Genomic DNA, 113838 nt, shown 5'->3' with positions numbered 1-113838 from the left:
GATCGAGGACGATCAATCCGACGGCGACGAGAGCACCGGCGACCGCACCGATGCCGCCGATCAGTCCGAGAGTGCGAGGGCTGGCGCTGAACGAGCCGCTGATGATTCGTGCCCGGAGCATGTCGAGGATGAGGCGCACCGGATACGTCAGCGAGGACGCGGCACGGTGGAGCGCGAGGGCGAGCCCACCACCGATGGCACCGACCACGTAGGGGGTTCCGACCGTCTCGATCGTCTTGATGGCGGTCTCGAGCGAGAGCAGTCGGATCTCCTCGCGATGGCCGGAGAACCATGCGACGGTCTCGCGAGGATTCCAGCTCGGCGGGATCCCGGCGGAGATCCCCGCGACAAGAGTGCCCACGGTCCAGCACAGCAGAGCGGTGGGAGCAGAGAAGGAGCCCGAGACCACCACCGCGATCGCCGCGGCGGCCCCGGCCGCCGCACCGGCGAGTTCGGACACGCCGGCACGACGTATCCGGCCCTCGGCGACCAGTCGGTACATGACCCCGCCCCGGTACAGGGCGGCAGCGATCGCGATGCCGCCGGCCGAGGCCAGAAATGGCTGACCGCCGGCGACGAACGCGACGGTCGCCACCGCTGCCCCGCCCACCAGGGCGAGGCTGGTGAGCGCCGCCTGGTAGGTCCGCAGCAGCTCGTCCGAGGACCCCGTCCGGCGCAGGACACGAGCCCAGACATCGCAGATCGCTGCGAGCTGGATCGCGAGGCAAGCGGCGAATCCCAGGTAGACGGCCGCGTAGACGGCGTAGCCCGCCACGGGGAGCATGAGCATCGGGACGATCTGGATGACTGCGGTCATCGCGACCTGCCCGGCCATGACCCATAGGTACGCGGTGTTCTTCACGACGTCCTCAGCCGGCGGCGTCCCCGACCCGCGGTCGGGCCCCCGTCCTGCAGCGCACCGTCGGGAGGGGCGGCGGGGGCGCCGCCTGCGGTGTCGACGTTCCGGGCCGAGGCTGCGTCGAGGTAGTAGTCGAGGAAGCGTTCGCGGACGTCACGCTGGTCGAACTCTGCCAGGGCGCGCCGGCGTCCCGCATCACCCAACTCCCTCCGCCGCACCGGGTCCTCGAGCAGTTCGAGCAGGCAGTCGACCAGTGCGTCCACGTCATGGACCGGGAAGAGCAGGCCTGTCCGGCCGTCCTGGACGGCGTCGCTCACACCGGGAACGTCACTTCCCACCGTGGCCAGGCCCATCGCCGAACCTTCCAGCAGGGTCTGGGGGAAGCCCTCGCGAGCGGACGGAAGCACGAGCACCGACATCACGCCGTAGTAGGGGCGCACGTCGGGCTGGTGGCCGACCAGATGTACTCGAACATCTCGGCGGAGGCTCTCGATCACGTTCGGGTCGACCGGGTCGTTCGCCTCGTCGTCACCGACCACCACGAGATGGGCATCGGGAACGGTCTCGCGGATGCGGCTCCAGGCTGCGGCCAGCTCGGCCACCCCCTTGTCCGCGGCGAGACGTCCGACGAAACCGACGACCGGTGCGTCTGCGGGGATCCCCAGCGTCGCACGGGCCGCGCCGGCATCCTGCCGGACGAGCGCCGGATCGAAGACGGACACGTCCACGCCGTTGATCGTCCCGGATCCGATCACCTGTCCTTTGCCGCGTCGGATGACGTGCTCATCCTCGGCGAGGTCGAGCACGGAGGGGCTGACGCAGAGTACGTGGTGGGCGAGCGTGCAGGCGATCAGCTCGGTGCCCTTCAGGATCAGTCGGCGCCCCCCGGTGGCCGTGATGAAGCGGAGCCCATGGATCTGGTAGATGCATACCGGCACCCTGGCCAGGCGTCCCGCGATCGTGGCCAGCAGGCCTGCTTTCGGGGTGTGTGCATGCAGGACGTCCGGCCGGACTCGGCGGAGCGTGCGGACGAGCCTGATCAGCGAGGTGAGGTCGTCCCGCAGGGAGATGCTCCGGGTCATCGGAAGGGGGATCGCTCGTGCACCCTCCGAGGAGGCGATCTGTTCCAGGGCGGGGCCGGGGGAGGAGATCAGCACGACCTCGTGCCCCTGTGCAGCGAGATGGGCAGGTTGGTTCACCAGGAAGTTCAGGGTTCCGGGCACGGTCGTGACATGGACGAGTCTCATGCTTCGCCTCCAGGGGGTTCATCGAGTGGTTGACGCCGCAGAGCACGGGTGTCGTGAACGGTTCCCGTGTTCGGCGAGGAGTTGCCCCTGGCCATGTCGCGCAGGGACGATGCCGGCCTGCTCAGCAGGTGAGCCGCGATCGTCACGCCGAACAGGACCCAGAGGAGGCGCGAGTTGTTCAAGGAGAGGCCGAGGGATCCCACGAGCAGCACCAGCAGTGCGTTGCTGCTGATCGCCCATGCCGCTCGATGTGAGGCCGAGGACGGGCGCAGCAGCGTGTACCGGGCGATCAGCACGAAGAGCACGATGGCGAACACCAGCCCCCATTCCGCGGCGATCTGGAGGTATGTGTTGTGTGCGAGGACCTCGTTCCCCGAGATCTTCTCGGCCACCGTGAGGTACGTCCCGACCCCGACGCCGAGGAGCGGGGAGAACAGGATGATGGCGACGGCGACCGCCCACGCGTCACCGCGTTCGGAGCCGCCGGCACCGATGGCCGCATCGAAATCGGTGAGGAGAGGCGCCAGGCGTTCGAGCGCCGGGGTGCGCGCGACGATCTCTGCGAGCGAGCCTCCGATCCCGGAGCTCGGAATCAGCAGCAGAGCGATGCTCGTGGCACCGAGCACAGCGCCGGGGATCGCGAATCTGCGTGGACGGGGGGCACCGTCCTCGGCGGTATGGAGGCCGAGGACGCGCCAGATCACCAGCAGAGCCAGAGCGATGGCCCCGGTCTTGGACGCCGAGAGCAGCACGCCCCCGATGAGGAACACCGATGCGGCGACGCGGAGAGGCGCCCGGATCTCGGAGTCGTACCACAGTGCCGCCAGGGCGGCCACTGTCATCACCGCGAAGTAATTGGGATCGTTGGTCAACCCCTGGAAGCGGAAGCCGCCATAGAAGAGGTCCCCGAGTGAGGTGAGGGCGGGCAGGGCGATCGAGGCGACCGCGACGGAGCTCACGGCCACGGAGCCGGTGATGTACGCGCGCAGCAGCAGACGGGTATGGCCGGCGCGGATGACCTGCATTCCCAGCAGAAGACAGAGGAACGTCGCCCCGAGCTTGAGGTAGTCATCGAGTATGGCGGTGTAGGGGAGCGGTGCTTGCGTCCATCGGGGGGCGAGGAGCAGGGCGACGCCGATCTGGTGAACCGAGAGCAGAAGGAAGAAGAGCAGGGGGGCGGGAGGCACCCACATGCGCCGAGCTGCGATGAACGCGAGAGCGAGCAGTGCCGCTATCGGATCGGCGAGGGAGAGGTTGAACCCGAGGATCACGCTGGAATGGTTGAGCGCCACCCCGAAGGCGATGATCAGCGCGGCGATCAGGACGTCGGACGGGGAGCGGGTCGCGGTGCCGCCGCCCGGGGTCCGACGTCTCCCGGCAGGCAGCACCTCGGGCGGCCGGACCCGCTGCAACGGGTGAGCTGTGCTCATTCTGACCTCCGGGATTCGGTCCAGGCCCACGGGAAACAACCTCGGGTGACATGCCACGGAGTCGGACAGATCGGACATATCATACCCACATGCCGCCCACCCCGGAAAGACTGGCAGGGCATCCGATGTCCGTTTCGCGTAGTTTGGGTATATCCTAGGCGGGTCCGGGGCTCCCGGCCCCTCCGGCGGCCCGCCGGGGACGTCGCCAAGGGTGCGGCGCAGGCAGCTGTACCGATCACGAATCGAGTTGACGTGGAGCTACATCAGTACGTGCACAGCCTCCGTGAACGCTGGCGTTCGGGCCTGCTCGTCGCGGCCCTCGTGCTCGCTGTGGTCATGGGCCTCACGGCGCTGCAGACCCCTCGATACCAGGCGACCAATAGGATCTTCGTGCAGGCGCTTGCCGGGGAGGGTGTCGGGGACCTCAGCAGCGGAGTCAGCTATGCCAGTCAGCAGATCTCCAGCTACGCCGATCTGGCCAGCACGCCGTTCGTCCTGAATCCGGTGATCGAGGAACTGGGGCTCGCGATGACCCCTGCGGCGCTGGCGGAGAACATCACCGTCACGGTTCCCACGGAGACTCTGATACTCGAGATCACCGCCACCTCGGAGGACCCCGCCGAGGCTGCAGCGATCGCCAACTCGATCGCTGACAACCTGGAGAAACAGGTCGCATCGCTCGCCTCTGACGGTGTGAGCACCAGTATCGAACTCCGCGTCGTCGCCCCAGCCGTCGTGCCGACCTCGCAGTCCTCGCCGGACATCGTGCGCAACGCCGCTCTCGCCATGGTGCTGGCGCTGCTGGCAGGTGTCGCCACCTCTCTCGCCCGCTCCCTGCTCAACACCCGTGTCAGGCAGGCCCGGGACGTCCAGAGCGGAGCGGGGCCCGCTGTGATCGCCACGATCCCGGCCATCCGTGGTGCGGAGAGCGCGGCGAAGGTCCTGGTCGAGAGCCCGCACGGTGCCGCATCGGAGTCGTACCGGGAACTTCGCACGAATCTGCAGTTCATGAAGTTCGTCGACGGAAGGCGGAGCGTCCTGCTGACGTCCTCGCTCAAGGGGGAGGGGAAGTCGACCTGCTCGGTGAACCTGGCATACGCGGTCGCGAGTTCGGATTCGCGAGTACTTCTCATCGACGCCGACCTCCGGTGCCCGTCGCTGCACACCGTGCTCGGCCTCGAGGGCAGTGCAGGACTCAGCACGGTGCTGATCGGGCAGGCCGAGCTCCAGGACGTCGTGCAGCCGGTGGGATTGGAGGGGATCGACGTGCTGTCCAGCGGCATGATCCCACCGAACCCGAGTGAACTGCTCGGCAGCTCCGCGATGGAGGAGCTGCTCGGAGAGGCGACGCGACTCTACGACTTCGTGATCGTGGATTCGGCACCGGTGCTCGCGGTGACCGACGCCGCCGTCCTCTCGCAGTTCGTCGGCGGCGTCGTGGTGGTGGCTCAGAACGAGCGGGTCCGGAAGACGGAGCTCGACAGATCGATGGCAAAGCTGGACGCGGTGGGTGCGAAGGTGGTCGGGGTCGTCCTCAATCGGGTCCGCGGCCTTGCGGGCACCCAGGATGCGTACGCGTACGCATATGGGGACGCCGGACGTGACAGTGTCGCGACAGCTGCCGAGGACGAGGAGTCGACCCCTTCGGAGCCCGGAGAGCCGAGTCGTCCAGTCGAGCAGTCGCCCCGGAAGCGGGTGCTCGAGAAGGTCAGCGGCTCTCAGGAGTCATGACGCCAGGACGACGGCGATGAGCTCTCGAGGATGGGCAGGAACGTGAATGCGGCCATCGTCCTCGTCGTGTGCACTGCGAATATCTGCCGTTCTCCGGTCGGCGCCGCACTCCTGCAGGAGGCGTTGGCCGGCTCTGGAATTCGCGTGAGAAGTGCCGGCACGCACGCAGTCCTCGGCCTCGGTCCCGTGCCCGAGGCGGTGAACTATGTTCATCGACGAACCGGCACCGTGCTTCGGGGCACGGGGACCCAGCTCACGCGGCGCCACGCGGAAGGAGCCGGCCTGATCCTGACGATGACGGAAGCCCAGCGTACGGCGGTCGTGCAGAGAGCTCCTTCGGCGCTCCGTCGAGTCTTCACACTTCGACAGTTCGTGCGAATCGCCCCGTACCTCCCCGACGGGAGCTCGTACCCCTCGGTGACCGCGGTCGCGGAAGCTGTGGCGCGGTGTCGAGCGCTCGCTGGTCCGCCTGAGCTGATCGGTGACGACATCGAGGACCCCTACGGGGCCGCGCCTGCCGTCTATCAGCAGAGTTTCGGCTTCATCGAGGATGCGGTGTCGCGGACGTCGGCAGTACTGGTCTCTCGCATTCGTCCCCGGACGGAGCGATAGGGCGCCGCGCCGTGGTTCCTCCCGGCCGCAGAAGCAGGGGCAGCAGGACATGAGTGCTCGTCACACGGGGACGCAGTGCGCCACCTGATGCACAGGCCGACACAATCCTTCCCCCCGTCGGCCCGCGCCTCGTAGCTTTCCGACCATGTCCGCCACCACGACGCTGCCCGAGCTCGAGCGCACCGCTCCGGTTCGCCATCGCCCTGCCCTCAGCTATGAGCTGTTCCCGGCGCGCTCGGATGTCTCCTTCGACCGCCTGCGCACCACCATCGGCCACCTCGAGGCCACCGCGCCCGACTACGTCTCCGTGACCAGCCGCGCCGGCCACGGCAACCTCGCCCGGGTCCTCGAGCTCACCGAGCACGTGCTCGCCGAGACCAGCCTGCGACCCCTGGTGCACCTGACCTCGATCGGCTCGACGCGCACGCAGCTGACCACGATCATCCATGCCCTGCTGGACCGTGGCGTGCGCGGCATCCTCGCCCTGCGCGGCGACCAGCCCGAGGGCCACCGCCTCGAGGACGACGAGATCCCCTTCGCCCGTCCCCTGATCGAGCTGATCCGCGACATCGAGCGGGAGCGCACCGCCACCCTCGCCGGCGGCCGCGTCAGCATCGGCGTGGCGGCGTATCCGCATCGGCACCCTGAATCCGCGACCACCAGCCACGACACCGAGGTGCTGGTCGCCAAGGAGCGCGCCGGAGCCGACTTCGCCATCACGCAGGTGTTCTTCGACGCCCCCACCTACTGCTCGCTGCTGGCCCGCTCGCAGGCTGCAGGGATCCGCCTGCCGATCGTGCCCGGATTCGTGCCGGCCACGATTCCCAAGCGCCTGGCGCGGCTGGCCGAGCTGAGCGGAGTCGAGGCGCCACGCGACCTCCTGCACCAGCTGGAGATCGCCGCGGACGATGTCGAGCGTCGCCGCATCGGCGTGCGCTTCACCGTCGACCTCGCCACTCGGGTGCTCGACGCCGGCGCCCCGGGGCTGCACCTGTTCACCTTCAACTCGCACGGCGACGCCCTCGACGTGCTCGACGACCTCGACCTGGACCGCTGGTCCACCACCACGCAAGGAGAGCTCCGATGACCGAGCAGCCCACCCCCGAGACCATCGCGCGCGAGTCCGCACTCACCGCCGGGAACCCCGCCTCGACGGCGCTGCCGCCCGCTCTGCCCGTGGGCTACCCCCGCATCGGGCCCGGTCGCGAACTGAAGAAGGCCGAGGAGGCCTACTGGGCCGGCCGCATCGACCACGCCGAGTTCACCCGTCGCACCCGCGAGCTGCGCCGCGCCACCCGTGCCCGCCTCGCCGAGCTGGGCCTGGCGGCTGCAGCCGCCGCCCCGGAGTCGTTCTCCCTGTACGACCAGGTGCTCGACGCCGCCCTCGCCGTGGGCATCGTCCCGGACCGGTTCGCCTCGGTGCTCGCGGCCGACGGCACGGTCGACGACGACGGCTGCTTCGCCCTCGCCCGCGGCGTCGCCCGAGGCACAGTGGAGCAGCCCCCGCTCGAGATGACCAAGTGGTTCGACACCAACTACCACTACCTGGTGCCCGAGATCGGCCCGGAGACCGACCTGCACGTCGCCACGACCCGTGTCGTGGACCTGTTCCGCGAGTCGCTCGAGGACGGCGCCGGCACCCGACCCGTGCTCGTCGGCCCGCTGACCCTGCTGCTGCTGGCCAAGGCGCAGGACGGCGCCCCCGAGGGCTTCGACCCGCTGGATCGACTGGACGACGTCGTCACCGTCTACGCGCAGCTGCTGTCCGCGCTCGCCGCGGCCGGAGCGACCTGGGTGCAGCTCGACGAGCCGGCGCTCGCCGCGGACCAGCGCCTGGAGCAGGCCGCGCTCACCGAGGCGCTCCAGCGCTCCGTCGGCCGCCTCGCCGCCGGCGCCGACCGCCCGCAGCTCCTGGTCACCACCCCGTACGGCGGCATCGGCGACCTGCTGCCCGCGCTGCTGGCCACCGGCGCCGAGGCCGTGCACCTCGACCTCACCCGCGGCGAGCTGCCCACGGTCGCTCAGCTCGCCGGCCTCGGCTCCACCCAACTGGTCGCGGGCCTGGTCGAGGGCCGCTCCGTGTGGCGCACCGAGCTGTCGACGGCCGCCGCCCGTCTCGTCGAGCTCCGCACGCGGGTCACCGAGGCCGGGGGCGCAGCCGAGGCGGTCGCCGTCTCCACCTCCGTCTCCCTCCAGCACGTCCCGCACACCCTGGAGCTCGAGACCTCCCTGCCCGCGGAGCTCGTGGCCACTCTTGCCTTCGCCGACGAGAAGATCACCGAGATCGTCGCGCTGGCCGCCGGCCAGGCCGAGGCGGGCTCCGTGGACGGGCCCCGCTCCGTGCCGCGCACCTTCGCCGGCGTGCGCGTGGACGCTGTGCGCGAGCGCGCCGGTGCCACCAGCGCGGCGGACACCGACCGCGCCGAGTACGTCGTGCGCGCCGAGGCCCAGCGCCGGGCCCTGGGCCTGCCCGACCTGCCGACCACCACCATCGGTTCGTTCCCGCAGGTCGGCGAGGTGCGCGCCGCCCGCGCCGCCCACCGCAAGGGAACCCTCGACGACGCCGGCTACGAGCAGGCCATGAAGGACGAGGTCGCTCGCGTGATCACGCTCCAGGAGGAGCTCGGCCTGGACGTCCTGGTCCACGGCGAGCCCGAGCGCAACGACATGGTCCAGTACTTCGCGGAGAACCTCGAGGGCTTCGCGACCACCGAGCATGGCTGGGTGCAGTCCTACGGCTCCCGCTGCACCCGCCCCTCGATCCTGTTCGGCGACGTGCACCGCGCAGCACCGATCACCGTGGGCTGGTCGACCTACGCGCAGTCGCTGACCCCGCGCCCCGTCAAAGGCATGCTCACCGGTCCGGTCACCATCCTGGCCTGGTCCTTCGTGCGCGATGACCAGCCACTCGGGGAGACCGCCGCCCAGGTGGGGCTGGCCCTGCGCGACGAGGTCACCGACCTCGAGGCCGCCGGGATCCGCATCGTCCAGGTCGACGAGCCCGCCCTGCGCGAGCTGCTGCCGCTGCGCACCGCGGACCACGACGACTACCTCGACTGGTCCGTGCGCTCCTTCCGCCTGGCCACCTCCGGAGTGCAGGACGCCACCCAGATCCACACCCACCTCTGCTACAGCGAGTTCAACGTGGTCGTGGGCGCCATCGACGCCCTGAACGCCGACGTCACCTCGATCGAGTCCGCCCGCTCCCGCGGCGAGATCCTCGAGGCCATCGACCCCGACGCCTTCCCCCGCGGCATCGGTCCGGGCGTGTGGGACATCCACTCCCCGCGCGTGCCGAGCGCCGAGGAGATCGCCGACCAGCTGCGCCGCGCCCGCGCCGTCGTGGGACCGGAGCGCCTGTGGGTCAACCCCGACTGCGGCCTGAAGACCCGCGGCTACGTCGAGACCGAGGCCAGCCTGCGCCACCTCGTCCAGGCCACCCGCGAGGTCCGCGCCGAGGCCGAGGTCTCCGCGGGGCAGTAACCAGGTAGGGGACTTATTCGTGGAACCGATGCCATATGGCGGCACGTTCCACGAATAAGTCCCGTTCTTGCGTACCCCTTCCGCGCCACCCTCCCTTCCGCGCCACCCCCTTCCGCGCGACCCCTCCCTGCCTGCGACCGGCGCCCGTCAGGCCGCCCGGCCGAACGGCTTGTCCGGCATCCGGCGGTGATCGCCGCGGTGCAGGATCGTGAGCAGCATCTGCTGGGTCTCCGGCCAGGTCACGAACACCTGCTGCCAGGTCAGGCGCGTGACGTGGTAGCCATAGGACCGCAGAGTCAGGTCGCGTTCGCGGTCCTTCGCGTACTGCTCGGGGTTGTCATGGAACGTCCTGCTGTCGCATTCGATGACCCAGCTGTTTCCGACCAGGAGGTCGACGCGGCCGACCTCCCGGATCTGGACCTGGGCCCGTACCGGCACCGTCAGGCTCTCGCACCACCAACGGACGGTGGTCTCCGTCCCGGAGCCGGCGTCAGCCCGTATCCGGGACAAGGCATGGCGTCGATCGTGGGGCAGTCCGGCGATGATCTGGTCGGCCTCGGAGCGTGAGCTCAGGCGCTTCTCCAGGGCCGATTCGAAGAGCGTGGCGGCATCGATCGCAGGCAGGCATCGGGCAGCGTGGTCGAGGACCAGGGGCAAATCAGGGACAGGATCGGTGTCCGGCCATGCGCGCAGCGCGGGGGAATGATGCTGGAGGGGGACCTCCTCCATCGGCTTCTCCTCGATCTGGCCGCCACTGCGCCGAAGAGGTGCGGCCTGCGGGGCAGATACCTCTGCGCCTCCCTGCCGCGTCGAGGTCCGGCGCCCTCGGGCGATCCGGGGCCGGAACACGTGGACACGCTGGAGCCGGGGCGGCACCCACAGTCCGTGCAGGGCCGCGGCGTCGAGGCAGGTGGGCCGTACCCCGAGGCGCAGGATCGCGATGAGATCTGCCGGTGCTTCCGCGGTGAAGTACCAGGGCTGGGCGCTGCCCAGGACTCCTTGGTGCCGCCAATCCGAGAGCTGCTGAGGTTCGATGCCGAGAAGGCGAAGGTCGGACCGATGGAGGACTCCGGGGATCTTCATGGGCAGATATGAGCACTCCTGCATGCTCGGGAGCCAGCGCCACCTCGCGAATGTGGATGAGTGGTCGTCGAGCGAGTCGTGTGGAGGAGAGGGCTGTTGTCAGGTGTCGGATCCTGTGAGGATCGGCAGGATCTGGGTGGTCGAGCGGGCCCGGGCACGGTGTCGGTCGCTGTGGGGGTCGGAGGGGGCCATGCATCGCCGTCGGAAACGCGGGACTTATTCGTGAAGGCGTCGCCCTATGTCGTGACGTTCCACGAATACGTCCCGTTCTCACGAGAGGTCCGGGGCGCGGCGCGGTGGGGCGAGGGCGGCGGTGAACGGCGATGGGCAGGCCGTGGCGGCTGTGGGACGCTGGCCTCATGCGCCTCCCCGCCGACAGTCACGTCCACAGCGAGTTCTCCTGGGACACCGGCGGCCCCACCTCCGCCGCCCGCGGCACCATGGAGGCGACCTGCGCGCGGGCGGTCCGCATCGGCCTGCCGGCGCTGTTCTTCACCGAGCACCTCGACCTCGAGGACGCCTGGATCAGCGACCCCGAGGACTTCGACGACCACGAGCGCCACCTGCTGGGACCGGACGGCGTCGTGACGGTGCCGCGCTTCGACGTGGACGGCTACTTCGAGAGCATCGAGCGCTGCCGGGCCGCGTTCCCGCAGCTGCGCATCGGCACCGGCCTCGAGTTCGGACAGCCCCATCTGCGCACCGAGGCGGCCCGGCAGCAGCTCGACCTGGATCGTTTCGACCGGATCATCGGCTCCCTCCACACCCTCGAGTTCGAGGGGGATCGGGCCGAGCCGAACACCCTGTTCCGTCGTCTGCCGGCCGGGGAGGTGATCCGCCGCTACCTCGCGGACGTCCCGCAGCTGGTCGCAGGCGACGAGCCCTTCGAGATCGTCACGCACCTCGACTATGCGATCAGGTACTGGCCCGAGGAACAGGTGGGGCCGTTCGACCCGCGGTCCTTCGAGGAGGAGTTCCGCGCGGCGATGCGGGCGATCGCCGGCAGCGGCCGCGCGCTCGAGATGAACACGCGACGGCTGTGGCCGTGGATGGCGCAGTGGTGGAGCGAGGAAGGCGGTCGCGCCGTCAGCTTCGGCAGCGACTCCCACGCGCCGCACACTCTTGCCCATGGATTCCCGGAGGCCACCGCGATGCTCGAGGCCGTCGGGTTCCGGCCCGGCGCGGACCCGCGGGACCTCTGGCGTCGCTGACGGCGTCGGGCCGTCGGCTCACTCGCCCAGCCGCATCCAGGCATCGCCGCGCACCCGCAGCCCCAGCGTCACCGCGCGGGCGATCAGGAACACCAGCGTGCACGCGACCCAGAGGGCGGCCAGCGCTCCAGGGCCCGACCACCCCGAGTAGTACACCAGCGCCGCGAACGGCAGGGTGACCAGCGCGTTGACCACGCCGACCTTCGCCAGGTAGGGGGCGTCGCCCGCTCCCATCAGCACCCCATCCAGCACGAACACGTACCCGGCCACGGGCTGGGCGATCATCAGCACCCAGAGTGCGGCGCGCAGGTTCTCCTGCACGGCGACGTCCGGTGTGAAAAGGCCCGGGAGCACATAGCTGGCCGCCAGCAGCAGCGCCCCGGTGACGACGCCGCCGCCCACGCCCCACACCATCAGTCGCCGGGTCACAGCGCGCACGGAGTCCGCGTCGGCCGCACCGAGGAAGCGACCGGTCAGCGCTTGGCCGGCGATCGCGAGGGCGTCCAGTGCCAGGGCCAGCAGGGTGAACACGGTCAGCGCGATCTGGTGCGCGCCCAGCTGCACCGCGCCGAGCTTCGTGGCCACCAGAGTCCCGGCCAGCAGCACCACCCGCAGGGACAGGGTGCGCACGAACATCGGCACCGATTCGCGGCCCACGGAGGCCACCTGCCCCAGATGCGGTCGCAGGGGCACCTGGCTGCGGCGGGCGGCGCGAGCGACCAGGATCAGCAGCACGATGGCCATGCCCCACTGGGCGATCACCGTGCCGATGGCGCTGCCCGCGATCCCGAGGTCGAGGACGAAGATGAGCACCCAGTTCAAGGGGATGTTCACCACCGCGCCGGAGACCGCGACGACCAGCGGCAGCCGAGCGTTCTGCAGGCCGCGGATCAGCCCGGTGGCGGACTGCACCGCGAGCATCGCCGGCACCCCGAGCGCGCTGAGCTGCAGGTAGGTGGTGGCTTCGGAGAGCACCTCGGGGGAGGGGCCGAACAGTCCGAGGATCCAGGGTCCGCCGACGAGGAGCACCAGCACGGCGGCGACCCCGATCATCAGCGCCAGCCAGCAGGCGTCGACCCCGCGCGCGATCGCCTCCTGGCGGCGACCGGCGCCGAAGGCTCGCGCCACCGACGCCGTGGTCGAGTACGCCAGGAACACCGACAGCCCGATCACGGTGGTGAGGATCGCGGAGGCCAGGCCCAGCCCCGCCAGGGAGGTGGTGCTGACGCGGGCGATGAACGCGGAATCGGCCATGAGGAACAGCGGCTCGGCGATCAGAGCGCCGAGACTGGGGATCGCCAGGCGCAGGATGTCGCGATCGACGGCGAGTCGGGCGCGGCGCGCGGAGGCGGCGGGGGAGGGGGAAGCAGGGTCGTGCACCCCTCCATTGTGCGGTCGGATCTCCTACGGAGGTCGGGTGTCTCGATACAGGTCCGTATGGAACAGTTTCCTCGGGGCCCCGACGCCGTGACCCTTGGACGCGGGATCACGCCGCGTCGCCCCCCATTGGATGCACTTCTCGAGGAGCAGGATGAACCGCCTCGCCCGTCTCAGCCTGAACAACAGATCCTTCATCGCACTGGTGTGCATCGCGGTGTCGATCATCGGCGCCTTCGCGATGACCACGATGCGCCAGGAGCTCATCCCCTCGGTCTCGCTCCCGCAGGTCCAAGTCATGACCTCCTCCCCGGGGTCCTCCTCCGAGCAGGTCCAGGAGAGGATCACGCGGCCGGTCGAGCAGTCCCTGAGCGGTCTGGAGAACGTCGAGAGCACCTCCTCGAGCTCGCAGGCCGGGGTCTCGATGGTCACCATCGAACTGACCTACGGCACCGACACCGCGCGCTCCTCCAATCAGGTCGACGCCGCGCTGACCCGCATCGAGGATCAGCTCCCCGAGGACGCGGACCCGCAGGTCATCTCCGGTGGCACGAGCGATCTGCCGGCCGTCGTGCTCTCGATCTCCTCGGACCTGGACCCGTCCGACCTCGGTGCGCGCCTGGACGCCTCGGTGAAGCCGGAGCTCGAGCGTGTCGACGGCGTCTCCTCCGTGGCCGTCATCGGTGCCCCCGAGGAGATCGTGCGCATCACCCCGGACGATGCCGCCCTCGCGGAGAACGGACTCACCGAGAACGACATCTCCACCGCGCTGGATGCCAACGGGCTCTCGCTGCCCGGCGGTTCCGTCACCGACGGCGACCGCACCATGGACGTGGTGCTCGGACAGTCGATCGACAGCATCGAGAGCCTCGAGTCGATCATCCTGATGCCGGCCGACGACGCCGCCCAGGACGAAGGCCAGGAGGGTCAGCAGGCGGCGGAGCCCGTCGCCCTCTCCGAGGTCGCGTCGGTCGAGCGCACCACACAGGATCCGACCTCGATCTCCCGCACCGACGGTCGTGAGTCGCTGGTCGTGATGGTCACCGCCACGGCCGACGGCAACGTCGTGGACATCTCCGACGGCGTCGAGGGCGTCCTGGCCGACACCCTCCCGGGCGTCGGCGGCAATGCCGAGAGCGCCGTCGTCTTCGACCAGGCGCCGTTCATCGAGGAGTCGATCCTCGCGCTCGCCGAGGAGGGCCTGCTGGGCCTGATCTTCGCCGTCGGCGTGATCCTGCTGTTCCTGCGCCGCGTGCGCCCGACGGTGGTCACCGCGATCTCGATCCCGACCTCGCTGCTGATCGCCTTCATCGGCATGCTGGTCACCGGGTACACGCTGAACATGCTGACCCTCGCGGCGCTGACGATCTCCATCGGTCGCGTGGTCGACGACTCGATCGTGGTCATCGAGAACATCATGCGCCACCTCGCCTACGGCAAGGCGAAGATGCGCGCCATCCTCGACGCCGTCGGGGAGGTGGCGGGTGCCATCACCGCCTCCACGCTCGCGACCGTGGTCGTGTTCCTGCCGATCGCGATCGTCTCCGGCATGGCCGGCGAGCTGTTCCGTCCGTTCGCCCTGACCGTCGGCATCGCGATGCTCAGCTCCCTGCTGGTGTCGCTGACCATCGTCCCGGTCCTCGCGTACTGGTTCCTGCGCGCCCCGAAGGGGCAGGAGGACGTGGATCCCGACGATGTCGAGCAGGTCTCCCGGATCCGCGAGGCGGCCGAGGCGAAGGAGGAGCGCGGGTGGCTGCACCGCATCTACGCGCCGCTGCTGCATCTGGTCACCGACACGTTGCCGCGCCGTCTGATCACGGTGGGCGTCTCGATCCTCATCCTGGTGGGCACGGCTTTTCTGTACCCGCTGGTGAATGTCAACTTCCTCGGTGACACCGGGCAGAACATCGCCTCGCTCACCCAGTCCCTGCCGGCCGGCACCAGCCTGGAGCAGTCCGCGGACAAGGCCGAGGAGAGCGAGCAGGCCTTGATGGAGCTCGACGGTGTCGAGACCGTCCAGACCACGATCGGCGGCGGCCAGTTCGGCATGGGCGGCGGCGGCGCGCAGAACGAGGTCAGCTTCTCGATCACCACCGACACCGAGGTCGACCAGGCCGCCCTGCAGGACGACATGGTCGCAGCACTGGAGGCCCTCCCGGAGGCCGGCACCATCGAGGCGGCCGACGTCGCCTCACCCACCGGCTCCAGCTCCATCGACATCCTCGTCACCGGTCCCACCGCCGAGGCTCGCCAGGACGCGAACGACGCGATCCTCGCGCAGCTGGACCCGGTGCCCGACGGCGCGACCGAGGTCACCAGTGACCTGCAGGCCGACCAGCCCACCGCGGTCGTCACCGTGGATCGCGAGGCGGCGGCCCAGCTGGGGCTCACCGAGGAGGCCGTGATCGGCATGGTCGCCGGGCAGATGTACCCCGGCGCGATCGGCTCCGTGACCCTCGATGACTCCGAGCTCGACATCTTCGTCGACAAGGGCGAGGGCATCGACACCTTCGATCAGCTCCAGGACGTCGAGCTGGCTGGTGGCGTCCCGCTCAGCGATGTCGCCTCCATCGAGGAGGTGGCTTCGCGCCCCTCGATCTCCACCCAGGACGGTCTGGAGACCGTGACCGTGTCGATCGCCCCCGAGGGCGAGGACGTCGGCCCGGCGACCGACGCCGCGAACGATGCCATCGATGCGGCGGATCTGCCCGAGGGCGTCGAGGCGACCGTCGGCGGCACCGCTGCGGACATCGACGAGACCTTCGGTCAGCTCGGCATCGCCATGCTCGCCGCGATCCTGCTGGTGTACGTGCTGCTGGTGTGGATCTTCAAGTCCCTGATCCAGCCGCTGATCCTGCTGGTGTCGATCCCCTTCGCCGCGACCGGCGCGCTGGGCCTGCTGATCCTCACCGGAGTTCCGCTGGGTCTGCCCTCGATGATCGGTCTGCTCATGCTGGTGGGCATCGTGGTCACCAACGCGATCGTGCTGATCGACCTGGTCAATCAGTACCGTCGCCAGGGCATGACTCTGGACGAGGCCATCCATTCCGGAGCCGCCAAGCGTCTGCGGCCGATCCTGATGACGGCCGCTGCGACGATCTTCGCGCTGATCCCGATGGCGCTGGGCATCACCGGCAACGGCGGGTTCATCGCGCAGCCGCTGGCGGTGGTGGTCATCGGCGGTCTCATCTCCTCGACCCTGCTGACCCTGCTGATCGTGCCGGTGCTCTACCGCATCGCCGAGGGCCCGGGGGAGCGGCGCCGGCTGCGGGACGAGGCCCGTGACGCCGAACGGCGCGATGCCCGCGAGAAGGCCCTCGCCCAGAAGCGGGAGGCGAACCGGACGCAGCAGGAGCGGGAGCGCCGCGTCGAGCAGGAACGAGCACGGCCGGCCGATGCGTCGGCAGCCGGCGCCACCTCGGCCCCTGTCGGGCATTCGGACGGACCTGGCAGCACGGGGAGCATCGCCACGCGGGGCTCAGGTCCCATGGAGGGCGACACCACCGGTCGCTCCGGTCGTCGTCGGTCCCTCAAGGAGCGCGGAGGCATCGTCGGCGTGATCCGTCGCCGTCTCGGTCGTGACTGACGCGGTCACCGCCGGGGCGGGAGCAGGTCTGCGTCCCCTACGATTCGACCATGCCCCTGACCAGGACTCGCCGCAGTGTCGCCAGCTCCGCGACCCGCGGCTGGACCGTGCGCACCCGCATGCTGACGACGATGCTCACCTTCATGGTCCTGGGTCTGGCCATCACGGGCGTGCTGACCTATGCGGCCCAGTTCCGGGTGCTCGATGATCGCGTCGAGGCCGAGCTCTGGCAGGAGTGGCGCGAGCTCGACCTGATCGCCCAGGACGCGGGCGAGGACGGCAGCTACGTGCACACGTCGGTCGACAGCGTGCTGCAGTCGGCCACGGACTCCGCCGCGCCCTCGGACCATGAGTCCGTGGTCGCCCTGATCGATGGGGAGCCGGCGCACAAGCCGCGATCCCAGGATTTCGAGCTGGTCCCCGACGACTCCCCGGAGTCGCAGCGCGTGCTCGAGGACATCGTCGCCGCGCACCGCAGCGGTCGCACGGTGATCACCACGATGATGGTCGGGGACCGGGAACTGCGCGTGCTGGTCGCCTCGGTCGGGGTCGCCGGGGACGACGCCGAGGGCATCTTCGTGGTGGCCAACGACATCGGTGCGCAGCAGCGGGAGCTGTGGCAGTCCGTGCTCACCTTCGCGCTGATGGCCATGATCACGCTCCTCATCGCGGGCTGGGTGGGCTACGTGGTCACCGGCCGGCTGCTGAAGCCGCTGGGTGCGCTGCGTTCGGCGACCGAGCAGATCACGGTCGACGGTCTCGAGCACCGCATCCCCGTGCCCGAGGGCAAGGACGACATCGCCGCCCTGGCCCGCAACTTCAACCGCATGCTGGGGCGCATCCAGGTCGGTTTCGCCGAGCAGCGTCGATTCATGAGCGACGTCGGCCACGAGCTGCGCACCCCGCTGACCATCGTGCGCGGGACCCTCGAGACGACCGACGCCGAGGACCCGGTCGACGTGCGCGAGGCCCACGACATCGCGATCGACGAGCTGGACCGCATGGGCCGCGTGGTCGGGGACCTCTCCGAGCTGGCCGCGTCGAAGCGCCCGGACTACGTGCGCCTGCGACCGGTCGAGATGCACGAGTTCGCCCGCTCGGCCTTCGCCCGCATCTCGCACATCGCCGATCGGGACTGGGTGCTCGAGCGCACGGCCGACGTCGTCGCCGATGCCGACGAGCAGCGCCTCACGCAGGCCGTGGTGCAGCTCGCCGCCAATGCGGTGCGCTACAGCGACGAGGGCACTCGGATCCGGTTCGGTGTGGACCAGGTGGTGGGCCCCGAGGGCCCCGAGATCCATATCGGGGTGCGGGATGAGGGCGTCGGCATCGCGACGGACGACCAGCGGCGCATCTTCGAGCGTTTCACCCGCGTCGACGACACCCGCGGTGCGGGTCCGGGTTCCGGTGCGGGGTCCGGCTCCGGTCTGGGGCTGCCGATCGTGCTGGCGATCGCGGAAGGGCACGGCGGCGTGGTGCGCCTGCTGTCCGCGCCCGGCAGGGGATCGACCTTCATCCTCGTGTTCCCGCAGTTCGCCGCGGGGACGCCCGACGACGCGGACACCGCCGATGGTGCCGCAGGGACAACCGGTGAGAACAGCAGCGGTGAGGACCGCCCCCGCAGCCATACTGAGGTCGATTCCGGGAGTTCGGAGACGACCGATCCACAGCGCACGAGAAGGATGGGGAGCAGTTCATGAGGATCCTGATCGCCGAGGACGAGGCGCGGATCGCGCGTTTCGTCGAGCGCGGCCTGAAGGCCAACGGGTACGCGTCGACCGTGGTCGAGGACGGCATCAGCGCGCTCGACCTCGCCTCCAGCGGGGACTTCGACCTGCTGATCCTCGATGTGGGACTGCCGCGCATGGACGGCTTCCAGGTCCTCAAGGCGCTGCGCGCGATGGACGTGCAGATCCCGATCCTCATGGTCACCGCCCGCACCAGCGTCGACGACACCGTGCAGGGGCTCGAGGGCGGGGCCAACGACTACATCGCCAAGCCCTTCCGCTTCGAGGAGCTGCTGGCCCGCGTGAAGCTCCGCGCCCGCGAGGCGACTGCGGGGGCGGGCGCCGTCAGCAGCGACCTGCTCGTGCTCGGCGATCTCCGGCTCGACCTGCGCACCCGCATCGCGACGTTCGCAGCGCACGACGCCGCAGGGAACGATCTCGCGGAGCGCTCCGTCGAGCTGTCCTCCCGCGAGTTCACCATGGCGCGCGTGTTCCTGGAGAACCCGAACCAGGTGCTCACCCGCGACCTGCTGCTGTCGAAGGTGTGGGGCTACGACTACGACGGTGCGTCCAACGTCGTCGACGTGTACGTGGGCTACCTGCGCGCCAAGCTCGGCGCGCAGCGCCTGGTGACGGTGCGCGGCGCCGGGTACAAGCTCGTCGACCCCTCCGCGTGAGCGGCACTCATCGCAGCAGGTCACAGGGTCATGAGAGTCCTCTCATGAAGACTTCACGGATGTCTCATCGCCGCATCGGAGGATCCCGGTCATGAAGACACTCCGGACCGCCGGGATCGTCCTGGGCGTCGCCCTCGCGGCGGTCGGGCTCGCCGTGCTGCCTGCCGTCGAACCGTCCCCGGGGGCGCGACCGGGCATCGTCGTGGGCGAGGAGGCTCCGGTCTCCGACGCCGGTGGGACTGCCCCTGCGCTGCCGGGAGATGTGCCGGAATCTGCTGCGACCGGATCATCGTCCAGCCCGGAGCCGGTCGCGCTGCCCACTCCGAGCGCCGGCGGGCAGCCCGACCGGGGAGCCCACCCCGACAGCGACGTCAGCGGTATGGAGTACGAGGCCTCGCCGCCCCCCGCCCCGGCACCGACCGCTTCTGACCAGGCGCGATCCGGCGGCACGTCCAGCAGCTCAGGAGATTCCGGCGGGTCCGGGAGCGCCGGCGGATCCTCCTCGGGAGGCGGGAACGCGGCGACGCCGAAGAAGCCCGCCGCGCCGAAGAAGCCCGCGACCCCTCCGAAGCCCGCCGGCACCTGCGAATGGGATGACGACGGTTGGGAATGCGAAGACGACGATGACGATGACGATGACGATGACGGCGATGACGATGACGAGGATGACGACGACTGATCACCCGCCCGGCGCCCACCGCGCCGGCGGCGGGCGGCGGATCACTCGTCGTCGGCGTCCTGATCCGCGTCTCGGCGGGGGCGTGCGCCCCGTCCGACCGTCAGGGGCTCACCCTGATCGTCGGCCTCCAGCGGGCGCAGGCTGTGCGTACGAGCGCCGAGCCGCGCGGCCAGATCGTCGGAGCCGACCATGAGCACCACTCCGCGGTAGTCCGCCAGGACCCGCTCGAGCATCATCCGCCCCGAATCGTCCAGATCGCCCTCGAGACCGTCGATGACCAGCAGCGGCGGGGACCCATAGAGGGCGCGCGCCAGGGCCAGGCGGGCGCGGTCGGAGCGGCCCAGGGGCTCGCCGCCGCGGCGCAGCGTGGTGCGGGCGCCCTCGGGCAGGTGGGACAGGTCCAGGCCGACGAGGTCCAGCACTCCCTGGTCGTGGGCGGCGTCCAGATCCGGGCGGCGGTAGTGCAGCGCACGCGCCACCGTGCCGCGCTCGAACACGGTGCCGGCGCTCGCGTAGCCCACCAGCACGCGGCCCCGCTTGGAGGAGACGGCGCGCAGGTTCTGCCCGGTCACCCACACTGAGTCCGGCTCGACGAGGTCGGGGCCGGGGGCGAGCTCCAGGAGGCGCCGGATGAATTCGTGCGGGGCGGCAGGGTCCTCGGAGACCAGGCGCACCCGGTCCCGTGGACGGCCGCGCACGGGGCCGACCTGCTCGGTCAGTCCCGGCAGTGCCAGATCGACGATGATGGTTCCGTCGTGTCCGGCGTCGGGGGCCTCCAGCGCGGAGGCGGCCCGACGACGGTCGCGGGCGTGCTTGCGGCGGGCCTCGGCGCCGGCGAGGGCGGGGCCCAGCACCATGCGGGCGGAGCGGTAGGTCTGCCGGTACTCGACGATCCGGCCGATCTCCAGCACCGGGGTCGAGGCGATGCCGGCGACGGCCATCGCGGCCATCGTGATCCCCGGGGCCAGGCCCAGGTAGGTGCCGGTCGCGGCGACCATCAGGGTGGTCAGGGTGGAGGCGACGATGCCGCCGGCGCGGATGGTGCCGACGGTCTCGGCACGGTCCACGGCGATCTCTACGAGGTTGCCGGAGGCGTCGCGGATGTTGCGCAGCTCGCGTTTGGTGCCGCCGGAGGCGAGGATCCCGTCGGCGGCGGTCACGGTGTCGGCGATGCGCGCGGCCAGCTTGCCGCGGGTGCGACGCATCTGCCGGGTCTTGATCAGTGCCGTGCGCGCCCAGAACAGCAGGCACAGCACCAGGATCACCAGCGGGGTGGCCATCGCGAGGGCCAGGTAAGGGTGCAGGATCGTCAGGGTGATCAGGCTGCCGCCGATCAGAGGCACCGCGACCACCAGCGGGGCGATGCCCTGGGAGACCCAGTTGCGCACGCCGGAGAGGTCGTTCGTGGTGCGGGCGACCGTCACGCCGAGGGACGTCGAGTGCCCGGGGGTGAGGGCGTCGCCCAGCAGCGTCAGGCGCAGCTGGTGGACGTAGTCCTGGCCGAGCTTCTCGGCGACCACCCGCTCGTGCACCTTCAGGGCGCCGACGGCGAGAGCGGTCAGCACCAGCAGGAGCAGCGCCCGCAGCAGCAGCGGGGAGGAACCCGTCGGGGCCGCCTGCAGCTTGACCAGGGCCCAGGCGGCCAGGCCGGCCAGGCCCGCCTGGCCCAGACCGAGGGTGATCAGCACCGTGATCCAGCGGCGCCGTGCCCCGCGCAGCAGCGCAGGCAGCGGCGGCGCGTTCTTCAGCAGCCCATTGGCGAGCTTGACCGGTTCGCGCTCACGCGGCATCGGTCTCGTGCCCCTCCAGGAGATCGGCGACCATCTCGCGGGCGACCTCGGCGGTACCGAGGTCGAAGGTCGGCACCACGGGCACCTCGAGGGCGCGGCGGGCTTCGACGGTCGCCAGCGGGGAGCTGGTCAGCACGCCCGAGACGAATGCGGGGGTGCATCCGAGGGCGCCGAGTGCGCCGACGCCGCCGACGGCGCCCAGAGCGTCGCCCGCGGAGAACGCGACCTTGTCGACGACCTTGCCGAACTCCTCATCGGCCAGCAGGAGGGTGGTCTCGCCCTGGTAGACGCCGTCGGCGATCTCCAGGAGCACCACATCGGGCCGTTCCGCGCCGCCGGCGAGCTCGTCGGCCATGGACAGGAACAGGTCGCGGACCTCCTCCAGGCCCACCTGGAAGGTCGAGGAGTAGCCGAAGTCGGTGAAGTCCAGGACGCGGTGCGCACCGGCGTCGAGGAACAGGTTGTAGTCGTTGCCTGCGCCGGTACCGGTGGCCTTGCCCGCCGCGACCCGCAGACCGGCTGCGGCCAGGCCGTGGGCCAGCTGCGCCAGCACGGTCGATTTGCCGGAGTTCATGGAGGTGCCGAGCACGGCGATCACGGGCACGTGGTGCGCCGGACGGTCCGCACGGGAGGTGATGTCCTGGACCGGGTGGTGCGCGGCGGCGCGGGCCAGGGAGACCGGGCCGTGCTGGTCGCGGATCACGCCGATCGGCTCGATCTGGGTGGCGGCGCCGACGGCGGAATGCTGCTCGAGCACGCGGGAGGCGAGACCCCCGGCGGCGGCGAGATGGACGGGACCCAGGTCGCCGGGGATCATCGCGAGGAACTGGTCCGCGGCGTAGCGGCTGCCGTACGCGACCACGATCTCGTCCCCGGGGAACAGGATCTGGCGGCGGGAGACGGGGCTCTCGAGTCGCTTGTGATGGCCGACGGTGGTGACCCGGGCCAGGATGACCTCGCCGGCCTGGGGGACGTGGTCATCGGTGATGAGGTCGATGCCCTGGGCGCGGCGCAGGAACGCGCCGATGTTGCGGGTGGAGAACGCGTGCTTGGCGCGCTCGATCCGGGTGCGCAGTCCCTCAGGGGCGGTCTCGCGGGTCACGGACGGCGCCACGGACTGCTGCACGGAGTCGGTGGGCCGCACGACGGGGATCGACGCGGTCTCGCTGGCGGGCTCGTGGTTCAAGATCGTCATCGGGGGGCTCCTCGTGAGTGCTCTGCGCGGAAGGTCCAGGGACGGACCTTGCCTGATGACGAGAACTCTGCGCGGACCGGATGAGGTCGCGATGAGCCGACGATGAGAGGACTCTCAGAGATAACGGGGCAGGTCAGGAGGGTGACATGGGGGTGGTGGTGCCCGTTCGGCCCCGGAGGGCGCCCGTCAGATCTGCGCCTGCCCTGCTCCTCGAGCCCCGTCGGCGCCCGCCCCGCCCCGCTCCTCGAGCCCCCGTCGGCGCCCGTCCGACCCGGCACCCGCCCGTCGGCGCGCGGAACCTAGAACCCATCGGCAGGCCCGCCCACCTCGGCTACTTGCTGGTACCCAGCCTGAGTGGGCGGTATCGGAGCCCCTCAACGCCTCCTCAGAGTGGGTACCGGTCAGTAGCCGTGAAGGTGGCGCGGGCTGGTCTCGTGCGGGAGGGATGAATCGGTGCCGGCACCTCGGTCAGGCACCTCGGTCAGGCGGCGATGCCCAGGCGGGCGAAGGCGTGGCGGAAGATGGACAGGCTCTCGAGGCCCGGCAGCTTCTGGAGGCGCCTGTCGAGCTTGTCCAGCTCCTCGGACTTCCCGCCGAACAGGTGGCTCATCACGTGGTGCACCTCGGAATCGTCCATCATGCCGCTGCCCACGGGCTTCCAGACCTTGGACATGACCAGGCGCACGAGCTTCTGCGCGGCCTCGGAGGCCTCCAGGCGCTCGCGACCTTGAGTGGTGTAGAAAGCGACGTGCCGAGTCTCCTGCTGGGCGATGCGCTGCAGCAGCGGCGACAGGGCCGGATGGTCGGTCTTCGCGGAGAGGCGACGGTAGGCCGCGACGGCGGAGAGCTCGTTGGCGGCGCCCCACACCATGTGCACGGCGACGAAGTCGGTGCCGGCGAGGTTCGTGAGCACGGACTGCTTCAGCGGGCCCAGCGCACCGACCCAGCCCAGCTTGAGCCGCTTCGCCTTGACCTCGTCGTAGTCGACGATGATGCCGTGCCGGGCCAGCACCAGGGCGAGCGCCTCGCCGTGCCAGAACTCCTCACGGTTCCACATGGTCATGAAACCGCCGGCCTCCTCCTCGCGGTGGGAGGGGGTCACCAGCAGATCCCGCAGGAAGCAGGAGGTGTGGTACTCGACGTCGCACATGTAGCGCAGGGAGCGCAGGGTCTGCGCGTCGAGCGGTTGGGTCTCGAAGGTGTCGAAATCGAGGTCCTCGTACTTGACGGGGACGGACGTCTCGGCGAACTGGTCCAGGTTGAAGGCCATGTCACGCTCCGGTACGAGGAAGGGACGAGAAGAACGGGTCCGGGAGATCCGGGCCGGGCAGCAGCCTGGTGATCTCGAAACGGGCGCCGCGCAGGGCGGCGCGGTCGCGGGGATCTGCGCCCAACACTGCCAGAGCAGCGCGCGTGTCGGCATCGGCAGTGCCGCCGCCGTCGAAGGGAGAGGTGAGGGAGAGCACCAGGCGGGCGGTGGCGGCCTCACGGCGGGAGCGGGTGATGCGGGCGATCGCCTCGGAGGTGAAGAAGTCGACGGCGGCGTCGTGGCGCTCGATGACCGCCTCCACCGCACGCCGCGCCTCCCCGCTGAGCTGGCGCGAGATCGCGACCAGTCCCGCCTGCAGGGAAGCCTCCTGGATCGCCATGCGCGCCATGTGCCCGGCGGCGACGGCCTCACCGGCGAGGGCGGTCCATACCGGCGAGAGCAGGGGCTGCACCCGGTCCACGTGGACCCGCCGCAGGGCGCGCAGCGGGGGCAGTCGATTCTGCGGCTGCGGGCGGTCGACGGGGTGGTCGCCGGTCAGCAGGTCGCGCAGCGCACGGGACTGCCAGTGCCGGTCCACCAGCCAGGTCGCGAGGAAGGCTGTGATCCGGGCTTCGTGGCCGGTGGCGGTGGCGAGCATCGCCCGGGACTCCGTGAGCGCCGAGGATTCCAGGCGCTGCAGCACGCCGAGCGCGGTGCGTGCCGCTGCCGACAGCGGCTCCTGGGTGGCCTGGAGGGTGGTGTCGACCGGCAGCCGGGTGGTGCCCCGGCGGGTGTAGGCGGAGACGTCGAAGTCGGTGACCAGCACCGGGGCGGTGGTCTCGTCGAAGTGCAGATGCCCGGCGAAGGTATCGTCCTGCGAGGATGCCGAGATCCTGCCGCGTGCAGCGCTGTGCGCGCCCCCTGCCGGTCCGATGACCACGATCCACCTCTCTTCGTGCCTTGGCCTGGGTGGGAACAGTGCATATCGGTCCCGGGGCCGGGGACATTCTATGGAGTGGTTCTGAGTGCTGCATGCAGTGCTTTCGTCTCTGGGCCGTCCAGCCGGCACTTGGTAGGTTTCCCCCTGTGAACTTTTCGGGCGCGTCCTCCCTCCCGGACCCGGGTGGACGCAGCGATCAGGCCGATCTGCCGGGCCTGGAGGAGCTGAGGGTGGCGCTGCGGCCGCCGGAGCTGCCGTTGCCCTCGCCGAGGGACGTCCTGGAGGCCGCGCACCGGGTGCGCGATCTCGTCCATGCCGAGCGCTTCCGGGATGCCCGTGCGCTCGCCGACGCCTTCCGCGGGCGCCCCGCTGTTCCGGAGGATCGCCTGGCCCTGCTGCGGGAAGCGCTGCGCGGGGCGGTGCTCATGGATGACGCGGAGCAGGTCGAGCTCGAGGCGGCGGACATCGTCTCGGTGCTGCACCGCTCCGGTCACCCCGAGCAGGCGGCGGCGACCGTTGCCGTGCTGCTCGAGCGCGGCCCGACGCGCGGCCGGTCGTCCGTGGCCACCAAGGCCGTGCTGGCGCGAGCGGCCCCTGAGCCCGAGAGATCCGAAGGGTCGACGTCAGCCGCGGCTTCTTCGTCCCGACGGGGCCGACGCCGCGGGGAGCGTGCCGAGGTGTCCGCGGAACTGCTGTCCGTCGTCCGGGGGCTCGAGCAGACCGTTCTCCCGGCCGCCGGGGGGCCCCGGGGCGGGGCGGTGGATCCGCGTCGCGCGGTGGTCTGGTTGCGCGCCGCGCTCACAGCGCTGCCGGCCGTGCGTCCGGTGCTCTTGGGTGATCCGGATCTGGAGCTCAGGCTGCGCCTGGCACAGGCGCTCGAAGCGGTCGGGGATCCGGTCGGCGCCACGACGCAGGCCCTCGATGTCCTCGAGCTGGTCGAGCGGGAGGAAGCGGTGGTGGAGAGTCCGCTGCCGGACCCGCAGCGCACGGCCACCGCCGCCCACGCGCTGCTGTCCCGCACCCTCGGCCTCGAGCATCCGGTTTCGGCGGTCCGCCACAGCCTGGACGCCCTCGGTGCGCTCCACGAGGTCGATGATCCGCCGCTGCGGGTCGGGCTGATCACGCAGCTGCTGCAGGCGCTCATGGCCGCCGGCGCCACCGACCAGGCCTCGTTCACGGCGGGCCGGCTCGCCTCCCTCCAGCGCACCGTGCAGCGTGACGCCCTGCGCATCGGTCCGCTGCTGGCGGTCGCGGCTCAGCGGGTGCAGGCCGAGCGCTACGAGGCGGCGTGGGTACCGCTGGAGCGCGCCCGACGGATCGCCGGTGAGCAGCGGGATCACCGCTCATCGCTCGAGGCGTCCCGGCTCGCCGCGTCCATCCATGAACGGACGGCAGATCACCCCGCGGCCCTCACGGAGCTGCACCGGGTGGCATCCGAGGCGCGCTGGCTGGCCGACGATCTCGCCACCGCCGGGCACGAGCGCGCGGAGCTCGTGCGCACGGAGCTCAGTGCTCACGCGCTGGTGCTGCGCCGCGCCCTCGACCTGGGCCGCACGACGCTGGTGCACGAAGCTGCGGCGGCGATCGAGCGTCGTACGCGCCCCGAGGGCGGCCGGCCTCTGCTGCCGCCGGAACTGCTGTGGGACCACCGGGTGGACGCGCGAGTGGGACTGCTCATCGCCATCGGCGAGGCCCTGCGCCGCGAGGACGAGGGTGTCGAGTTCGCCGAGTACGAGAGCCGACGTCGGGCGGTCCTGCAGGTCATCGACCAGGTCCCCGCAGGGCACGACGCCCGGGCCCGCTATTGGGCGGCCTACGTCGACGACCATCACGCGCGGGTGCTCGCGGATCGCGGCCAGGACGTTCCCGCGCTGCGCGCCGCCCACCGCGCCCGTGACGGCTGGGTGCATCTGGGCAATGCCGAGGACATCGGTCGCCTCGACGAGCTGATCGCGCAGCTCCAGGCCGACTGACGCCGTCAGCTCCCGTCAGCTCCCGTCAGCTCCCGTCAGCTCCCGTCGGCCGCGCGCAGCGTGGTGCGCAGCACCTCGATCACGGCCTGCGGATCCGTCGACGGGTTCACGAAGGCGAGGCGCAGCGCGATCTCGCCGCGGAACGCCGTCGGCACACACAGCAGCGTGCCCTCCGTCGCCAGGCGCTGTGACCAGCGACGATACGCATCGGGTGTCCAGCCGGGGCGGCGGAACACCACGACCGACAGCTCGGGTTCGAGCAGCAGTTCGAGGTGGTCGCTCTCCTCGATGGCGCGCGCGACGGTGCGCGCGGAGGTCAGACAGCGTTCCACGGCTTCGGTGTACGCGGCGGTGCCGTGCGTGGCCAGCGAGTACCACAGCGGCAGTCCGCGGGTGCGGCGCGACAGGTGCGCGGCGAGGTCCGCCGGGTTGGATTCCCCGCGGTCGATCGAGTCGAGGTAGGCGGCGTGCTGCGAGTGCGCGGCGGCGGCCGCGCGGGCATCGCGGTACACCAGGGCGCAGCAGTCGTACGGGGCGAAGAGCCACTTGTGTGGGTCGACGATGAAGGAGTCGGCCTGCTCGATGCCCGCGAAGCGCTCCCGGACGCTGGGCGCGGCGAGCGCCGCGCCGCCGTAGGCGCCGTCGACGTGGACCCAGACCCCATAGCGGCGGGCGACCTCGACCACGGAGGCGATGTCGTCGACGATCCCGGCGTTGGTGGTGCCGCCGGAGACGACGACCGCGCAGATCCGCGGATCCGAGGCGAGCGCCTTCTCCAGCACCGGCCCGGTCAGGTGGCCGCGGTCGTCGATGGACACGCTCACCACGTCCATGTCGAGCAGGCGTGCGGCCGAGGAGATCGAGGAGTGCGCGGTCGAGGCGCAGGCCAGCGCCCATCCGCCCTCGGGTCGGCGTCCGCGGGTGCGCAGGGCGTGGTCGCGGGCGGTGGCGAGCGCCGAGAGGTTGCCGGTGGTACCGCCGGAGACGAACACGCCGGCGGAGTCGGCCGGCCATCCCAGCAGGTCGGCGATCCAGCGCAGCACCTGGTTCTCGGCGAAGATCGCGCCGGCGCCGTTCTCCCAGATGCCGCCGAACACATTCGCCGCGGAGACGACGGTGTCGAAGGCGACGGCCGCGCGGGTGGGCGCGGCAGGGATGTAGGCGAGGTTCATCGGGTCCTCGGAGGCGCGCGTGGCCGGCAGCAGCACCTGATCGAACAGGTGCATCGCGCGGCGGGCGCCGATGCCGTCCGCGGTGATGGTCTCCCCGACGTCCGCGTGCAGCGCGGCGGAGCTGCGGGCGGTGGTCTTGGGGTCGGTCGCCACGGCGGTGCGGGCGGCGGCCCACTGCAGCGCGATGCTCACCGCCTCGCGCTCATCTCCCCAGATCTCCGAGGGCTCGCGGTGGCGCTGCAGGGCGTCGGAGGCGCGGGAGAAAGCGGTGCGGTCTGCCAGGTCGGTGGCGTGGTCCATGGGCCCACCGGCCGCCGCAGCGGCAGCCGCGGGTGCCGCAGAGGACTGATCGGGCAGGTGGTCGGTTGTTTCCTCAGTCACGTCCAGCATGGTCGCATGCGCGGGGCGGCTGCCGGGACGGAGCGGCGTCGCCCCGTGGGCCCAGCGGTGGACTCGCGCTGCGGATCGGCGACGTCCTGCCGATCGTGCGTCGGACCGATCCTGCGCCTGACTGATCCCGTTGCCGAGCAGACCTGTCGGCGACCCGGTGACTCCCGTACGGTGGAGGTACCGGCCGGAAGGAACCCCGCGGCATGATGACCGAGATCGACGAGCACATCCACGGTCCCGACGAGCGCATCGCCGTGCGCGACAACAAGGTCGCCGGCCGCTACGAAGCCGTGCGCAGCGGCGATGTCGTCGGCATCATGATCTACGAACGCACCCGCAAGGTCATCGAGCTCGTCCATACGGTCACCGATCCCGCGCATCGCGGGGAGGGCGTGGCCTCGGTACTGGTGCGCACCACGCTGGCCGAGGCGCGGGCGGAGGGCCTGCAGGTGCTCGTGATCTGCCCGTTCATCGAGAGCTGGCTTCAGCGCCATCCTGAGCAGGCCGAGGGCGTCATCCGCGAGGATTGACGGACCGTCGCGGGGGAGCGGACAGAGGTGCGCGAGCCGGGTGTTCATGGCGATATTGCGCGGGTCAGGTCGCCACGGCGTAGCGTCGGGGGTATGGACGCTCTCGATATCCTCCGTGACCTCGTCTCCCGCCCGCGCGATGCCGCGGAGCGGTTGCGCCGACGCCTCAACCCCGTCTCCTTGAACGCTAGGCCCGGTGGCCACGACAACTCCGTGGCCTGGCTGCTGTGGCACTCGGGGCGGGAGATCGATGTGCAGCTCGCCGCGCTGACCGGCCAGGAGCAGCTGTGGACGGCGCAGGGTTACGCCGCCCGCTTCGATCTCGGACCGGAGGGGGACAGCGTCGGGTACGGCCACACGCCTGAGCAGGCCCGCCGGATTCTCGTCGAGGATGCCGACCTGCTGCTGGGCTATCTCGATGCCGCATTCGGGGCGGTGGACGACTATCTCAGCCGTCTCACCGCCGACGAGCTCGACGACGTGGTCGATGAGCAGTGGGATCCGCCCGTCACCCGCGGCGCGCGCCTGGTGAGCCTCGTCGACGATGCCGTCCAGCACGTCGCCCAGGCCGCCTTCTCGCTCGGCATGCCCGAGCGCGACTGACCGCCCGGCGCCGCCCCCAGCCCTCCCGGACGGACCGCCCCGACGAGTTCTGCCAGGTTCTGCGCCATCTGAAGCGATATCGGGCAGGAATCCTGGCAGAGGTCGACGCGGGATGGTGGTGGCGTGCCAGGTCAGACCAGCTCGCGCTCGATACGGGCGAGGTAGGCGATGCCGACGGAGGTCAGTGCGAAGTCCTGCCGCTTGGCCCCGGTGCGGGCCACGTCGACCTTCTCCACCTCCAGGACGTTCGAGTCGGTCAGGCGCCGCAGGGTGCGATAGAGCCCACGCTCGGTGAGCGTCCACCCGGTGGCGTCGGCGAAGAGCGGCGCGATCTCGGCGGCCGAGGCCGGGCCGTGAGTCCGGATGATCCGCAGCAGCGCGAGAGTGGTGGCGGACTTCTTGTAGACCTCGACCCAGGAGCGAGCCAGCTCCTCGGCCCATTCGGCGTCCTCCGGGGAGGGGTCGCCCTGAGGTGACGCGTCGGGCGCGAGACTGTCCGGAGTCGTCCTGTCCGGCGTGGTCATGCCCGCGGTGTTTCGAAGCCGCGGCCCAGGAGGGCGCCCAGGCCGTGCAGGATCAGCCCGATGCCCCAGAAGGTCGCCATGCCGAAGGTGGCGCCGAACCAGCCCGCATCGAGAGCGAGGTGGCTATCCCCGCGAACCGCCGGGGAACCGGAGGCGATCAGCACGAAGGCGTGGAGCAGGTAACCGACGTTGATCACCGCGTAGGTGAGGGCGTGGGCGACCAGTTGTCCATAGCGGACCTGGCCCAGGGGGCGCCCGAGGGCGACGAGGTAGATCGCGTACCCGAGGGCGATCACCACCAGCGGCAGCGTGGTCAGCACCGTGATGCGGTTGTCCGAGAGCATGATGAGCAGGTGCAGGACCGCGGTGGCGCCGATCAGCGCGAGCACGTAGGGCAGCAGGCTGGTGTGGGCGCGAACGGCGCGAGAGCGGGCGCGAGGCGGCGGCGTGGATGGGGTGGTGGCCGGAGTGGTCATGGGATCCCTCCTCGGGTCCCCACTGGTTGTGTACCAGTGGTGCAGTGCCTAGCTGCACTGTACCTCTGGTACACCCCTCGACGTCAAGGGCGAAGGTGAGGGCGACGGGCGGGCGTGGGGTGCGGGCCTCGAGGCCCACGGGCTCGACGATGCAGACGCCCGGGGTCAGAGCTCAGGCCCGTTGTCACCCGGTGACCCGTGCTCAGTCGGGACGCACGGCGGTCAGGCAGAACGGGTGCCCGACGGGGTCGAGCATCACGCGCCATGCCGACGGGTCCGGCTGTACGTCCGCTTCGCGGGCACCGATCCCGATCGCGGCGGTGACCGTCGCCTCCAGGTCCTCCGCGGCCAGGTCCAGGTGCATCTGCGCGTGCTGCGGGCCGTGCGGCCACTGTGGGGGCGTGTACTCCTCAGCCCGCATCAGGGTGAGCATGGGGCCCGCGCCGGCGAGGCAGATGACGCCGCGATCCGGAGTCGCGAAGTACTCCTCGAGACCGAGCAGGGCGCAGTAGAAGGGGACCAGATCGTCCGGCCGGGGGCAGTCGATGGAGATGGACGCGAGAGGGGCGAGGGCGTGGGGCATCGGGCCACCGTAGGGGCCGGGCCGGAAAGTCGGAACTTCCGGCCACCGGAGCTGCGGCGACATCCCGTGCGCGCTTCCTCCCCAGAGGATGCTCATGGCCACTTCTCCCCATTCTGGCCGAGCTCGAGCCCCCGCGGTCAGCCGGTGTTCCTACACTGGCTCGGTGACATCTTCTGAGGCCTTCGAAGCCGGACCCGACCGCGGGCTTGAACGCACCCCTCCCCAGGACCTCGGCGCCGAGCGCGGTGTGCTGGGCGGCATGATGCTGTCCAAGGACGCCATCGCCGACGTCGTGGAGACCGTGCGCGGTGACGACTTCTACCGCCCTGCGCACGAGATGATCTTCGAGTCGATCATCGACCTGTACGGCCGTGGTGAGCCCGCTGACCTGGTGACCGTCTCCGACGAGCTCACCAAGCGCGGCGAACTCGCGCGAGTGGGCGGCGGCTCCTACCTCGCGGACCTCATCGACATGGTCCCCACCGCCGCGAACGCGGGCTACTACGCCGAGATCGTCGTCGAGCGCGGCACCCTGCGTCGCCTCGTGGAGGCCGGCACCCGCATCGTCCAGCTCGGGTACGCGGCCGACGGCGGCGAGGTCGACGAGGTCATCAACGAGGCCCAGGCCCAGGTCTACGCGGTCACCGAGCGCGGCGCCTCGGAGGACTTCGTGGCGCTCGGCGAGGTCATCGACGACACCCTCAACACGATCGAGGCCACCCAGAACCGCGGCGGCCAGGTCACCGGCATCCCCACCGGCTTCGCCGAGTTCGACGAGCTCACCCAGGGCCTGCACGGCGGCCAGATGATCATCTTCGCCGGCCGACCCGCCATGGGAAAGACCACGCTCGGCATGGACGTGCTGCGCTCTGCCGCGATCCACAACGGCATGGCCAGCGTCATCTTCTCGCTCGAGATGGACAAGACCGAGATCACGATGCGCCTGCTCTCGGCCGAGTCGCAGGTGCCGATGAACCGGATGCGCGACGGGTCGATGGACGACCGTGACTGGCAGGCCATGGCGCGAGCGATGAGCCGCATCGCCGACGCCCCGTTCTTCATGGACGACTCGGCGAACATGTCGCTCATGGAGATCCGCGCGAAGTGCCGACGCCTGAAGCAGAAGCACGACCTCAAGCTCGTGGTCATCGACTACCTGCAGCTGATGAGCTCGGGCAAGAAGGTCGAATCCCGCCAGCAGGAGGTCTCGGAGTTCTCCCGTGCCCTGAAGCTGCTGGCCAAGGAGATCGAGGTGCCGGTGATCGCGATCTCGCAGCTGAACCGTGGCAGCGAGCAGCGCCAGGACAAGACCCCGATGATGAGTGACCTGCGCGAATCCGGCTCGATCGAGCAGGACGCCGACCTCATCCTGCTGATCCACCGCGAGGACTACTACGAGAAGGAGTCCGCTCGTGCGGGCGAGGCGGACCTGATCATCGCCAAGCACCGTAACGGCGCCACCAAGACGATCCCGGTCGCCTTCGAGGGGCACTATTCGCGCTTCAAGGACATGGCGGGCACCGGCGGATTCAGCGGCTGAACGGCAGCATGTAGACAGGGGATGCGCTGATGGAGCTGTCGACGGTAATCACCTCGGTGAGCGTGCTCGCTGCCCTAGCGTCAGTACTTTTCGCTGCTCGGTCGAGCAGGGCTTCCCGGCGATCCGCGCGAATGGCCGAGATGCAAGCGCAGCTCGCCTACCAGACCTCCGTGGGCCGTTGGGACCCTCCCGTATCTTTGGAGATCCGAAACGTCGATTACCGGTGGTCGACCGATGGACTGGTCTGGTCGAGTGGTGGCCGTACCGATCCAGGGATCGAACCTGAAGGCAGGGTTACACGGGACGCGGCGATGGAACAGGGGCTGTTCGCCGAGGTCATCTTGAACGGAATTCTCGTCAATCATGGCGCCCGGCCCATGCTGCTGACCTTCCGGGATACCGATCCCCGAAACTGGCGATTTCCTTTGCAGAATCAGCGCGTGGTCCTCATTGACGGTGAGGATCGGGATCAAGCGACGATCGATCCCTCCGAGTCGCTCCGGTTCACTTGGGTGGACCGGCGATCTTTCGAGGCATGGCGCGAGCATCACGTTGCCCACGAAGAACGAAACATGTGGGATGACGAGGAGCTCGAACCGCCGCGGCCGACCTTTTTCGAGAGTTTCCGGATGATGTGTAGCCGCCGGTACCGCCCATATTTGGAGTGGAAACGGGAGATCCATGAACGGTCTGGATTCCGCATCGTAGTAGACAGCAGGACTGTTGAGCGGGTCTCCACGGTCTGGAGTGTCCAGCTGGGTCAATCACCGCTTGAGACTGCCGGACGCGATGAGGCGAGTCAGAAGCTGCTGTGGCAGATTCGGTCGCCCGCGAGTTCTCCGATTGACGATGACGTGGTCATGTACCGCTGCGGTCAGGACGCGACGCTCGCTCAGCTTGAAGAGCCGCTGTTCAGGACCGTTCCGGGGCGCTTCTAGAGCATCGGCGTCACTGACAAGACGGGGTGCAACGTCGCGATGATCGCGAGGCGAGGCGGCTCTCCGCTCACGCCGCGCGGGCGATTCATCCGCGCACGTCAGGCGGCCAGCTCCACGACGCTCTGGCAGAGGGCGTCCACGCAGTCCGCGAGCCGGAAGCCGGCGCCCCCGGTGGTCGCGGCGATCCGCTCAGGGTCGGCCTTGGGCGGCGGCGCGGAGCCGGTTGAATCGCTGGATCCGGTGGTGCCGTCGTCTGCCGTGCTGATGCTGGTGCTGCTGCGGATCGAGAGATGTTCGAGCATGGCAGGCCATCGTGCCTGGACGGGCCGTCCGTCGGAGTCGACCACTTCGAAGCGACGCCGCAGCGGAGTCGTGGAGGTGGCGTCGAGGACCAGTCGTAGACCGCCCTCGTGGACCATCACGTGGTGGCGACGGCACAGCAGGGCGAGTCCTTCGATGTCGGTGGGGCCTCCCTCCGACCAGGGGACGGTGTGGTGGGCATCGAGATGCTGGGACTGGTGGCAGCCCGGGAAGGCGCAGGTGGTGTCGCGCAGGCGCAGGGCGCGGCGCTGAGCCCGCGAAGCCAGCCGTCGTGACCTGCCCAGGTGGAGGATCTCGCCCCCGGCGTCGGTGATCGTGATCGCGACCTTGCCGGTGCAAACCAGGCGCTCGGCGGTGCGTACCTCCAGTGGGCCCATCCCGAGCACTCCGCAGCGGTCGGGCGTTCCCGCGGGAACGTCGGGAGCGGCCGGAGCAGCTGGAAGTGCCCGGGGGACGACGGTGGGAGGAGGAGTCGTGCCCGAAGATTCCTCGATGCTCCGAGCCGTCGGGGCGAGGGAGGTATCGGCCGTAGCTGCCGAGGGCAAAGGCGTTCCCGCGGGAACGTCGTCGACGAGCGCTTCGGCGCTGACCTGAACGATCACCAGGTGGCGGTCCTCGCCTGAGCGATCATCCGGCTCCGTGTCGAGGAAGGTGCGCGCGATGCTCACCAGGGCGTCGGCCTTGCGCTGCTCGAAGGTCGGGGTGGAAGTGATCTGGGCGGCGCGCTCGGTGGCGTCGTTCTCCTGGAGCGGATCTGCCTGCGAGGGATCGGCGTACGCGGGATCCACCTCCTCGGGGTCGGTGCCATCGCGATCCAGGGCGAGATCGAGCGCGGTGATCACCTCGGCACCCATCTCGGCGGGGAGCACCGCGCGGATCTCGATCATGCCGTCGTCGCGAACCTGCCAGCGGGCTTGACGTACGGCGTCCTGGCCGAGCCTGCTGCCATCGACCGCGCGGAACGAGGAGATGGTGCGGGCCAGCTGCGAGGCCGTCATCGAGCGGGCGAGCTCGACGAGGAGGGTCTCGTCGACCCGATCGGCGACCCGGGTGATCTCGCGGACCTTCGAGTAGGACAGGCGCCCGGCGCGGAATTCGGTCACAGCGGCCGGCATCGACGGCAGCGCCCGGGCCACCCGGACGTGCTCGCGGGCGGTGCCGGGTGACATCGAGCAGGACCAGGCCAGCCAGTGCGCGGTCGACTTCAGGCCGACGAACCAGCCCACCCCGTTGCGGGCATCGAAGTCCCCGACCATCAGCAGCAGCTCGCACGTGGCCTCGGCGATCACCGCGGCCTGCTGCTGAACGCGTTCGCCGAGCGACTCGGCATCGGGGCGCGTGAGTGGGGCGAGGGGGACACCCTCGGGAGGTCTCGGGGGTGGTGGGATGTGGGTCATCGCGGTCTCCAACCGACGTCGGCTCTGATCGTCGGTCCCAGTCCATCAGAGGGGTGTGACAGACGAAGCACGACCTCGCGATGACCCCAGGTGAAGCCCCTCGGTTTCCCTGCCGCTGGCTGGCCCGAGCCGGTGCCCGGGTCGACGCGCAGGTCAGTTCGGCGAACGGCTCAGTGTCGTTCGCCGCGGGCTGCACGGTTCAGCTCGGCGCCGGTCACGCTGCCGGGCTCCGCGGCGATCTGCGCCGGGGCGCCCTGGGCCACGATCCGCCCGCCCTTGTCGCCGGCGCCCGGGCCCATGTCGATCACGTGATCGCACTGCGCGATCACGCGCTGGTCGTGCTCGACGACGACCACGCTCTGGCCGGCGTCCACGAGCCGGTTCAGCTCGATGGCCAGCAGGTCCACGTCGGCCGGGTGGAGCCCTGAGGTCGGTTCGTCCAGCAGGTACATGCTGTGTCCGCGCACGGTCCGCTGCAGCTCGGAGGCCAGTTTGATCCGCTGCGCCTCGCCGCCGGAGAGCTCGGTGGCGGGCTGTCCCAGCGTGAGGTACCCGAGCCCGATCGCCACCAGCGCGTCCAGCGCCCGGGAGATCCGAGGGTCCTCGGCGAACACGCCGCGGGCACGGGCGACGCTCAGATCCAGCACCTCGGCGATGGTCAGGCCCTCCCAGCGCACCTCGAGGGTCTCCGGGTTGTACCGGGTGCCGCGGCAGCGCGGGCACGTCGCGTACGAACCGGGCAGGAAGACCAGCTCGACCTCGATGTGGCCGGTGCCGCTGCATTCGGGGCAGCGGCCCTCGGCGACGTTGTAGGAGAAGCGGCCCACGCCCCACCCGCGCCGACCGGCCTCCGAAGTATCGGCGAACAGCCGCCGCACCCGGTCGAACAGCCCCGTGTAGGTCGCCAGGCACGAGCGCGGGGTGCGGCCGATCGGCTTCTGCGTGATGTGCACGAGACGGTCGATGCCCTCGGCGCCGCGCACCGCGGCGTACCGCACCTGATCGTCGAGGATGCCGTCGAGCCCGGCGGGGGAGAGCTCGGGCTCCCCGTCGGCCGCCGGATCCGGATCATCGGCCACCGTGGTGCGCACATGCTCGCCGAGCACCGTGCCGAGCGCGTGGGTGACCAGGGTGCTCTTGCCCGCGCCGGAGACGCCGGTGACCGCGGTGAAGGCGCCGAGCGGAAGGCGCAGGTCGACGTCCCGAAGAGTGCGGGCCGTCAGAGCGTCGATCTCGAGCAGGCCGCGTGGCGCGCGTGCCTCGTCCGCGCTCTTCAGGGTGAGGAGGCCGGGGGTCAGGTAGCGGGCGGTGACCGAGTCCTTCGCCTCGCTGAGACCCTCGGCGACGCCCGAGTACAGCACGTCGCCGCCGTCGGTGCCCGCGCCGGGGCCGACGTCGAGGATCCAGTCCGCATCGGCCACCATCGTCATGTCGTGCTCGACCAGCAGCACCGAGTTCCCCTCGGCGAGGAAGGTGTCCAGCAGGTGCCGCAGCACGCCCTTCTCGCTCGGATGCAGTCCGGCCGACGGCTCGTCGAGCACGTAGGCGACGCCGAACAGTCCCGAGCGCAGCTGTGATGCCAGGCGCAGGCGCTGCAGCTCGCCGGTGGACAGAGTGCGGGCGGGTCGGTCCAGGGCGAGGTGACCGAGGCCGAGGCCGACGATGGTGCGCAGCACCGGCAGCACAGTGGGCAGCAGGATCCGCTCGGCCTCGTCCTCCGGCGAGCTCTCCGTGGCGGGCAGCGCGTCGGAGCGCTCTGTCAGCTGAGCCAGCAGATCGTCCAGGGGCATCGCGGTCAGCTGCCAGATCGGCAGGCCGAGGTAGGTGACGCGCAGCGCGTCGGGCCCCAGGCGATGCCCGTCGCACAGTGGGCAGGTGCCGACGGCGAAGTGCGTGAGCGCGCGACGCCGGGAGGACTCGGCCTTCGCCGTGGAGACCGCATCGCGCAGATACTTCTCGACGCTGCGCCACTGCCCGCGATAGGAACCCTGGGCCTGATGGGGGTCGCGATGCGGGTGGACGGTGACGACCGGCTGCTCATCGGTGTGCAGGATCCACACGCGGGTCTCCTCCGGCAGATCGCGCCAGGGACGATGGGTGTCGATGCCGAGGGTGGCGAGGATGTCCCGGAAGTTCTTGCCCAGCCAGGCGCCGGGCCAGGCGGCGACCGCGCCGTCCTCGATGGACAGCGAGGGGTCCGGCACCATCGAGGACTCCACCGGTTCGCGCAGAACACCGGCGCCGTGGCAGCGGGGGCAGGCGCCGTCGGGCGTGTTCGGGGAGAAGAAGTCCGAGGTCAGGCGGCCGCCGTGGAGGGAGGATTCCTGCTCGAGCACGTCGGGCGGATGGTCGCCGGAGCGCGAGTACAGCAGGCGGATCGAGTTGGAGAGGTTCGTGGTGGTGCCGACGGTCGAGCGGGCGCCGCCGACGGTGGTGCGCTGCTCGAGGGCGACCGTCGGCGGCATCCCGGTCACCGCGTCCACCCGCGGGTCCACGGCGCTGCCGATCAGGCGCCGGGCGAAAGGGGCGACGGACTCGAGGTAGCGGCGCTGGGACTCGCCGTGGATGGTCCCGAAGGCGAGGGAGGACTTCCCGGAGCCGGAGATGCCGGTGAACGCGACGAGCCGGCCGCGTGGCAGATCGACGTCCACGTTCCGCAGGTTGTGCAGACCGGCGCCGCGGACGTGCACGTAGCCGTCGTCGGCGCCGGTCAGGAAGAGGTCGGGGGAGTCCATGACGTCAACGTAGCAAGCGCCCCTCAGAGGTCGCCCGCGCCCAGGACGTCCCCGGCGGCAGACCGGGCGCCCGGGTGCCCGGCGGCGCGGGATTCGACCTGCCTCCAGGGCGCGCCCGGCACTCGCTCCAGCCGGGCCGTGCGCCGGCCGAAGGGCTCGGGGGCGATCACCGCCAGCCCGTCCCAGACCTCCATCGCGGTGGGTGTGCAGACGATGTTCACGAAGTCCGGACCGGGCCCGTCGGGCCAGAACGCTCGCCAGAACCCGGGGAACCGCGCGCGCTCCGTGGGATCGGCGATGCGGGCATCGCATTCGAGGGTCACGCAGGCGCGGCGGCGATCGTCCTCGTAGACGAGCAGGCAGCGTCCAGTACGGGTGATCTGCTCGACCTTGCGGCTGCGGGGATCGGTGCCGAGCCAGATCTCGCCGCCGGGCCTGGGCCGCAACGGGGCCACGACGCGCGCCGAGGGCCCCTCCTCCCCGGAGGTCACCACCAAGCAGTACGACTTCTTCGCGATCAACTGCCAGGCCCGGGCGGCGATCGCCCGCGGATCGCTGAGTCGGCGCGAGAGCGCCCGGCGTCGGTAGATCGTGCCCATTCGTGCATGCAGTGCGGAGCGTTGTCCCATGCAGGGGAACCTAGGGCGCTCGACTGCGGGCCACCAGAGGCTTTCGTCCTCGAGATGCAGGTCCCCGTCGTTCTCACCCCGTGCCCGCACCCACGCCCACGTGACGACGTGACAGCCATCACGACTGCTACGGTCTCCTGGAGCCCCGGGTTTCCCCCGTGCCGGGGCCGTGAGAGCAGAACGAAGGAGTTGTGCCCGTGACCTCCCCTCCCCAGGGATCCTCCGGACCCGCCCCGGATCCCGTCGACCCGCAAGCCCCCTCGCCCGAGCAGTTCCTCGCGGTCCAGCAGTCCGAGGAGTTCGCCGGCCTGCGCCGCAGTTTCCGCGGCTTCGCGATCCCGATGACCGTCGCGTTCCTGGTCTGGTACCTGGCCTACGTGCTGCTGTCGACCTACGCCGAGGGCTTCATGTCGATCCAGGTGCTGGGCCTGCTGAACATCGGGATCATCCTCGGGTTCAGCCAGTTCCTCATGACCTTCCTGATCACGTGGCTGTACATCCGCCACGCGAACAAGTCCCTGGACCCGGTCTCCACCCGGATCCGCGAAGAGCTCGAGGGGGTCAACTGATGGAATTCGGCAATCCTGTCCTGAACATCTCGATCTTCCTGGTCTTCGTCGTCGTCACCCTGGTGGTCGTCATCCGGGTCTCGAAGACGACGACCAAGGCCAGCGACTTCTACCACGGCGGTCGCAGCTTCTCCGGGCGCCAGAACGGCATCGCCATCGCCGGCGACTACCTCTCGGCCGCCTCTTTCCTCGGCATCGTCGGCGCCGTCGCCCTCTACGGCTACGACGGTCTGCTGTACTCCGTGGGCTTCCTGGTCGCCTGGCTGGTGGCGCTGCTGCTGGTCGCCGAGCCGCTGCGCAACACCGGCAAGTACACGATGGCCGACGTGCTCAGCTTCCGCATGCGCCAGCGCCCCGTGCGCACCGCCGCCGCGACCTCGACTCTCGCCGTCACCTTCTTCTACCTGCTCGCCCAGATGGCCGGCGCCGGGGCCCTGGTGTCCCTGCTGATCGGGATCGAGGGCCGCGTGGGCCAGTCGCTCGTGATCGCCGTGGTGGGCTTCGTGATGATCGCCTACGTGCTGATCGGCGGGATGAAGGGCACCACCTGGGTGCAGATCATCAAGGCGGTGCTGCTGATCTCCGCCGTCGGCGTCACCACCGTGTGGATCCTCGCCCTGAACAACTTCAACCTCTCGGAGGTGCTCGGCCAGGCCGTTGATTCCCATCCGGAAGGCTCCGCGATCCTCGAGCCGATGCTCCAGTACGGCACCTCGGGTGCCTCCAAGCTGGGCTTCGTCTCCCTCGCGATCGCGCTCGTGTTCGGCGCCGCCGGGCTTCCCCACGTGTTGATGCGCTTCTACACGGTCCCCACCGCGAAGGAGGCCCGACGCTCGGTGGTCTGGGCGATCGCCCTGATCGGCTTCTTCTACCTGTGCACCTTGGTGCTCGGCTTCGGGGCCGTCTACCTGGTCGGCGTGGACACGATCGCTGAACTCCCCGGCGGTTCGAACTCCGCGGCCCCGGCGCTCGCCTACGCCGTCGGCGGCACGGTGCTGATGGGCATCATCTCCGCGGTGGCGTTCGCGACCATCCTCGCGGTGGTGGCCGGTCTGACGATCACGGCCTCCGCCTCCTTCGCCCACGACATCTACAACGGCGTCATCAAGCGCGGCGCCGCCGACCCGAAGAAGGAGATCGCCGTCGCCCGGCGCACTGCCGTCGTGATCGGCGCGGTCTCGATCGTCGGCGGCATCCTCGCCGCCGAGCAGAATGTCGCGTTCCTGGTCTCGCTGGCCTTCGCGATCGCGGCCAGCGCGAACCTGCCCTCGATCCTGTACTCGCTGTACTGGAAGCGGTTCAACACCCGCGGCTCTGTCTGGAGCATCTACGGCGGCCTGTTCAGCGCCCTGTTCCTCATCACGTTCTCCCCGGTGGTCTCCGGTGCCGAGAACGCGATGATCCCGGGTGCGGACTTCGCCTGGTTCCCGTTGACGAACCCGGCGATCATCTCGGTGCCGCTGGGCTTCTTCCTCGGCTGGCTCGGCTCGGTGACCTCCTCGGAGCGCAACGAGCTCAAGCAGGCCGAGATGGAGGTGCGCTCCATGACCGGGGCCGGTTCCGAGAAGGCGACCGTCGAGCACTGATCCGGCCGACGACCCGTCGCCCGTACGTGCGCGGGCTCAGCCAGTTCGGCCAGTTCGCCAGTTCTGCGCCCGTGAGGACCGATCCCTCGCAGGACATCGGTCCTCACGGGCGCAGAACTCTGCTCAGGCTCACGCTGCTGGGCTGGGCTGGGCTGGGCTGGGCTGGGCTGGGCTGGGCGGTGTGGTGTGGTGTGGGGTGGCGCCGTGGCGGTCAGGCCAGGCGCAGCCCGGACTCCGGCCGGGTCGCCCGATCGTGCAGGTCGATGATCTGCTGCTCGACTTCCTCCGGGGCCGGCCCGGTGGTCGCGAGCAGGCGGCACACGGCGACGTCCTGAGAGGCGTCCCGGTAGCGCTGCACCCAGGCGCGGTGCACGTCGTCGGCGGAGGTGCGGGTGCCGAGGGATTCGAAGCGGTCCACCTCGATCCGCCAGGGCTTCGGAGTCAGGCGTGCCCGGTACGTGTCATGGACGCGACACAGGGTCATGTAGAGCTCGTCACTGCGCACCTGGCCCATGAGCTCCCGCGCCCGGTCGCTGCGAGGCGCGGCGCCGCTGCCGGTGATCAGCAGGCGGAAGCCGTTGCGGGTGCGGTAGGTGCGCACGCCGAGCTCCGGATGGCGCGCGCAGAAGGCGTCGATCAGGCGCAGTGTCTCGGCATGATGATCGCCGCGGCGATGGAAGCCCTGGAACCCGAAGGCATCGGGATCTGCTTCTGCTGCCGGCAGCGGCTCCGGGGCGTTGCCGAACAGCCGTGAGAGGAAGCTGCCGCGGGGGTCCTGCGCACGGTCCAGTGACGACGGCTCGATGAGGTCGACGTCGCTGATCAGCATGGCATCGGTGTTCAGCACCGCGGCGCCGTATCGGTTACGGGTGATCGCGGCGATCAAGGCTCCGTCCGGGGAGCGGATCTCCTCGAGCAGCTCCTCCGGCAGACGTCGGTCCGGGTAGTACTCGCGGTCCCTGTCGCTCCATCGCCCGGGCCCGCCCGTGGCCACGAGGCGGTCGAATCGCAAGCGGGCGTCACGCCGGGCATCGTCGGGAGACAGGTCCGAGGAGCCATGGATCGTGAGATCGAGTTCCCGGGAGTCGGGCAGGGTGACGACCTCGTGGATGGTGGCCCAGTGGCGAGGGATCGGCTGCATGCCCCGACCGTAACGCCTCCCGCCCGACTGCCCCGCCTGACGCCTGCCCCACCGTGCCCTGGTCGGCGACTCGGCACGCGATGGGCGGCCGAGGACCGGTGCCTGCCATGGCACCGGTCCTCAGCCGCCCATCGGGGAGTGATGCTCCGTGGGAGGAGGCGTGGGGCTCAGCTCAGGGTGGCGTTCAGCGTGATATCCACGCCTGACAGGGCCTTCGAGACGGGGCAGTTCGCCTTGGCGTCCTCCGCGAGGCGCTGGAAGTCGGCATCCTCGATGCCGGGCACGGTCGCCGAGACCGTCAGCTCGATGCCGGTGATGCCCTCGGCGGCGTTGAAGGAGACCGCGGCCGAGCTGTCGACCTGGGTGGGCGGGGTGTCGTTCTCCGCGAGACCGTTCGAGAAGGCCATCGAGTAGCAGGTGGCGAGGGCGGCGCCGATCAGCTCCTCGGGAGAGGTGGTGCCCTGTCCCGACTCCTCGGAGCGTGCCTTCCAATGGACCGGGAGGGACGCGAGCTGGGACGTCTCCAGGCTGGTGGTGCCGCTTCCGGAGAGCAGGTCTCCCTGCCACGTGGTGTTCGCCGTGCTGGTGATCGTGCGGGGCATGACTCCTCCTGAGGTGGGTGCTCACCCTCGCGATGCCGCCAGGGCGCTCAGCACCCACGCTAGCCTCGTCCGCCCCCTGCGTCGATGGCACGACCCCGCGCGACCCGACGACCCGCGCGTACAAAAATGTCCCCGGAGGACCGATGTGCGGCGTCGCATCGGTCCTCCGGGGACATTTTCGAAGCGTGCGGCGTCCGGCGTCCGGCGTTCGGCGTGCGGGGCCGGCGTCCGGCGTTCGGCGTGCGGGGACCGGGGCCGACGGCCGGACACGGGCGAGCGGCGGCCCGGGGGCGGGTGCTTACTGGAGCGACTCGAACTTGCGGGCCCACGCGGAACCGACCGGGTTCGCATCGGCGACCATGATCACGAAACGGTCCCCGGCGATCTCGACGACCTCGGTCAGCGCCACACGTCGCTCCTGCTCGAGGGAGTGGTCCAGGCGGCGCACACCGTCCTCGACGATGTGGCGGAAGGAGTCGGCGCGACCCAGGAATGCCACGAACGGCAGGTCGAACTTCTCGGTGTAGTGGGCGGAGAGCTCGCGCACCTCCTCGACGTCGCCGTCGGTGAGGTTCTCCAGAGCGAAGGAGCCGACATCCTGGCTGATCACCCCGGCCTCCTCCTCGTTCGCCGTGACCAGCGTGGCCATGTCCGGGTAGGCGGAGACGAGCGCGTCCTGCTCCTCGCGCTCGGCGGTCAGCACCGCGTCCTCGAGGGCGGCGCGCAGGGCGGGGGCGTCGGCGAAGGGCTGCGACTCCCAGGCTCGCTCGAGCGGCCAGGTGGCGCCGTTGAACAGGGAGCCGAAGGTGGACACGAACGTCTCGCGATCCATCTCGTTCACGTCGTCGATGCCGATGCGCTCGCCGGCGGCGGTCGTGGTGACCATCGCGCCGCGCTGGCCGCCGATGTGGAAGAACAGCAGGTTCAGCACGATCGCGGTGAGCGCGCCGACGGTCACGCCCGAGGAGACGAACACCTGCGCCCACGCGGGGAACACCCCGGCGATGTCCGGCTTGAAGCTGACCAGCATGGCCAGGCCCAGTGCGGTGCCGACGATGACGGAGTTGCGGTTGTCCGTCAGGTCAACCTTCGACAGGGTCTGGATGCCGACGAGGGCCACCGAGGCGAACAGTGCGAGGGACGCTCCGCCCAGGACAGGGGAGGGGATCGCCTCGACCACGGCGCCCGCCTTCGGGAGAACGCCGAGCACGATCATGAGCACGCCGGCCCCGGCGACCACCCAGCGGGACTTCACGCGGGTCAGGCGCACCAGGCCGATGTTCTGCGCGAAGCAGGTGTAGGGGAAGGAGTTCAGGACGCCTCCCAGCAGGGTGGAGAGGCCGTCGGCCCGGATCGCGGCGCTGATGTTCTTGGGGCGGATGCGCTTGCCGACGATCTCGCCGGCGGCGAAGACGTCGCCGGTGGTCTCGACCATCGTGATCAGCATGACGATGATCATCGAGATGATCGCGGTCAGCGAGAAGGTGGGGATGCCGAAGTAGAAGGGCGTGGTGACGCCGAAGGCGGAGGCCTCCGTGACGCCGCTGAACGAGGTGTCGCCCAGCAGGACTGCGACCGCGGTGCCGATCACCAGGCCCAGCAGCACGGCGATGGTGCCGAGGAACCCGCGGAAGAAGCGCTGCACCAGCACGATGATCGCCAGGGTGCCCAGTGCGTAGGCGATGTCGCGGCCGGCCGGGGTGCCCTCGGCGTAGTTGGTGATGTCCCCGGCCGAGACGCCCAGCAGCGTGATGCCCATGGTGGTCAGCACCGTGCCGATCACCACCGGCGGGAAGAACCGCAGGATCTTCGCGAAGTACGGCGCCACGAGGAAGGTGAACAGTCCCGCGACGATGATCGAGCCATAGATCATCGGCAGCCCCTCGGCGCCGCCCTCGCCGCCGGTCGCGGCCAGGCCGATCGCGATGATCGGGCTCACCGCCGTGGTGGTCACGCCCTGGATGATCGGCAGGCGCACGCCCACCTTCCAGAAGCCCACCGACTGGATCAGCGTCGCGATGCCGCAGGTGAACAGGTCGGCGTTGATGAGGTGGATGGTCTGCTCAGCTGTCAGGCCCAGGCCCGAGGCGATCAGCAGCGGGACGATCACCGCGCCGGCGTAGAAGGCGAGCACATGCTGGATGGACAGCACGGTGAGCCGGGCAGGCGGCGGGACCTGGTCCACGGGGTGCGTGCGGGGCGCATCGAGCGCGGGGGTGGCGGTGGTCATGGGCCGTCCTTGAGGATCCGTCGGCGACGAGGAGACGAGATCTGAGCAGAAGAGGGATGTACGGGGCACTGCAGGGGAGGCGAGGGACGGGGAAGGGCCTCGCGGAGAGGAGCTGTGGACGGCGCACGGTGCGCGGGGTGACGCGCAGGCCCGACCGCGCACCAGAGTAGGGCCCGCAGCGCCGGAGCCGCCGCCCAGGATCAGGGTTCGACCCCTTCGAGGCCGACGAAGGAGAGGCACCCCACGCGCGGCGGCGTCCCGAGGGCCGCTCGCGTGAGATTCGGGGGCAAACGGTGGCCCTTGCGCGGGCAGAGGTGTAGAAGGGAATGGTGAGCACCACCCCGCCCCCGAAGTCGCCGACCAGCACTCCCTCGACCGGCGCGACCTCAGCGCCCGATCCCGCGTCGGCCCCCGTATCCGATCCCGCCCCGACCCGCGCTCTCGCCCTCGGCGGGCTGCTCGCGGTCCTCGCCGTCGGCCTCATCGCACTGAACCTGCGCCCGGGAGCGACCAGCCTCGGGCCGCTGATGGAGCAGATCGTCGCCGCGTACGGGCAGGGGGCGATCGCCTCGGGCCTGCTCACCGCGCTGCCCTGCCTCGCCTTCGGCATCTTCGGCCTCCTGGCGGTGCCGATCTCCCGACGGCTGGGGCTGACCGGCTCCGTCGTCGCCGCCTTCGTGCTCGTCGCCCTCGGACTGCTGCTGCGCCCGACGGCAGGCAGCTTCGGGATGTTCCTCGCACTGTCCCTGCTGGTCCTCGTCGGTCCCGCGCTCGGCAATGTCATCGTCCCGGCCTGGATCAAGCAGCACGGGGGAGCGCGCACCGTCGGCCTCATGACCCTGTACAGCGTGGTCCTCGCGCTCGGCGGCTCCGCCGGGGCGGCGCTCGCGGTGCCCCTGGCCGGCGCCGCGACCGACGGATGGCGCGACTCCCTCCAGTTCTGGGGGATGGTCGCCGTGATCCCGGTGGTGGTGTGGGCCATCGTGCTGACCCGGACCGGGCACGACTTCCCGCCCGCGCCGCCGAGCGGAGACCTTCCCGGGTCCCTGCTGCGCTCCCGGACCGCGATCGCGCTGACGATCATGTTCGGCCTGCAGTCCACGAACGCCTACACGCAGTTCGGCATGCTGCCCCAGATCCTCACCTCCTCCGGGCTCACCCCGGGGCGCGCCGGCATCACCGTCGCGGTGATCGCCGGCTGGGGGATCGTGGGCGGGCTGGTCATGCCCACTGTCATCGCGCGCTTCCGGCGTCTTCCCTGGCTGGTGGCGTGCTTCGGCCTGCTCACCACGATCGGCTACCTCGGGTTCTGGCTGGCTCCTGCGGCGAGCCCCCTGCTGTGGGCCTGCGTCCTGGGGGTCGGCGGTTTCGCCTTCCCCACCGCGATCGCGCTGATCCCCGCCCGCAGCCGGTCGGCGCGGGTGACCGCCCGCCTGTCCGGGATGGCGCAGCCGCTGGGCTACATCTTCGCCGCGCTGGGGCCGATCGCGGCCGGGGCGCTGCTGGATACGACCGGGTCGATCCCCCTGGTGCTGGGCTTCCTCGCCCTGACCGGGGTCGCCCTGTCGATCGCCGGGTATCGGGCGGCGCTGCCGCGGATGGTCGACGACGAACTCACCGCCTGAGCCGGGACCGAACTCCGGGCCGGGCCGGCCGAGCTCCGATCCCGGCGCCGAACCGGTCCGCGCACCGGTCTGGCCTGCACGGCGATTCATGGGAAGATGCCCCCATGAGCATCGTCCGCACGCTGCGCATCCTGGCCTCGCAGCGCCCCTCCATGCCCTCCCGCGCCGTGGCGGCGCCCGCTCGCGTGGAGCGACGGCGACACGGTCATGTGCCCGTGACCTGGATCGACGCGCACCTCGCCGCGACCGCCACGATCGTGCACCTGCACGGCGGCGGGCACGTGCGCGGCGAGAGCCCCAGCCACTGGAACTGGCTGGAGGAGGTGGGTCGGCGCTCCGGCGCGGCCGTCGCGATGATCCACTACCGGATGCCACCGAAGAATCCGTTCCCGGCCGCGATCGAGGACGTCCTGCGTGCTCTGGACGCGATGGGCGAGGAGTCCCTGCTGCGCCCCGGACGCTGGGTGCTCTCCGGCGACAGTTCCGGCGGAGGTCTCGCCCTGGCCGTCGCCCAGTCCCTCGCGCCGGCCGGCGGGGACACCCCTGCTCTGCTGATGCTCGAGTCCCCGTGGGCCGATCTCACCGCGCAGATCCGCGAGGAATCCGAGCTGGGCACGGCGGCCCGTCTCTACGCCGGTGCCGTGCCGGCCGAGAACCCGCGCATCAGCCCCCTGCTGGGCGACCTCGGCTCCCTGCCACCGGTGCACCTGGTCACTGGTGGTGGGGACGAGATCGTCGAGGACTCGCGCCGCCTGCACGCCGGCATCCTCGCCGCGGGAGGTGCGTCCGAGTACGTCGAGATGCCTGGGGAAGGCCATGACGTCGCGGTCTTCGGAGAGGGGCCCGGCGCGCAGGCCGCCCGTCGTGCGCAGATCGAGGCTGTCCGTCTCGGGCTGGGGCTTCGCGCGTCGGTCTGAGCCGCCGGAGGAGGTCGCGTCGCGTCCCGCGCCGTCCACTCCCGGCCACCGCGCATCCACCAAGCTGTGTGACGATATGTGTCGTCGGCCCGATCGCGGACCGACGACAGGTCGAGCGGAAGGCGCATCATGCTTCTCGAGAGGTTCTACGACACGGACCTGGCCCAGGCCAGCTATCTGATCGCCTCGACCGACGAGGGCCGCGCCGTCGTGGTCGACCCCCGCCGCGACGTGCAGGAGTACCTGGACCTCGCGACGAAGCACGGCCTGACCATCACCGATGTCACCGAGACCCATATCCACGCGGACTACCTCTCCGGTACTCGTGAGCTCGCCTCGGCCACCGGCGCCACGGTGCACGTCTCCGGGCACGGCGGCGCCGACTGGTCCTACGGCTACGACGCCCACCTCCTGCACGACGGCGACGAGATCGTGCTCGGCGAAGTGCGCCTGCGTGCCCTGTTCACCCCCGGGCACACCCCGGAGCACCTGAGCTACCTGGTCACCGACGGCGGCGTCGCGGACGAGCCCGGCTACCTGCTCTCGGGTGACTTCATCTTCGCCGGTGACCTGGGCCGGCCCGACCTGCTCGACGAGGTCGCCGGCGGCGAGGACACCCGCGAGGAGTCCGCCCGCACCATGTTCGCCTCACTGCGCGATCGCTTCGTGACGCTGCCGGACCATGTGCTGGTCTTCCCGGGCCATGGCGCGGGCTCTGCCTGCGGGAAGTCGCTCGGCGCGGTGCCGTCCACGACCGTCGGCTACGAGAAGCGGTTCGCCTGGTGGGCGCCGCTGGTGGCGGCCGACGAGGAGGACGCTTTCGTGGACCGTCTGCTGCACGGTCAGCCCGAGGCGCACGCCTACTTCGCGCGGATGAAACGCCAGAACCGCGACGGGCCCGCCGTGCGCGGGCCGGCGGAGCCCCTGGTCGAACTCGCTCCGGCCGACGCCGCGACCCGGCTCGCAGACGGCAGCGCGGTGCTGCTGGACACCCGCAGCCTCGAGGACGTCCACCGCAGCGCCGTGGTCGGCGCGCTCACGGTCCCCGCCGCCACCAGCCGCTCCACCTACGCCGCCTGGAGCTACGACCCCGAACGGGAGGCCACGCCGCTGATCCTGCTCGCACGGGACGCGACGCAGGCCGAGGAGCTGCGCGACAACCTGCTGCGGGTCGGGATCGACGCCGTCGGCGGATTCGTCACCTCCCTCGAGGGGCTGCCGTCGTTCACTCCCGAATCCGTCGCCCCGGCGGACCTCGCCGCGCATCCGCATGACCTGGTGCTCGACGTGCGCGGCCGCGATGAGCACGCGAACGGCGCCGTACCGGGCTCCCAGCAGCTCCACGGCGGGCGCGCCCTCTGGGAGCTCGAGAAGCTTCCCCAGGACGGCCGCATCGTCGTGTACTGCCAGTCCGGCCTGCGCGCCGGGGTGGTCTCCTCCGCTCTGCGTCGCGCCGGGTACGACATCACCGAGCTCGAGGGCAGCTACGCCGGGTGGTCGCGATGGACCGAGGCCGCTCGGTGACCTCCGGGAGCGGGGCGGCATGACCTCTGCCGAGCCCACCGGCCCCGACTACGCGACCTGGCAGGGCAGCTCGAAGGCCCTCGTCGAGATCGGCGACCTCCTGGTCGCCTACGTTCCCGAGGGCACCCTGCGGGTCCTGCTCCAGCAGCTGACGTTGCACGAGGGGACACGTGAGGTGGGGACTCACGAGGTGATCGACGCGGTCACCGACGTCGGCGGCAACCTGGTGACGTTCCCTCTGGTCGACGCGGTCCGGGCCGACGACCGGACCTCGAGCCGACTCGACGCGGCGATCGCCCGCCTGCGCAGCGACATCGCCGAGGAGACCCGGGCTCAGGTCGAAGGCCTCGAGGTGACCATCGACGGGGACGGGAGCCGCCGCGTACGGATCGCCTTTGCCCTGGAGATCTCCCCGCAGGACCTGATCGATGATCCCGCCCATCCGGCGCTGCGCGACGGCGCCCATCATGTCCGCCACGACGCTCCCACCCTGGACGATCTCCGGGATCGTCTGGCCGGCCCTGCGCCGAGCCTGCTCCAGCGCGGCTGGGAGGCCGTGCGCGGCTGGGTCCGACGGGGCGACTGAGCCGGATCGCGACGGGGCCGCCCCCGCACGGGAAGGTCGGGCGGTCAGTCGCAGAGGATGTTCGTGGCGTCGTTCGCCGAGAAAGCGGCGGACTCGAGGTCGAGGACGTCCTCCGGTCGAATCCGTGGGGAGGCGATCACGCTGTCCATCGTGGCCTGCTGGGCGGCGCGGTGCTCCGCGGTATCGGTCAGGGCGGGTGCGACGAGCCCGTCGGCATCACGGAGCCCGCAGCCGTCGAGGCCATGGATCGAGACCCGGATCGACGCCGACGTGGCTGAACCTGCGTCGCCCGCCTCGCCGCGGAGGTCGATGTCCGCGACGATTCCCAGCTGGTAGGCGATCACGCCCACGGCGTGCGTCTGCGTATCGACCACGGACCAGGCGATGGTGCCGCCCAGCTGCAGCACGGGCACGCTGTCCCGCTCGGCGCGGAACCAGTCCATGGCCAGCGCGGGGCGGCCGACGGTCGCGAACGGCTCGGCGAGGGCGAACGCATAGAGGTGCCGGTCGCCGTCGTCCCACGCGGTCTGGAGGAGATCGTGCCAGTACCCGGGGGTCGAGGCGTCCACGTGCGTGAAGGTCTCGGCGGCATCGAGGTCGCTGAGCACGCGCGGGGAGAGGTAGGAGGCCTCGAGGAAGGTGACCAGCGCCTGCCGTGTCGGATCGAGGGTGGCGTCGTCGGTGCCGAGGTCCGCCCAGGCGTTCAGCTCGTCGGCCGAGTCGGTGATCGGCAGGGCGAGGACGTCCTGTGCGGTGCGGCCGTCCCAGCGGACCTCGTCGAGCTGGGCGAGAGGATCGCGCGGGATGTCGCTCGAGGTGGGGACCGGGCCGGGGTCGCGGTTGCACCCAGAGGCCAGCAGCGCCGTCCCGGACAGGGCGAGCAGCCCGGTGAGGTCCCGTCGTCGCACCCGGGGGCGACGGGGCGTCATCGCAGACCGGGGCCGGAGGTGTCGTCGCGCCCGGAGTCGGCGTCGAGACGACGCCGGATCGCCTGGGCGCGCTCGCGGTCGTGCCGGGTGGCCTTGTCCACCAGATCCTTGGTGTCGTGATCGGGCTCCTCGGGCTGCAGCACCAGCCAGACGACGAAGCCGATCGTGAGCAGGACGGTGATGGCCAGCAGGATGCCCAGAAGCGGCCACGAGAAGGAGATCGGGTCCCAGAACGGGTCGCCCTCCAGCGGTGCTGCGACGACCACGAGAACCCCCATCCGGTCGTGACGCGAGGGGCCCGGGGGCGTTCCCGGGTCCACAGAGATCGAGGCCAGCATAACCTTCCGCCCGTTGGCCGTTATGCTGAGGCAGTTATGGCTGATGTGATCGTCGGGCGCTTCGCTCTCATAGACCTGATCGCCAAGGGCGGTTCCGGGTCCGTATGGCGAGCCTGGGATTCGAAGACCAAGGAGCTCTGCGCCGCCAAGGTGCTGCGCCAGCGCGACTCGGCGGACCTCATGCGCTTCGTGCGCGAGAAGGGCGTCAGCTTCGACCACCCCCATCTGCTGACCCCCTACGGCTGGGGCGCCGAGGACGAGCACGTGGTGATCGCCATGCCGCTGGTCTCCGGCGGCACCCTCGAGTCGGTGGTGAAGTCGAAGGGCAAGCTGGCCGAGCCATCCGTCGTGGTCATCCTCGATCAGCTGCTGGACGGCCTCTCTCACGTGCACGCCGAGGGCTGGATCCACCGCGATGTGAAGCCCGCGAACATCATGTTCGAGCCGCGCGGCCGAGCCTTCCCGGCCTCCCATCTGGCGGACTTCGGTATCGCCGTGCATGAGACCGACGTGCGCTTCACCCATGTGGGCATGGTCAACGGCACTCCCGGGTACATGGCCCCCGAACTGTTCTCGATGGCGGAGCCGGCTCCCTCGCACGACCTCTACGCAGCGGGCGTGGTGGCGCTGGTCGCGCTCAACGGACCGATCAAGCTGCACGACGGCTCCTTCCGGCCCGACGAGCTCAACCAGTACCTGCGCGGCGTCACCCCGAAGCTCTCCGCGGTGATCCGCAAGCTGGTCGCAGCCCAGCCCGAGGAGCGGTACCAGGACGCCGACACGGTGCGCCGGGACCTTCCGCGGGTGCCGCAGGGCTACCCGCTCACCCACGCCGACGGCGCCCCGCTCGACCTCCAGGACACGCTGGACCCGCTGCCGCCGGATGCTCCCGGCGCGGTCCGGCCCGAGCGGCCCCAGCCCCAGGTCGCACCGTCCGCGCTGGAGGCGATCCGCGCCGGCCAGGTCCAGCAGGGCTTCTCGCACGCATCCGGCCCCTCGCCGTCTCCGCAGACGGGGCCGCAGTGGGCCGCTCAGCAGCCCACGCACCACCAGACCGCACCGCAGCAGCAGCCGCAGCAACAGCAGCAGTACGCCCCGCAGAACACGCCCCAGAACTTCACCGCCGCCCAGACCACGACCAGCACGTTCACCGGTCAGGCCGGGTCCAAGAACCGCAGCACCGTGATCGCGGTGGGCCTGGGCATCGCGGCCGCGGTGGTCCTCGGGGTCATCGTGGCGATCACCCTGCTGGTGGTCTTCCCGAACCCCGATGCCGCTCTCGGCGGTGGCAATACCCCGACCAGCGGTTCCCCGACCAGCAGCGCCGATGCAGCCTTCGCCGAGGTGGAGCCGGGTCAGGAGTGCCTCGAGGAGGACGATGGGGTCATCGCCCTCACGCCCGCCGGTGACTACGTCTCCTGCACGCAGGCCGCCGACGGCGACACCTACGTCTTCGACTGAGTCGCCCGAGTCGCCCGAGTCGCGCGCAACCAGGAAGGTTACCTGTCGGTACCCAGCCTGGATAGGCGGAATGGACTACTCAAACCGCCTATTCGCGCTGGTTACTGACGGGTCATGGCGCGAGGAGCGACCGCCACGGTGTCCAGCGACTGCACGAGCGCGTCGCGTCGGGGGTCCATGAGCAGGTCGATCCGCAGCGACGGCGCACCCTCCCCGTGACCAGGCAGGACCCAACGCAATTGGGCGCGGCTCAGCACCCGCGCATCCTCGGCGCGCACCGCATCGAGCGCGCTGCGGCCCAGGCCGGTTGCGGTGAGCGCGGCATCCAGACGCCGACGCCGCTCGGCCCGGGAAATGTCCAGCTCCATGGAGTCGGCGAACCAGGTATCGGCCACGGCGGCGTCGTCCGTGCGCAGCCAGTTCAGGGCTCCCTCGGCGGCCTCGAGAGTGCGCGGGGCCGCTTGCTCCGCCCGTGCAGCGAGCAGCTCGGGGAGCTCACGAAGCAGTAGTCGCAGGGTCTGCATCGACAGGGGGGTGGCGGGGGCGTACTTGGAGTTCGCGAGGGCCACGACGCCGACGCCGGAGGCACGGTGCCACACCATGAAGGAGCCGTAGCCGGGGTAGCCACCGGAGTGGGAGATGACGTCGCCCAAGTCCGGGAACTGTTCGACGACCAGCCCGAACCCGTATCCCCGGATGCGGTCGAAGCCTGCGGAACTGCCGTCCTCACCAGGTGGCAGCGCCGGCATCGCATGGTGGCGCTTCAGCTGCTGCAACTCCCGGCGTGACGCGATGGACAGCACGCCGCGCTCGGAAGCCTCGGACGTGTTGGAGGCGTGGGAAGCGACGGAGGCAGCGGGGGCATCGGCGGCGGCGAGGAACCGTACCCAGGTGGCCACGTCGTCGACCGTGGAGAACAGGCCGGCCATCGCGCCGTACACGCCGGGAGAATCCAGCGGCACCGGCTCGAAGCGGGTCGCGTCGGTGCGGTCGCCGAGGCGGTGACCGGTGGCGAGGCGGGACGTGTCCAGGGTCGCGGCGTCGAAGCTGGTATCAGCCATGCCCAGCGGTTCGAGGAAGCGTCGCGCGATCTGGGTGGTGTAGTCCTCGCCGGAGACCTCGTCGATCACTCGCCCCAGCAGGGCGTACCCGGTGTTGGAGTACTCGAAGCCGGTGTCGGGATGGTGCACGTGGCCGAGTCCGTCGGCGAGCAGCGCCGCGAACTGCTCGCGGGTCATCGCCTCCTGGCGATCGCCCCACGGGTTGTCGGTGACCAGGCCGGCGCCCATGGTGAGCAGGTGACGCAGCGTGATCTCAGGGTCCGCAGGGCCGGTCTCGAAGGCTCCGGCGGCCTCGGGGAGGTACTGGCTGACGGGGTCGTCCAGGCGCAGCGCACCTTCGTCGCGCAGGGCGAGGATGGTCGCGGCGGTGAAGGACTTCGTCATCGAGGCGATGCGGGAGATCGTGGAGCGGTCCATCGGTGAGGCGCCGTCGGCCGGTGCGCCGTGGTCGAGCTCGCGGTGACCGGCGGCGCCGTGGTGCAGCACGGCGTGGTCGTGGTCGTGACCGCCGATGATCGCCCAGGTCACCCCGGCAGTCTTGTGGCCGGCGACGGCGCCGTCGAACAGCGCAGCGATCTCAGTGAGCACAGACGGGGGCAGAGCAGTACTGGTGGTGGGCATGATCCTCACTCTATGACGTCGGATCGGGGGACTGCCCCACCCGCGCGGCGGCCGCCTGCAGGGCCTGCCGGGCCGCGGTGACTGCGGGATGCGCACCCATCCCGCGGCGGTACGCCACGAAGGTCCGACGACGGATCTCCAGCGGCGTGAAGAGGACGGCTTCGGTGTCGCCTCGGACGCCCAGATCAGGAACAAGGGCGACACCCTGACCTGCGTCGACGAGCGCAAGGACCGCTCCGAAGTCGTCCGTGTGGTGCCGGATGCCTGGAGTGAATCCGGCGGCCTCGCACGCCCGGAGGGTCAGCACATGGCAGAGGGTCCCGGGCGTGCCGGCGATCCAGGCGGAGCCGCGATGCGCTGCGATCGGGCCCGAGGTGAGCGCGGCCAGATGCACGGTCTCCGTCAGGAGCGGCTCGATCTCCAGCCCCGACCCGGCGTCCAGCGGGACATGGTCGTACTCCTGGAGCAGGGCGATGTCGAGCGTTCCACCGCGCAGCGCGTCGGGCACCGTGGCGGGGTCGATCTCGGAGGCCATCAGATGGAGGCCTGGGTGCTCGGTGCTGAGGCCGACGAGGGCAGGCCTCAGCAGGGCGGACACCGCGGAGGGGAAGACTCCGATCCGCAGGGTCCCGGTCAGGGCGGAGGTCATCGACACCAGGTCGGCCGAGGCCGCCTGGAGCGACGCGAGGATCGTTTCGGTGTGGGCGACGAGGGAGACGGCGGCCGGGGTCAGCGTGACGCGGCGGCCCGAACGCTCCAGGAGCGACACTCCGGCCTCGCGCTCGAGCGCCGAGAGCTGCTGGGACACGGCGGACGGCGTATAGGTGAGCGCGTCGGCCACGGCAGCGATGGTGCCGCGGTGCGACAGCTCTCGGAGGAGTCGAAGCTTCCGGACATCGAGCATAAGCACAGCTTAAACCTCTCGCCAGAAAAGGGACCTGGACGTGATGCTCGAGGAGGGCCGATCGTGGAGGACATGGAACTCACCGGCCTCTACGTCCCCCTCGTCACGCCCTTCACCGCGGACAGCAATCTCGACACCGATGCCCTGGCGACCCACGCGGACGCCGTCCTCCAGCAGGGCGCCGCCGGCGTCATCGCCCTCGGGACCACGGGCGAGCCCGCGACCTTGGACTCTGCGGAGCGACGACGGGTGGTCGAGGTCTGTGCCGAAGTCTGCGCCGCCCGCGACGCACCGCTCATGGTCGGTGCGGGATCCAACAGCACGGCGGAGTCGGTCGCCGCGCTGGAGGGGCTCGACCTCCGTGCCGCCGCGGCGCTCGTCGCCGTCCCGTCCTACACCCGCCCGTCGCAGGATGGCATCGTCGAGCACTTCCGCCGCCTTTCGGCATCCACCCGTGTCCCTCTCCTCGTCTACAACGTCCCGTACCGAACAGGCGTGGCCCTGAGTGCGCAGACGCTCCACCGCCTCGCGCAGCTGCCGAACGTCGTCGGGGTCAAGCAGTGCGTCGGCGCGATCGACGAGACGACCATCGCGCTCCTGAGCGACGAGGGATCCGACATGTCGGTGCTGGCCGGGGACGATCTCTTCGCGGGGCCGCTGATCGCTCTCGGCGCGCGCGGCGCGATCATGGCGAGCGGCAACGTCGCCCCTCGGGCGTACGCCGAGCTGGTCGACGCATGGCTGCATGGTCCGTCCGATCGGGCCCGGAGACTGCACGGAACGCTGGTGCCGCTCACCCGCGCTCTGTTCGCGGAGCCGAATCCGGCGGTGATCAAAGGGGTCCTCGCCGCGCAGGGCCGCATCCCCAGCGCGTCCGTGCGCCTGCCGCTGCTCCGCGCGAGCCGAACGGGCATCACAGCCGCGCTGGATGCGCTGGGCTCATGAGCGGGAGGGATCCTCCGGTGCACCGTCCTGCCCGTCCGCCGGGCTGGGGCCGGGGCGAGCGTGCGAGCCGTAGAACCTCGCGATGACATTCGCCGCGCCGTCCCCGATCACCTCGGCGAGCAGGTCCGGGTTCGTGCGCGCCGGGTCGTACGACGCGGGCGGGGGGACAGTCTCTGCGCCGGAACCAGCGGGCACCCCACCGGTGCCACCTGCTGCCCCGTCGGTGCTCTCGCCGTCGGCCCCGCCGCCATCGCCCTCGACTCCGCCGGCATCGGGCCGCTCTCCCGTGGCCCCCTCCGGGCTCGGCCCTCTCGGCGCCACCAGATCCTCGAGCGTGAACCCGCGCAGCGTCAGCAGCAGCGTCGGGTGCTCGTCCACCGCCTCGACCAGCACATACACCAGCGCCGCGACGTGGCGACAGGGCCCGGGCCAGTCCAGGCAGGAGCAGTCGTGGCTCAGCTCGGAAGCGCCGCGCGGCAGGAGGGAGATGTCGGAGGAGGCCAACTCCTTCTCCAGGTCCACCGGGTAGTCACCGCCGGCCAGGCGGGCGGGCAGGTCCGGGCGGGCCCGTGCGATCTGGAGGAACACCTCCCGGTCGGCGGGGGCGAAGGCCGGCAGGTCCACTCGTGCCTGGTACAGCTCACCGTCGGCGTCCAGCACGTCACCACGGACGATTCCGGTCTCGACGTCCAGCCACTGCACCCGCCCGGCGCGAGCGTCGGCCTTCCCGCTGCCGGCGCGCCCCATCCCCAGGATCCGTTCGGCGGCGTCGCGCAGCGCGCCGGCGTGCCAGCTCTTCCCGATCGCTCCGCGGCGCGAGACCAGTTTGATGCTCATGAGTCGTCCTCCTCCAGCGACAGCAGCCGCAGCAGGCGGTCGTCGTCCAGACGGGCCAGCCAGTCCTCCCCGGGACTGATCGTCATATCCGCCAGGGACTGCTTGTCGGCCAGGACCGTATCGATCTTCTCCTCGACGGTGCCGGCGCTGACCAGCTTGTGCACTGTCACGTCTCGCCGCTGGCCGATGCGGAAGGCACGGTCGGTGGCCTGGTTCTCGACCGCTGGGTTCCACCAGCGGTCCAGGTGGACGACGTGGTTGGCGGCGGTCAGGGTGAGTCCGGTGCCACCGGCGCGCAGGCTGAGCAGCATCAGGCCGGGCCGGTCGCGATGCTCCTGGAACTGCGCGACCATGGTGTCGCGATCTCGCTTGGAGACCCCGCCGTGCAGGAACGGCACGGTGAGGCCGTATTCGGCGAAGCGCTCCTCCCAGTACGGCACCAGCAGGTGGCCGAAGGTCGTGAACTGGGTGAACAGGATCGCCTTCTCGCCGTCGGCGAGGGCTGCCTCCAGTACATCGTCGATGAGCTCGAGCTTCCCGGAGCGGTGCTGGCCCTCCCGCAGCATCCCCGAGCCGTCCCCGAGATAGTGCGCGGGATGGTTGCAGACCTGCTTGAGGCGGGTGATCGTGGAGACCACCAGGGTGCGGCGGGTCTTCTCGTCGGCCCCGTCGATCTGGACCATCAGCTCGTCCACCAGCGCCTGGTAGAGACCGGCCTGCTCGGGGGTCAGGTTCACGACCCGGGTGAGCTCGTTCTTCTCCGGCAGGTCCTTGATGATCGAGCGGTCCGTCTTGACGCGGCGCAGGATGAAGGGCGCGGTGACCAGCTTCAGGCGACCCAGCGCTGATTCGTCGCCCTCCTCCTCGATCGGTGTCGAGATCCGGTCGCGGAACGAGGTGGCGCTGCCCAGCAGGCCGGGGTTCGCGACCTCCATGAGAGAGTGGAGGTCCGAGAGCTTGTTCTCCACGGGCGTGCCGGTCAGTGCGAGGCGGTGCGGGGCGGTCAGGGTACGGGCGGCGCGGGTGACCTGTGTGCCCGGGGTCTTCACGTGCTGCGCCTCGTCCAGGACGATGCGATGCCACGACACGGCCGAGAGCACCGGCAGGTCCCGGGCGAGCAGCGAGTAGGTGGTGATGACCAGGTCGAGGTCCGCGGCGCCCGCCACGAAGGATTCATCGCGCAGGCGGCTGCCGCCGTGGTGGACGTGCACGGCCAGGTGCGGGGCGAAGGTCGCGGCCTCGCGCTGCCAGGCGCCGACGACGGACATCGGGCACACCAACAACGTCGGGCCGACGGGTCCCGGCGCCTCCCGCAGCCCTTCCCGCTCCCGGCTCAGCAGCGCGAGCACCTGCATCGTCTTGCCCAGGCCCATGTCATCGGCGAGGATCCCGCCGAGGCCCAACCGGTCCAGCGCCCACAGCCAGTTCAGGCCGTCGAGCTGGTAGGGCCGCAGGGTCGCCTGCAGCGAGTGCGGCGCCGGGTGCGGGAACGCGCCGGGGCCGCCGGGCATGAGGCGGGCCAGGCCGTTGCGGCCGCCCGAGGTCAGGGCGCTGAGCCCGAAGTCGACGTCGGCCGCATCCGGGGACAGGATCAGGGAGAACATCTCGAGCCACGGCGCGTGCCCGGCGACCTCCGCGGGCGGGGGCGGCAGATTCGGCGTCGCGGGGCCGGCCTCGGCCGGGCGCGGGCTCTGCCCCGGCGCGGGCCGGGCGATCCTGTCGTCCCCGGTGCGCAGGCGCTGGTCGCGGGTGCGGGAGGTGAAGGCATCCAGGAAGCGTTCGGCGGCGCGCAGAGTGGTGGCGTCCAGACGCACCCATTGGCCGCGCAGCTGCACCAGCTCCGACTGGGCCTCCCTGATGATCTCCATCTCCTCTTCGGTGAGCTCGGTGTCGCCCACAGCCACCCGCCACCGGAACGACGCCATCGCCCCGAGCCCCACGCCGGAGGACTTCTTCTCGGCGCCGGCGTCCTCCTCCGTCTCCTGGGGGCGCACCGTGGTGCGCTGCTTGGTCCAATCCCGCGGCAGCAGCACCGTCACCCCGGCATCCTCCAGGGCGGGGGTGTCCCGGGAGAGGAACTCGCCGGCCTCGGCCGTGGTCAGCAGCCAGTCCACGCCGGTCTCGTCCACGGCCGCGCCCCGCACGGTGGGCGCCAGGCGCATCACGGCGGCAGAGGCCTCGGCGGCACCCGCGGGGGTGAGGTCGCCGACGGCGCGCAGATCGGCGACGGGGTGGACGGTGCCGTCAGCCTCGCGCAGGCAGGTCTGCAGCGGCCAGGCGGTGCCCACCGGCGGCTGAAACAGGCGCACCACCAGGTCGCTGTCGGTGGAGGAGAGCTTCACCCCGGGCCGACCGGAGTCCACGAAGGCGTCGAAAGCGGCGGTGATCCGGCGCTGGGAGGGCAGATCGGCGCGCAGCTCCCCGTCGTCGGCGAGGGCCCACAGCACGCCGAAACGGTCCGACTCGGGGGCCCGGGCGGTGCGCAGGTGCGCGGCGAAGGCCGCCCGGGCGTGCCCGTCGATCAGGGCGTGCATCATCGGGGAGGCGTCCGCCTCGGGGGCGCGCCATTCCAGGACGGGACGGCCATGACGCTCGACCGCTCGTGCGCGCACCCGGCGGCCGTCCACCAGGTGACGGGCGCGCAGGTCGTCGATGGTCGCACCGACCAGATCGGGCATCGCGATCAGGTCCTCGGCGAGCCGGGCGGCGGCCCCGTCGGCCAACAGCGCGGAGACCTGCTCGAGGAGCTCCTCGCCGAAACGCTCCTCCAGCAGCTCGGTCGCAGCCCGGAGCAGGGTGGTCAGCGCGTACCCGGACAGAGGCAGGGCCGGAACGCGGCGGTCCCCGTCCCGGCCGGGGATCCGGATCCGGTGGCGCAGCTGGTCCGGAGCCTCGGCCAGGGCGTCGCCGATGCCGGCCGGTGCGTCCCGCCGCAGCCCGGAGAGGTCCTCGAGCGCCTTGGAGCGACCGGGCCCGGTCTGCTCGCGCACCCACAGAGCGGGCCCCAGATCGTCGTCGACGACGAGGCTCAGGCGGCGGATGGGCATGGCTCCCAGCCTAGGCCTCGCGACCGACGCTCGTGAGCGCGCAGGCCCAGCTGTGGACGACGGGATCAGAGCCCGTCGATGATCACCGCCGTCGCGTCGAGCCACGCCTCCTTGGTGGCCGGCGCGATCCGTCCCCAATCCAGGTGGGAGCCGTCGACGAACTGCTGCTCGTAGGGCACTTCGGCGACCGCACGGGTGTGTGCGCCGAAGTGCGCGAGCAGGCGGCTGCGCAGGGTCGGATCGAACTTCCCCTTCGAGGAGTGCGACAGGATCGTGACCGCGTGGTCGACCTGATCGGCCAGTCCCGTCGCCCGCAGCTCGTCGATCATCCACGCCGCCGCGTTGAAGGTGTCCTCCCGGACGGTGGAGACGATGACCAGCTGATCGGCGTTGCGCACGGCGGCCAGCCAGTTCGAGGCCCGCACGTTGTTGCCGGTGTCGATGACCTTGATCCGGTAGAAGCGCGACAGGGCGTCGTTGAGGTCGCCGAAGGCGTCACCGTCGATGGAGGCGGCCGAGCCCGGGTCTTCGTCGGACGCGAGGATGTCGAAGCGCATCTCGCCCTGCGGGCGCACGTACGGATCGAGATCCGCGTTGCTCGCATCGGGGGCGCGCAGGTGGTCGATGTCGTGCAGCAGATCGACCGCGGTGCGGTGGTGGTCCGTCGGGATGCCGCGCCAGCCGAGAGTGCCGCGGGTCTCGTTGTTGTCCCAGGCCAGCACATTGCCGCCGCGGGTCACGCCGAGCGTCGCGGCGATCATCAGGGAGGCGGTGGTCTTGTGCGCGCCGCCCTTGAGGTTCACGACCGCGATGTTGCGCGGGCCATCGAGCGGCCGACGGACGCGCTCGAGGCGCTCATTGTCCATGCGCTCGGCCCGGCCGGGGCGCGGGGAGATGGCGCCGCCGGTGAGGCGGGTGATGAAGCCCGGGAAGCCGCGGGTGGCCTTCACCTTCTCCTGCTTGGAGGTCGAGGCCTGCAGGTCATGCAGCGTCGGCCGGGAATCGCCCTCGGGAGACGTGCGCGGCGGCAGCGGACGCTTCTCGGCACCGGACGCGGAGTGGCGATCCTCGGTGAGTGCGGTGGAGGACGACGGGATGCTCGTGATGACCTCCTGGGGTGCCACGGGAGAGGGCACCGGTGTGATGGATCCGGACGGTGCGTTCGAGGCAGAGGGGGCGGACGAGGCCGACGGCGCAGACGTCGCCGACGGTGCGGACGACACCGAGGTCGCGGAGCCCGAGGGAGCAGAGGCGGCCGACGGTGCGGACGCAGTCGAGGGTGCGGACGCGACCGACGGGGCAGAGCCCGCAGACTGCTCAGTGCCCGCGGACTGCGCGGAGGCGGCCGATGCCGCAGTGCCCGTGGACTGCGCGGAGGTGCTGCTCTCAGCAGAGGACTGCGCGGTCCCGGCGGAGCCCGGCAGGGTCGACGGGGGCATCGCGGCGGCGCGGCGGCGACGGGCGCGATGGGGTCGAATCGTCGACTGCTCGTCCGAGGAATCATCCAGGATCGCGGCGTGCTCGCCGGTCACCGGGGACCCGATCGAGGCGTGCTCGCCGGTGGCAGGGCTCGACCCGGAGAAGGTCAGGGCGGCGGGGTCGATCGAGCTGAGGTCCACGGTGTCATCCGTCGGCAGCTCGGCCCCGGCGCTCGGCGGCGCGATCAGCGGGTCGTCGATCTCGGGACCGTGCAGGGCGCGGTCGTCGGCGGTGCGCCCGGCGATCCGACCGGAGGGCTCGACCCGCAGGTGATGGCGGACGTCGGGCTCGACGATCACCACGTCCACGGCGTCCTCACCGGCGCGTGCGGCCGTGATGAAGACCTGCTTCACCCGGTTGCGGATGTCCGGTAGATCGGTCCCGGTGACCTCGACGGTCTCGCCGTCGAGGTGCACGGTGGCGGTGGTGTCGGAGGTGATCCGCGCCTGCGCGATCATCGATGGTTCCCTTCCGGATCCTGAGCGCCGTCCTGGCCGGGGTGGGCCGGGCGACATGGGTCGTGCACACTCTACGGGCGCGAGCACGTGAGCGTCTGTCGACGAGGCGCAGGGCACCTGCCTACAGTGGCGACGTGCACATCACCTTGCTGTCCGACCCCGCGGTCCCCGGTGCGAACGAGGATGCCGGCGGGGTGCTCGGAGAGGTGGCCGTGATGCTCGACGGGGCGGGACTGCCCCAGCGCTTCCGGGCCGGGTGCCGCCACAGCGTCGCCTGGTACTCGCACTCCCTCGCCGCACATCTGCTCACTCGCGCCCAGGATCCCGCGACGGAGCTCGGCGCGGCGCTCGCCGGTGCGATCGCGGACGTCCGGGAGCTGCACGAGCAGGAGTGCGACCTCGCTGCCGGCAGCCCGTCGGCCACGGTCGTCACCGTGCGTCGGGTCGGCGAGCACCTCGAGCACCTGGTGCTGTCTGACTCCTCGCTGCTGCTGCGTGGCCGGGACGGAGAGGTCGTTCGGGTCACCGATCTGCGGATCGACGAGGTGGTGGCCACCGAACGCACGGCCGAGGCGATCGAGGCGCGCCGCAACGTCCCGGGAGGATTCTGGGTGGCGCGGCACGAGGAGGAGGCGGCTGAACAGGCCCTCGTGGGCCGCACGCCGCTGGCGATGCTGGCCTCTGCGCATCTCGTCTCCGACGGCATCACCCGCGCCATCGACCTGCTCGGCCGGCACGACGAGGCCTCTCTCGTGCAGGCGCTGACCGTCGATCCGGTAGAGGTGATCGCCGAGCTTCGCGCCGGGGAACGGGCGCTCCCACCGCAAGCACGCCCCCGCAAACTGCATGACGATGCGACGGTGCTCACACTTCTGCCGTGACGACGGCGAGGGGCGCGGCACCTCGAGGGTCTTCGTGACTAGCCGTGCAGAGGGCGGAGGGTGTCAGGCTGTCGTGCGCGCCGTCGGAGGAACCGCCCTCCGGCCTTCAGTTTTTGTGCTTCCATGACGGATGCTTTGATCTTCCGCCACCCAGGCGACCTTCAGATTTCCTGCATGTCACCTGCGAAAACACGGAGTATCGCCGCGTTTACAGATGGCCCCAGAAGGCCTAGACTCCAAGAGAACGCGTTGCAGCGACGAGCAGGCCCGGCCGACATTTCGGAGCAGGTTCGACGCGGTGGCCGTGATCGGCGATCGGGGGACGCCATCCCCGGATCCAGCTGGTAGTGTCCCGGCTGAACGATGAGTACGTTGAAAACTTAACAGATGTGTCGCTTCCCAAGACCCCCCTCATGGGGAGCGGCCGGACGGGCAACTACGCCAGGTTCCCCCACCTTTGGCAGCCCGTCCAGCCTGTTCGCCCGCACCCACCCCTGACGGACGACAGGCCTGACGAGCGGTCCGTGAGCCCCCGACATTGTCGGTAGTGCGCTCCGGGCCGCTCGTCGCATTCCGGGACCCTTCGCTGCGCGGCATCGGAACCCGATGGTCTGCGACGATGGCGCGATGGACGTCGCCCTGCACCCCAGCTCCGACCTGCTCAGCGCGGTGCGACGCCTCACTCGCGGGCCGGCCCTGATGTTGACGGTGATCGGCGGCCTTCTCGGCCTCGCCGCGCTGTACATCGGGTATTTCGGCACCACGTGGGGCCTTCTGCTCCTGGCGCCCGCGCTCGCACTGATCCTCGCTGCAGTCGCGCTGGAACGACGCCTTCGACGAGGCCGGGCCTCACTGCGCCAGGGCCGTCCGTACCTGCAGTTGGACGAGGACGGGGCGCGAACGGCCGACGGTGAACACCTTGCCTGGTCCGACATCGATCAGGTGGAGCTCGTGCGAGCCGTCGAGACCCCGCTGGATGCCCTTCCCGACGGGTCCCGCGCGACCGTCATGAACGCCGGAGGGACGCGCGGCACCTGGCGGATCGCCCTGCGCGAGGGTGATGAACGCGCCGGACGCTTCGACTTCGTCCCCACGCGGGACTACCACGCCCTGCTCATCACCGGACGCGACCTCGCCCGCGCCGGCGGCAGCCTCCTGCTGGATCAGCAGGAGGCGCCGTAGCGGGAGCAACCGTGCCTCGCAGTACGTCGATCAGCTGCGACGAATTGGCTGGTCTCCTACCGCTCGTGCCTCGCAGTACGTCGATCAGCCGAGGATCGCGACGTCGCTGCCGGGGTCCAGGCGGTAGCCGGCACCGCGGACGGTCGAGATCAGGCGACGGTAGCGGCCGAGCTTCGTGCGCACTCGACGCACATGGACGTCGACGGTGCGCTCGCCTGTCTCCGCCGGGGCCTCGGACCAGACCGTCTCCATGAGCTCCTCGCGGGAGATGGTGCGGCGCGAATTACGGGCCAGCTGACTGAGCAGCTCGAACTCCTTGTAGGTCAGGTCCACGTCCTGCCCGTCGATCCGCACTCGCCGCCCGAACAGGTCCACGACCAGGCTGTCCTCGACGGCGGTCGAGGGGCTCGCGGGGCTGACGGCGGTGGCCTGCAGCGCCCGCCGGCGCGCCGTCTCGGCGTCCTTGCGGGCCGGGGAGTTCGGGGACACGACGCCGGTGCGGCGCGGGCGCAGAGGACTGATCGCCGCAGCGCCCTGGCTGCGCGGCGGCAGCGTGCGGGCGGTCGAGCGACCGGCGGTGCCGGTGGCGGCGAACGAGTTGGGGCTGTTGACCGCGACGGTGGTGCGACCGTCCCGTGCTGCCGTGAGGCGCTGGGCATGGGTGCGCAGGTCGTCGGCGATCAGGGCGGCCTCGACATCGCCGGTGCCGGCGGGGAGGGTGACGGACAGGGTGATGGTCACGCCTTCGTCGGTGCCCTGCGTGCGCGGGGCCGGGGCTCCGACGCGGTGCAGGGGACGGGTAGGCGTGCTGTAGTGCGTGGAGGTGGGACGGTCCAGGGCAATGGTCATGATGCGAGTTCTCCGAGGTGCGGCGCGTGGTGCGCGGCGGGCGGTGGACCCGGGATCCCTGGTGATCGACGCCGTGAGGCGGATCGTGCAGAGAGTGTGCTCCCGGTAGCACCTGGAGCCCGCGCCTACTGGCCGGCTCCTGTCAGCCGACCCCGGAGGTGTCTGGAGCGCTCAGAGGCTCGGCTGACGATGCATCATCGGCATCATCATCATGAACATCATCCGGCGCATCGCGGAGCGGACCACCCGGTGGGTGGTCTGGCAGCGCGTGGCGATCGACGTCATGCCCCAGACAATGCCCTCTTCCGTCCCGAGGGGCAAGAGGGTGTTCACATTTCGGGACGCATCCACGGTCCCGGCATCTCTCCGCACCAGCGGGCGGGACCGTCGGCAGATATGGGATTGACGACTGATCTCACTGAGAAAGGGCAGGTCAGGCGGTCCTGCGCAGGACGAACAGGGAGTCCTCGAGATGACCGTGCTGCCCGTCCGGGCCGGTGGCCTCGCGCTGGCGCTGCTCGAGGTGCACCGAGCCCTCGAGGCCGCGTGCTGCGGCCGCCTCCCGGGCACGGTCGACGGCGGTGGGGGAGACGTCCAGGCTCAGCGCGTCCCAACCACGCTCAGCCCGCCAGAGGACATCTCCGCCCACTCCGCTGCCCAGGTCGATGCTGCGACCGTACTGCGCCGCGACCGTACTGCGAGGCCCGGGCGGCCCGATGGTGGATCAGTGACCGTGGTCGGTGTCGTTCTCGTCGTGGGAATGGAAGAAGCCGCCCTCGTCGCTCTCGTCGGCGTGGAAGTGCGGTGCCATCGGCCCCGGATCCTGCGGGGTGTGACCGCCGCCGAGGAACTCGGTGTGCAGCTCGCGGACCCACTGCGCGAGGGCCTGGACGGTCTCCGGGCGCTTGCGCGATACCCCGATGACCGCGCGCCCCTCCCGGGCCTCCGAGGCGTCGGCGAGCATCTGCTCGACGTCGACATCGACATGCTCGGCCAGGTCGACCTTGTTGATCACCAGCAGATCGGCGCGGCCGATGCCGGGCCCGCCCTTGCGGGCCACGTCCCCGCCGCCGGCGACGTCGAGCACGAACAGCTGCGCATCGACCAGTGAGGGGGCGAACGTCGCGGTGAGGTTGTCGCCCCCGGATTCGACCATCACGATGTCCAGCGGGTCGAAGTCCCGTTCGAGATCCTCGACGGCGAGCAGGTTCATGGTGACGTCATCGCGGATCGCGGTGTGCGGGCAGGCGCCGGTCTCGACAGCGCGGATCCGATCCCCGGGCAGGACGCCCTCGGCGCGCAGGAAGCGGGCGTCCTCGTCGGTGTAGATGTCATTGGTGATCACGCCGATGCGGAACTCCTGCGCGAGGGCTCGGCAGAGGCTCGCGATGGTCGAGCTCTTCCCGGTGCCGACGGGGCCGGCGATGCCCAGCCGCAGGGAGCGTCGGGGCTGGGTACCGGGGGTGGGAGTGGTCTCGGTGGTGGCGTCGGTGGTGGTCATGGGTCCTCCTGGGAGTCGTCGGTGGGTGGCGGATGGCGGATGGCAGATGGTGTCGGAGCGCTCAGCGCGGGATCGCGGACCACGGGCGGGGCCCCGGCGCGGCCCACGGTTCGCCGAGCAGACCCATCGCGGTGTCGAGCCGGTTGCGCAGCTCGGGGACGTCCTGCCCGACGGCGGTGATCTGCACGCAGGCCGGATCCTGGCGCATGACGGCGCTCGCGGCGTCCGGCGCCGCGGCGGCCGGGCCAGGGGCGCCGTCGGGATCGACCACGATGACATTGCCGAGCGCCCGGTTCGGGCCGAACACGCTGCTCGCGCCCGCGCCGACGGCGGCAGGGCCGAGGTCGATCTGCTGGACCACTGAGGCCTGACCGCCGCGACGCACCGAGAGGTGCGCGGACAACGAGCCGGCCTCCTCGCGATGCCGGCCCAGGACCAGCTCCTCCCGGTAGAGCAGGCGCGCGCCCGGGGCCAGATCCGCGTCGATCACATGGTGGTGCCGGCAGCCCGCGGCGGCGATCACCGGCTCGGGCACCCACACGCAGGTGGCGCCCTCCTCGACGCGCAAGCGGGTGACCCAGCGGGAGCTCTCGCCGTGCGGCCCGGGCAGGACGAGCGTGGCCCCCACGTCCCGGATCAGGAGTGTCGAGCCCTCCCGGACATGGATGTCCAGCAGGTAGGTGTCGCCGCCGACGGGACCGGCCGCACTCGCGGACATCCGGATACGGGCGGCGTCGCCGCCGCGGATGTACGGCTCCTCGCCGCTGGCGATCGTGGGGCGCGGGGACAGCGGGGTGTCGGCCCGCAGCCGGGAGATCCTGGTGCGACCGTCGCGGAGCTCGGTGGCGATCACGGCGTGGCACAGGAAGGAACCGCGGTGCGTGCGGCGGCGCGGTCCGGTGGTATCGGTGCGGGCGAAGTCGGGAAGGCCCGAGCGCACCTCAGGAGGCGAAGAGGCGCTGGTCATGATTCGTATGCAGCTCGGCAGCGATATCGGACAGGGGGGCGGCGTGCGCGGGCAGGTCCCGGGCCTCGGCGCCGGCGAACGCGGTGGCGCGCTCGGCCAGCTCGTCGAGCTCGGGGGCCAGCTCGGCGAGGCAGCGGTGGGTGGCGAAGGGGTCGATGCTCATCAGCTTGACCGCTGCGACCGCGGGGGTGGCCGCGGTCTCGTAGAGCAGGAGCCCGGCGGCGTCGCGGGCCTCGAGACCGAGAGCGGCGGCCACGGTGCCGTAGGCGATCGGCTGCTGCAGCACGGGCCCGGCAGCGTCCAGGACGGGCTGCTGGGCAGGGGAGATCGACCGCATCGCCCGCAGCAGCATCCGCCCGAGATCCCGGGCGATCCGCCGCAGCGAGGGCGAGGGCGTCCGCGCCACCAGCTCACGGTCCAGCTCCGCGAGCGCGGACCCCAGGGATTCCAGGTCCCCGCTCTTCAGAGCCGCGGCTGTGCGGTGCTGCGCAGCAGCCGCGAAGGAGGCGCTGACCAGGCCGGTGGTGTGGATACGGCCGCGCAGGAATTCGGCGAGGGAGGGCGCGTCCCGCACCCAGCCCCGGGCGATCGCCTGCTCGAGACCCGCGGAATGGGCATAGCCGCCCGCGGGGAGGCGGCCATCGCCCAGGAGCAGGAGCGCTGCGGTGCGAGCAGGAGCCGCGGAGGACGGGGAAGAGAGGGCGGGCATCGTCAGAACAGGAAGTACCGCTGCGCCATGGGCACGAACTCCGCCGGCTCGTGCTCGATCAGCTCGCCGTCGATCCGCACCGCGTAGGTGTCGGGGTCGACGTCGATCCGAGGGCGGGCCGTGTTCAGCGGCAGATCGTCCTTGGTGACCTTGCGGGTCGAGGTGATCGGGACGATCTCGTGCTCCACCCCCATCCGTTCGACGACATCGTTCTCCATCGCCAGCTCGGAGACGAAGGCGTAGCTGGTGGCGCCGGCGGCCTTGGTGTGCGCGCTGAAGCCGAGCCGTCCGTACACGGGCTGCGGGGTCGGGATCGAGGCATTGGGATCGCCGATCGCAGCGACCGCCGCCATCCCGCCCTTGAACACGGCCGAGGTGCGCACGCCGAACAGCGCAGGCTGCCACAGCACGAAGTCGGCGAGCTTGCCCACCTCGATGGAGCCCACGTACTTATCGATGCCGTGGGCGACGGCGGGGGCGATCGTGTACTTGGAGACATAGCGACGCGCCCGGTTGTTGTCCGCCGCGCTGTCCCCCTCGAGCAGGCCGCGCACCCGCTTCATCTGGTGCGCCGTCTGCCAGGTGCGCATGATCGTCTCACCGATGCGGCCCATCGCGAGGGAGTCCGAGCTCATGATCGACAGCGCGCCCATGTCCTGCAGCACGTCCTCCGCAGCGATGGTGCCGGCCCGCACGCGCGACTGCGCGAAGGCGAGGTCGTTGGGGATCTGCGGGTTCAGGTGGTGGGCCACCATCACCATGTCCAGATGCTCGTCCACCGTGTTCACGGTGTACGGGCGGGTGGGGTTGGTCGAGGCGGGCAGCACGTTGAGCTCGCTGGCGACCTTGATGATGTCCGGCGCATGGCCGCCGCCGGCGCCCTCGGTGTGGAAGGCGTGGAAGGTGCGGCCCTTGACGGCGGCGAGCATGTCCTCGACGAAGCCGGCCTCGTTGAGGGTGTCGGAGTGGATCGCGACCTGCACCCCGGTGGCGTCGGCGACCTTCAGGGTCCGGTCGATCACGGCTGGGGTCGCGCCCCAGTCCTCGTGGATCTTGAACCCGCCCATGCCGGCGCGCACCTGCTCCAGCAGGGCTTCGTCATTCATGGCGTTGCCGCGACCCAGGAACATGAAGTTCACCGGCCACGTGTCCAGGCCCTGGAACATCTTCTCCAACCACCACGCGCCCGGGGTGGCCAGGGCGGCCTTGGAGCCCTCGGCCGGCCCGGTGCCACCGCCGATGACCGTGGTGACCCCGGCGTTCAGGCCCACTTTCATCTGGTCCGGGGTGACGAAGTGGACGTGGGTGTCGATGGCGCCGGCGGTCATGATCATGCCGTTGCCGGCCATGATCTCGGTCGAGGGCCCGATCACGAGGCTCTCGTCGACCCCGTCCATGACGTCGGGATTGCCGGCCTTGCCGATCCCGCAGAACTTTCCGTCGCGGATCCCGACATCGGCCTTGACGATGCCCCAGTGATCGAGGATCACGACGCCGGTGATCACCAGGTCAGGGGTGCCCTCGGCGCGGGTCCGTGCCGACTGCAGCATCGATTCGCGGATGGACTTGCCACCGCCGAAGACGGCCTCGTCCCCGCCGACGTAGTAGTCCTCTTCGACCTGGATGACCAGGTCGGTATCGGCCAGGCGGATACGGTCCCCGACGGTCGGGCCATAGCTGGCGACGTACTCGGAACGGCTGACCTCAGTCATCGAGCGGTCCTCCGCTTTCCCCGCGGAAGCCCAGCGCGATGCGCCGGCCGCGGATATCGATCAGTTGGACGTCCTCGTCAGCCCCGGGCTCGAAGCGCACCGAGCCTCCGGAGACGATGTTCAGGCGCTTGCCCCAGGCGGCCGTACGGTCGAAGTCGAGGGCGGGGTTCGTCTCGGCGAAGTGGAAATGCGACCCGACCTGGATCGGCCGGTCGGCGGTGTTCACGACGCGCAGCGTGATCGGGGCAGCGCCCTCGTTGATGATCACGGGACCGTCGGCCAGGAGGATCTCGCCGGGGATGACGGGGACGCGGTGGTCCACGACATCAATGCTGGTGCGGCGAGGTGCCTGGCGACTGCTGGTACCGGAACGGCGCGGCTCGCTGGGAGCACCGACGCCGGAATGCCCCGGCGACTCGTCCTGCTCGTACTTGCGACCGGGATCGTCGGAGGGGTGGATGGCCGGCTCGGGGTCCACCTCGGGGGTCAGCTCCGGATTGCCGAAGGGGTTCTTCTCCATCGCCGGCGCCTCGGCCGGATGCTGCGGGGGCTTCTCGTTGCTCATCACGCCTCCATCACTGCAGCGGGTGGGTGACGGTCACGAGCTTGGTCCCGTCGGGGAACGTGGCCTCGACCTGCACCTGGGCGAGCATCTCGGGGACGCCCTCCATCACGTCGTCGCGGCCGAGCACGTAGCGCCCGCCCTCCATGAGATCGGCGACGGACTGGCCATCCCGCGCGCCTTCGAGCAGGTAGGAGGTCAGCAGCGCGGTCGCTTCGGGGAGGTTGAGCTTCAGCCCGCGCTCCTTGCGCTCGAGGGCGAGCTTCCCGGCCACGTGCACCATCAGTCGTTCTTGTTCGTGGACGCTCAGGAACACCGCAACCTCCATGGTCTCGACTCATGCCGCGACCTGGTGAACCCGGCCCGCAATCCACCCATCATCTGCCAAGTGCCGGGCCCGGTCAATTGCGGAGGCACGCAGGATCGTCGGCGGCCGATACCGGGTGACCAGCACTTTTTCTGGCCCGTCCCGTGCAGTCGGGAGGGGCCGGCGGACGGCGCGTCAGGCAACCGCCCGAGGTGCTCGTCTCCTACCGCTCGTTCCTCGCAGTACGTCGATCAGGCTCTGTCTGTCGTGCTGATCTCCTACCGCTCGTTCCTCGCAGTACGTCGTTCAGCTTGTCAGTCGACCACGCCGAAGAGGCGGTCGCCGGCGTCGCCGAGGCCCGGCACGATGTAGCCGTTCTCGTCGAGCTTCTCGTCGATCGCGGCGGTGACGATGGTGAGGTCGATCGACGGGTCGATCTGCGCCTCCATCGCCTTCAGGCCTTCCGGGGCGGCCAGCAGCGTCACGCAGGTGATGTCGCGGGCTCCGCGCTCATGCATGTACTCGCAGGCGGCGATCAGCGTGTGACCGGTGGCGAGCATCGGGTCCAGCACGAAGCACTGGCGCCCGGAGAGATTGTCGGGCAGGCGGTTGGCGTACGTCGTGACCTCGAGGGTCTCGTCGTTGCGCACCATGCCCAGAAAGCCCACCTCGGCGGTGGGCAGCAGGCGGGTGAGTCCGTCGAGCATGCCGAGGCCGGCGCGCAGGATCGGCACCACCATCGGCTTGGGGTTCGAGAGCTTGGTGCCGGTCATCGTGGTCACCGGGGTCTCGATCTGGACCGGCGAGACCGCGACATTGCGGGTCGCCTCGTAGGCGAGCAGGGTCACCAGTTCGTCGGCGAGCTGCCGGAACACCGAGGAATGGGTGGCGCGATTGCGCAGCACCGAGAGCTTGTGGGCAACGAGGGGGTGATCGATCTCCAGGACGCGCATAGGGGTGAATCTACCGGAGGGCCGAGGTGGGCACGCACCGATCGCCCGCTTCGCCGGGGGCGCGAGGGGGTTGTCACGCCGACGGTGGCTCTGGAGCGAAGACCGCAAGTTCGGTCAAGCGCGGACCTCCCGGCGGCGCGGATACTGCTTCCATGCCTGATACCGATCCGATGCGGCGACTCCTGGACGCGGTCCTCGACGTCGGCGGAGCCTCCCTCGGCGAGATGGCGTCCCGGGCGCATCTGTCCCCCTTCCACTTCCAGCGCACCGTGCGCTCGTACGCGGGGGAGAGCCCCTCGGCGCTCCGCCGGCGGGTCAGGCTCGAGCAGGCGGCGTGGAACCTCCAGCGGGGCGGCTCCGCGACCGACACGGCCTTCGCGGCGGGCTACGACTCCCTCGAGGGGTTCTCCCGTGCGTTCCATCGCGCCTTCGGGTGCGCGCCCTCGGAGCTGCCCGCCCGCTCGGAGCGCGGTCACTGGCTGCCCGCACCCAACGGCATCCATTTCCACTCCCCGACCGTGCTGTACGTCGACGCCGGCCAGGTCCACGAGCACTCCGCGGGTGACGTGCTGGCTCTCCTGGTCGAACACGATCTGGAGGACATCGACGCGCTGCTCGACGCGGCTCGTCATCTCCCTGCTGAGGAGCTGCGAGCGGTGCGTCTGCCGGGCAGCCGGCCGCGTGGATGGGACGGGGCCGACGAGTCGATCCTCCAGGTGGCACGCCATCTGGTGCTCAGCAAGGAGCCGTGGCTGGCAGCCATCGCGGGGGAGTCCGCCCCGGACCTCAACGGCCCCGATGACGTCCCTGCCCTGCTCGAGAGGCACCACCAGGTGTCACCGCGCTGGCTGGCGATGGTGCGGGACGTCGATCGACGCGGCGCCTGGCAGGACTCGATCATTGATGCACTCTGCGACCCGCCCGAATCCTTCCTGCTCTCCCAGATCCTCGCCCATGAGCTGACCTTCTCGACGCACCGTCGGCAGCTGCTGCGCTGGATGCTCACCGACGCCGGTCTCTCCCTGGGGGCCCGGCACCTCGACCCGGACCCCATCCTGTGGCACCGCAGGAAGATCGGAGAACGACCATGACCGCACCGACCCGCCCGACCTACCGCTTCTACACCGCGACCAGCCTCGACGGCTTCCTCGCCGATGAGCACGACAGCCTCGACTGGCTGCTGTCCCAGCCCACCGGCGACCAGAGCATCCTCCCGATGGACGATTTCATGGCCGGCGTCGGCGCCATCGTGACCGGCCGCACCACCTATGACTGGGTCCAGGGGCACGCAGACACCGTGGAGGGCGCCTGGGTCTTCACCCAGCCGACCTTCCTCTTCACGCACCGCGCACCGACCCAGCTGCCGGACGGCATCACGCAGGTCTCCGGAGCGCCCGCGGAGCACCGCACAACGATCGAGGAGGCGGCGCACGGGAAAGACGTATGGATCGTCGGCGGCGGCGACCTGGCCGCGGAGTTCGCACGAGCCGGCATGCTCGATGAGCTCTTCGTGTCGATCGCGCCGGTGACGCTCGGAGCCGGCCGGCCGCTGCTGGGCGGACGCTTCGACCTCGAACTGCAGGAGCACGGGGTCAATGGGGCGCTGCTGGAGGCGCGGTACGCCGTCGTCGGCGAGAGGGACTGACTGCCGCACGCGACAATGGCCCCATGACCGATGACGAGCTGATGGGACTGGCGATCGACGAGGCACGGGCGGCCGCCGACCGCGAACCGTCCGACGTGCCGATCGGCGCGGTCGTCGTCGGCCCCGACGGCGCGGTCCTCGCCACCGCCGGGAACCGCCGCGAGGCCGACGAGGACCCCACCGCCCACGCCGAGATCCTCGCCCTGCGGCGGGCCGCGGCGGTGACCGGTCGCTGGAACCTCACCGGCTGCACCCTGGTGGTCACCCTCGAGCCGTGCACCATGTGCGCCGGCGCGATCGTCCTGGCCCGCACCCAGCGGGTCGTCGTCGGGGCGATGGACCCCAAGGCGGGCGCCGCCGGATCCCTCTATGACCTGGTGCGCGAGCCCCGCCTGAACCATCGGGTCGAGCTGACCACGGGAGTTCGCGAACGAGAATGCGGGGATCTGCTGCGCGACTTCTTCCGGGCCCGGCGGGCACGGAGCGGGAGCGACCAGCAGTCATGAGTGCCGGAGTTGCCGAATCCACTGCGCGGAGGCTGCTTCGCGTCAAGGACACGATCGACCGGGACTTCGCCCAGCAGTGGTCGATCGAGGACCTGGCCCGCATCGCGCTGCTGTCGCCCCGTCATTTTCGGCGCAGGTTCACGCGAGCTTTCGGCGAAGCCCCACGGGCCTACCTGTACCGGCGACGCAGCGAGAGGGCGACCACGCTCTTGCGGACGACCTAGCGCCCGGTGACCGAGATCGCGCTGGCAGTGGGGTACGACAGTCTTGGCACCTTCAGCCGGACCTATCGTCGGCTGATCGGGGAGACTGCCCGGCAGGCCCGAGCGCGTGGCCCCCTCCCGGAGGTTCCCGCGTGCATGAGGAGACAGTGGTCCCGACCCGCCAGCGGCGCCGAAGACTGAAGGCCGTTCCGGAGAAGTTCGCACGAAGGGATCGCTCGTAGTGTGAGCGCATGTTCACCGATATCGCCATCACCCCGATGTATGTCACCGACCAGGACCAGGCGTTGGAGTTCTACACGCAGAAGCTCGGCTTCCGGGTCGACACCGACGTCGACCTGGGAAACATGCGCTGGCTGACCGTCGTGCTTCCTGCGGCACCCTCGCGAATGGTCCTGTTGCAGCGCATCGGCGACAACACTGCCACCGGCTCCCCGGAGACCGCGGATACGCTGCGTGAGCTCACCGAGCTCGGGACGACAAGTTGGATGATCCTGGTCAGCGACGACGTCGATGCCGACCACCGAAGTCTGCGCGAAGCAGGAGTCGAGATCATCGAGGAACCGACGACTCGGCCGTACGGCCGCGACATGGCAGTGCGGGACCCGTTCGGGAACCAGATCCGCATCACCCAGTACCTCAACGACTGACCCGGGGCACTCTCCTCCAGCTGGGGCCATATGCGCTACGTGCGACGGGGAGGGGTCCCCGAAAGAAGACGGTCTGGCCCCGGGTGGAGTGCCGCGAAGGGGAGCGTCTCACGCTGTCCATATGGCGGGAACTGAACGGGTCCTCGGGGGATCGTTGCCTACAGTGGGGTTGACCTGATCAAGTCCGTCCCGTGATTCGCACCGCCTGCCGCCGACTTCGCCGCTGGACGGTGGAGGAGTGCCCATGCCAGCAGCCGACCAGGCGACCGTCGTCGCCGAGGGCGTCTCCAAGGTGTTCTTCTCCGGCGGGGAGCCCGTCTGGGCACTCGAGGACTTCTCCCTCTCGCTCGAGCCAGGCTCGTTCACCTGCATCGTCGGCCCGTCCGGCTGCGGCAAATCGACGTTCTTGAGGATCCTCGGCGGGCTCGAGGAGCGCACCGTCGGCGAGGTCACCATGACCGGCGCCGACCATCCCGTGCCGGCAGCTTTCGTGTTCCAGGAGCACGGGGTCTTCCCCTGGATGACGGTGCTGGACAACGTCGCCTTCGGCCTGCGGATGACAGGCGTCGGCAAGCGCGAGCGCCTCGCCACGGCCCGGGACTGGCTGGCGCGCGTGCGCCTGACAGGTTTCGCCGACGCCTACCCCCACCAGCTCTCCGGCGGCATGCGCCAGCGCCTCGCGATCGCCCGCGCCTTCGCCACCGGCTCCCCGGTGCTGCTGATGGACGAGCCCCTCGGAGCGCTGGACGCCCAGACCCGCATGCTCATGCAGGAGGAGCTCATCGCCCTCTGGGAGCAGGAGCGCAAGACCGTCCTCATGGTCACCCACGACATCGACGAGGCCATCATCCTCAGCGACCGAGTGATCGTGATGTCGGGCCGTCCCGGCACCGTGCGCGAGGACATCACCGTCCCCTTCGAGCGCCCGCGTTCCTTCGACATCGAGCGCAGCCCGGACTTCGGCGAACTGCGCTCGCGCATCTGGAACCTGCTGCGCGACGACGTCCGCACCGCGGAGGAGACCGCATGAGCATGACCGAGCGCGAGCAGCGCACTCTGGAGGCCGCTCGCGTCCACCGCGCCCGCGACCGCCGCCTGCGCACGCGCGACCTCGCCCTGTCCATCCTCGCGCCGATCGTGCTGGTCGTGCTGTGGGAGCTCTGCGCCCGCCTGCTCATCATCGACCCGCGCTTCTTCCCGCCGCCCACCCGGATCCTCGCCGCCGGCGCCGAGATGTTGGGCAGCGGGGAACTGTGGGAGCACACCGGCCCCACCCTCATGCGCCTGCTGGTCGGCGGTGGGCTCGGCGCGATCACCGGCATCGTGGTGGGCCTGCTGATGGGGTCCTCGCGCGCCCTGAACGCAGCGCTCGGCCCGCTGTTCTCCGCGCTGTACCCGCTGCCCAAGATCGCGATCTTCCCGATCCTGCTGATGATCTTCGGTCCCACCGAGCTGCCCAAGATCATCGCCGTGTTCATCACGACGTTCTTCGTCATGCAGATCAGCACGGTCGCGGGCGTGTGGGCGATCGACCGCAAGCTCCTCGAAGCGGGCGCGGCCTATGGCGCGACCGGCTTCGCGCGCTTCCGCTTCGTGATCCTGCCCGGCGCCATGCCCTTCGTGTTCTCCGGGCTGAAGACCGCGACCGGCACCGCCGTGGTCGTGGTCACCGCCGTCGAGTTCACCGGCGCCTCCACCACGGGTCTGGGCTATCTGATCTGGAACTCCTGGCAGCTGTTCATCCCCGAGAAGCTGTACGTGGGCCTGCTGGTGATCGGCATCATCGGCGCAGTCCTGACCGCCCTCCTCAGCCGCTCGGAGAAGCTGCTGCTGCCCTGGCGACGCGGCACCTGACCCCGTCCTCACCTCTGACACCAAGGAACACACCATGCGACGACGCACCCTGCTCTCCTTCGCCTCCGCGACCGCCGTCGGCGGGGCCCTCGCCGCCTGCGGACCCGCCGTCACCGGTGAGGACACCGGCTCCGGGGGCGACGGGGGCTCCGCCTCCGGCACGGTCCGCGTGGGCCACGTGCCCTCCTCGCTGTTCGCACCCCTGTACGTGGCCGACGCGATGGGCTACTTCGAGGACGCCGGCATCACCCTCGAGCTGACTCCGCTGAAGTCCGGCCAGGACGGCATCCCCATGCTGTCGAACGACCAGTTGGACGTCATGATCGCCGGCTTCAGCGCGGGCATGTTCAACGCGCTGGACCAGGGCCTCGCCTTCAAAGTCGTCGGGTCCATGGGCATCTCGCCGGGCGATCCCGAGAACTCCCCGACGGCGCTCGAGGTGAGCCAGAAGCTGATCGACGACGGTTCCGTGACCTCGGTCGCCGATCTCGAGGGTCGCAAGATCGGCGTGGCCGGCGGCCCCGGCGCCACCGGCGGCTACCTGCTGGCGGCGATGCTCGAGGAGGGTGGCCTGACGCTGAACGACGTCGAAGTTTCCAACCTCTCGACCCCTGATCAGGAGCCCGCGCTGACCAACGGCTCCGTCGACGCCGCGACGCCGTCGGCCCCGTTCTCCACCGCGATGGAGGAGGCCGGGGTCGCCTCCCCGCTCGCCGTTCCAGCCCAGGGCACCACCGGCACCGGCGTGCTCTACTCCGAGACCTTCCTCGGCCAGGATCTCGCCCAGGCCTTCTTCTCGGCGCTCGCCCAGGGCGCCCAGGAGCTCTCGGACGACGGCACCCAGACCGATGAGGTCTACCAGATCCTCGCCGACACCCTGGGCCAGGAGATCGACGTGCTCAAGGCCTCGCCGATGTACTCCTACCTGCCCGATCTCGCCCCGCAGCCGGAGCAGCTGGAGAACATGCAGACGGTGTGGATCGACGCGGAGCAGATCACCTACACCGAGCCCATCGACGTGGCCACCGTCGTCGACGCCAGCTTCGCCGAGGGCGCCACCGCCTGAGGCGGGGCAGCCAGTCGTCGTCGGCACGACCCTTGGAGGAACTAGGGCGTGTTGCCAAACCTCTTCGGCTGCCGTGTGGGCGAGTCTTGGGTGCGCGTCGCGTGATGTGATCTCGGATGAAGCGTGGGCTGTGAACGGTCCGTTGTTCCCGGCGGTGAAGTCGACGGGACGGCCTCCGGTGGATCGGCGCACGGTGGTCGAGGCGACGGCGTGCCGGTTCCGGACCGGCGCGGTTCGGGAACTGGAACACGATCTTTAAGAACTTCAATCGGTGGGCCGAGCAGGGCGTGTGGGCGCGGGTGCTGGAGAAGACGCAGTCGCTCGCGCAGCAGTCCGGGGATCTGGACTGGGGCGCGTCGATCGACTCCACGATCGTGCGCGTCTACCAGCATGGCGCGACACTTCCCCGCACGACAGGGGGCTCTGGCAAACTACAAGAAGTTCGGTGAGGATCCGCTCGATCGCGCGATCGGTCGCTTCCACGGCGGACTGACGACGAAGAATCACTTGGTCTGTGATGGGAAGGGATGGGCTCCGGCGTTCATCCTCACGCCCGGGCAGGCGGCGGACACCAGCATGCTGGACACGACGCTGAGTGAGATCCGTGTCCCGGGCGCTCGGGGCAGGCCACGCTCCAGGCCGGACCGGGTGCTCGCACACAAGGGCTACCCGTCGAGGGCGAACCGGGCCTGGCTCCGTCAGCGCGGGATCGCTGCGACGATCCCGGAGCGCGACGACCAGATCGCGCACCGACGCAAGAGGCGCGGGCAACCGAGCGACTTCGGCGACCAGTCGCGAACTCGCTACCGCGGTCTCAACGTCGTCGAGCGGTGCTTCAACAAGCTCAAGCAGTGGCGTGGGATCGCGATGCGCTCAGACAAGACCGTCCGCAACTACCACGCGGGCCTCTGCCTCGCCGCAACACTCCACTGGCTCACCACGAACTGGGCGGCGGCAATTTAGCATGACTTTGCGCGCCTGGTCGCCGGGGAGCCGTAAACTGCGTTCGTGTCTTCACTCAAGCGGCTGGCGCTCATCGGATCTGGGTCCGGGACTACGGCCGAGGCCGTTGTGGTCGCGACCGAGACAATGGTCCCTGCCGAAGTCGCTCTCATCGTCGGGAACAACAGCAGATCGGGGATTTTCGATGTCGCCAACGGCCACGGCATCCCGAGCATCCATCTGAGCGGTGTTACCCATCCTGATCCAGACCTCCGCGATGCTGCCATGCTGGACGCGTTGATTGGCGAGAGGATCGATTTGATAGTGCTGGCCGGGTACATGAAGAAGATTGGACCCCGGGTTCGGGATGCGTACGAGCACCGAATTATCAACACCCATCCGGCACTGCTGCCGGCCTACGGTGGCACAGGGATGTATGGCGATCGGGTGCATCAGGCCGTCTTGCTCGACAAGGAAACCGTCACCGGAGCAACGGTCCACGTCGCGACCGAAAACTATGACGAAGGCCCAATCTTGGCGCAGACATCCGTAGAGGTTCTCCCAACTGACGATGTCACGTCCCTCCGTGCGCGAGTCCAGGCGGCTGAGAAAGCGCTACTCGTCGAATGGCTCAAAGCCTGGGCGACCAGCGCGGATCATTGCTCGCTACGGGATTGACCTCCCCCATCGCTTGACCGGACGGTCGCCACGACGTTTAGCAACACGGCCTAGGGCCAAGCGAGCCGGAGCTCTTGAGCCAGTTCCGACAGAGTCGAGATTCTCAGGTCCGCCAGTGCCGCCTCGTCACGCCTGGAGTGGAGGTGACCCCAGGGCCCTCGCACTAACAGTGCGGTGTGCATGCCCGCGCGGCGCGCAGGCAGTACGTCGTTGTCGAGCCGATCTCCGACATACAGAATCTCTGCGGGGCTCAGCGTCGTCGCAGCGATGGTCCGCTCGAAGAATTCCTGCGAGGGTTTCACAACGCCCCACGCAGTGGACGTCGCGATGAAGTCGGCCTCGAAGCCCGCGTCCCGCAGTTGCGATTCGAGGCCCGCCGGCTGGTTGCCCGCGATGCCGACGATGAACCCAGCGGCCATGGTGTCCTGCAGGCACGCGACTGCATCCGGGTAAAGGTCCGCCTCGATGATCCGCGGCGGCTCGGTAGGTGGCGCGACGTTCAGCTCGCGCCAGACGTGGCGATGGTCCTCTCCACGTTCGATCAGAGATCCGATCATCGCCATCAGCGTGAACGGAGAGATGCCGGCGAGTTCAGCCTGCCTGCGCCAGGCGCGAGACTCGTCGACCAAAGTCTCCCCGACGTCGAAGACGACTGCTCGAACGCCGGGCGGGACGCGTGTCGAAGTCATGTCCCGATCATGCCAGGGACGATGTCAGTGTCGTCCGCCGAGCAGATTGACGAGGAGATTTGCGTAGCCGATGGCGTCGTCGATTGCACAGTGCGTGTGCGGCACGTCGCCGAGCATCCATGAAGGAAGGTCGGCGGGTTGAAAGTTCCACGGGGGGATGCCCGTCACCGCGGAGGCGTACGACGACAAGCACAGCCCCGGTGAATGGAAGATCTTGTCGGTCTCGTCGCGTCCCTGGGTGATTCCGTAGTTCGTGAAGCGGCGTAGGTAGTAGTCGATCCAGGGCCCATCGAAAGCCAGTGGGCAGGCCGCGAACATGCGCGGCTGAGGCAGCGTGTGCAGCCATTGTGTGTAGTCGCGCATCACGTCAGGTACAGGGCGGGGATCGGTGGTGCACGCCGCCCAGGCGTCTGGTTGGGTCTGAAACCACGCGTACGTGTCCGCATTGGGCGCTGCGCCAGGCAGAGGCTCGAGAACCGCCTCAAACTGGCCGTGCTCGGCACCGTTGGCCGACACTGCCACAGAGGCGAACGACCGCATCGAGTTCGCTCCTCTATGGGGCCCGTCGACCTCGATATCGGTCACGATGAAGGTCCATTCGGGGCTCTCGATCTTGGTCATATGTCGAGCCTATCGAAGGCATGCACAGCCGCGATCGGCTGTCGCAGTTCCCAGAATTAGACCGCCGGAAGCAATCGGACAGCCCCCAAGCGGCGATGCGTTGGCGATACTGGCAGACAATGTGGCCCTGATCCGCAGGGCCCGCATCGAGGGAGCGGACCGCATGTCACGGTACGAACGCGTCGTCCTGAAGCTGTCCGGCGAAGCTCTCGCGGGCGAGAGCGGCTGGGGCGTTGAGCCTGATCGACTCGCACACCTCAGCGATGAGGTGCTCGCGGTCCATCAACTGGGCGTGCAGGTCGCCGTCGTCGTCGGCGGTGGGAACTATTTCCGTGGACGGATGTCCGAGGGCTGGGGAATCGGCCGCGCGGAGGCCGACAACATCGGCATGCTGGGCACGGTGATGAACGCGCTCATGCTTCGAGGTGCGCTCACGGCACGCACCGATGCGGACGTGCGCGTGATGACCGCGGTCCCCATGCAGTCCGTGGCGGAACCGTTCATCCGCCTCCGCGCCCTCTCTCATCTGGACCAGCACCGCATCGTGATCCTCGCCGGTGGGATCGGCCAGCCGTACGTGACGACCGACTATCCCTCCGTGCAGCGTGCTCTCGAGCTGGACGCCGACGCGCTGCTGGTGGCGAAGCGCGACATCGACGCTGTCTACGACAAGGATCCCAACCTCCACCCCGATGCCGTGCGCTACGAGCGCTTGAGCTACGAGGAGGCTGTCGCCAAGAACATCAAGGTGATGGACACCAGTGCCTTCGTGCTTGCCGGGGAACAGGGCCTGACGATGCACATCTTCGACGTGGGCCAGAAGAACCTGATGCGCCGCATCTGCGAGGGCGAGGACATCGGCACGCTGGTCAGCGCGGAGAACCCCCCGACGCCCCAGCCCTAGCAGGCCGGGTTCAGGCCGGATGCGTGAACTCACCTCCCCGGCAGGGCCTGCTCGTTCGGTTGTTCGCGCCGACGGCTGGTGCCATGCTTCCGACGTGCCCTCCTTCGTGTCACCGGCTATCGCACCCGGCTCGCTGTCCAGCACTGCACAGCCCGTTCTCTCCGTCGGATCCGTCCAGCTGCGCCCGTGGACCGGCGACGATGCTTCCGCCGTGGTGGCGGCGTACCAAGAACCGGCGATCCAGCGGTGGCACGCCCGCTCGATGACGACGGAAGAGGCCGACGAGTGGATCACGGCAGCCGGTGCAGCATGGGCTGCGGAGACGGGGGCGAGCTGGGCCATCGATCACGACGGAGCGCTGGCGGGGCGGATGACCCTGACGTTCCACCTGGCCGATGGATTCGCGACAGCGGCGTACTGGATCCGCGCACATGCTCGAGGCCGAGGGATTGCGCCTCAAGCGCTGGGAATGGCGACCGATTGGGTCTTCTCCGTCGGGATGCACCGCGTCGAGCTCGAGCACTCGACGATGAACGCGGCATCGTGCCGGGTGGCCAGCAAGGTGGGATTCGACGCGGAGGGAACCCGCCGGGAAAGCGTCCTGCACGCCGACGGATGGCATGACATGCATGTCCACGCGAAGATCCACGACGTGCAAGCACCTGGACCCTGAAAAGCAGGAGCGCCTGCAGCCTGCCTGCGCCTACCGTGGGGAAATGGTGCCTTCCACAGCGGCGTCCGCACTCACCGTCCTCCCGGCGTCCGGCGAGGACTTCGACCTGTTGGGCCGGTTGCTGCAGCTTTACTTCTACGACTTCTCTGAGTACACGGGCGACGATGTCGACGACGAGGGATCGTTCCACTACGCCTGGCTCGATACCTATCGCCACGAGCAGGACCGGTACGCCTACGTCGTCCGTGTCGATGGGCATCCCGCGGGTTTCGCCCTTGTCCGACAGGGCGACCCGACACAGATGGCCGAGTTCTTCGTCCTCAGGAAGTACCGGCGGGACGGTGTGGGAAGGCGAACGGCACGGCTCCTCTTCGACGCGCACGTCGGGTCGTGGTCGGTCACGCAGTTGGCCACGAATCCCGAAGCAACGTCGTTCTGGCGTCGGGCGATCCCGGTTCCGTTCGACGAGACGGTGCACGCCGATGGGAAGGTCGAGCAGACGTTCTCGATCGAGCCAGCCTGAGCCTGCAGCCCTTGCTCGACGTCGGCACTCGAGCGCGGGAGGATGACAGCAACCACGGCGCGCGGCGGGCGGTTCGAGGACAGGGCAGATGACACCGCGGCAGTCGCCGGCGCGACGTATCCGGTGGCGTCATGTGATCAGCTGGGCCCCTATGGCGGTGTCCCTGTGCACCGGGCGCCAGTGGATGCGGCGCGCCCGGTTCGGGCCGCGCCCAGATCCGGCTGGCCTGCTCAGATCCAGCCCTGGCGGCGCGCGATCGCGACCGCCTCGTGCCGGTTCCCTGCCTGCAGCTTCGCCTGCGCGCTGGAGAGGTAGTTGCGCACCGTGCCCTCGGCCAGGTGGGCGCGGCGGGCGATTTGCTCCACGGCGGCGCCGTCGGCCGCGTATTCCAGGACGTCGGCCTCCCGCGGGGTCAGCGGTGAATCGCCCGAGGAGATGGTGTCGGCGGCGAGCTCCGGGTCGATCGCCCGGCGCCCGGCGGCTACCGACCGCACGGCGCGGGCGAGCTGATCGGCCGAGGTGGTCTTGGGCAGGAAGCCGAGGATCCCCTGGGCGAGGGCCCGCTTGAGGTAGCCGGGACGGGCGTGCGAGGTGAGGATCAGGGAGCGGGTGGCGGGGGAGATGTCCGCGATCCGGCCGGCCAGCTCGAGGCCGTCGCCGTCGGGCAGCTGGAGGTCGAGCACTGCGACGTCGGGCTGTTCGGCCTGGGCGAGGCGTACCCCGTCTGCGACGGTCGACGCTTCTCCGCGCACGTCGAGATCCGCCTCGAGGGTGAGCATGGTGGCGAGCGCGGAGCGGATCAGGTTCTCGTCGTCGACGAGGATCACGCGCAGCAGGGCGGGATCAGCAACAGGGTCGTGGGTCATCGTGTCCCTCCCGGGGCGTCGAAGCGGACATCAAGGGTGAAGGTCCCGCCCTCGCGGCGGACAGTGAGCGAGCAGGTCGGGTCGAGGCGCTCGCGAAGGCCGGTCAGGCCACTGCCCTCGTGGACCTCGTCGGCGCCGGGCGAGCCATCGTTGACGAGGGCGACCCCGTCCGGGCCGAGGGTGATCGTGACGGTCGTGGGGTCGGCGTGGCGCAGGATGTTGGTGCCCCCCTCCCGCAGCACCCAGGCCGCGGTGCCGGCGAAGGCGGCGGGGACGTCCTCGGCAGTGCCCTCCACAGACACCTGTGCGTGCGCGGAGCGCAGCAGCGCGGCGGTGCCGCGCAGCTCGGTGGCCAGGTCGGCCTCCCGATATCCGCGCACCAGCGCACGGATCTCCGCGAGCGAGGTGCGGGCGATCTGGGCGACCTCACGGCCATGCTCGACCGCCCGAGGGTCCTCGCGCTCGGCCAACTGGGCGACCAGCTCGGACTTCACGGCGATCACGGAGAGGTCGCGGCCGGTGACGTCGTGCAGGTCGCGCGCGAAACGCAGCCGTTCCTCGGCGACGGCGAGTGCGGCCTGGGCCTCCCGGGCGTCGTCGAGCTCGCGCACCATCGCGGCGAGCCACAGGGAGAGCCGGGAGGTGAGCACGGCCGCGAGCACGAGAATGCCGTGGGAGAGGACTTGTGGGAGGGATTGCTGCGCCAGCGCAGCCACCGCCGTGAACGCCACCGCAAGCACCAATCCGACCTCCCACCGCCACCGGATGCCGGCTGTGGTGGCCACCAGCGACAAGGAGATGACCAGGAAGCGGGAATCCACGCCGCCGACCAGGGTGGCGCCGGCGATCAGCGCCGACGGCAGCGCGGCGGCCAGCAGGGACAGATCCGAGGGGAGCCGACCCACTCGGCGCATGCCCCAGCGGTCATGGGAGGTGGAGGCGTCGGCCGCGGCCCATGCCTCCAGAGCGCGCCATGCCGACCAGGCCCCGAGCATGACCTGCCCGCACAGCACCGCGGTGGTCAGCGGTGCCAAGGTGAAGGCAGTCGGGAGCCGAAGATCCAGGAACGCCGTGACGCCCAGAGGGAGCAGCACCACCACGCCGACGACGGTCCACGCCGTGTAGGCGTAGAAGACGCTCCACTGGCGGCCCACGGCGGTATTCACATCTGTCCTCTCTCGGACGTCGGTTCGCTGGACGGCCTGGTCGGGAGCTTATCGGAGGGGACCGGGATCACGGGATCACAGGATGACAGTGAGGAACAGGCTGCCGAAGACCCCGAAGACGATCCCCCAGCCGATGATCGAGATGCCCATCCACAGGTAGACCCGGGTCCTGGTGGCGCCGAGGGCGACCAGTGTCGGTGCCGTGATCTGCGAGGCGACCACGAACGGGCCCAGGAGGCACACTCCGGGCACGCCGTACCGGTCCAGGGCGGTGGCGATCTTCTGCCGGAACCTCGAGGGCTGCGCGGTCGCGTCCGTCGCCCGGCGATCACGGCCGCGGGTCACTGCCTCACGCGCCCTGCCCGACAGTGCGATGGCTCCGAAGGTGGCGAGCAGGTTGCCGAGCACGGCGGCAGGGATCGCGAGCAGCGGGTGGATGCCGAGAGCGGAACCGAGGAAGCTGCCGAGGTAGGACTCGATGAACGGGATCGCCCCGACGGGCACGAGTGCGAGCACCTGCTGCCACGGCTCGAGGTCGGAGACGAGGGAGTGGAGCTGGGCGAGGAGGTCCTGGAACATGGGTGTCCTTCGGGTCGGGGAGCGGAGTCGTGGTCCTGGCGATGGCTCTACTCTCCCGAGGATCGACGCCCGCCAGTAGGGCAGCGGATCACCGGTCGAGGTGGGCTCCTCACGGGTTGCCCATGAGAGATGTCATGAGTCGACGTGCGAGGCCGACGCAGCCGTGCGCGAGGCCGACAGAAAAGAAGGTGCCTCCCGGCGCCTGCGCGCCTAGCCTGCCCGCATGGCCGCATTCGTCCCGGGACTGGAACTGGCGCGCAGCCTCTACGAGGAGGTCGTCGCCGGGGCGATCGCCCGCCCGCACACTGCCTGCCTGCTCGGGGAGGGGTCGGAGGTGCAGGGCTTCGACGACGAACGCTCCCGAGATCATGAGTGGGGGCCGCGACTGCAGCTGTTCGTCCCCGTCGCCGACGTCGACCACGCTGCGCGTGCGGTCCGGGCTGCGCTTCCTCCGACCTTCCGCGGCTATCCCACCCGGTGGTTCTCCCACGCCGAGGGTCGCATCACCGACCACCTCGAGATCACCACCACCGCTCTGTGGATGGCGACGAGACTGCCGACGATCCCGACCGCACCGTCCGATCACGCGGCGTGGCTCGCGATCCCGCAGCAGCACCTGCGCCAGCTCACCGCCGGCGGCGTGTTCCACGACGACCTGCAGGAGCTGACCGCCCTGCGCGAGGCCTTCGCCTGGTACCCGACGGACATCTGGCGATGGCTGCTGGCCTGCCAGTGGCACCTGATCGGCCAGGCCACCCCCTTGCTCGGGCGCACCCTCGAGACCGGTGACCGCCGCGGCTCCCAGCTGCTCATCGCCCACCTGGCCCGACTCGTGATGGAGATGGCCTTCCTGCAGGAGCGGCAGTACCGCCCCTACGCGAAATGGTTCGGCCGTGCCTTCGAGGACCTTGGCGCCTGCAGAGATCTCGGCCCGCTGCTCGACGCAGCGCTCGCCGACCGCGACGACGAGGCGTTCACGCCTGCGCTGCTCCTGCTCGGGAGCCGGCACGACGAGCTCGGCCTGACGGACCGGGTCGGCCCGCGGGTCGAGCAGTTCGCCGTCGGGATCGACGACGCCGTGCGCCCGTACCCGGTGCTGAACACTGCCGAGTACATCGAGGCGACGGTCGAGTCGATCCAGGACCGCGCGCTCCGGGACCTCCCGCGGGTCGGATCGATCGACCAGCTCACCCATGTTGACGACACCCTCATCACCTTCACCGACTGGCCGGCAGCGCTCGCCGAGCGGTACCGCAGCCAGCTCGCCCTCTGAGCGACGACGGCTGCGAACCGTGAGGCGCCGACAATTCCCATGACTGTTCGCCGCTGATGGGATAGACCTGGGCATATGGCACACCTCGATATCGCGGGCATCGACTACACGCTGGCCGACGGCAGGCCGCTGCTGCGCGACGTCTCCTTCCGCGTGGGCGAGGGTGCGCGGATCGCGCTGATCGGGGCCAACGGCGCCGGGAAGACAACGCTGCTGCGCATCGTCACCGGTGAGCTGGCCCCGAACTCCGGCGCCGTCACCCAGAACGGGACGCTCGGGATCATGCGCCAGTTCCTGACCGGCGGCACGGTGCGCGAGCTGCTGCTGTCGGTGTCGCCGCCGAGCATCCGGCAGGCGGCCGCAACCCTGGACCGGGCCGAACGGGAGATGGCGGAGACCGCTTCGACCGCCTCCCAGATGGCCTTCGCGAACGCCTTGACCACCTGGGGAGAGGTCGGCGGGTACGAGGCGGAGGTCCTGTGGGACGTCTGCACCATCGCCGCGCTCGGCGCCACCTTCGAGGGCTGCCGGGACCGGCCGATCTCGTCGCTGTCCGGCGGGGAGCAGAAGCGGCTCGCCTTGGAAGCCCTCCTGCGCGGGCCCGACGAGATGCTGCTGCTGGACGAGCCCGACAACTTCCTCGATGTCCCGGGCAAGCGCTGGCTCGAGCAAGGGCTCGTGGAGTCCGGCAAGAGCGTGCTGTACGTCAGCCACGATCGGGAACTGCTGGCGCGCACCGCCAGCGGCGTCGTCACGCTCGAGCTGGGCGCTGCCGGGAACACCTCCTGGGTGCACCCGGGCGGTTTCGAGACCTATCACCAAGCGCGGGAGGCTCGGTTCGAGCGGCTCGAGGAGCTGCGGCGGCGCTGGGACGAGGAGCACGCGAAGCTGCGCGCGCTGGTGCAGATGTACAAGCAGAAAGCCGCCTACAACTCCGATATGGCCGCCCGCTACCGCGCGGCCCAGACACGACTCGCCCGCTTCGAGGACGCCGGCCCGCCCGAGCTGCAGCCGCGGGAGCAGAAGCTCGCCATGCGCCTGCGCGGGGGCCGCACCGGCAAGCGCGCGATCATCTGCGAAGGCCTCGAGCTGACGGACCTGATGCTTCCCTTCGATCTCGAGGCCCGGTTCGGGGACCGCATCGCCGTGCTCGGATCCAACGGCTCGGGCAAGTCCCACTTCCTGCGCCTGCTCGCCGCCGGGGGCACCGATCCCTCGCCCGAGCACCTGCCGGTCGCCGAGGTGCCGATCGACCCGGTCGAGCACACGGGCACAGCCCGCCTCGGTGCCCGGGTGCGACCCGGCTGGTTCGCCCAGACCCACGGACGGTCCGATCTCACCGGCCGCACGCTGCTGTCGATCCTGCACCGCGGGGACGAGCACCGCGCCGGGAGGCCGCGCGAGGAGGCGGCCCGGGCGCTGGCCCGCTACGAGCTGGCGCGCGCTGCCGAGCAGACCTTCGAGTCGCTCTCCGGCGGTCAGCAGGCGCGGTTCCAGATCCTGCTGCTGGAACTGGGCGGGGCGACCCTGCTGCTGCTCGACGAGCCCACCGACAACCTGGATCTCGAATCGGCCGACGCCCTCCAGCAGGCGCTCGCCACCTTCGAAGGGACCGTCGTCGCCGTCACCCACGACCGCTGGTTCGTGCGGGACTTCGAGCGGTTCCTGGTCTTCGGCGCGGACGCCGAGGTCTACGAATCCGACATCCCCGTCTGGGACGAGGCACGGGTCGCCCGGCAGAGAGGATAGGGACGCGGTCACCGCACGGAGGGGCGACCGGTCGACGTGGAACCGCGCCGCTCTGTTCGACCACGACAGCCGGCGACCTGGGACGTGGTGGACCCGGTATTCGCCGTGCTCGATCCCGGGAGCGAGACCGTCGCCGCCGTCCGGGTCCCCCACGGCGGCGAGATCCCCGGTGGTGACCGGGAGAACGCCGGTTCACCCCCGGGGATGGGGTGGTCGAGGACTGGCCATGAGGGATGTCGGGAGCGCCCGTCCGGTTCGGGGTCAGCCGCGCGGCTCCCAGCGGAAGTGCTCGCGCACGATCAGGATGCCGAGGAGGGCCCAGCCGAGCAGGATCGCCGCCTGGCCGGCGACGGTGGTCCACGCCTCGGCGCCGAACACGGGGGTCCCGTCGGCGCCGATGCCCAGCCAGCCCAGCCGCACCAGCTCGGTGATCGGCGCGGAGGGGAGGGCCGTGATCAGACGAGCCGCCCACTCCGGCAGGATCTCCGCCGGAAGGATGCCGCCGGCGCCGATCATCAGGATGCCCATCGCGGGCAGCGAGGTGACCTGTGCGGATTCGACGGTGCGGGTGATGTTCGCGGTCACCAGGGCCAGCGGCACCAACGTGGCGGCACCGAGGCTCAGCCCGAGGACGAGCGCGACGGGGTTCTGGGGCAGCGGAAGGTCCAGCAGCAGTATCGAGAGCACCGCCATGATGGTGATCATCACGGTCGCGAGCAGCAGGGCGGGGGCCGCCGTCGCCGCCAGCACGGTCGCGTCCGAGGCCTCACCGGTGCGCAGGCGCTTGAGAACCAGCTCCTGGCGTCGGGCGACGAAGGTGGACAGCAGGTTGTAGTAGACGACGAACAGCAGGACGATCACGAACATGGTGCCCAGCACACCTGCCAGGGCATCGGGTGTGGCCCCTTGCCGTGCGAGGGGCAGGAAGAAGAACGGGAGCGCGAGCGGCAGCACGATCGCGGTGCCCAGCTGCATGCGATTGCGTCGCAGGAGGGACAGCTCGGCGGCGGCGAGCCCCAGCAGGCGGGACCGCCGGCGGGTGCGAGAGGGGGCGGAGGTGGCGGCGCGGGGGGATGCGGTGAGGGCAGTCATGATCTTCCTTCGACGAGGTTGGAGGAGCCGGCGATCTCGAGGAACACTGATTCGAGGCTGGCGGCGCGGGCATCGAGGCCGGTGAGCTCGATGCGGGCGGCGCGGGCCCAGGTGAGGAGGGCGTGGAGGTCAGAGGTGAGCGACGGAGTGGTCACCTCGAGGCGACCCGAGGTGGAGCGGTTCGCCTGGCCGTGGAGCACGGGCAGGGCGGGGGCATCTGCCGGGAGCGTCACCCGGATCCGGGCGGCGTGCCCGTCGACGACCTCGGCCACCGTGCCTTCGCGCACGATGCGCCCGCGGTGCATGATCGCGAGGCGGTCGGCGAGGGTCTCGGCCTCCTCCAGGTAGTGGGTGGTCAGCACGATCGTGGTGCCGCGCTGCTTGAGGGAGGCGATGAGCTCCCAGGCGCGGGCCCGCGACTCGGGGTCCAGGCCGGTGGTCGGCTCGTCGAGGAACAGCAGCTCGGGATCGCCGGCGATCGCGCTGGCCAGGTCGAGTCGTCGCACCTCGCCGCCGGAGAGGGAGGAGATGCGGGTGCTCGCCCGGTCGGTGAGGTCGACGTCGGCCAGCACGTCGAGCACTGGTCTTGGGGTGCTCAGCGTCCGGCTCCACATGGTCAGGGCCTCGAGGGCGGTGAGGTCCGCGGGGAAGCCGCCGGTCTGCAGCATGAGCCCCTGGCGGGGGCGCACGGCACGGCGCTCGCGATACGGGTCGTGCCCGAACACGTGCACCGAGCCGGAGGTGGGGCGGGCGAGGCCCTCGAGCACCTCCAGGGTGGAGGTCTTGCCGGCGCCGTTGGTGCCGAGCAGGCCGAACAGTTCGCCGCGGTGAAGGGTGAGGTCGAGGCCGTCGACGGCCAGGTAGGAGTCCTTGCCGCGCCCGTAGTGACGGGAGAGGCCCTCGGCCCGCAGCAGGACCTCGGCGGGATGGGTGCTGGAGGTGGCGCCGGTGGGTGCCTGGTGAAGGGTCGACATCTCAGCGACCGCCCGTCAGGTCACGGGCGTAGCCCCGGGTGCGGAACCCGACGGCCAGGCGGACCAGCATGAACAGGCCGACGACGCCGAGCATGACGGCCAGGACCAGGGGCTCCGGCTGGATCACGATGACGAGGATTCCGACCAGAGCCAGGTTCAGGACCAGAGCGAGCAGCTCGCGGCCCAGGGTCGCGGAGGGGGTGATGGCCATCAGGTCCATCAGGATGGAGCGTTCGGGGGGAGCAGATGCGGTGCGCTGTGTCGATGTCATGGCCCTACTCTCCCGAGATCTGCCGCCGGCCAGTAGGGCGAGGGATCACGAGCGCGGATGGGATCGTCACCGGTCACCCATGACAGATCTCAGTGCGCGTCGACGTGACCCCGTGCACAGGCGAGGGTGCAGGCCTGTGACGTGTGTTTCCTCAGATGAACAAGTACTCCGACGGAGACGGAGGAGAGTGATTCACTCTTCACGTGATCACTCTCGATGGCCTCACGAAGGTCTTTCCCGCGCCCGGCGGGGGAGACCCCGTCGTCGCGCTCGGAGGGATCGACCTCCACCTCGATCCGGGGCGCGTGCACGGCATCGTCGGGCGCTCCGGCGCCGGGAAGTCCACCCTCATCCGCTGCCTGACCGGCCTGGAGAAGCCGACCTCGGGCCGGGTCGAGGTCGACGGCACCGACGTGGCCGCCCTGGAGGGTGCTGCACTGCGCGCCGCCCGCCGCAACATCGGCATGGTGTTCCAGCACGCGAACCTGCTGGACTCCCGCACGGCCGCCCAGAACATCGCCCACCCGCTGGAGATCGCCGGGGTGTCCCGGGCGAAGCGTCAGCAGCGGGTCGCCGAGCTCGTGGAGCTCGTAGGCCTGGGCGGGCGCGAGAACAACTATCCCGCGCAGCTCTCCGGCGGTCAGATCCAGCGCGTCGGCATCGCCCGCGGCCTGGCTGCGGAGCCCAAGGTGCTGCTGTGCGACGAGCCCACCAGCGCGCTGGACGGCACCACCACCCACCAGATCCTGAACCTGATCGGTGACCTGCGTGAACGCCTCGGCATCACGGTCGTGATCATCACCCACGAGATGGCGGTGGTGCGCGAGGTCTGCGACACCGTGACCCTGCTCCAGGACGGGACGATCACCCAGACCGGTGACCTGGTCGATGTGGCCGCCGATCCCCATGGCCCGCTCTCCGCCGAGCTGATCCCGCTGCCGCCGGCGCCCACCGGCATCAACGCTCTCATCGTCAACTGCGACTACGGCAACTCCCCGACGATCCGCACCAGCGATGACCTGGTGAGCCTCGCCGAATCCCATGACGCGAGCGCCACGATCGTCGCAGGCACCATCGAGACCATCGGCGGCCGCCAGGTCGGCCGCGTCCAGCTCGCACTGCGCAACCACTCCGGGGAGCCGATCTCGAGGGAGGGTCTGGCGACCTTCCTGCGTGAGCTCGACGATGCCGGCGTGGTCGCCAAGGAGGTGACGGCATGATCGAACTTCTGCAGGAGTGGGCCCAGAACCCTCTGTTCACCCGCTGGGACGACGGTCTCTGGCAGAACACCCTGGTCACGCTCTACATGACTGCGGTGACCATGGCGCTGACGGTGCTGCTCGGGCTGCCGCTGGGAATCGCCCTGTTCGAGACCGACGGAGCGAAGTCCCCGCTGGTGCGCACTCTGAACCAGGTCGCCGGCTTCATCGTCAACGTGCTGCGCTCCTTCCCGTTCTTCATCCTGATCATCGCGCTGATCCCGGTCACCTCGCTCATCACCGGCCGTTCCACCGGCCCGAACGCCGCGATGATCGCCCTGACCATCGCGGCGGTGCCCTTCGCGGCGCGCCTGTTCGAACTGAACCTGCGCGAGATCCCCGCGGGCAAGATCGAGGCGGTGCAGATGATGGGCGCAAGTCGCTGGCAGGTGATCCGCCAGGTGCTGGTCCCCGAGGCGCTGCCGGGGATCATCGGCTCGATCACCACCACCACGATCGCCGTGATCGGCTACACCGCCATGGCCGGCTCCGTGAACGCCGGCGGCCTCGGCCAGCTGGCCTACAACCGCGGCTACACCGGCTACCAGACCGAGATCATCATCGCGACCGTGATCCTGCTGGTCATCATCGTGATCCTGGTGCAGCTGATCGGGTCCCGCCTGGCCGGCGCCGTCGACCACCGTGCCCGCGCCGTCTGACCGTCCGACCCACGCAGTCCCCGCCATCCCAGCTCGTCATCCCAGGAGGATCCCCTCATGAGCATCGTCAGCCGCCGCACCCTGTTCGCCTCCGGCGCAGGTCTCGCCGCCCTCACCCTCGCCGCCTGCGGGGGCGAGGAGGAGACCCCGCTCCAGGAGACGGACGGCATCACGACGATCCGTATCGCCGCCACCCCGGTCCCGCACATGGCGATCCTGACGTTCGTCCAGGACAACCTCGCCGCCGAGGCGGGCCTCGAGCTCGACCTCCAGGAGCAGACCGAGTACCCGATCCCGAACCGCCTGCTCAGCGACGGCGAGGTCGACGCGAACTTCTTCCAGCACACGCCGTACCTGGAGACCGAGATCGAGGAGAACGGCTACGGGCTGACCGCCCTCGAGCCCGTCCATCTCGAGCCGCTGGGCGTCTACTCCGAGACCCTCTCCAGCCTCGACGAGCTCGCCGAGGGCGATGAGGTCGGCATCCCCAACGACCCCACCAACCGTGGCCGTGCCCTCGCGCTGCTCGCGGAGCAGGGGCTGTTCGCCCTGAAGGACGGCATCGAGCCCACGGACGCCACGCCCGCGGACATCGCCGAGAACCCCAAGAACCTCACGTTCTCCGAGATCGACCCGGCGCTGCTGCCCCGCACCAAGGGTGACTTCGCCGCTGCGGTGATCAACGGCAACTACGCGCTGGAGGCCGATCTCAAGCCCGCCGAGGACGCACTGGTCCTGGAATCCGCCGAGGGCAACCCCTACGCGAACATGCTGGCCGTCCGCACCACGGACGTCGAGAACCCGGCGCTGCAGAAGCTCGAGGAGCTGATGCATTCCGAGGACGTGCGCACGTTCATCGAGGACACCTACGCCGGCGGCGTCATCCCCGCCTTCTGAGTAGCCTGGGGCTATGACCCGCTCCGACTCCTCCGCCCGCCCTCTCGACGGCCGTCGTGCCCTGATCACGGGTGCGAGCCGCGGGATCGGGGCGGACATCGCTCGGGCCTTCGCGGCCGCGGGTGCCGATCTCGTGCTCACCGCCCGCGACGTGGAGGCCGTCGAGGGGCAGGCTCGCCGACTCCGCGAGGAGCACGGGGTGCGCACGGCGGTGCTGGCGGCGGATCTCGCCGATCCCGAGGTCCCGGACCGGCTCTGGGACGAGGCCTCGGCAGCCCTCGAGGGGCCAGGCCGGCTGGATGTGCTGGTCAACAACGCCGGCATCTCCCATCCGGAGACGGTCGACGAGCTGAGCAGCGCGCACTTCGACGAGACCCTGCAGGTGAACCTGCGGGCGCCGGCGCTGCTCGCCGCCCGGGCCGGCGCGGCCATGGCGGGCTCCGGCGGCGGCGCGATCGTCACGATCGCCTCCGCCGCCGCACTGCGCCCCCTGGCCGAGCACTACGCCTACAGCACGGCCAAGGCCGGCCTCGTCATGGCCACTCGTACCCTCGCCCTCGAGCTGGGTCCGCAGGGGGTGCGCGCCAACTCCATCTGCCCCACGGTCGTGCTGACCGACATGGGCAGGACGGTGTGGGGCGACCAGCCGGCCAAGGCCGCCCCGATGCTGGCGCGCATCCCGCAGTCCCGCTTCGCCGAGCCCCGCGAGGTGTCCGACGTCGCGGTCTGGCTCGCCTCGGACGCCGCCTCGATGGTCAACGGGGTCGAGATCCCGGTCGACGGCGGCTACCTGATCAGCTGAGCGGCGCCGGCTGATCCGAAGCGGTCACCGCCGCAGCGCCGGATGCCCGGCCCGACCGCTGGCCGCGGCGAGGGCGTCCTGGACTGCGTAGTAGGCGGGCTTGCGCGAGAAGTCCTCCCAGAGCACGGTGGCGGCGCCCTCGCCCGGGAAGGTGATCGGGACCCACGAGTAGGTGTCCACGAAGCCCCACAGGGTGAGGGAGTTGCAGCCATCCACGGACAGGGCCGCCTCGGTCGCGCGGCGGTAGTACTCGGCCTGCTGCTCGAGCTGCTCGGCGGTCGGATCGACGCCCTCGGGCAGGTCCATGCGCACGTCGAGCTCGGTGATCGCAGTCTGCAGTCCCAGATCGGCGAAGCGCTGGAGGTTCTCGGCGAGGTCACCGGGGAAGCCGTAGCGGATCGACAGGTGTCCCTGGGTCGAGAACCCGTCCACCGGGACGCCGTCGGCGAGCAGTGTCGGGATGAGAGCGTAGTACGCGTCGGACTTCGCGTTGATCCCGTCGACGTTGTAGTCGTTGAAGAACAGCAGGGCGTCCGGGTCCGCCTCGCGGGCCCAGCGGAAGGCGTCGGCGATGATTCCGGTGCCCAGCTCGCGCAGCCAGATGTTGTCGCTCATGCGCAGGTTGCCGGCCTCGTCCATGATCTCGTTGACCACGTCCCACTGCTGGATGCGGCCGCGATACCGGCCGACCACCGTGGTGATGTGCTCGTACAGGATCTCGCGCAGCTCCTCGGCGCTGTAGGCGCCCTCGGCGAGCCAGTCGGGGTTCTGGCTGTGCCAGAGCAGGGTGTGGCCGCGCACGACCTGACCGTGCTGCGCGGCGAACTCCATGATGGCGTCGGCGTCCTCGAAGGCAAAGGCTCCGGGCTCCGGGCGCAGGTGATCCCACTTCATCTGGTTCTCGGCCGAGACCGAGGTGAACTCGCGGCCCAGGAGATCCCGGTAGTCGGCGTCGCCGGTGAGCGGCGGCGGGTACGACTCGTCGGTGTGGTGCCCGCCCCCGGCGACGGCGGAACCGATCGCGATCTCTGCGCCGGCGGCCCACGCCAGGTTGTCCTTCTTGGCGAGCCCGGGAGGGGTCTGCTCTCGGTTCCCGGGAGGCGCCGCGGAGGCGGCGCCCCCGGCGGCGAGAGTGGCTGCGGCGGTGGCCGCTCCGACGGTGAGGATCTGGCGGCGCTTCATGACGTCTCCTATGACTCATCTGGCTCAGCTGGCCGAAATGTTTCGAACGATTTCGGTAGTTCGAGCGTATGGCACCCGTCACAGAGGCGTCAAGCGTGGCAGCGTGGCCGGATCCTCGCCGTCGGGAACGAAAATTTTCGAGAGGCCGCAGGAGTCAGAGAGGTTCGGTCGCCCCGATCTGCTCGAGCAGCCAGGCCAGTTCGTCGGCCCGCTGCTCCCACTTGCGGTAGCGGCCGGAGCGGCCGCCGTGCCCGGCGACCATCTCGCAGCGGAACAGGATCGGGCGCTCGGCCTGGTCGGAGGTGACCGTCTCCCGCAGGCGCGCGACCCACTTCGCGGGCTCGACGAAGAAGACGCGGGTGTCGTTGAGCGAGGTCGCGGCGAAGATCGCCGGGTACTGCACCGCCTTCACGTTCTCGTACGGTGTGTACTCCTTCATGTACGCGTACACGTCCGGATCGTGCAGCGGATCGCCCCATTCCTCCCACTCGCCCACGGTCAGCGGCAGGGAGGGGTCCAGGATCGTGGTGAGGGTGTCGACGAACGGCACCCCGGCGAGCACTGCCCGGAACCGCTCGGGGGCGAGGTTCGCGATGGCGCCCATGAGCAGCCCGCCCGCGCTGCGTCCCTCCGCGGAGAGCCGACCCTCCGCGACCAGCCCGGACTCTGTCAGGTGTCGCGCTGCGGCCACGAAGTCGCTGAAGGAGTTCTTCTTCTCCAGCAGCTTCCCGTGCTCGTACCAGTCGCGCCCCATCTCGCCGCCGCCGCGCACGTGCGCGATCGCGATGACCACGCCGCGATCCAGCAGCGACAGTCGAGTGGGGACGAACGACGGATCGATCGACATCTCGTAGGAGCCGTAGCCGTAGAGGTAGCCCGGCGCAGTGGCGTCCGCGGCGACCTCGCGCCGCGCGACGACGGACAGCGGAATCGCCGTGCCATCGTCGGCGCGTGCCCACTCCCGCCGCTCCACGTACCGCGACGGGTCGTAGTTCGGCACCGGGGTGACGCGCAGGATCGTCACCTCACCGCCGGCCACGTCGGTCTCGGCGATCGTGGTCGGGGTGAGCATGCTGGTCAGCTGGTACCGCACCGTGGTCTGGTCCCAGTTCGGGTTGGCGTCGAGCTCCACGGTGTCCAGGTCCCCGCCGTGGCTGAGGTCGCGGGCCTTCTCCGCCAGCAGTGAGCCGTCGGCCGCGCGCGGGATGATCCGCACGCTCGCGAGCCCGGCGCTGCGCAGCTCCAGGGCCACGAAGGAGGCGAAGGCCTCGACGGCGAGCAGCCGTTCGCCCTCGCCGGCGACCAGCAGGTCCTCCCACGCAGCGGGGTCCGTCAGCGGGGCCTGCGCGAGCGCGAAGCCCTGGGTCCCGTGGTTGTGCACCACCAGCAGGCGGTCCCCGGCGTGCTCGAGGGAGTAGTCCACGCCGTCGCGGCGCCCGCCGGCCGGTACGGGGGCCGACGTCGGGTCCGCCAGATCCAGCAGCCACGCGTCGGTGGTGGAGGTGGAACCGGCCTGGATGACCAGCGTGGAACCGTCCCGGGAGCGGTCGAAGCCGATCATGAACCGCTCGTCCTCCTCCTCGAGGACCAGCTCGTCCTGTGCACCGGGGGAGCCGATGCGGTGACGCCAGATCTGGTGCTGACGCCACGCGTCGTCGACCCGCGCGTAGAAGAGCCACTGCTGATCGGTGGAGAAGGCCAGCCCGTAGCCGGCCTGGGTGACGGCCTCGTCGAGGACCTCCCCGGAGGCGATGTCCTTCACCCGGATCGTGAAGCGCTCATCTCCCGCGGTGTCCACGGCGTAGGCCAGCAGGGTGTGGTCGGGGGAGGGGGCCAGCCCGCCCAGGGAGTAGAACTCGGCACCGGCCGCCTCGGCCTGCGCATCGACCAGCACCTGCTCGCCGGCCAGCAGCACACCCGGCTCGACCTGGGGCAGGGTGCCGGCGTCGGCCACCCGGGTGAAGGCCGGATAGTCGTTCCCGGCGGTGGTGCGGGTGATGTACCACCAGCCGTCGCGGCGCACCGGCACGCTGAGGTCCGTCTCCTGGGTGTGGCCGACGAACTCGTCGACCAGCGTGGAGCGCAACGGCGCGAGATGCGCGGTGCGGGCGTCGGCGTAGGCGTTCTCCGCCTCGAGGTGCGCGATCACCTCGGGATCGGTCTTGTCGCGCATCCATTCGTAGGGATCCACGACGGTGTCGCCATGGAAGCTGCGTTCGGTCGGGCGGAGGGGCGGCCGCGGGGCCGTGATGGGGTCGGTCGTCATGGGCCGAGCGTAGCGGCGACCAGGTGTGATCGGGTCATGACGCGGGAGGCGGCGACGTCGTCGGCGCCGCCTCCCGCCGCTGGGTCAGCTGGATGCTCCGGGCACGTCCAGCTGGTCGAGCAGCCAGGCCATCGCTTCGGCCTGGAGCTCAAGCGCATCGCCGTGGACCTCCGGGACGCAACGCAGCAGGATCGGCCGCTCCGCCTGGTCGGAGGTGACCGTCTCGCGCAGCTCGGCGATCCAGATGGCGGCTTCGGCATGAGGGATGTCCGTGCCGTCGAGCGCGGTCCACGCGAACACCGCGGGGTACTCCGCCTCGCGGACGTTCTCCGCTGGGCTGTATCCCCGCAGGCAGCGGTAGATGGCTTCGTCCCCGGCAGGGTCGCCCCACTCGGCCCACTCCTCGAGCGTGAGCATCACCTCCGGGTCCAGGAGGGTCTCCAGCGGATCCACCAGAGGTGCTCCGACGATGATCGCCCTGAACAGGCCTGGGGAGCGATTCGCGCTGGCTGCCACCAGGAGGCCGCCGGCGCCGGTGCCGGCGGCGCCGAGTCGGCCCGGGGCGACCCAGCCGGTGGAGAGCAGGTGGTCCGCACAGGCCGCGAAGTCGTCGAACGACGTGGCCTTGTGCAGTTGCCGGCCGCTGAGGTGCCAGCTCGGCCCCATCTCGCCGCCGCCGCGCACATGCGCGATCGCGACCACCAGGCCGCGATCAGCCAGTTCCAGCGTGCCGGGCACCAGCATCGGATCGACCGAGGTGCCGAAGGCGCCCTCCCCGAACAGGAGACCGGGGGCGGTGCCGTCGGCGACCACGTCCCGCCGGGAGATGAGGGAGATGGGGATGAGGGCGCCCTGGGGTCCGGGTGCCCAGAGACGCCGCTCGAGGTATCGCTCCGGATCGACGGCGGGTGCCGCCGCCCGGCGCAGCACGGTGATCTCGCTCGTCGCCACGTCGACCTGGGCGATCGTCGCCGGGGTGAGCAGGCTGTCGAGTCGATAGCGGACGGTGCGCTGGGACCACGACGGATTGGCGTCCAGGCGCACCGCATCGAGCTCCCCGCCATGACCGAGAGCACGGGCCGCGAGGATCTCCACGGATCCGTCGTCCCGACGGGGGATGATGCGCACGCCGGGGAGGCCCTCGGCGCGCACCTGGAGTGCGAGGAAGCCCGCGAAGGCTTCCACGTCATCGAACTGCTCGCCTCGCCGCGCGGTGAGCACGGGGCGTGCCTGGGAGGCGACGTCCACGCTCCTCAGCGGTGCTTCGGCGAGCACGCTGTGACCGGCGTCGTCCTGAAGGATCACGAGAAGTCGATCTCCCGCGTGCTCGATGACCGGATGCGCTCCGTGATGGCGGCCCGTGACCGAACGGGGAGCGCTGGTGGGATCGTCCAGGTCCAGCAGCCACGTCTCGGTCGCTGCCACCGAGACGGATCGGATCACCAGGGTCGAGCCGTCCCGGGACCGGGCCAGCTGCAGTTCGGCCCAGTGATCCGGTTCCTCGAGAACGGTGACGTCCTCGCCGGCCGAGGAGCCGATCCGATGCCGCCGCACCTGGTGGCTGCGACCGAACTCGTCCAACCGCGTGTACAACAGCCACTGCGAGTCCGCGGAGAACACGAGGTCGGGCCCGGCGGTGCGCACGGACCGATCGAGCTCGTCCGACGTGCTGAGGTCCACGATGGTGACGGAGCATCCGCCGATGGATGCCTCCGCGCGGGCGAGCAGGCCGCCTCCGGCGGAGAACGCGACATCGAGAACCCCTCGTCGATCTGGGATCAGGGTCTGCTCGCCCTCGAGCAGATGCCCCGCCGGGACCTCCGGAACTCCTCCCGGACCGCGCTCTCCGCGCAGGACCGCTCGGTCCTGGACGCGGGACAGTGAGGGATGGGCTCCGCGATCGCCCTGATCTCCGGCCCGATCGATGTACCACCAGCCGTCCGAGTACACAGGAACCGAGAGGTCCGGATCCGGGCCGGGGCTCGTCAGATCCTGTGCCAGCCTCGAGCGCAGGGCGCCGAGATCTGCCGTGGCTCGATCGGTGTAGGCGTTCTCCGCGTCCAGGTGCGCCGCCACCTCCGAGGAGTGGCGATCGCGCAGCCAGCCGTACCTGGTGACGACGGTGTCCCCGTGCACAGTGCGTTCCTGAAGGCGCTGTCGGGGACGCGGTCCCAGCGGTGGACCGCCCGCTGGAGTGCTGCGGGCGGGTCTGCTGCCTGCCAGTACTTCCTGAGTCATGATGTCGGCTTTCCAGTCGATGTCGACCACGACCTGATCCGCGTGCCTTCCGGGCACCGAGCGGAGGAGGAGTCGCGGTTCGTCAAGGGATGGGGTGATGACGTGTCGTCGGGCAGGTGCTGCGCCAGGTGCGGGTCGGCATCGTGGTCGGAGTGCGCGGATGGGGCAGAACGGGTGAAGCCGGAAGGATGATCTGTCGTTCTCTGCCTGTGGTGTCTCACCCGTCGCGTAAGGTGCGGGAACCGAGTGAACGGCCTTCCCCGCTCTGTGCGCGGCACCGCCAGCGTCGGCGACGTGGTGCAGGGACGTGGTCAGAAGACTCAGCGATCCGACGTGGGATCACGGGAGGGTGCGGAGGCGCGGGTGGTGAGAGCAACGACGGGTGCTGGCGTCGGTGTGTACCGGCGCGAGCTCTCGGCGGGGCGGGGCGAATGCATCGATGTCAATCCTCCTCACCTGTACGGCGCCGTCGGTGGCCCTGACTGATTCAGTGGAGAGGAGGCTACGCTCAGTGTTTTACAGGTATGTCCAAAATAGTGAACGGGGTTGCGAACGAGGCCGACGCCTCCGTGCGCAGCACCGTCTGCGCAGGTGGGATGCGCCGCCGAGACTCCTAGGTGATGCTGTTGGATGACGATGAACGATTCGCGCGGACTCTTCGCGCCGCGATCGAGCGCAGCGACCTCACACTGACCCGCATCTCGCAGCGGCTGCGCGCTCGCAACCGTCCTGTCAGCGTCGCCACCCTCAGCAACTGGCAATCGGGCCGGAGCCTGCCCAGCGGGGACCACTCGCTGGGGGTGGTCGCGGCGCTGGAGGAGCTTCTCGGCCGACCTCCGGATTCGCTGGCGGACCTCGTCGGGGGCCCTCGCCTCGTCGGCAGGGCACTCCAGCGCACCAAGTTCGTCGGCCGCAGCTCGGGCAGGGACGTGTTCCAGGCCGCGCTGCACCAATTGGGCTTCGAGACGCCGCAGAGATACGCCCATGAACGGGTCTTCCATCAGCTCGCCGTCATCGACTCCACGAAGAATGCTCAGGAGTTCATCACCCGGGTCACGGTGCGAAGTCTCGAGTCGGGCAGGTGCAGGCTGCCGGCCGTGCATGTGCTCGAACGCTCCGAGCCGAATATTGCTCCGGAGTACATTCCGCTCGACGGGTGCTCCATCGGGCGCCGGGTGGTCTGGCCGGATCGCCGCACCTACGGGGTCGAGCTGGTCCTCGATGGCCACCTCGATGCTGGCCAGGTCGCGACCTTCGCATACAAGGTGGTGATGCATGCGGCGGCGACCGAGGTGACCGGGACGTTCTACAGCCTCGCGCGCAGGGCGCACGACGTGCTGCTCGAGGTGGAGTTCAGGGGGGCCCACCGGCCACTGAACTGTGAACGGTACCGACGTACGGACTCCGGCGATTCCGTGACGCCCGTGCATGTCGACCGTCGGGACCGGATCCAATTGGCGGAGTCCCGTTTCGGGCCGGGCTCCTTCGGGCTGCGGTGGGTCTGGGGCGAGAAACCAGCGATCGAAGACGAAGACGAAGACGAAGACGAGGCCGAGGACGAGTGCGAGGCCGGCGGCTGACGTCCTGCCCCCATGGGTCGAGTCAGCGCCGGCCGGTGGTCCAGAAGGTCTGCAGCGCGAGGACTGCCGCGCCCACGGCGCAGGGGTGGGGCTGGACCTGCGAGATGACCAGCCGCGTTGCATCGTCGGGCGCGAAGTACTGCTGGGCGGCGGTCAGATAGATCGCCGGGGCCGCCTGGACCGGCGTGCCGGCGAGGACCATGGTGTCCAGGCCGACGGCAGTTGCGAGATTCGCGGCGATCCGCATCAGGGGCAGAGCCGCAGCCCGCACCTGCGACTCGGCGGATTCGTCGCCCCGGGAGGCGGCCAGCGCGGTGCGGGAGAGATCGGCGATGCCGGACGGGGCGACGTAGAGATGCAGGCAGCCGCGCCGGCCGCACGGACATGCCGGCCCGTCGGGGTCGACCCTTATGTGATCCAGAGGGCGCCCGCTGTCCGGGCGGAACGGGATGCCGTCCAGCAGGAGGGCGAGCATGGTCGTCGATCCCAGGTGCAGGGTGCCCGAGAGGCCTGATCCGGCCTGTTCTCCGCTCCAGAAGCTGCCCAGAGCTGCGCAGGTCGCCTCCCTGCCGCGCACGGAATGCACGTCGAGCTCGGCGGTGAGCGTCCCGAGCGCTCGCGCGACCTCCTCGGGAAGGTGCGCCGGCATGGCGAAGCCGATGCCGGTCATGGCGCTCAGTTCATCGCCGGGCACCAGCGCGGCCAGGCCCTCGCGGACCCCGGCGACGACCTCGGTGGCATCGGTCGCATCCGCCAGGGGCAGGACCACCCGGGACTGCAGGGCTCCGGTGGTGTCCACGGCGACCAGCGAGAGGCGGTCCTCGTCGATCGTGCATCCCAGGGCGCGCCGAGCGGCGTCGTTGACCCGTAACAGGGTGGCGCGCTTGCCACCGGTGGAGCGGGCGTGGCCGCTCTCCCAGAGCAGACCGGCGGCGAGCAGGCGTTTGACGGAGTTCGTCACGGTGGCTGCCGTGACGCCCAGTTCGCGCGCGATCTCGACGCGGGTGGTCTCGGTGCGGCGGCGCACGAACTCGAGGACGGCAGTGTCCATCGCCGGAAGCCGCCGGTCGCCGGCGCTGCTCATCTCTCACCCCTCATGCCGTAGATCGTGACCTATCTGGGACCTTCCCGGGGCGCGATGCCCTCTTGACGGACGCTCCTGGGCTTTGCACACTGAGGCTACTTCATTAACTTGGTGAAGAAAGATGCGCGTGGGTCGATCGATCCACCGGCACGCGAAGACGCGTGGACAAGGAGAGCAACGATGCACCTCAAGCGCCGTGACCTGTACAAGATTGCCGCCGTCGGGGCGGCACCGCTCGCACTGGCCTCCTGCGGGCAGGCCTCCAACCTCGAGACCGGGGGAGGCAGCGACGGGGGAGAGAAGACCACGATCCTCACCGTCAACGCGACCGAAGCGACCCTCACCAGGAACCTCAATCCCCATTCGCCCTCCGTGATCCCCATGGTCCAGGGCCTCATCTACGAGACGCTCTTCTACTTCAACCCGCTCGAGCCGATCGACCAGGAGCCGGTCCCGCAGCTGGGCGAGTCCTTCGAATGGAACGAGGACGGCACGGCTCTCACCGTCGCCGTGCGACAGGGCGTGACCTGGACCGATGGCGAGGCGTTCACCGCCGGTGACGTGGCCTTCACCTTCAACAAGGTCCGTGACACCGAGGCGCTGAACCCGGGCGGCACCGCCCCGTCGGCCGAGGCGACCGACGATGCCACCGTCGTCCTCACCTATGCAGAGCCCTCGTACCTGGAGGGCCCCAACGCACTGGCCCGCACCTGGATCATTCCCGAGCACCTCTTCAGCGATGTCGACGACCTCGCGACCTATGCCAATGAGGAACCCATCGGCACAGGAGCCTTCGCGCTGGACGATTTCACCCCGGAGTCCTACCTGCTGCTCGCGAACGCGGAGTACTGGGAGGAGGGCCGGCCGGGCATCGGCGGCGTCCGCGCGATCACGACCGCCGGGAACCAGTCCGCGACCGACCAGTGGCTCGCCGGCAACATCGACTACATGTCCGCTGCGATCCCGAACCTCGAGGAGCATGTCGAGGGCAACCCGAACCTCGCCTACACCAACACCGGCATCTCGCAGATGGCCCTGATGGCTGCCTCGAACCCGGACCTGGGATGCGAAGGGCCGCAGACCGATGTCGCCGTCCGCAAGGCCCTCTACTACGGCATGGACCGCGAGCAGCTGTCCAAGCTGGCGTTCTTCGACCTCGGGGCCGATATCTCCCCGTCCTTCGCCCTGCCCGAGCGCGACGCCGAGTTCATCGACCCGTCCATCGAGGTCGCCCCCTGGACCGCCCAGCCCGAGGAGGCGAAGAAGGTCCTGGAGGAGGCCGGCTACGAGCTCGGGGACGACGGCATCTACGCCCAGGGCGACGTGCGCGTCTCCATGACGATCAGCTGCCCCACCGGATGGTCCGACTTCGTGACCGCGCTGGACACCCTCGCCCAGCAGTACAAGGGGATCGGCATCGAACTGATCCCGCAGCAGGTCAGCGTCAACGAGTGGAACGACGCCAAAGCCAAGGGCACCTATCAGCTGGTGATCGACTCGGTCGGTCAGGGCCCCGCCCCGGACCCGTACTACCCGTACCGCAATCACTTCTCCACGGACAACACGGTGCCGGTGGGGGAGAACGGGAATCCGTACCACAACGTCACCCGCTTCTCGGATCCGGAGGTCGACGCCGCGCTGGATGTCGCTGCAGCGACCGACGACACGGAGGCGAAGAAGGAGCAGTACTTCATCGTCCAGAAGCGCCTGGTCGAGGTGATGCCCGCGATCCCCGTGCTGATCGGCTCGAGCCTGACGGAGTACAACACCTCCCGCGCCACCGGCTGGCCGACCGCGGATGATCTCTACGCGTACCCGATGTCCTGGTCCGCGCCCGACAACGCCATGGTCCTGAAAGCCGTCACACCCGTCGAGTGACTTGCGCGGTGCCGCACCCCTGCCCCGGGGCGCGGCACCGCCGTGCTCACGACGCCGACGACGAAAGGAACCATCGACAGTGCACCTCCTGCGCAAGCTCGGGTTCTACCTGGTGGCCCTCTGGGCCGCGGTGACCCTCAACTTCTTCATCCCGCGACTGCTGCCGGGCAGCCCGGTCGACGCCGTCCTGGCCAAGCTCGCCCTGCGCGGCCCGGTCGACCCGAACACCCGACGCGCCATCGAGATCATGCTCGGGGCCGACGACGACAAGCCCCTGATCCAGGAGTATTTCGCCTACCTGGGCGGTCTGCTCTCGGGCGACTTCGGCATCTCGGTCACCTATTTCCCGACACCGGTCACCCAGATCATCGCGCAGTCCCTGCCGTGGACCCTGGTGCTGGTGGGGCTGGCCACGACCATCACCTTCATCATCGGCATGGTGCTGGGCACCGTCGCCGGGTGGAAGCGTGGCACCTGGCTGGACTCCCTCATCCCCGCCACCACGATCCTGCAGGCGGTGCCCTATTTCTGGCTCGCGCTGCTGTTCATCTACGTGCTGTCGGTGAACCTCGACATCTTCCCGATCTCGGGCGGGTACGACCCGTCCCTGGTACGGCCCGCGCTGGACTACCCGTTCCTGTCCAACGCCCTCTACTACGGCTTCCTGCCGGCCCTGACGATCGTGCTGTCCTCCCTGGGCGGCTGGCTGCTGGGGATGCGCAACATGATGGTCTCCACGCTCAGCGAGGACTACATCCTCACCGCCGAGGCCAAGGGACTCAGCCCGCGCCGGATCATGGTCATGTATGCCGCGCGCAACGCGATGCTGCCCAGTGTCTCCGGCTTCGCGATCTCCCTGGGATTCGTGGTCTCCGGCTCCATCATCGTCGAGTCCGTCTTCTCGTATCCCGGCATCGGCTTCACGATGCTGCAGGCCGTCCAGAACAACGACTATTCGCTCATGCAGGGGCTGTTCCTGATCATCACCGTCTCGGTGCTGGCCGCGAACCTCGTGGTGGACCTGTTGTACGGCGTCATCGATCCCCGCACCCGGGCGCGGGGCTGAGGAGCAGACATGACACGCACACCCTCTCGCCGCCGCGCCGCCCTGCAGCGCATCCTCACCCCGTCCCTCGTGATCGGCGCGGGCCTGATCATCGCGATCGTCCTGTTCGGGCTCATCGCACCGTTCTTCGTCGCCGATCCACTGGCCGTGAACAATGCCGGCATGCACGGTCCCAGCGCGCAGAACCTGCTGGGCACCACCCAGACCGGCCAGGACGTGCTGGCGCAGCTCGCCTGGGCCACCCGGGGCTCGCTCCTGGTGGGCGTGATCGTCGCCTTCCTCGCCCTGTTCCTCTCCGCGTTCTTCGGGATCCTCGGCGGCTACCTGGGCGGATGGCTCGACGAGGTGTTCTCCCTGTTCACCAATGTCGTGCTCATCCTTCCCGGGCTGCCGCTGATGATCGTCATCGGCTCCTACGTCCAGCAGCGCGGGCTGCTGCTGATCGCGTTCATCCTGGCCATCACGTCCTGGGCGGCGTCGGCGCGCGTGCTGCGCTCGCAGACCCTGTCCATCCGCACCCGTGACTACGTGCAGGCCTCGAAGATCGCCGGCGAGAAGGCGCACCGCATCATCGGCGTGGAGATCCTGCCGAACCTGCTGCCGGTCATGTCCAGCGGTTTCGTGTTCGCCCTGATCACAGCGATCCTCGGGGAGGCGGGGCTGAGCTTCATCGGCCTCGGCGTGGTCGGCACCCAGACCTGGGGTTCGATGCTCTTCTACGCCCAGAACGGGCAGGCGCTCACCCTCGGCGCGTGGTGGTGGTTCGTGCCGCCGGGCCTGATGATCGCTCTGCTCGGCTGCGGCCTCTCGCTGGTCAACTTCTCGATCGACGGCATCATCAACCCCCGCCTGCGGACTGCTCCGAAGCAGCTCAAGCAGGCCAAGAAAGCTCGCCAGGCCTCGCCGGCGACCAAGCGCGAGCGCGACGACGAGCCCGAGCAGGCAGAGCAGGAAGAGGTGTCGGCATGAGCATTCCCGAACTGCAGGCGCACCTCGAGGAATCCCGCACCGGCGCCGGGTCCCCGGTGCTCGATCAGCCCGTGCTCACCGTCGAGGGCCTCAACGTGGTCTACGAGGTCGAGAGGCCGGTCCACGCCGTCCAGGACGCCTCCTTCACGCTGCGGCGCGGGGAGATCCTGGGCCTGGCCGGTGAGTCCGGCAGTGGCAAGACGACCCTGGCCTATGGGCTGAACCAGCTGCACCGACCGCCGGCCCGGATCACCTCGGGCTCGGTGACCTTCCATGACCGGGACGGGGACGATGTCGATGTCCTCGCCCTGGAGGGAGAATCGCTGCGCACCTTCCGCTGGTCGAAGATCGCGATGGTGTTCCAGGGGGCCATGAATTCCCTGAACCCGGTGCTGAACATCCGCACCCAGCTGGGGGATGTGTTCACCACGCACCGCCCGCAGTCGGACGGCCCCGAGCGTCTGCGTCGTTCCCAGGAGCTGCTGGAACTCGTCGGCGTGGATCCCTCCCGCATCAGCGCCTTCCCGCACGAGCTCTCGGGCGGTATGCGCCAGCGCGTCATGATCGCGATGGCGCTCGCGCTGGATCCGCAGCTGATGATCATGGACGAGCCGACGACGGCACTGGACGTGGTGGTCCAGCGGGAGATCCTGCAGGAGATCCTGCGCCTGCGGCAGGAGCTGGGCTTCGCGGTCGTGTTCATCACCCACGATCTGCCGATGCTGCTGGAGATCTCCGACCGGATCGCGGTGATGAGAGAGGGTCGGATCGTCGAGATGGACACCGCGGAGAACCTCTACTTCGAACCCCGCGACCCCTATACCCGCACGCTGCTGGGCTCCTTCCCGTCGCTGACGGGGGAGGCCGGCGACTTCGTGCGGGCCGGATTCGATGTGGAGGAGGGCCGATGAGCACGCTGGCCGTCAAGGACCTGACCAAGACGTACCTGCTGCGCGACGGGCTGCGCTTCAAGCGCCTCGAAGCAGTCAAGGGCGTCCACTTCGAACTGACCCCTGGGCGCACCGTCGCCCTGGTGGGGCAGTCCGGATCCGGGAAGTCGACCATCGCGAAGCTGATCGCCCAGCTGGAGAGGCCGACCTCGGGCACCATCACCCTGGACGGGAAACCGGTGGGTCGACGCGGCAAGGCGCTGGCCGCCTACCGTGACCAGGTGCAGATGGTGTTCCAGGACCCCTTCGCCTCCCTGAACCCCTTCCACAGCATCGGCCACCACCTCGAGCGCCCGCTGCTGCTGCACGGCAAGGCGACGAAGGCGAACGTGCGGGAGAAGTGCCTGATCCTGCTCGAGCGGGTGAACCTGACTCCGGCGGAGTCGTTCATCGACCGCAAGCCGCACGAGCTCTCCGGCGGGCAGCGCCAGCGCGTGGCGATCGCCCGCGCCCTGGCGCCGGAACCGACGGTGCTGGTGGCCGACGAGCCGGTGTCGATGCTCGACGTGTCGATCCGCCTGGGCGTGCTGAACCTCCTGGCCACCTTGCAGCGCGAGGAGAACCTGGCGCTGCTGTACATCACCCACGACCTCGCCACGGCCCGTCACTTCTCCGATGAGATCCTGGTGATGTACCGCGGAGACGTGGTCGAGCAGGGACCGGCCGACGACGTGATCCTGACCCCGCAGGCGGAGTTCACCAAGCAGCTGCTGGTGGCCGCCCCTGAACCCGGCACCAATCCGCGCTTCCTCGCCGAGGCGAAGCGGCGCGGGGTGCCGATGCCCGACCATCTCGCCGCCCTGGAGGACCGCACATGACCAGCCCGTCCCACTTGATCTCCCGCCGCGACCTGCACGAGGGCTGGTCCCTGGACGTGACCGACGGGCCTGCGCCGTTCGCGATCACGGGGGTCCCGGCCACAGTCCCCGGCACGTTCCTCACCGATCTGCTGGCGGCCGGCCTGATCCCGGATCCGTACCTGGACCGGCACGAGCACGAGCTCGCCTGGTCCGGCGAGGTGGACCTCACCTACCGGCGGACCTTCCCGTGGGCTCCGCGCGATGCGCACCGGGTGGACCTGGTCGCCGCCGAGCTCGATACAGCGGCGACCGTCGTGCTGAACGGGCAGGTCGTCGCGACCGTGCAGAATCAGCACCGCTCCTGGCGCTTCGACGTCACGCAGCTGCTGCGCGAGGGGGAGAACGTGCTGGAGATCCGTTTCGCCTCTCCGCTGCGCACTGCCAGGGAGAATATCGAGGTGCTCGGCGATCTGCCCGCGGTGGGCAACGATCTGCCGTACAACGCGATCCGCAAGATGGCGTGCAACTTCGGCTGGGACTGGGGGCCGGTGCTGGTCACGAGCGGCATCTCCGGGCCGATCGGGCTCGAGGAGTGGTCGACGGCTCGACTGGAGAGCGTGCGCCCGCAGGTCACCGTCACGGATGGTCGCGGCGTCGTGGACCTGCGCGCTCTGGTCGAGCAGGCCCGTGGCAGGAGTGCGGGTCCCGGAGGCGATACCACGGTGATCGTTGCCGCTCGCCTCCTCGACCCTGCCGGCGAGCGGGTCGACGACGTCGCGGTCTCCTCCCGGGACGAGGAGTTCGACCTGCAGCTGTCGGCGCTGGACCCGCAGCTGTGGTGGCCGCGCGGCTACGGTGACCAGCCGCTGTACACGGTGGCCATCGACCTGCTCGATGCCGATCACGTCCTGCTCGACTCCCGGGAGCATCGTGTCGGCTTCCGCACCGCCGGGGTGGTGGAGCTGCCCGACGAGATCGGCACCTCCTTCACGGTCACCGTGAACGGCACCCCGATCCTCGCCAAGGGCGCCAACTGGATCCCCGACGACTGCTTCCCCTCGCGGTTGACCAGCGAGGACTACCGCGCCGCGGTGGCCGACGCCGTCGATGCCGGCATGAACATCCTGCGCATCTGGGGCGGCGGGCTGTATGCCTCCGAGGAGCTGTACGAGCTGTGCGATGAGCTCGGGATCATGGTGTGGCAGGACTTCGCGATGGCCTGCGCGGCTTACTCCGAGCTCGAGCCGCTGCGCTCCGAGGTCATCGCCGAGGCGCGTGAGCACATCGTGCGCCTGGCCTGGCATCCCGCGCTCGTGCACTGGAACGGCAGCAACGAGAACGTCGAGGGGTACTACCACTGGGGCTGGAAGGAGTCTCTTCCCGAGGGGCAGGGCTGGGGCAACGTCTACTACACGGAGATCTTCCCGGCGCTGCTCGCGGAGCTGGACCCCTCCCGCAGCTTCACCCCGTCGAGTCCCTACTCACGGCCCGCGATCGACCAGCCCCGCAACGCCGACCACGGCACGGTCCACAACTGGGTGGCCTGGGCGGACCCGGACGACAACGACTACACCCGCTACCGCGACACCATCCCGCGCTTCTCCGCCGAGTTCGGGTACCAGGGACCTGCGAACTGGGCGACGCTCCAGCGGGCGATCACCGAGCGGCCCCTGCAAGTGGACTCCGCGACGATGCTCTCCCATCAGAAGGCGGACCAGGGTCAGGACAAGCTCGAGCGCGGCATGGCCCCGCACCTGCCACCGGTCGAGGGCTTCGACGATGTCCACTTCGCGACCCAGCTGAACCAGGCCCGGGCCCTGATCTGCGGGATCGGGCACTACCTGTCGTACTGGCCGCGCTGTGGCGGCACGATCGTGTGGCAGCTCAACGACTGCTGGCCGGTCACGTCGTGGGCTGCGGTCGACGGAGATCGACGCCGCAAGCTGCTCTGGTATGCACTGCGGGACCTGTACGCGCCGCTGCTGATCACTGTGCAGCCACGCCAGGACGGCCCCGTGGTCAGCGTGGTCAATGACAGCCCCGCCCCGCTCGCCGGTGAGCTGCGCCTGCGCCGACAGGACCTCGCGGGCGCCGTGCTCGATACGGCGACGCTGGACCTGCAGGTCGAGGCTCGCAGCGCGTCGACGATCCCGCTGCCCGCCTCGCTCATCACCCCTGATGAGGCGCCCGGCGAGGTGCTCGTCGTGGAGATCCACAGCGGCACGGCTCAGCACGGCGTGGACAGTCGCCATGGTGGCGTGGCGATGCCCATCGGGCGGGCGGTGCACTTCTTCGCGGAGGATCTCGACTCGGAACTCGCCGGTGGGGCGTTCGAGGCGGCGGCTGCAGCGGTCGAGGGCGGAGTGGAGATCACCGTGCTGGCCACCAGCACCGTGCGTGACCTCTGCGTCCTGGCCGACAAGGTAGACCCCGACGCGGTCGCTGATCGTCAGCTGCTGACCCTGCTTCCGGGCGAGAGCGCCACGGTGCGGGTGCGCACCGCGGCGACGACGGTGCCGGAGGCGTATCTCGCCGAGACCGTGCTCATGAGCGCCAATGCTCTGGTCTCCCGAGCACGTGCCCGAGAGGGCGCAGCGGAGCTGGTGAGCTGATGGTGACAGGCCGGATCGGGGTGCCGGCACCCCGTTCGATGTGGTCCGCCGGCTCCGAGCAGTTCCACACGCTGGTGCTGCGAGGGATCGAGGAGACCGCCATCGCAGAGGGCCACTCCGTGCTCAGCGAGGTGGTCGACACCTTGGAGACGGAGCTCGAGGTGCTCCGCGCCTGGGAGCAGAAGCTGCTGGTCGACGTGGTGATCCTCAAGGACCTCCAATTGGATGATCCGCGCCCGTCGCTGCTGCGGGAGGGCGGACTGCCGTTCGTGCTCGCCGGGGACGTCCGACAGACGGGGACCGACGCCGCGGTCCTCACCGACAATGCCGGCGTGATGCGACACCTGCTGACGGACCTGCTCACCCTCGGCCACAGCCGTATCGGCCACATCGGCGGGCCCGGTCACCTGCTGCATTCCCAATGGCGCCGGGAGGCCTACGCCCAGTTCGTCGGCTCCCACGAGCTGCCGTCCCTGCGGTACGAGGGCGACTACAGCGCGGCCAGCGGGGCGCAGGCGGCCCGGTGGCTGCTCGCGCTGAACTCCCCTCCCACCGTCCTGGTCTTCGACAACGACGCGATGGCCATCGGCGGCGCGGATCTCGTCCGAGAGCTCGGCATGAAGGTCCCGCGCGATGTGTCCCTGGTGTCGTGGGACGACTCGCTGGCCTGCCGGACCTACGATCCGCCGCTTGCCGTGCTCGGCCATCGCGCCCACCAGCTGGGCATCACGCTGGGCTCGGTGGCCAGCGACCTGCTCGCGGGCACGGGCGCCGGGGCCCGTGTGGTCGAGGTGATGCCTGTGGTGAGTCCGCGCGAGTCGCTCGCCGCGCCGCTCAGCGTATGACCAGGGCGACCACGACGAGCACGACGGTGGCGAGCGCGAAGGACCCTGCGATGAGGAACGTGGTGCGGGCACCGCGCGTGGTGAAGGATCCCGGAACCTGCGGGGCGATGAAGGTGCTGGGCCGGTCGCGGTCGTAGTGGACGGTGACGCTCTGACCGCGACGGCTGGTGGTCGTGGTCTCCTGCCAGGTGGGCTTGGCCCGCTGGGTGCGCCCCTGACCGTCCGTGAACTCGACCGTCTCGGTGTAGTCAGTGCCGAGCACCGTGCCGTCCTCCCCGCGACTGATGCTCGGCTCGGAGGCGACCACCCGCCCGACGGCGGTCGGTCCCTGCAGCAGGCGCGGGGGACCGTTGCGCTCCCGCAGGCCACGCAGGGCCCACCACCCGGCAAGGACGAGGGAGAGCACCACGAGGATGCCGAAGACCACGGTGAAGAGATCCATGCGGAGAAGTGCTCCTTGCTCAGTCCCGGCTCGGCCGGTTCGGATGCGTCAGCGCTGCCATGCCTGCGAAGCCTAGCGTCGGCATCCTCGTCACCGACATCGGTGCGGAGTATCCTGGCTCCACGGCGAGGACCGCACGAGGAGGTGTGGACCATGGATTTCACGCAGAGCATCGTGGTGGGCTACGACGACACCACTGCCTCGGTGGCCGCAGTCAGGTGGGCCGCCGAACTCACGCGGAGCACGGGGAGCGGGCTGCGGATCGTGCACGCCTGGACCTGGCCGCTGCTCGGGGCCGGGATGGCAGGTGTTCCCGTGATGGACTCCGCGGGTCCCCGCAATCAAGCGCACCGACTGCTGGACGATGCTGCGGAGATGGTCTCCCGACTGGTTCCTGAGATCGGAGTACGCACCGATCTGCTCCCCGGTAACGCGCGCGACGTCCTCGACGAGGTCTCGCAGACGGCGGACCTGCTGGTGGTCGGGACCAGAGGCCTCGGCCCCGTGTTGAGCACACTGCTGGGTTCCGTCAGCCGTGGCATCCTCCATGGCGCCGGCTGCCCGGTCGCGGTGATCCGCTCCGAGCACCACGTGGCCGGGCATGTGCTGGTCGCCTACGACGGGTCCGCAGCGGGTGGGGAAGCCATCGACGTCGCCGCCGACCTGGCCGCCACCTGGCAGTCGACGCTGCGGATCGTGCACGTGCGGGCCGACGGTCATGCTCCCTACACGAGCGGCGCGGAGGCGTGGAGCGGCGGCGCCCGGTCGCGAGACCTGCTCGACCGAGCGGCCCACCGGGCCGCGAAGGGCCACGAGCACCTTGTCGTCGAGACTCGGATGCTCGAAGGGCGGTCTGCCGCCGAGGCTCTGCTGACCGCAGCCGCCGGCGCGCGCATCCTGGTGATGGGGCATCGCGGGCTCAGCAGGGGACCGTTCGGCTCCACCGCCCACGCGACCGTCCTGCACGCGACGGGCAACATCGTCGTGGTCCGACGGGCCCCTGCGGAGTGACGTGACTCGCGTCTGAGCCGCGATGGTTTGAACGAGGGAGTCAACGGCGGCTAAGCTGTTCCGCGGTAGCGTGTCCGAGCGGCCGAAGGTGCATCACTCGAAATGATGTGTGGTTAATAGCCACCGCGGGTTCAAATCCCGCCGCTACCGCCCTTGACCTGGGGTTTACTCCAGTCCACGAAGGCCCTCACCGGTATCCGGTGGGGGCCTTCGTCGCGCTCGGCGCAACGCCGCCGGCGCAGCGAGCGGCCGCCGGCGCCGTGGCGACGACGCTCTCGTGCCCGCGAGGGGGATGGGTGAACGCACCGCGAGGGGACGGCAAGGGGGAGGCGGCCCTGCGCGCGCAGCGAGCCGACGTCGCACCTGTGGGGCGTGAGGTGGAAGCCAGGTGCTCGAGACTGCCCGCCGGCACGCTCCACACCTCATCGGAGGGAGGCTTCGGAGCCGGTGTGAACCACACTCGGCGAACGGTGCCGCGGGGGCCAGTGCTGTGGGTCCCAGTGCTGCGGGTCAACGACTCGTAGGGGTGCCGAAGAGCGAATCGACAGAGCCGTGGATCGACAGCACTGCGGCGTTCAGGGTGTCCGGCTCTGTGGCTCTGTGGCCCTGTGGCCCTGTGGCCCTGTGGCAGGGCGGTCGTGCGGCGGTGGTGCTTTGCCGCTGAGCGTTCAGGCCAGACGCGGGACATGCACACGGTGTGGGTCACAGGAAAAGGGCTGGGAAGCGTGCTCGCGCCATGCTGTGCGCGCAGCGGGCGGTCCCGCAGCGGGGCGACGTCACCTGACTCCTCCCTGCGCAGTAGGCGATAGGCGGGGAACCCCGCGACGGGTACCAGATATACGCCGAATCTCCCGCATCGAGAGAGTGTAGGAACGGTCACCCTCCACAGGGGTCGTTCTGGCTTGACGGCCCCCTCGGATCTGCGTAATGTTCTTCCTTGTGCCCAGCAAGACGGGAAAACGGAAAGGCCGGAAGGCCAGCCCGCGAAACTCGAACTGAACGGGCACAACGGAGAACTTCCGAAATCAGTACGGCGCGGATCACACCGCACCGAATTGACAAGGAGAACCGGAAGCCCTAAGATTTAAGGGTTGCCTCGGAGCGGAAGAGCCGGAAGGTTTGGACGGCCGAGTGCGCGTGTTGCTTGATATCTCAATAGCGTGTCTGTTTGTTGATGCCATTATTT

At 70.1% G+C, this 113838-nt stretch carries 101 protein-coding genes and 1 tRNA gene (1 of these 102 only partly in view); 54 read left to right on the top strand and 48 right to left on the bottom strand.

Annotation, left to right across the window (positions count from 1 at the left end; all coding sequences use genetic code 11):
- The 3 genes in view from INT51_RS09685 to INT51_RS09675 are tightly spaced (each overlapping or abutting the next) and all read right to left on the bottom strand, a layout consistent with a single transcriptional unit that may run on beyond the window.
- On the bottom strand, positions 1-862 hold the 5' portion of the coding sequence (locus tag INT51_RS09685) for a hypothetical protein (RefSeq protein WP_193105095.1). 326 nt of this gene lie to the left of the window's left edge; only the first 862 of its 1188 coding nucleotides appear in the window; the start codon lies at positions 860-862; its stop codon lies beyond the left edge, outside the window.
- Positions 859-2106 carry a glycosyltransferase family 4 protein gene (locus tag INT51_RS09680; RefSeq protein WP_193105094.1) on the bottom strand — a complete coding sequence of 416 codons (1248 nt, stop codon included), beginning with the start codon at positions 2104-2106 and terminating at the stop codon, positions 859-861. The genes INT51_RS09685 and INT51_RS09680 overlap by 4 nt, the downstream gene beginning before the upstream one ends.
- Positions 2103-3536, bottom strand: a complete 1434-nt coding sequence (locus INT51_RS09675) for an O-antigen ligase (RefSeq protein ID WP_193105093.1) — start codon at positions 3534-3536, stop codon at positions 2103-2105. The genes INT51_RS09680 and INT51_RS09675 overlap by 4 nt, the downstream gene beginning before the upstream one ends.
- Before the next feature lie 270 nt (positions 3537-3806).
- On the opposite strand from INT51_RS09675, the gene INT51_RS22670 reads away from it, so the two are divergent.
- The 4 genes from INT51_RS22670 (at position 3807) to metE (ending at position 9362) form a co-directional block, all read left to right on the top strand.
- Positions 3807-5267 carry a polysaccharide biosynthesis tyrosine autokinase gene (locus INT51_RS22670; RefSeq protein ID WP_193105092.1) on the top strand — a complete coding sequence of 487 codons (1461 nt, stop codon included), beginning with the start codon at positions 3807-3809 and terminating at the stop codon, positions 5265-5267.
- A gap of 30 nt (positions 5268-5297) precedes the next feature.
- A complete protein-coding gene (locus tag INT51_RS22845) occupies positions 5298-5879 on the top strand; it encodes a hypothetical protein (RefSeq protein ID WP_226832192.1) in 582 nt (193 codons plus the stop codon).
- Between the two features lie 145 nt (positions 5880-6024).
- On the top strand, positions 6025-6966 hold the full coding sequence (locus tag INT51_RS09660; RefSeq protein ID WP_193105090.1) for a methylenetetrahydrofolate reductase: 942 nt from the start codon (positions 6025-6027) through the stop codon (positions 6964-6966).
- A complete protein-coding gene (gene metE / locus INT51_RS09655; RefSeq protein WP_193105089.1) occupies positions 6963-9362 on the top strand; it encodes a 5-methyltetrahydropteroyltriglutamate--homocysteine S-methyltransferase in 2400 nt (799 codons plus the stop codon). The genes INT51_RS09660 and metE overlap by 4 nt, the downstream gene beginning before the upstream one ends.
- A 147-nt stretch (positions 9363-9509) precedes the next feature.
- Here metE and INT51_RS09650 read toward each other — a convergent pair whose 3' ends face one another.
- Positions 9510-10445 (bottom strand): hypothetical protein, encoded by a 936-nt coding sequence (locus INT51_RS09650; RefSeq protein WP_193105088.1) that lies wholly within the window; start codon positions 10443-10445, stop codon positions 9510-9512.
- A 359-nt stretch (positions 10446-10804) separates the two neighbouring features.
- On the opposite strand from INT51_RS09650, the gene INT51_RS09645 reads away from it, so the two are divergent.
- The gene (locus INT51_RS09645; RefSeq protein ID WP_193105087.1) at positions 10805-11656 is read left to right on the top strand and encodes a PHP domain-containing protein; all 852 of its coding nucleotides are present in this window, start codon (positions 10805-10807) and stop codon (positions 11654-11656) included.
- Between the two features lie 18 nt (positions 11657-11674).
- On the opposite strand, the gene INT51_RS09640 is transcribed toward INT51_RS09645, so the two are convergent.
- Positions 11675-13036: an MATE family efflux transporter gene (locus INT51_RS09640; RefSeq protein WP_193105086.1), complete on the bottom strand. Its 1362-nt coding sequence runs from the start codon at positions 13034-13036 to the stop codon at positions 11675-11677.
- A gap of 151 nt (positions 13037-13187) precedes the next feature.
- On the opposite strand from INT51_RS09640, the gene INT51_RS09635 reads away from it, so the two are divergent.
- The 4 genes from INT51_RS09635 (at position 13188) to INT51_RS09620 (ending at position 19702) form a co-directional block, all read left to right on the top strand.
- Positions 13188-16619 carry an efflux RND transporter permease subunit gene (locus tag INT51_RS09635; protein WP_193105085.1) on the top strand — a complete coding sequence of 1144 codons (3432 nt, stop codon included), beginning with the start codon at positions 13188-13190 and terminating at the stop codon, positions 16617-16619.
- A 50-nt stretch (positions 16620-16669) separates the two neighbouring features.
- The gene (locus INT51_RS09630) at positions 16670-18319 is read left to right on the top strand and encodes a cell wall metabolism sensor histidine kinase WalK (protein ID WP_193105084.1); all 1650 of its coding nucleotides are present in this window, start codon (positions 16670-16672) and stop codon (positions 18317-18319) included.
- Positions 18316-19023, top strand: a complete 708-nt coding sequence (locus INT51_RS09625) for a response regulator transcription factor (protein WP_193105083.1) — start codon at positions 18316-18318, stop codon at positions 19021-19023. Before INT51_RS09630 ends, INT51_RS09625 begins: the two co-directional genes overlap by 4 nt.
- Positions 19024-19114: 91 nt before the next feature.
- Complete coding sequence (locus INT51_RS09620) at positions 19115-19702, top strand: hypothetical protein (RefSeq protein WP_193105082.1); 588 nt, start codon at positions 19115-19117, stop codon at positions 19700-19702.
- A gap of 41 nt (positions 19703-19743) precedes the next feature.
- On the opposite strand, the gene INT51_RS09615 is transcribed toward INT51_RS09620, so the two are convergent.
- The 4 genes from INT51_RS09615 to INT51_RS09600 all read right to left on the bottom strand — a co-directional run bounded on the left by INT51_RS09615 (position 19744) and on the right by INT51_RS09600 (position 24876).
- A complete protein-coding gene (locus INT51_RS09615; RefSeq protein WP_193105081.1) occupies positions 19744-21492 on the bottom strand; it encodes an ABC transporter ATP-binding protein in 1749 nt (582 codons plus the stop codon).
- Positions 21482-22687, bottom strand: coding sequence for a DUF1611 domain-containing protein (locus INT51_RS09610; RefSeq protein ID WP_226832191.1), 1206 nt, complete (start codon positions 22685-22687; stop codon positions 21482-21484). Before INT51_RS09610 ends, INT51_RS09615 begins: the two co-directional genes overlap by 11 nt.
- Positions 22688-23168: 481 nt before the next feature.
- The gene (locus tag INT51_RS09605) at positions 23169-23957 is read right to left on the bottom strand and encodes a ferritin-like domain-containing protein (protein ID WP_193105080.1); all 789 of its coding nucleotides are present in this window, start codon (positions 23955-23957) and stop codon (positions 23169-23171) included.
- 1 nt (position 23958) lies between these two features.
- Entirely contained in the window at positions 23959-24876 is a 918-nt protein-coding gene (locus tag INT51_RS09600; protein ID WP_304502138.1) for a hypothetical protein, read from the bottom strand.
- A gap of 146 nt (positions 24877-25022) precedes the next feature.
- Between INT51_RS09600 and INT51_RS09595 the strand changes: the two genes are divergently transcribed.
- Complete coding sequence (locus tag INT51_RS09595; protein WP_193105079.1) at positions 25023-26849, top strand: hypothetical protein; 1827 nt, start codon at positions 25023-25025, stop codon at positions 26847-26849.
- Between the two features lie 35 nt (positions 26850-26884).
- Here the strand turns inward: INT51_RS09595 and INT51_RS09590 are convergent, their stop codons facing one another.
- Positions 26885-28402 (bottom strand): aminotransferase class V-fold PLP-dependent enzyme, encoded by a 1518-nt coding sequence (locus tag INT51_RS09590; protein WP_304502137.1) that lies wholly within the window; start codon positions 28400-28402, stop codon positions 26885-26887.
- A 212-nt stretch (positions 28403-28614) separates the two neighbouring features.
- Between INT51_RS09590 and INT51_RS09585 the strand changes: the two genes are divergently transcribed.
- Positions 28615-28941 carry a GNAT family N-acetyltransferase gene (locus INT51_RS09585; RefSeq protein WP_193105078.1) on the top strand — a complete coding sequence of 109 codons (327 nt, stop codon included), beginning with the start codon at positions 28615-28617 and terminating at the stop codon, positions 28939-28941.
- A 93-nt stretch (positions 28942-29034) separates the two neighbouring features.
- Entirely contained in the window at positions 29035-29544 is a 510-nt protein-coding gene (locus INT51_RS09580) for a DinB family protein (protein WP_193105077.1), read from the top strand.
- 131 nt (positions 29545-29675) lie between these two features.
- Here the strand turns inward: INT51_RS09580 and INT51_RS09575 are convergent, their stop codons facing one another.
- The 3 genes from INT51_RS09575 to INT51_RS09565 form a co-directional block, all read right to left on the bottom strand.
- Positions 29676-30068, bottom strand: a complete 393-nt coding sequence (locus INT51_RS09575) for a PadR family transcriptional regulator (protein WP_193105076.1) — start codon at positions 30066-30068, stop codon at positions 29676-29678.
- Positions 30065-30544 carry a hypothetical protein gene (locus tag INT51_RS09570; RefSeq protein ID WP_193105075.1) on the bottom strand — a complete coding sequence of 160 codons (480 nt, stop codon included), beginning with the start codon at positions 30542-30544 and terminating at the stop codon, positions 30065-30067. The genes INT51_RS09575 and INT51_RS09570 overlap by 4 nt, the downstream gene beginning before the upstream one ends.
- A 202-nt stretch (positions 30545-30746) precedes the next feature.
- The gene (locus INT51_RS09565) at positions 30747-31127 is read right to left on the bottom strand and encodes a VOC family protein (protein WP_193105074.1); all 381 of its coding nucleotides are present in this window, start codon (positions 31125-31127) and stop codon (positions 30747-30749) included.
- 163 nt (positions 31128-31290) lie between these two features.
- On the opposite strand from INT51_RS09565, the gene dnaB reads away from it, so the two are divergent.
- Positions 31291-32667, top strand: coding sequence for a replicative DNA helicase (gene dnaB / locus INT51_RS09560; protein WP_193105073.1), 1377 nt, complete (start codon positions 31291-31293; stop codon positions 32665-32667).
- Between the two features lie 131 nt (positions 32668-32798).
- Positions 32799-33605: a hypothetical protein gene (locus INT51_RS09555; RefSeq protein ID WP_193105072.1), complete on the top strand. Its 807-nt coding sequence runs from the start codon at positions 32799-32801 to the stop codon at positions 33603-33605.
- Between the two features lie 98 nt (positions 33606-33703).
- Here the strand turns inward: INT51_RS09555 and INT51_RS09550 are convergent, their stop codons facing one another.
- The 3 genes from INT51_RS09550 to INT51_RS09540 all read right to left on the bottom strand — a co-directional run bounded on the left by INT51_RS09550 (position 33704) and on the right by INT51_RS09540 (position 38687).
- Positions 33704-35323 carry an HNH endonuclease signature motif containing protein gene (locus INT51_RS09550; RefSeq protein WP_193105071.1) on the bottom strand — a complete coding sequence of 540 codons (1620 nt, stop codon included), beginning with the start codon at positions 35321-35323 and terminating at the stop codon, positions 33704-33706.
- A gap of 170 nt (positions 35324-35493) precedes the next feature.
- A complete protein-coding gene (locus INT51_RS09545; protein WP_193105070.1) occupies positions 35494-38058 on the bottom strand; it encodes an excinuclease ABC subunit UvrA in 2565 nt (854 codons plus the stop codon).
- A 23-nt stretch (positions 38059-38081) separates the two neighbouring features.
- A complete protein-coding gene (locus INT51_RS09540) occupies positions 38082-38687 on the bottom strand; it encodes a pyridoxamine 5'-phosphate oxidase family protein (RefSeq protein WP_193105069.1) in 606 nt (201 codons plus the stop codon).
- A 197-nt stretch (positions 38688-38884) separates the two neighbouring features.
- On the opposite strand from INT51_RS09540, the gene INT51_RS09535 reads away from it, so the two are divergent.
- Both INT51_RS09535 and INT51_RS09530 read left to right on the top strand, forming a co-directional pair.
- The gene (locus tag INT51_RS09535; RefSeq protein ID WP_193105068.1) at positions 38885-39256 is read left to right on the top strand and encodes a DUF485 domain-containing protein; all 372 of its coding nucleotides are present in this window, start codon (positions 38885-38887) and stop codon (positions 39254-39256) included.
- Positions 39256-40842, top strand: a complete 1587-nt coding sequence (locus INT51_RS09530; protein WP_193105067.1) for a cation acetate symporter — start codon at positions 39256-39258, stop codon at positions 40840-40842. The genes INT51_RS09535 and INT51_RS09530 overlap by 1 nt, the downstream gene beginning before the upstream one ends.
- 211 nt (positions 40843-41053) lie before the next feature.
- Here INT51_RS09530 and INT51_RS09525 read toward each other — a convergent pair whose 3' ends face one another.
- From INT51_RS09525 to INT51_RS09515, 3 genes are all read right to left on the bottom strand, one after another.
- Positions 41054-41983, bottom strand: a complete 930-nt coding sequence (locus INT51_RS09525; RefSeq protein ID WP_193105066.1) for a hypothetical protein — start codon at positions 41981-41983, stop codon at positions 41054-41056.
- A gap of 167 nt (positions 41984-42150) precedes the next feature.
- Positions 42151-42585: an OsmC family peroxiredoxin gene (locus INT51_RS09520; protein WP_193105065.1), complete on the bottom strand. Its 435-nt coding sequence runs from the start codon at positions 42583-42585 to the stop codon at positions 42151-42153.
- A gap of 298 nt (positions 42586-42883) precedes the next feature.
- Positions 42884-44815, bottom strand: coding sequence for a solute carrier family 23 protein (locus INT51_RS09515; RefSeq protein ID WP_193105064.1), 1932 nt, complete (start codon positions 44813-44815; stop codon positions 42884-42886).
- 329 nt (positions 44816-45144) lie between these two features.
- On the opposite strand from INT51_RS09515, the gene INT51_RS09510 reads away from it, so the two are divergent.
- The 4 genes from INT51_RS09510 (at position 45145) to INT51_RS09495 (ending at position 49467) form a co-directional block, all read left to right on the top strand.
- Entirely contained in the window at positions 45145-46440 is a 1296-nt protein-coding gene (locus INT51_RS09510) for an MFS transporter (RefSeq protein ID WP_304502136.1), read from the top strand.
- A gap of 104 nt (positions 46441-46544) precedes the next feature.
- A complete protein-coding gene (locus tag INT51_RS09505; protein WP_193105062.1) occupies positions 46545-47357 on the top strand; it encodes an alpha/beta hydrolase in 813 nt (270 codons plus the stop codon).
- Between the two features lie 129 nt (positions 47358-47486).
- Positions 47487-48881 (top strand): MBL fold metallo-hydrolase, encoded by a 1395-nt coding sequence (locus INT51_RS09500; protein WP_193105061.1) that lies wholly within the window; start codon positions 47487-47489, stop codon positions 48879-48881.
- A gap of 19 nt (positions 48882-48900) precedes the next feature.
- Positions 48901-49467: a hypothetical protein gene (locus INT51_RS09495; RefSeq protein ID WP_193105060.1), complete on the top strand. Its 567-nt coding sequence runs from the start codon at positions 48901-48903 to the stop codon at positions 49465-49467.
- A gap of 44 nt (positions 49468-49511) precedes the next feature.
- Here the strand turns inward: INT51_RS09495 and INT51_RS09490 are convergent, their stop codons facing one another.
- A complete protein-coding gene (locus INT51_RS09490; RefSeq protein WP_193105059.1) occupies positions 49512-50396 on the bottom strand; it encodes a hypothetical protein in 885 nt (294 codons plus the stop codon).
- A complete protein-coding gene (locus tag INT51_RS09485) occupies positions 50393-50662 on the bottom strand; it encodes a hypothetical protein (protein WP_304502135.1) in 270 nt (89 codons plus the stop codon). Before INT51_RS09485 ends, INT51_RS09490 begins: the two co-directional genes overlap by 4 nt.
- A gap of 108 nt (positions 50663-50770) precedes the next feature.
- Between INT51_RS09485 and INT51_RS09480 the strand changes: the two genes are divergently transcribed.
- Positions 50771-52195, top strand: coding sequence for a serine/threonine-protein kinase (locus tag INT51_RS09480; RefSeq protein ID WP_193105058.1), 1425 nt, complete (start codon positions 50771-50773; stop codon positions 52193-52195).
- 101 nt (positions 52196-52296) lie between these two features.
- Here INT51_RS09480 and INT51_RS09475 read toward each other — a convergent pair whose 3' ends face one another.
- Positions 52297-53877, bottom strand: a complete 1581-nt coding sequence (locus tag INT51_RS09475) for a serine hydrolase (RefSeq protein ID WP_193105057.1) — start codon at positions 53875-53877, stop codon at positions 52297-52299.
- A 10-nt stretch (positions 53878-53887) separates the two neighbouring features.
- Entirely contained in the window at positions 53888-54781 is an 894-nt protein-coding gene (locus tag INT51_RS09470; RefSeq protein ID WP_193105056.1) for a LysR family transcriptional regulator, read from the bottom strand.
- Positions 54782-54853: 72 nt separating this feature from the next.
- Between INT51_RS09470 and dapA the strand changes: the two genes are divergently transcribed.
- Entirely contained in the window at positions 54854-55726 is an 873-nt protein-coding gene (dapA, locus tag INT51_RS09465) for a 4-hydroxy-tetrahydrodipicolinate synthase (protein WP_193105204.1), read from the top strand.
- On the opposite strand, the gene INT51_RS09460 is transcribed toward dapA, so the two are convergent.
- From INT51_RS09460 to INT51_RS09450, 3 genes are all read right to left on the bottom strand, one after another.
- A complete protein-coding gene (locus INT51_RS09460; protein WP_193105055.1) occupies positions 55721-56563 on the bottom strand; it encodes an SWIM zinc finger family protein in 843 nt (280 codons plus the stop codon). The two genes, dapA and INT51_RS09460, sit on opposite strands and share 6 nt — an antisense overlap.
- The gene (locus INT51_RS09455) at positions 56560-59610 is read right to left on the bottom strand and encodes a DEAD/DEAH box helicase (protein ID WP_193105054.1); all 3051 of its coding nucleotides are present in this window, start codon (positions 59608-59610) and stop codon (positions 56560-56562) included. Before INT51_RS09455 ends, INT51_RS09460 begins: the two co-directional genes overlap by 4 nt.
- A gap of 65 nt (positions 59611-59675) precedes the next feature.
- A complete protein-coding gene (locus INT51_RS09450) occupies positions 59676-61547 on the bottom strand; it encodes a chromosome partitioning protein (RefSeq protein ID WP_193105053.1) in 1872 nt (623 codons plus the stop codon).
- 134 nt (positions 61548-61681) lie between these two features.
- Here INT51_RS09450 and INT51_RS09445 point away from each other — a divergent pair, with 134 nt between their 5' ends.
- Together INT51_RS09445 and INT51_RS09440 are read left to right on the top strand one after the other, a co-directional pair.
- Positions 61682-62428 carry a protein phosphatase 2C domain-containing protein gene (locus INT51_RS09445; protein WP_193105052.1) on the top strand — a complete coding sequence of 249 codons (747 nt, stop codon included), beginning with the start codon at positions 61682-61684 and terminating at the stop codon, positions 62426-62428.
- Positions 62429-63055: 627 nt separating this feature from the next.
- Positions 63056-63610 (top strand): hypothetical protein, encoded by a 555-nt coding sequence (locus tag INT51_RS09440; protein ID WP_193105051.1) that lies wholly within the window; start codon positions 63056-63058, stop codon positions 63608-63610.
- A gap of 84 nt (positions 63611-63694) precedes the next feature.
- Here INT51_RS09440 and INT51_RS09435 read toward each other — a convergent pair whose 3' ends face one another.
- The 9 genes from INT51_RS09435 to upp form a co-directional block, all read right to left on the bottom strand.
- Positions 63695-64459, bottom strand: coding sequence for a winged helix-turn-helix domain-containing protein (locus INT51_RS09435; RefSeq protein WP_193105050.1), 765 nt, complete (start codon positions 64457-64459; stop codon positions 63695-63697).
- 433 nt (positions 64460-64892) lie between these two features.
- On the bottom strand, positions 64893-65108 hold the full coding sequence (locus INT51_RS09430) for a hypothetical protein (RefSeq protein WP_193105049.1): 216 nt from the start codon (positions 65106-65108) through the stop codon (positions 64893-64895).
- Positions 65109-65183: 75 nt separating this feature from the next.
- Positions 65184-65960 (bottom strand): urease accessory protein UreG, encoded by a 777-nt coding sequence (ureG, locus tag INT51_RS09425; RefSeq protein WP_193105048.1) that lies wholly within the window; start codon positions 65958-65960, stop codon positions 65184-65186.
- Positions 65961-66021: 61 nt separating this feature from the next.
- Entirely contained in the window at positions 66022-66927 is a 906-nt protein-coding gene (locus INT51_RS09420) for an urease accessory protein UreD (RefSeq protein WP_193105047.1), read from the bottom strand.
- Positions 66902-67636: an urease accessory protein UreF gene (locus tag INT51_RS09415; protein WP_193105046.1), complete on the bottom strand. Its 735-nt coding sequence runs from the start codon at positions 67634-67636 to the stop codon at positions 66902-66904. The genes INT51_RS09420 and INT51_RS09415 overlap by 26 nt, the downstream gene beginning before the upstream one ends.
- Positions 67637-67638: 2 nt before the next feature.
- On the bottom strand, positions 67639-69348 hold the full coding sequence (locus INT51_RS09410; RefSeq protein ID WP_193105045.1) for an urease subunit alpha: 1710 nt from the start codon (positions 69346-69348) through the stop codon (positions 67639-67641).
- Positions 69341-69913: an urease subunit beta gene (locus tag INT51_RS22230; protein WP_226832189.1), complete on the bottom strand. Its 573-nt coding sequence runs from the start codon at positions 69911-69913 to the stop codon at positions 69341-69343. Before INT51_RS22230 ends, INT51_RS09410 begins: the two co-directional genes overlap by 8 nt.
- Positions 69914-69923: 10 nt before the next feature.
- Complete coding sequence (locus INT51_RS09400; RefSeq protein WP_193105202.1) at positions 69924-70226, bottom strand: urease subunit gamma; 303 nt, start codon at positions 70224-70226, stop codon at positions 69924-69926.
- 305 nt (positions 70227-70531) lie between these two features.
- Positions 70532-71170, bottom strand: coding sequence for a uracil phosphoribosyltransferase (upp, locus tag INT51_RS09395; protein ID WP_193105044.1), 639 nt, complete (start codon positions 71168-71170; stop codon positions 70532-70534).
- Between the two features lie 152 nt (positions 71171-71322).
- Here upp and INT51_RS09390 point away from each other — a divergent pair, with 152 nt between their 5' ends.
- From INT51_RS09390 to INT51_RS09345, 11 genes are all read left to right on the top strand, one after another.
- Positions 71323-72261: a helix-turn-helix domain-containing protein gene (locus INT51_RS09390; RefSeq protein WP_193105043.1), complete on the top strand. Its 939-nt coding sequence runs from the start codon at positions 71323-71325 to the stop codon at positions 72259-72261.
- Positions 72258-72815, top strand: a complete 558-nt coding sequence (locus INT51_RS09385) for a dihydrofolate reductase family protein (RefSeq protein ID WP_193105042.1) — start codon at positions 72258-72260, stop codon at positions 72813-72815. Before INT51_RS09390 ends, INT51_RS09385 begins: the two co-directional genes overlap by 4 nt.
- 23 nt (positions 72816-72838) lie before the next feature.
- Positions 72839-73321 (top strand): tRNA adenosine(34) deaminase TadA, encoded by a 483-nt coding sequence (gene tadA / locus INT51_RS09380; RefSeq protein ID WP_193105041.1) that lies wholly within the window; start codon positions 72839-72841, stop codon positions 73319-73321.
- Complete coding sequence (locus tag INT51_RS22225) at positions 73318-73545, top strand: AraC family transcriptional regulator (protein WP_226832187.1); 228 nt, start codon at positions 73318-73320, stop codon at positions 73543-73545. The genes tadA and INT51_RS22225 overlap by 4 nt, the downstream gene beginning before the upstream one ends.
- A gap of 6 nt (positions 73546-73551) precedes the next feature.
- Complete coding sequence (locus tag INT51_RS22840) at positions 73552-73725, top strand: AraC family transcriptional regulator (protein WP_370540794.1); 174 nt, start codon at positions 73552-73554, stop codon at positions 73723-73725.
- A gap of 50 nt (positions 73726-73775) precedes the next feature.
- A complete protein-coding gene (locus INT51_RS09370; protein ID WP_193105040.1) occupies positions 73776-74192 on the top strand; it encodes a VOC family protein in 417 nt (138 codons plus the stop codon).
- Positions 74193-74436: 244 nt separating this feature from the next.
- Positions 74437-75222 (top strand): ABC transporter ATP-binding protein, encoded by a 786-nt coding sequence (locus INT51_RS09365; protein WP_193105039.1) that lies wholly within the window; start codon positions 74437-74439, stop codon positions 75220-75222.
- Positions 75219-76046, top strand: coding sequence for an ABC transporter permease (locus INT51_RS09360; protein WP_193105038.1), 828 nt, complete (start codon positions 75219-75221; stop codon positions 76044-76046). Before INT51_RS09365 ends, INT51_RS09360 begins: the two co-directional genes overlap by 4 nt.
- A 34-nt stretch (positions 76047-76080) precedes the next feature.
- Positions 76081-77112, top strand: coding sequence for an ABC transporter substrate-binding protein (locus INT51_RS09355; protein WP_193105037.1), 1032 nt, complete (start codon positions 76081-76083; stop codon positions 77110-77112).
- Between the two features lie 390 nt (positions 77113-77502).
- Positions 77503-78075, top strand: a complete 573-nt coding sequence (locus tag INT51_RS09350; RefSeq protein WP_193105036.1) for an IS5 family transposase — start codon at positions 77503-77505, stop codon at positions 78073-78075.
- A gap of 45 nt (positions 78076-78120) precedes the next feature.
- A complete protein-coding gene (locus INT51_RS09345; protein ID WP_193105035.1) occupies positions 78121-78732 on the top strand; it encodes a phosphoribosylglycinamide formyltransferase in 612 nt (203 codons plus the stop codon).
- 50 nt (positions 78733-78782) lie between these two features.
- Here the strand turns inward: INT51_RS09345 and INT51_RS09340 are convergent, their stop codons facing one another.
- Both INT51_RS09340 and INT51_RS09335 read right to left on the bottom strand, forming a co-directional pair.
- Positions 78783-79421 carry an HAD family hydrolase gene (locus tag INT51_RS09340; RefSeq protein WP_193105034.1) on the bottom strand — a complete coding sequence of 213 codons (639 nt, stop codon included), beginning with the start codon at positions 79419-79421 and terminating at the stop codon, positions 78783-78785.
- 24 nt (positions 79422-79445) lie between these two features.
- The gene (locus tag INT51_RS09335) at positions 79446-80042 is read right to left on the bottom strand and encodes a hypothetical protein (RefSeq protein ID WP_193105033.1); all 597 of its coding nucleotides are present in this window, start codon (positions 80040-80042) and stop codon (positions 79446-79448) included.
- Between the two features lie 163 nt (positions 80043-80205).
- Between INT51_RS09335 and pyrH the strand changes: the two genes are divergently transcribed.
- The 3 genes from pyrH (at position 80206) to INT51_RS09320 (ending at position 82142) form a co-directional block, all read left to right on the top strand.
- Complete coding sequence (gene pyrH / locus INT51_RS09330) at positions 80206-80946, top strand: UMP kinase (protein ID WP_193105032.1); 741 nt, start codon at positions 80206-80208, stop codon at positions 80944-80946.
- Between the two features lie 94 nt (positions 80947-81040).
- Positions 81041-81619 carry a GNAT family N-acetyltransferase gene (locus INT51_RS09325; protein WP_304502134.1) on the top strand — a complete coding sequence of 193 codons (579 nt, stop codon included), beginning with the start codon at positions 81041-81043 and terminating at the stop codon, positions 81617-81619.
- A 43-nt stretch (positions 81620-81662) separates the two neighbouring features.
- Complete coding sequence (locus INT51_RS09320) at positions 81663-82142, top strand: GNAT family N-acetyltransferase (RefSeq protein WP_193105030.1); 480 nt, start codon at positions 81663-81665, stop codon at positions 82140-82142.
- 230 nt (positions 82143-82372) lie between these two features.
- Here the strand turns inward: INT51_RS09320 and INT51_RS09315 are convergent, their stop codons facing one another.
- From INT51_RS09315 to INT51_RS09305, 3 genes are all read right to left on the bottom strand, one after another.
- Positions 82373-83008 (bottom strand): response regulator transcription factor, encoded by a 636-nt coding sequence (locus tag INT51_RS09315; protein ID WP_193105029.1) that lies wholly within the window; start codon positions 83006-83008, stop codon positions 82373-82375.
- Complete coding sequence (locus INT51_RS22665; RefSeq protein ID WP_193105028.1) at positions 83005-84174, bottom strand: sensor histidine kinase; 1170 nt, start codon at positions 84172-84174, stop codon at positions 83005-83007. The genes INT51_RS09315 and INT51_RS22665 overlap by 4 nt, the downstream gene beginning before the upstream one ends.
- Before the next feature lie 75 nt (positions 84175-84249).
- On the bottom strand, positions 84250-84753 hold the full coding sequence (locus INT51_RS09305; protein WP_193105027.1) for a hypothetical protein: 504 nt from the start codon (positions 84751-84753) through the stop codon (positions 84250-84252).
- Positions 84754-84976: 223 nt separating this feature from the next.
- On the opposite strand from INT51_RS09305, the gene INT51_RS09300 reads away from it, so the two are divergent.
- Both INT51_RS09300 and INT51_RS09295 read left to right on the top strand, forming a co-directional pair.
- Positions 84977-86026, top strand: coding sequence for a DUF4037 domain-containing protein (locus INT51_RS09300; RefSeq protein WP_193105026.1), 1050 nt, complete (start codon positions 84977-84979; stop codon positions 86024-86026).
- A gap of 75 nt (positions 86027-86101) precedes the next feature.
- Positions 86102-87775 carry an ABC-F family ATP-binding cassette domain-containing protein gene (locus INT51_RS09295; RefSeq protein WP_193105025.1) on the top strand — a complete coding sequence of 558 codons (1674 nt, stop codon included), beginning with the start codon at positions 86102-86104 and terminating at the stop codon, positions 87773-87775.
- Positions 87776-88036: 261 nt separating this feature from the next.
- On the opposite strand, the gene INT51_RS09290 is transcribed toward INT51_RS09295, so the two are convergent.
- From INT51_RS09290 to INT51_RS09280, 3 genes are read right to left on the bottom strand one after another with little or no spacing between them, the layout of a single operon-like run.
- Positions 88037-88867 carry an ABC transporter permease gene (locus INT51_RS09290; RefSeq protein ID WP_193105024.1) on the bottom strand — a complete coding sequence of 277 codons (831 nt, stop codon included), beginning with the start codon at positions 88865-88867 and terminating at the stop codon, positions 88037-88039.
- On the bottom strand, positions 88864-89841 hold the full coding sequence (locus INT51_RS09285) for an ABC transporter ATP-binding protein (protein ID WP_193105023.1): 978 nt from the start codon (positions 89839-89841) through the stop codon (positions 88864-88866). Before INT51_RS09285 ends, INT51_RS09290 begins: the two co-directional genes overlap by 4 nt.
- 1 nt (position 89842) lies before the next feature.
- Complete coding sequence (locus INT51_RS09280; protein WP_193105022.1) at positions 89843-90112, bottom strand: hypothetical protein; 270 nt, start codon at positions 90110-90112, stop codon at positions 89843-89845.
- A 203-nt stretch (positions 90113-90315) separates the two neighbouring features.
- Here INT51_RS09280 and INT51_RS09275 point away from each other — a divergent pair, with 203 nt between their 5' ends.
- Genes INT51_RS09275 through INT51_RS09260 form a run of 4 tightly spaced genes read left to right on the top strand, consistent with a single transcriptional unit; the run spans position 90316 to position 93729 of the window.
- Positions 90316-91332: a methionine ABC transporter ATP-binding protein gene (locus INT51_RS09275; protein ID WP_193105021.1), complete on the top strand. Its 1017-nt coding sequence runs from the start codon at positions 90316-90318 to the stop codon at positions 91330-91332.
- Entirely contained in the window at positions 91329-92030 is a 702-nt protein-coding gene (locus INT51_RS09270) for a methionine ABC transporter permease (protein WP_193105020.1), read from the top strand. Before INT51_RS09275 ends, INT51_RS09270 begins: the two co-directional genes overlap by 4 nt.
- A 57-nt stretch (positions 92031-92087) precedes the next feature.
- Positions 92088-92927 (top strand): MetQ/NlpA family ABC transporter substrate-binding protein, encoded by an 840-nt coding sequence (locus INT51_RS09265; RefSeq protein ID WP_193105019.1) that lies wholly within the window; start codon positions 92088-92090, stop codon positions 92925-92927.
- A gap of 13 nt (positions 92928-92940) precedes the next feature.
- Entirely contained in the window at positions 92941-93729 is a 789-nt protein-coding gene (locus INT51_RS09260; protein ID WP_193105018.1) for an SDR family NAD(P)-dependent oxidoreductase, read from the top strand.
- 24 nt (positions 93730-93753) lie between these two features.
- On the opposite strand, the gene INT51_RS09255 is transcribed toward INT51_RS09260, so the two are convergent.
- The 3 genes from INT51_RS09255 to INT51_RS09245 form a co-directional block, all read right to left on the bottom strand.
- The gene (locus INT51_RS09255; protein ID WP_193105017.1) at positions 93754-94911 is read right to left on the bottom strand and encodes an endo-1,4-beta-xylanase; all 1158 of its coding nucleotides are present in this window, start codon (positions 94909-94911) and stop codon (positions 93754-93756) included.
- Between the two features lie 154 nt (positions 94912-95065).
- Complete coding sequence (locus tag INT51_RS09250; RefSeq protein WP_193105016.1) at positions 95066-97177, bottom strand: S9 family peptidase; 2112 nt, start codon at positions 97175-97177, stop codon at positions 95066-95068.
- Positions 97178-97261: 84 nt separating this feature from the next.
- Positions 97262-99415, bottom strand: coding sequence for a prolyl oligopeptidase family serine peptidase (locus INT51_RS09245; protein WP_193105201.1), 2154 nt, complete (start codon positions 99413-99415; stop codon positions 97262-97264).
- A 620-nt stretch (positions 99416-100035) separates the two neighbouring features.
- Between INT51_RS09245 and INT51_RS09240 the strand changes: the two genes are divergently transcribed.
- Positions 100036-100995, top strand: a complete 960-nt coding sequence (locus INT51_RS09240) for a helix-turn-helix domain-containing protein (RefSeq protein ID WP_193105015.1) — start codon at positions 100036-100038, stop codon at positions 100993-100995.
- 22 nt (positions 100996-101017) lie between these two features.
- On the opposite strand, the gene INT51_RS09235 is transcribed toward INT51_RS09240, so the two are convergent.
- On the bottom strand, positions 101018-102079 hold the full coding sequence (locus INT51_RS09235; protein ID WP_193105014.1) for an ROK family transcriptional regulator: 1062 nt from the start codon (positions 102077-102079) through the stop codon (positions 101018-101020).
- Between the two features lie 180 nt (positions 102080-102259).
- On the opposite strand from INT51_RS09235, the gene INT51_RS09230 reads away from it, so the two are divergent.
- From INT51_RS09230 to INT51_RS09200, 7 genes are all read left to right on the top strand, one after another.
- Complete coding sequence (locus INT51_RS09230) at positions 102260-103957, top strand: ABC transporter substrate-binding protein (protein WP_193105013.1); 1698 nt, start codon at positions 102260-102262, stop codon at positions 103955-103957.
- A 79-nt stretch (positions 103958-104036) separates the two neighbouring features.
- Positions 104037-105023, top strand: a complete 987-nt coding sequence (locus INT51_RS09225; RefSeq protein WP_193105012.1) for an ABC transporter permease — start codon at positions 104037-104039, stop codon at positions 105021-105023.
- Between the two features lie 9 nt (positions 105024-105032).
- Complete coding sequence (locus tag INT51_RS09220) at positions 105033-105992, top strand: ABC transporter permease (RefSeq protein ID WP_193105011.1); 960 nt, start codon at positions 105033-105035, stop codon at positions 105990-105992.
- Positions 105989-106903, top strand: coding sequence for an ABC transporter ATP-binding protein (locus INT51_RS09215; protein ID WP_193105010.1), 915 nt, complete (start codon positions 105989-105991; stop codon positions 106901-106903). Before INT51_RS09220 ends, INT51_RS09215 begins: the two co-directional genes overlap by 4 nt.
- The gene (locus INT51_RS09210; protein WP_193105009.1) at positions 106900-107760 is read left to right on the top strand and encodes an ABC transporter ATP-binding protein; all 861 of its coding nucleotides are present in this window, start codon (positions 106900-106902) and stop codon (positions 107758-107760) included. The genes INT51_RS09215 and INT51_RS09210 overlap by 4 nt, the downstream gene beginning before the upstream one ends.
- Positions 107757-110354 (top strand): glycoside hydrolase family 2 protein, encoded by a 2598-nt coding sequence (locus INT51_RS09205; RefSeq protein ID WP_226832186.1) that lies wholly within the window; start codon positions 107757-107759, stop codon positions 110352-110354. The genes INT51_RS09210 and INT51_RS09205 overlap by 4 nt, the downstream gene beginning before the upstream one ends.
- On the top strand, positions 110354-111199 hold the full coding sequence (locus INT51_RS09200) for a LacI family DNA-binding transcriptional regulator (RefSeq protein WP_193105008.1): 846 nt from the start codon (positions 110354-110356) through the stop codon (positions 111197-111199). Before INT51_RS09205 ends, INT51_RS09200 begins: the two co-directional genes overlap by 1 nt.
- On the opposite strand, the gene INT51_RS09195 is transcribed toward INT51_RS09200, so the two are convergent.
- Entirely contained in the window at positions 111189-111641 is a 453-nt protein-coding gene (locus INT51_RS09195) for a DUF3592 domain-containing protein (RefSeq protein WP_193105007.1), read from the bottom strand. The genes INT51_RS09200 and INT51_RS09195 overlap by 11 nt on opposite strands.
- 153 nt (positions 111642-111794) lie before the next feature.
- On the opposite strand from INT51_RS09195, the gene INT51_RS09190 reads away from it, so the two are divergent.
- Together INT51_RS09190 and INT51_RS09185 are read left to right on the top strand one after the other, a co-directional pair.
- Positions 111795-112652, top strand: a complete 858-nt coding sequence (locus INT51_RS09190) for a universal stress protein (protein ID WP_193105006.1) — start codon at positions 111795-111797, stop codon at positions 112650-112652.
- A 64-nt stretch (positions 112653-112716) separates the two neighbouring features.
- Positions 112717-112802, top strand: a tRNA-Ser gene (locus INT51_RS09185).
- The last annotated feature ends 1036 nt before the right edge of the window (positions 112803-113838 follow it).

The sequence above is a fragment of the Brachybacterium sp. FME24 genome (assembly GCF_014897705.1).
Taxonomy (GTDB): Bacteria; Actinomycetota; Actinomycetes; order Actinomycetales; family Dermabacteraceae; genus Brachybacterium.
The sequence above is the reverse complement of the archived record's forward strand: the minus strand, read 5'-3'. Positions and strand labels throughout refer to the sequence as shown.

What these genes read in the sequence shown, in the direction of transcription:
- INT51_RS09610 (WP_226832191.1), bottom strand. Translation starts at nt 22,687, where the DNA reads ATGACGATCTTGAACCACGAGCCCGCCAGCGAGACCGCGTCGATCCCC.
- INT51_RS09625 (WP_193105083.1), top strand. Translation starts at nt 18,316, where the DNA reads ATGAGGATCCTGATCGCCGAGGACGAGGCGCGGATCGCGCGTTTCGTC.
- INT51_RS09250 (WP_193105016.1), bottom strand. Translation starts at nt 97,177, where the DNA reads ATGACGACCGACCCCATCACGGCCCCGCGGCCGCCCCTCCGCCCGACC.
- INT51_RS09300 (WP_193105026.1), top strand. Translation starts at nt 84,977, where the DNA reads ATGGCCGCATTCGTCCCGGGACTGGAACTGGCGCGCAGCCTCTACGAG.
- INT51_RS09505 (WP_193105062.1), top strand. Translation starts at nt 46,545, where the DNA reads ATGAGCATCGTCCGCACGCTGCGCATCCTGGCCTCGCAGCGCCCCTCC.
- INT51_RS09200 (WP_193105008.1), top strand. Translation starts at nt 110,354, where the DNA reads ATGGTGACAGGCCGGATCGGGGTGCCGGCACCCCGTTCGATGTGGTCC.
- INT51_RS09450 (WP_193105053.1), bottom strand. Translation starts at nt 61,547, where the DNA reads ATGATCGCGCAGGCGCGGATCACCTCCGACACCACCGCCACCGTGCAC.
- INT51_RS09370 (WP_193105040.1), top strand. Translation starts at nt 73,776, where the DNA reads ATGTTCACCGATATCGCCATCACCCCGATGTATGTCACCGACCAGGAC.
- INT51_RS22230 (WP_226832189.1), bottom strand. Translation starts at nt 69,913, where the DNA reads ATGAGCAACGAGAAGCCCCCGCAGCATCCGGCCGAGGCGCCGGCGATG.
- INT51_RS09460 (WP_193105055.1), bottom strand. Translation starts at nt 56,563, where the DNA reads ATGAGCATCAAACTGGTCTCGCGCCGCGGAGCGATCGGGAAGAGCTGG.
- INT51_RS09420 (WP_193105047.1), bottom strand. Translation starts at nt 66,927, where the DNA reads ATGACCAGCGCCTCTTCGCCTCCTGAGGTGCGCTCGGGCCTTCCCGAC.
- INT51_RS09480 (WP_193105058.1), top strand. Translation starts at nt 50,771, where the DNA reads ATGGCTGATGTGATCGTCGGGCGCTTCGCTCTCATAGACCTGATCGCC.
- INT51_RS09390 (WP_193105043.1), top strand. Translation starts at nt 71,323, where the DNA reads ATGCCTGATACCGATCCGATGCGGCGACTCCTGGACGCGGTCCTCGAC.
- INT51_RS09415 (WP_193105046.1), bottom strand. Translation starts at nt 67,636, where the DNA reads ATGCCCGCCCTCTCTTCCCCGTCCTCCGCGGCTCCTGCTCGCACCGCA.
- INT51_RS09230 (WP_193105013.1), top strand. Translation starts at nt 102,260, where the DNA reads ATGCACCTCAAGCGCCGTGACCTGTACAAGATTGCCGCCGTCGGGGCG.
- INT51_RS09540 (WP_193105069.1), bottom strand. Translation starts at nt 38,687, where the DNA reads ATGGGACAACGCTCCGCACTGCATGCACGAATGGGCACGATCTACCGA.
- INT51_RS09580 (WP_193105077.1), top strand. Translation starts at nt 29,035, where the DNA reads ATGGACGCTCTCGATATCCTCCGTGACCTCGTCTCCCGCCCGCGCGAT.
- INT51_RS09235 (WP_193105014.1), bottom strand. Translation starts at nt 102,079, where the DNA reads ATGAGCAGCGCCGGCGACCGGCGGCTTCCGGCGATGGACACTGCCGTC.
- INT51_RS09575 (WP_193105076.1), bottom strand. Translation starts at nt 30,068, where the DNA reads ATGACCACGCCGGACAGGACGACTCCGGACAGTCTCGCGCCCGACGCG.
- INT51_RS09490 (WP_193105059.1), bottom strand. Translation starts at nt 50,396, where the DNA reads ATGACGCCCCGTCGCCCCCGGGTGCGACGACGGGACCTCACCGGGCTG.
- INT51_RS09210 (WP_193105009.1), top strand. Translation starts at nt 106,900, where the DNA reads ATGAGCACGCTGGCCGTCAAGGACCTGACCAAGACGTACCTGCTGCGC.
- INT51_RS09195 (WP_193105007.1), bottom strand. Translation starts at nt 111,641, where the DNA reads ATGGATCTCTTCACCGTGGTCTTCGGCATCCTCGTGGTGCTCTCCCTC.
- INT51_RS09245 (WP_193105201.1), bottom strand. Translation starts at nt 99,415, where the DNA reads ATGACTCAGGAAGTACTGGCAGGCAGCAGACCCGCCCGCAGCACTCCA.
- INT51_RS09470 (WP_193105056.1), bottom strand. Translation starts at nt 54,781, where the DNA reads ATGCTCGATGTCCGGAAGCTTCGACTCCTCCGAGAGCTGTCGCACCGC.
- INT51_RS09340 (WP_193105034.1), bottom strand. Translation starts at nt 79,421, where the DNA reads ATGACTTCGACACGCGTCCCGCCCGGCGTTCGAGCAGTCGTCTTCGAC.
- INT51_RS09530 (WP_193105067.1), top strand. Translation starts at nt 39,256, where the DNA reads ATGGAATTCGGCAATCCTGTCCTGAACATCTCGATCTTCCTGGTCTTC.
- INT51_RS09260 (WP_193105018.1), top strand. Translation starts at nt 92,941, where the DNA reads ATGACCCGCTCCGACTCCTCCGCCCGCCCTCTCGACGGCCGTCGTGCC.
- INT51_RS09365 (WP_193105039.1), top strand. Translation starts at nt 74,437, where the DNA reads ATGCCAGCAGCCGACCAGGCGACCGTCGTCGCCGAGGGCGTCTCCAAG.
- INT51_RS09495 (WP_193105060.1), top strand. Translation starts at nt 48,901, where the DNA reads ATGACCTCTGCCGAGCCCACCGGCCCCGACTACGCGACCTGGCAGGGC.
- INT51_RS09585 (WP_193105078.1), top strand. Translation starts at nt 28,615, where the DNA reads ATGATGACCGAGATCGACGAGCACATCCACGGTCCCGACGAGCGCATC.
- INT51_RS09435 (WP_193105050.1), bottom strand. Translation starts at nt 64,459, where the DNA reads ATGACCATTGCCCTGGACCGTCCCACCTCCACGCACTACAGCACGCCT.
- INT51_RS09555 (WP_193105072.1), top strand. Translation starts at nt 32,799, where the DNA reads ATGGCCGAGATGCAAGCGCAGCTCGCCTACCAGACCTCCGTGGGCCGT.
- INT51_RS09650 (WP_193105088.1), bottom strand. Translation starts at nt 10,445, where the DNA reads ATGAAGATCCCCGGAGTCCTCCATCGGTCCGACCTTCGCCTTCTCGGC.
- INT51_RS09265 (WP_193105019.1), top strand. Translation starts at nt 92,088, where the DNA reads ATGAGCATCGTCAGCCGCCGCACCCTGTTCGCCTCCGGCGCAGGTCTC.
- INT51_RS09635 (WP_193105085.1), top strand. Translation starts at nt 13,188, where the DNA reads ATGAACCGCCTCGCCCGTCTCAGCCTGAACAACAGATCCTTCATCGCA.
- INT51_RS09220 (WP_193105011.1), top strand. Translation starts at nt 105,033, where the DNA reads ATGACACGCACACCCTCTCGCCGCCGCGCCGCCCTGCAGCGCATCCTC.
- INT51_RS09550 (WP_193105071.1), bottom strand. Translation starts at nt 35,323, where the DNA reads ATGACCCACATCCCACCACCCCCGAGACCTCCCGAGGGTGTCCCCCTC.
- metE (WP_193105089.1), top strand. Translation starts at nt 6,963, where the DNA reads ATGACCGAGCAGCCCACCCCCGAGACCATCGCGCGCGAGTCCGCACTC.
- INT51_RS09545 (WP_193105070.1), bottom strand. Translation starts at nt 38,058, where the DNA reads ATGGACTCCCCCGACCTCTTCCTGACCGGCGCCGACGACGGCTACGTG.
- INT51_RS09360 (WP_193105038.1), top strand. Translation starts at nt 75,219, where the DNA reads ATGAGCATGACCGAGCGCGAGCAGCGCACTCTGGAGGCCGCTCGCGTC.
- INT51_RS09525 (WP_193105066.1), bottom strand. Translation starts at nt 41,983, where the DNA reads ATGCAGCCGATCCCTCGCCACTGGGCCACCATCCACGAGGTCGTCACC.
- ureG (WP_193105048.1), bottom strand. Translation starts at nt 65,960, where the DNA reads ATGACCACCACCGACGCCACCACCGAGACCACTCCCACCCCCGGTACC.
- INT51_RS09570 (WP_193105075.1), bottom strand. Translation starts at nt 30,544, where the DNA reads ATGACCACTCCGGCCACCACCCCATCCACGCCGCCGCCTCGCGCCCGC.
- INT51_RS09440 (WP_193105051.1), top strand. Translation starts at nt 63,056, where the DNA reads ATGGACGTCGCCCTGCACCCCAGCTCCGACCTGCTCAGCGCGGTGCGA.
- INT51_RS09680 (WP_193105094.1), bottom strand. Translation starts at nt 2,106, where the DNA reads ATGAGACTCGTCCATGTCACGACCGTGCCCGGAACCCTGAACTTCCTG.
- INT51_RS09215 (WP_193105010.1), top strand. Translation starts at nt 105,989, where the DNA reads ATGAGCATTCCCGAACTGCAGGCGCACCTCGAGGAATCCCGCACCGGC.
- INT51_RS09620 (WP_193105082.1), top strand. Translation starts at nt 19,115, where the DNA reads ATGAAGACACTCCGGACCGCCGGGATCGTCCTGGGCGTCGCCCTCGCG.
- INT51_RS09290 (WP_193105024.1), bottom strand. Translation starts at nt 88,867, where the DNA reads ATGACTGCCCTCACCGCATCCCCCCGCGCCGCCACCTCCGCCCCCTCT.
- INT51_RS09475 (WP_193105057.1), bottom strand. Translation starts at nt 53,877, where the DNA reads ATGCCCACCACCAGTACTGCTCTGCCCCCGTCTGTGCTCACTGAGATC.
- INT51_RS09455 (WP_193105054.1), bottom strand. Translation starts at nt 59,610, where the DNA reads ATGCCCATCCGCCGCCTGAGCCTCGTCGTCGACGACGATCTGGGGCCC.
- INT51_RS09500 (WP_193105061.1), top strand. Translation starts at nt 47,487, where the DNA reads ATGCTTCTCGAGAGGTTCTACGACACGGACCTGGCCCAGGCCAGCTAT.
- INT51_RS09350 (WP_193105036.1), top strand. Translation starts at nt 77,503, where the DNA reads ATGGCGCGACACTTCCCCGCACGACAGGGGGCTCTGGCAAACTACAAG.
- INT51_RS09630 (WP_193105084.1), top strand. Translation starts at nt 16,670, where the DNA reads ATGCCCCTGACCAGGACTCGCCGCAGTGTCGCCAGCTCCGCGACCCGC.
- INT51_RS09320 (WP_193105030.1), top strand. Translation starts at nt 81,663, where the DNA reads ATGGTGCCTTCCACAGCGGCGTCCGCACTCACCGTCCTCCCGGCGTCC.
- INT51_RS09645 (WP_193105087.1), top strand. Translation starts at nt 10,805, where the DNA reads ATGCGCCTCCCCGCCGACAGTCACGTCCACAGCGAGTTCTCCTGGGAC.
- INT51_RS09515 (WP_193105064.1), bottom strand. Translation starts at nt 44,815, where the DNA reads ATGACCACCGCCACCCCCGCGCTCGATGCGCCCCGCACGCACCCCGTG.
- INT51_RS09270 (WP_193105020.1), top strand. Translation starts at nt 91,329, where the DNA reads ATGATCGAACTTCTGCAGGAGTGGGCCCAGAACCCTCTGTTCACCCGC.
- INT51_RS09190 (WP_193105006.1), top strand. Translation starts at nt 111,795, where the DNA reads ATGGATTTCACGCAGAGCATCGTGGTGGGCTACGACGACACCACTGCC.
- INT51_RS22845 (WP_226832192.1), top strand. Translation starts at nt 5,298, where the DNA reads ATGGGCAGGAACGTGAATGCGGCCATCGTCCTCGTCGTGTGCACTGCG.
- INT51_RS09255 (WP_193105017.1), bottom strand. Translation starts at nt 94,911, where the DNA reads ATGAAGCGCCGCCAGATCCTCACCGTCGGAGCGGCCACCGCCGCAGCC.
- INT51_RS09285 (WP_193105023.1), bottom strand. Translation starts at nt 89,841, where the DNA reads ATGTCGACCCTTCACCAGGCACCCACCGGCGCCACCTCCAGCACCCAT.
- dapA (WP_193105204.1), top strand. Translation starts at nt 54,854, where the DNA reads ATGGAACTCACCGGCCTCTACGTCCCCCTCGTCACGCCCTTCACCGCG.
- INT51_RS09675 (WP_193105093.1), bottom strand. Translation starts at nt 3,536, where the DNA reads ATGAGCACAGCTCACCCGTTGCAGCGGGTCCGGCCGCCCGAGGTGCTG.
- INT51_RS09385 (WP_193105042.1), top strand. Translation starts at nt 72,258, where the DNA reads ATGACCGCACCGACCCGCCCGACCTACCGCTTCTACACCGCGACCAGC.
- INT51_RS09410 (WP_193105045.1), bottom strand. Translation starts at nt 69,348, where the DNA reads ATGACTGAGGTCAGCCGTTCCGAGTACGTCGCCAGCTATGGCCCGACC.
- INT51_RS09660 (WP_193105090.1), top strand. Translation starts at nt 6,025, where the DNA reads ATGTCCGCCACCACGACGCTGCCCGAGCTCGAGCGCACCGCTCCGGTT.
- INT51_RS09240 (WP_193105015.1), top strand. Translation starts at nt 100,036, where the DNA reads ATGCTGTTGGATGACGATGAACGATTCGCGCGGACTCTTCGCGCCGCG.
- INT51_RS09520 (WP_193105065.1), bottom strand. Translation starts at nt 42,585, where the DNA reads ATGCCCCGCACGATCACCAGCACGGCGAACACCACGTGGCAGGGAGAC.
- pyrH (WP_193105032.1), top strand. Translation starts at nt 80,206, where the DNA reads ATGTCACGGTACGAACGCGTCGTCCTGAAGCTGTCCGGCGAAGCTCTC.
- INT51_RS09605 (WP_193105080.1), bottom strand. Translation starts at nt 23,957, where the DNA reads ATGGCCTTCAACCTGGACCAGTTCGCCGAGACGTCCGTCCCCGTCAAG.
- INT51_RS09280 (WP_193105022.1), bottom strand. Translation starts at nt 90,112, where the DNA reads ATGACATCGACACAGCGCACCGCATCTGCTCCCCCCGAACGCTCCATC.
- INT51_RS09615 (WP_193105081.1), bottom strand. Translation starts at nt 21,492, where the DNA reads ATGCCGCGTGAGCGCGAACCGGTCAAGCTCGCCAATGGGCTGCTGAAG.
- INT51_RS09295 (WP_193105025.1), top strand. Translation starts at nt 86,102, where the DNA reads ATGGCACACCTCGATATCGCGGGCATCGACTACACGCTGGCCGACGGC.
- INT51_RS22225 (WP_226832187.1), top strand. Translation starts at nt 73,318, where the DNA reads ATGAGTGCCGGAGTTGCCGAATCCACTGCGCGGAGGCTGCTTCGCGTC.
- INT51_RS09205 (WP_226832186.1), top strand. Translation starts at nt 107,757, where the DNA reads ATGACCAGCCCGTCCCACTTGATCTCCCGCCGCGACCTGCACGAGGGC.
- INT51_RS09355 (WP_193105037.1), top strand. Translation starts at nt 76,081, where the DNA reads ATGCGACGACGCACCCTGCTCTCCTTCGCCTCCGCGACCGCCGTCGGC.
- INT51_RS09335 (WP_193105033.1), bottom strand. Translation starts at nt 80,042, where the DNA reads ATGACCAAGATCGAGAGCCCCGAATGGACCTTCATCGTGACCGATATC.
- tadA (WP_193105041.1), top strand. Translation starts at nt 72,839, where the DNA reads ATGACCGATGACGAGCTGATGGGACTGGCGATCGACGAGGCACGGGCG.
- upp (WP_193105044.1), bottom strand. Translation starts at nt 71,170, where the DNA reads ATGCGCGTCCTGGAGATCGATCACCCCCTCGTTGCCCACAAGCTCTCG.
- INT51_RS09315 (WP_193105029.1), bottom strand. Translation starts at nt 83,008, where the DNA reads ATGACCCACGACCCTGTTGCTGATCCCGCCCTGCTGCGCGTGATCCTC.
- INT51_RS09305 (WP_193105027.1), bottom strand. Translation starts at nt 84,753, where the DNA reads ATGTTCCAGGACCTCCTCGCCCAGCTCCACTCCCTCGTCTCCGACCTC.
- INT51_RS09565 (WP_193105074.1), bottom strand. Translation starts at nt 31,127, where the DNA reads ATGCCCCACGCCCTCGCCCCTCTCGCGTCCATCTCCATCGACTGCCCC.